Below are 85,197 nucleotides of genomic sequence, written 5' to 3' on the forward strand. Positions count from 1 at the left end.
GTTCACCGCGTTCGCGCTCGGCCGTACGCCGCCCATCGCGACGTGGCTCCGCTCGCTCGCCGTCGAGCTGCACGAGGAGCTCGGCGGCCCCGGCGTGGGGGCGGTCGGGATGTGCTTCACCGGCGGGTTCGCCCTCGCGATGCTCGCCGGCGCCCCGGTCGCGGCGCCGGTCGTCGCCCAGCCATCGACGCCGTTCCCCCTCGGGCCGAAGCGCGCCGCCGACCTGAACCTGAGCCCGGCGGACCTCGACTCCGTCCGCGACAAGGTGGTCGGGGGGTGCCAGGTGCTCGGGTTGCGGTACGCCGGGGACCCGGCCGTCGGCCAGCGGTTCGACACGCTCCGCCGTGAGCTCGGGGACAACTTCATCGCCGTCGAGTTCCCCGGCCGCAAGCACTCGACGTTGACGTTGCACCGTCAGCAGGAGGGGGTCGACCGGGTCCTCGATTTCCTCACCGAGAAATTGCGGGGCTGACAGGAAGACGCGACGGCTGGGCGTCGGTCCTGCGTGAAGTTGCGACGGCTCGGCCGGGTTTTATGCCTGAAGATGCGACGGCTCGGCCAGGTTCGCCCGTGAAGATGCGACGGCTCGGCGTGGGACGACCTCCACGAGGCCCCGACGACCCGGCCGTCGTCCACGACAAGCCCGGTGACGCCGGTGTCGTACCGCGGCTCGACCCCGAGCTCGGCGAGCCGGGCGAGCGCGAGCTCGAGGACGAACCCGCCGCCGCCGGTGTCCCCGACGAACGGCGGCTTGTGACCGCGGGGCGCCGGGCGAGCGAGGTCGCGGAACGGGTGGGCCTTCTCGCTGCCGGTGTACATCAGCCCCTCGGTCCCGGGCTGCACGACGGCCTTGTCCGCGTAGTACGACCGCTCGAACTCGAACCCGAGCGCCTCGAGCCACTCGAAGTGCTCCACCGACTCCGCGCAGTAGAGGTGCACCTTCTCGGGCGGGACGTCGGGGCTGACGGCCCGGAGGTACTTCTCCATCTCCTCCGGGGTGTCCCGTGCCCGGTCACCTGCTGCACCGCCGTACCGCCGCCGAGGTAGAAGTGGCCACCGGCCATCGCGCTCGTGCTGGTCCCCCGGCCGCCGCGGTCGAGCAGGAGCACCGAGGCACCGGCCCGGGCCGCCTCGAGCGCGGCGCAGGCGCCGCCCATGCCGGCCCCGACGACCAGGACGTCGACCTCGTCGCTCCAATCGGTCACGCTGGAGGCGGCGACGGGCGTGGGCATCTCGGTATTCACGGACGCGAGTTTAGAACGTGTTCTAGTCGTGGAACAGATCGCGGCCGGCGCTTGTTGGGGACGGTTGAATCGACAACCTAGGAGCACGCCATGCAGTTCGGGATCTTCACGGTCGGCGACGTCACCACCGACCCGACCACCGGCCGCACCCCGACGGAGCACGAGCGGATCAAGGCCACCGTCGCCATCGCGAAGAAGGCCGAGGAGGTCGGGCTCGACGTCTTCGCCACCGGTGAGCACCACAACCCGCCGTTCATCGCCTCCGCACCCACGACCACGCTGGCCTACATCGGCGCGCAGACCGAGCGGATCATCCTCAGCACCGCGACCACGCTGATCACCACCACCGACCCGGTGCTGATCGCGGAGAACTACGCCAAGCTCCAGCACCTGACCGACGGCCGCGTCGACCTCGTCATGGGGCGCGGCAACACCGGCCCGGTCTACCCCTGGTTCGGCAAGGACATCCGTCAAGGCATCCCGCTGGCGATCGAGAACTACGCGCTGCTCCGCCGGCTCTGGCGCGAGGACGTCGTCAACTGGGAGGGCAAGTTCCGCACGCCGCTGCAGGGGTTCACCAGCACCCCGCGGCCGCTCGACGGCGTCCCCCCGTTCGTCTGGCACGGCTCGATCCGCTCCCCCGAGATCGCCGAGCAGGCGGCGTACTACGGCGACGGCTTCTTCGCCAACCACATCTTCTGGCCCGCCTCGCACACCCAGCGGATGGTGAACCTCTACCGCCGCCGGTTCGAGCACTACGGCCACGGCGCGGCCGACCAGGCGATCGTCGGGCTCGGCGGCCAGGCCTTCATGCGCAAGAACAGCCAGGACGCGGTCCGCGAGTTCCGCCCGTACTTCGACAACGCGCCCGTCTACGGTCACGGCCCCTCCCTCGAGGACTTCGCCGAGATGACGCCGCTCACCGTGGGATCGCCGCAGCAGGTCATCGAGCGCACCCTCGGCTTCCGTGAGTACGTCGGCGACTACCAGCGCCAGCTCTTCCTCATGGACCACGCGGGGCTGCCGTTGAAGACGGTCCTCGAGCAGCTCGACATCCTCGGCGAGGAGGTCGTCCCGGTGCTGCGCAAGGAGTTCGCCGCCCTCAAGCCGGCGCACGTCCCGGACGCCCCGACCCACGCGTCGCTGGTCGCGGCCGCGGCCGGCGGGAAGGACAGCACGGTGTACGCCGAGGCCGACAGCGCCACCGGCTCGCGCGCCGAGGACGCCGGAGCGGTCCGATGACCTACACCGTCGCGGTCGTCTCCGCGGGGCTCTCCCAGCCGTCCTCCACCCGACTGCTCGCCGACCGGCTCGCCGAAGCGGTCCGGGCGCAGGTGAAGGAGGCCGGCGGTGAGGTGCTCGTCGAGGTCGTCGAGCTACGGCCGCTGGCCCACGCGCTCGCCGACAACCTCGTCACCGGCTTCCCGCCGCCCGAGCTCGAGGCGGCCATCGCGGCGGTCACGTCGGCGGACGCGCTCGTCGCGGTCACGCCGGTGTTCACCGCGTCGTACGCCGGGCTCTTCAAGACGTTCTTCGACGTGCTCGACAAGGACGCGCTGGCCGGGAAGCCGACCCTCGTCGCCGCGACCGCCGGGACCGCCCGCCACTCGCTGGTGCTCGAGCACGCGCTGCGGCCCCTGTTCTCCTACCTGCGCGCGGTGGTCGTCCCGACCGCGGTGTTCGCGGCGACGGAGGACTTCGGCGACACCACCTCGGGGCAGCTGCAGGAGCGGATCGACCGGGCGGCCGGCGAGCTGGCCGCGCTGCTCGCGCCCTCGACGGTCCGGCGCGCGCCCGCACCGGACCCGTTCGAGGAGGTCACGCCGTTCGAGGAGCTGCTCCGCGGCAACGGCTGACGCCGCGCCACGAGGGGCGGTTCAACGCGAAACACCGCGCCACGAGGGGCGGTTCAACGTCAAACACCGCGCCACGAGGGGCGGTTCAACACCCGACCGCGCGCCACCATGGAGGGCTCAGGAGGTCAGCCGGCTCGCCAGGAACCGGCGGACCCGTTCCAGGTCGCCGGTCGTGCGGACCCCAGGGTCGTCCGGCGAGGCGCGCTTCCACAGCACCTTGAGCAGCAGCGCCGCGGGCGCCTCGACGGCGTCGGTGCCGGGCCGGTCCTCGACGAGGACCCGGGGCACCAGCGGCCGCTCGCCGGTGCGGCTCTCGACGGGAGACGCCTGGGCCGGGAAGTCGCCGCGGGTCGCGGGTTCGACGACCCACGACCGCTTGACGTCGGTGGCCCGCAAGGAGATCGGTGCGGTGAGGTCGGCGGCGTACCCCCGGCTGTGCATGCGGTGCAGGAAGACGGTCAACGCCTCGTCGATCCCGTCCGCGGCGAGGTGCGGCGGCAGCCGTTCCGCGGTCCCGGTCGCCATCGCGAGGTCGACTCCGTGCATCACGGTCTCGTGGGTCTGCCGGCGCTGCCAGAAGCCGACCCGGCCGGCACCGAAGGCGAAGTTCCAGCACGGCTTGTCCGCAGGGATGTCCCGGAGCACGGAGTAGAGGTCCTCGGCACGACCGAGGTACCACTCCGCGACCCGGCGCGCCTTGTGCGACGACGGACGGTCGTCGAGCCCGTACGCCGCCCGACCGGTCTCGACCACCGTGGCCGCCCACGAGTGGGTGTTGCCGAGGTGGACGACGAGGTCGAGCACGGTCCAGTCCGGGCACGTGGGGACGGCCTGCCGCATCCCCGCGCGGGCGACGTGGTCGGCGAACCACTCGGCCGCGGCCGCGAACTCGACGACGAAGTCGAGGCCGGTGCCGGCCCGTGTCGCCGAGTCCATGGGCCCATCGTGGCACGTCCGACCGGCACGGCGGGGCGCACGAAGGGGCTATGCGTGGGAGCGGACCGTCCGAGCGGCTCCGCAGCTCACGGCGTCGGTGCCTGACCGGTGACGAGGTAGACCACCCGCCGGCCGAGGGACACCGCGTGGTCGGCGATCCGCTCGTAGTAGCGACCGAGCAGCGCCACGTCGATCGCCGGCTCCACCCCGAAGGCCCAGTCGTCACCGAGCATCATCCGGAAGGAGCGGCGGCGCAGCTCGTCCATCTCCTCGTCGTCGGCCTCGAGCCGTTCGGCGGCCTCGACGTCGCGCTGCGCGATGACGTCGCCGGCCGCCCCCACCATGTGCACGGCGACGTGCGCCATCCGCTCGATGGTCGGCCGCATCGGCTCGGGCACCGCGATCTCGGGGTTGCGCAGCTGGGCCACCTTGGCGACGTGGACCGAGAGGTCGCCCATCCGCTCGAGGTCGGCGACCATGCGCACGGCTGCGATCAGCATCCGGAGGTCACCTGCCACCGGCTGTTGCAGAGCCATCAGCTCGAACACCTGGTCCTCGACCCGTTCACGGAGCGCGTCGATCGCCGCATCACCGCGGACCACCTGGTCGGCGACGTGCGGGTCGGCGGTCAGCAGGGAGTGCGTGGCCCGGACCACGGACTGCTGGACCTGCTTGGTCATCGACACCAGCTCGTCCACGATCAGGTCGAGCTGGTCGAAGTAGGCGCTGCGCATGGGCCCACGGTGGCCGCCGCGGTCGGCCCCCCCGGCAACCCGAGATGAACCCCAGGTGAACAGAGGGCGTAGTCCGGGTACGGAGCCGCTGGACGGGCAGGATGCAGGGTCGGGTCGGCCTACGATCGAGCCATGGAACCCACGACGCAGGGCGTGCTGCTCACGCTCCTCGGCGTCGTCATCGGTGCGGTCACCGCCCTCGCCTGGCGGGTCAGCGAGCGGCAGCTCCGCGGCCCGGTCCCGCCCCCCGAGGTCGACACGGCCGTCGTGCCGGCCGGGGTCGCCACGGTCCTCGGCGCCCTGCGCTCGAGCGCGCTGGTGGTCGACGAGAACGACGTCGTCCTGCAGGCGTCCGCGCCGGCGTACTCCCTCGGGCTGGTGCGCGAGAGCGAGCTGCAGGTCGAGGAGCTGCGCGACCTGGTCCGGCAGGTACGCCGCGACGGGGAGACCCGGCAGACGGAGCTGGAGGTCCCCCGCGGGCTCGGCAAGGGACCGGCCGCCGTGCAGGCACGGGTCGCCGCGCTGAGCAGCCGGCTGGTGCTGGTGCTCGCCGAGGACCGGACCCGGGAGCGCCGGGTCGAGGCGATCCGGCGCGACTTCGTCGCCAACGTCTCCCACGAGCTGAAGACCCCGGTCGGGGCGCTCACCCTCCTCGCCGAGGCGGTCGGGGAGGCGGCCGACGACCCGGAGGCGGTGCAGCGGTTCGCCGGCCGCATGCACACCGAGGCGGCCCGGCTCAACCGGTTGGTCCAGCAGATCATCGAGCTCTCGAGGCTCCAGGACGACGACGCCCTGGACCAGGCGCGCCCCGTGGAGGTCGACCGGGTCGTGGCGCGTGCGATCGACGCGATCTCGATCGAGGCGATGTCGAAGGGCGTCTCGATCGTCTTCCAGGGCCGCCACGGGCTCGAGGTGCTCGGCAACGCCGACCAGGTGGCGCTCGCGCTCGGCAACCTGATCTCCAACGCGGTCGCCTACTCGCCGGAGAACAGCAAGGTGGTGGTCGCCGCGATGCCCGGCGAAGGCTCCGTCGACCTCACCGTGTCCGACGAGGGCATCGGCATCCCCGCCGGCGAGCTCGACCGGATCTTCGAGCGGTTCTACCGGGTCGACCCTGCGCGCCACCGCTCCACCGGCGGCACCGGGCTCGGCCTCTCCATCGTCAAGCACGTCGCTGCCTCCCACGGCGGCGAGGTGAAGGTGTGGTCGGAGGAGGGCCGGGGCTCCACGTTCACGCTGCGGCTCCCCCGACGTGCCCCCAAGAAGGAGTTCCCGTGACCCGAGTGCTCGTCGTCGAGGACGAGGAGAGCTACAGCGACGCGTTGTCCTACATGCTCCGCAAGGAGGGGTTCCAGGTCGCCGTCGCCGCCACCGGCACCACGGCCCTGGAGGAGTTCGACCGCAACGGCGCCGACATCGTGCTGCTCGACCTGATGCTCCCCGAGCTCTCGGGAACCGAGGTGTGCCGCCGGATCCGGCAGAGCTCGAACGTGCCGGTGATCATGGTGACCGCCAAGGACGACGAGGTCGACAAGGTCGTCGGGCTCGAGCTGGGCGCGGACGACTACGTCACCAAGCCCTACTCGCCGCGCGAGCTGGTCGCCCGGATCCGCGCGGTGCTGCGCCGCGGCGCGGAGCCCGAGCCGGCCGCCCCGACGCTCCAGGCAGGGCCGGTGCGGATGGACGTCGAGCGCCACGTGGTCTCCGTGCGCGGTGAGGAGGTGCCGATGCCGCTGAAGGAGTTCGAGCTCCTCGAGCTGCTGCTCCGCAACGCCGGGCGGGTCCTGACCCGCGGCCAGCTGATCGACCGGGTGTGGGGCGCGGACTACGTCGGGGACACCAAGACCCTCGACGTCCACGTCAAGCGGCTGCGCGCCAAGATCGAGGATGACCCGGGCCACCCGGTGCACCTGCTCACGGTGCGGGGGCTGGGCTACAAGCTCGAGGCGTAGCTCAGAAGGCGCCGAGCCCCTCGAGCACGAGGAGCACGCCGAAGATCGCGAAGGCGGCCGCGGCGCCGTACTTGATCGCCTTCTCGGGGAGCTGCCGGCCGAGCACCGCGCCGACGCCGATCGCGAGCGCGTCCGCGAGGACCATGCCGAGGGTGCTGCCGACCCAGGTGCCGAACCACCCCTCCTGGGTGGCCAGCGTGACGGTGGCGAGCATCGTCTTGTCGCCCAGCTCGGCGAGGAAGAACGCCGTGCCGACGGCGAGCAGCGCCATGCCGCGCGACCGCCGAGCCTTCTCCGCCTCCTCCTCGGTCAGCTCGTCGCCCCGGAGCGTCCATGCCGCGAAGCCGAGGAACGCGAGCCCGGCGAGGATCGAGATGACGTCCTGGTTCTCGGTGAACGCCTCACCGATCGCGACCCCGAGCCCGACGGAGACCAGGTGGACGATCGCGGTGGCGACCGTGATGCCGATCAGCACGTCGCGGGCGCGGTAGCGGGCCGCGAACGTCATCGCCATCAGCTGCGACTTGTCACCGAGCTCGGCGACGAAGATCACCGCGGTGCTGAGGAGGAAGGCGTACATGACCGAGCCACGCTACGTGCGGTGGCGAGCCCCTCAGTCCGCGGTCGGCTCAGGATGTGACGAACCCGACTCGAGCCAGCCGCGGAACGCCTCGAGGTTGCGGGTCGACTCACCGCGCGAGAGCCGCCACTCCCACTCCTTCCGGATCGAGGAGGCGAAGCCGAGCTCGAGGATCGTGTTGAACGACTCGTCGGCGTAGGTGAGCACCGCGCCCAGCAGCCGGTCGACCTCCTCGGGGGTGACGCTGGAGAGGGGCAACCGGCCGTCGAGGTAGATGTCGCCGAGGTGGTCGACGGCGAAGGCGACCCCGAAGAGCCGGAGGTTCCGCTCGAGCATCCAGCGGTAGACCCGCTCGTGGTTCTCGTCGGGGTGGCGGGCGACGAAGGCGTGCACCGCGAACGAGTGCTCGCCGACGTCGAGCCGGCACGGCGTCTGCAGCTTGCGCTCCCCCGGCAGGGTCACCGAGAAGAGACCGTCGCCGATCTCCTCCCACTCCAGCTCGCTGTCGGCGAGGACCGACCGGACCGTCTCGATCGCCCGCGCGCGGTCACCCATACAGCTCCCCGACCATCGGCTGGCGCGCGGCGACCGCGGCCCGCCGGTAGACGTCGAGGGTCAGCTCCGCGGTGCGCTCCCAGCCGAACTCCTGCGCGTGGCGGGCGGCGGCGCGACCGAGCCGTTCCCGGTACGCCGGCGCGGAGGCGACGCGTTCGATCGCGCGGGCGTAGTCGGCCGGGTCGTGGCCGTCGACGAGGAGCCCGGTGACGCCGTCCCGGACGACCGTCGTCAGCCCGCCGACCGCGGCCGCGACGACGGGGGTGCCGACCGCGGACGCCTCCATCGCCACCAGCCCGAAGGACTCGTTGTACGACGGGACGCAGACGAGCGTGGCCGCGGCGTACCAGTCGACGAGCTCCTCGCGGGCGACCGGCGGCACGAACCGGACCACGTCGGAGATCCCGAGCGAAGCGGCGAGCGCGGAGAGCGAGTCGGGGTGGTCGAGCCCGGAGCCCGACGGCCCGCCGACCACCGGCACGACCAGCCGCTCGCGCAGGGAGGGGTCGCGCTCGAGGAGGAGCGCGGCGGCGCGGACCAGTACGTCGGGGGCCTTGAGCGGCTGGAGCCGGCCGACGAAGAGCGGCACGACCGCGTCGGGCGGGAGCCCGAGCCGCGCGCGTGCCGCCTGTTGGTGGCAGGGGCGGAACAGCTCGAGGTCGACCCCCGGGGGGACCACCTCGACCCGGCTCGGCCACGCGTCGTACAGGTTGATCAGCTGCTTGGCCTCGACGTCGGTGTTGGCGACGAGCATGTCGGCGGCCTCGACGACCTGCTCCTCGCCGAGGACCCGCGGCTGCGGCTCGGGGGTGTCCCCCTCGGCGAGCATCGCGTTCTTGACCTTCGCCATGGTGTGCATGGTGTGGGCCAGCGGAACCGACCAGCGGTCGCGGAGCAGCGCCCCGACCTGGCCGGAGAGCCAGTAGTGGGAGTGGACGAGGTCGAACCAGCCCTGCTCGTGACCGGCCTCGGTGCGCAGCAGGTGGCGGGCGAAGACGCACAGCTGGGCGGGGAGCTCGTCCTTGGGCAACCCCTCGTAGGGGCCGGCGAGCACGTGGTGCACCCGCACCCCGGGCGCGGCCTCGACGATCGGCGGCAGCGCGCTGCTGGTGGCGCGGGTGTAGATCTCGACCTCGAGGTTGCGGGCCGCGAGCCGCTTCGACAGCTCGAGGACGTAGACGTTCATGCCCCCGGCGTCACCGGTGCCCGGCTGGTCCAGCGGGGAGGTGTGGAGGCTGATCATCGCCACCCGGCGCAGCGGCCCCCCGAGCGAGCCGGGGGTGGGCGGGACCTCCTCCCGGCGCCTGACGCGGGGGCGCGTCGACCGTGCCAGCGGGGGCAGGGCATTCGTCACGTGGGGCACCTCCGGGGTCTCAACCACGGAGGATGATGTCGTATTTCCTCGACGGGTCATCAGGCACCCGTGGCCGGGGACCTCATACCCCGTGAGCGGGGTGGTATCCCGTGGGCGGGTCAGCCCAGACCGTGCAGGTTCTTCGCGGTCGGCGAGGTCGGCACGGTCGCCGGGTCGGGGTCGGTGCCGAGGAGCCGGTCGGCGGTGTGCGCGGTGGTCACCGTGAGCCAGTAGTTCTCGTTCTTGAAGTGGTGCAGCCGGTGGTGGCGCCAGACGGCGCGGTACGCGCGGGACCGGGGCTTGTAGTCGGTGTGCACGAGGTAGTGGGTCCACTCGTAGACCAGCCCCACGGTTGCGACCGTCATCGAGAAGGTCAGCCCCAGGCCGGCTGTCGGGAAGAGCAGCGGCGGCACCGCGAGCACCACCGCGACGACGACCAGCAGCGTCTGCCAGGGGATGAAGACCAGCGGGACGTCGCGCGGGTCCTGGTGGTGCTCGCGGTGCTTGCGGGCGAGCTGGGTGTCGAGGGTCACCGCCCCGACCTGGCGCGGCCGCCAGTGCAGGACGAAGACGTGCACGAGCCACTCGACCAGCGGGAACAGCGCCAGGAAGACGGCCGGGGCGAGCAGGTCGCGCACCCCCAGGTCGCCGACGACCAGCCGGGCGGTCGTGGCGGCGACGAGCGCGGACGCGACGATCCACGGCGACGGGTGGCGGACGAACTCGGCAGCGGCCTCGCCGAGCGTCGGGGTCCGGCGGCGGGAGTCGACGGTCGTCACTTTGCCTCCAGTGCGTCGAGGGCGGCGTCCAGCGCGGTGGTGGCGGGGCCGAGCAGCGCCTCGGCGCGGGCCCGGGCGAGCGGCCCGTCGTGCGCCTCGACGGCGTCCACCAGTCCGGCGTACGCGCGGACCTGGTCGACCTCCTCGGCCATCAACCCGGCGAGCGCGTCGATCGCCGGCTCGTAGGCGCCCCGGAGGCTGTTGAACATCAGCCGGAAGGCGATCGAGTCGGCGGAGTCGACCACCAGCTCCCAGAAGTCGAGCGCGAGGTGCTGCCGGCGGACCGGGTCGTCGTCCTCCTCGAGCGCCGCGACCACCTCGCGGAGCCGCGGCGGGACGTCGGCACCGGCCCGCTCGGCGGCCAGCTCGGCGACGATCGGACCGACCCGGAGCCGGGCCTCTAGCAGGCTGCGGGCGACCGCGACGTCGAGCCGGCCGCCGCGGACGAGCAGCCGGGCGAGCAGCTCGAGGCCGCCCGTGCGCCGGAAGTCGCGGACCGTCGTCGCGTCGCCCTGGCGGACCTCGACGAGCCCGGCGTGGGAGAGCCGCTGGAGCGCTTCCCGCACTGCCGGACGGGAGACGCCGAGGACCTCGGCGAGCCGCCGCTCGCTGGGGAGGGTGGCGCCGGGCGCCAGGTCACCGGCGACGAGCTCGCCGAGGAGCTGTTCGTAGACGTCGTCCGGGACGCTCCGGCGTCGGACGGGTTGCAGGGCCACGAGCGCGAGCCTGCCGTGCCGTCCGGCTGATGGTCAAGTGGTCTGGCCAGTGCTCTTCTGGGCGATGGGTGCGCACGTCGTGACCGCCATGGAGGCGTGGACCAGCGCCGCCGAACCGATGTCGGCGTCGACCTCGAGCCCGGCCGCCCCGAGCTGGGTGTGGAGCGGAAGGGCCGTCGATCTCGACGTCGTGTACCCGTCGGTAGCCACCGCATGGCACACTCGCGGCGTGCTGACCATCGGACTCGTCGGAGGCATGAGCTGGGAGAGCTCGGCCGAGTACTACCGCCTCCTCAACGAGGGTGCCCAACGCCGGCTCGGCGGGCTGTCCTCCGCCAAGATCGTGCTCAGCTCGGTGGAGTTCGGAGAGCTCACCCACCTGCAGCGCAAGGAGAAGTGGGACGACGTCGCCGAGATCCTGGCGACGGCGGCGGACGGGGTCGAAGCCGCGGGCGCGAGCGTCCTGCTCCTCTGCACGACCGCGTTCCACATGGTGGCCGACCAGGTCGCCGCCGCGGTCGACATCCCGATGCTCCACCTCGGTGACGTGGTCGCGGAGGCGGTGAAGGCGCAGGACCTCGAGTCGGTCGCGTTCCTGGGCACGGCGTTCTCGATGGGCCGGCCGTTCTTCACCGACCGCATCGCCTCCCACGGGCTGCAGGTGCTCGTCCCCGACGAGCGGCACCACGCGACGTTCGACCGGATCATCTACGAGGAGCTCGTGCACGGGAAGGTGCTCGACACCTCCCGACGCGCGGTGGTCGAGGTGATCAACGAGCTGTGGGACGAGGGCGCCGAGGGTGTGGTGCTCGGGTGCACCGAGCTCGAGATGCTGATCAAGCAGGCCGACTCCGACCTTCCGGTCTTCCCGGTCACCACGTTGCACGTCGAGGCCGCGCTCGACCGCACGCTCCCCTGACCCGGCCTGACCCGGCCTGACCCGGCCTGACCCGGCCTGACCTGGCCTGTCTCAACCCAGCAGGGCGTCCACCACGGGGCCGAGCACCTCGCCGGCGCGACCTCTCACGACCAGGTCGGCGACGCCGTCGAACGGGGTGGGCTCGTCGTTGACGATCACCAGGCGGGCGCCGGCGTCGATGGCGTCCATCGGCAGCGCGGCCGCCGGGTAGACCTGCAGCGAGCTCCCGACGACGACCAGCACGTCAGCCCGGCGGACCAGGTCCGAGGCGGCGTCCACCACGCCGGGGAACAGCTGCTGGCCGAAGGAGACCGTCGAGGACTTCACCAGCCCCTCGCACCGGGGGCAGTGCGGGTCGGCCTCCCCGGCGTCCAGCCGCTCGAACGCCCAGGTGTGCGGGGCGTCCCAGCCGCAACCGGCGGGGGTGCCGTACTCCGGCCGGTGGCCGATGCACATCACCCGGCGGGCGGTGCCGTGGAGCTCGACGACCGTCCGCGACCCGGCGTCCTGGTGCAGCCCGTCGATGTTCTGCGTGACCACGCCCAGGCAGCGGCCGGCGTCCTCGAGCCGCGCGAACGCGAGGTGGGCCCGGTTCGGCGCCCACGGCTCGGCGAAGAACTCGGTCCGCATCTCCCAGCTCAGCGCCCGCACCTCGGGGTCGGTGACGTAGCGGTCGAACTCGAAGTTCCGCGGGTCGTAGCGCGTCCACACCCCGCCCGGTGAGCGGAAGTCCGGGATCCCCGACTCCGTCGACACCCCGGCGCCGGTGAACCCGACGACCGCACGCGCGTCCCTCAGCAGCTCGACCAACTCCATGCCGGCCAGCGTAGGTCGCCGCCTGGAGGGGACGGACGGACGTGCGGCTCTCCGCCACCACCGGCTGAAGAGCCCGCCTCCGGCGCGAGCTGCACGTCCGAGCGGCCCTGTGGAGAGCCGTTCGACGAATCGGCCGGTACGCGACAGCCGTGATCGTGCCCCGGAACCGCAAGGTCGCGCCCGAGCGGCGTCGAGGAGTCGACGTCCGGTGGCGCGACCTCGCTCCCGACGAGCGGCACGGCGACGTGACCTCCCACTACCGGACGGTGCTCGACTGCGCCCGGGACCTTCCGCTCCCCGATGCGCTCGCGGTCGCCGACTCCGCCCTGCGCCACCGCGACATCGACCAGGAGCGGCTCGTCGAGCTGGCCCTCACGGTCCCCACGACTGGCCGGACGGAGGCACTCCGCGTCGCGACCGAAGCCAGCCGGCTGGCGGCGAACCCGTTCGAGTCGGCGGTGCGGGGCATCAGCCTCGAGGTGCCGGGGCTCCGGTTGCGGCCCCAGGTCTGGATCGAGGAGCGTGGGTTCCGCGGCCGCCCCGACCTCGTCGACCGCCGGCGCCGGCTGGTGGTCGAGGCCGACTCGTTCCAGTTCCACGGCACGCGCCGGGCGCTCCGACGCGACTGCGAGCGGTACAACGCCCTCGTCGTGCGCGGGTGGACCGTCCTGCGGTTCGCCTGGGAGCACGTCATGTTCGAGCGCGACTACGTCCGGGACTGCCTCATCGCTGTCACGGCAGGGCCCGACCGACGTGCAGATCTGCCGCCGACGCTGCTCTGGACCGCCTGATCCGGCGGAGCTGCACGTCCGAGTGGCCGTTGTCAGTCGAGGTCACCCAGCAGGACGTCCTCGGCCTCCTCGACGCTGTGCTGCGCGGGGCCGCCGTGCAGGGCCCGGTCGATGGTCCGTGCGCCCGTGGCGACGACCACCACGCCGACGGCGACGGCTGCGGCACCGAACCAGAACGGTGCGTGCAGGTCGACGTGCTCGGCGAGCTTGAGCGCGACGTAGGGGCCGACGGCGCCGCCGGTGAACCTCACGAAGGAGTACGCCGCGGAGGCGACCGGCCTCTCCACGGGCGCGGACCCCATGACCGCCTCGGTGACGAGCGTGTTGGTGACGCCGAGGAAGGCACCGGCGACGACGATGCCGGCCGCGATCGCGACCTCGTGGTCGGCGAAGACCGCCATCTGCGCGAGGTCGAGGGCGAAGAGGGCCAGCACCGCCGTCAGCGACGGCATCGTTCCGAACCGCCGCTGCAGCACCGGCGCGAGCGCCACGGAGGTGACGGCGAGCAGCACGCCCCAGCCGAAGAACGTCCAGCCGATCGCCATGATGTCGAAGCTCGGCAGGGCGAACGGGCCGGCGGCCATCAGCGTGAAGAACCCGAGGTTGTAGAAGATCGCGACCAGCGCGAGCAGCAGCAGCGCCTTGTGGCGCAGCGCCCGGAACGGGTCGGCGAGCGACGTGCGCCGACCGACCGGTGGGGTCGTCGGCAGGAAGAACGCGGTGGCGACCAGGGCGAGCGTCATCAGCACCGAGACACCGAAGAACGGCGCGCGCCACGACTGCTCCCCGAGCAGCCCGCCGAGCAGCGGCCCCGAGGCGATGCCGAGCCCGAGCGCGGCCTCGAAGAGGATGATCGCCTGCGCCACCGAGCCGGACGACGCGCTGACGATGGTGGCGAGGGCGGTCGCGACGAACAGCGCGTTGCCGAGCCCCCAGCCGGCCCGGAACCCGATGACCGCGCCGACGCTGTCGGAGGCACCGGCGAGGCCGGCGAACACGATGATCAGCACGAGCCCCGAGAGCAGCGTCCGCTTGGGGCCGATGCGGCTGGACACCACGCCGGTGACGAGCATCGCGACGCCCATCACCGCCATGTAGCTGGTGAACAGCAGCGACACCTGGCTCGGCGTCGCCTCGAGCTTCGCGGCGATCTCCTTGAGGATCGGGTCCACGAGCCCGATGCCCATGAACGCGATGACGCACGCGAAGGCCACGGCCCAGACGGCGCGCGGCTGGCGGAGGATGGAGCCGCCCTGGGCGGGCGCCTCGGTGGGTGCGGTGGTGACGGGGCTGGTCACGGGGTCCCTTCGTCGTCGTCGGTCTCGAGCAGGTCGCGCAGCACCGCCACGGCGGTGAGGACCTCGTCGGTGGTGTGGTCGGTGCGCTCCCGGACGCGTGCCGCGATCGCTTCGCCGTTCGCCCGGCGGGCGCGCCGGAGCTCGGCGCTCCCCTCGTCGGTCAGCGCGACGACGCTCCCCCGCCGGTCGGTGGGGTGCGGCTCCTTGGCCAGCCATCCCCGCTCGACGAGGCCGCCGACGGCGGCCGACATGGTCGGCTGCGAGCAGCGGTCGAGGTGGGCGAGCTGGGTGATGCCGAGCGGTCCGTGCTGGTCGAGCAGCGCGAGGACGCGCAGCCCGGCGGACATCTCGTGGCGGCGACGGATCGCCCGGGTGAGCCGGGAGGCGTACATCACCAGGTCGCTGCAGGCGTCGACGAGTGCGGGTTCGGTGGCCACGAGCACCCAGGTTACATAGTGTTCCTATGCAGTCGTAGCCGCTGCGCTGTGACCTCGCCCACCCGCGCGTGGCCGGCGGGGGCTCCGCGGGCCCCTAGACTTGGCCAGTTCCCTCCCCCACGTCGAAGTGACTCCCGCATGCCTCAGCAGACCCGGCACGACCTCCGCAACGTCGCCATCGTGGCGCACGTCGACCACGGCAAGACCACGCTCGTCGACGCGATGCTCCACCAGGCCGGGTCGTTCACGGCCCACCAGCACGTCGACGAGCGGGCGATGGACTCCGGCGAGCTCGAGCGGGAGAAGGGGATCACGATCCTCGCCAAGAACACCGCGGTCCGGTACGCCGGCCCGGCGCTGAAGGAGCTCGACGAGCCCGTCGAGGCGATGACCATCAACATCATCGACACCCCGGGCCACGCGGACTTCGGCGGCGAGGTGGAGCGCGGCCTGAGCATGGTCGACGGCATCGTGCTGCTCGTCGACGCCAGCGAGGGGCCGCTCCCGCAGACCCGGTTCGTGCTCCGCAAGGCGCTCAACGCCGACCTGCCCGTGGTGCTGGTGGTCAACAAGGTCGACCGCAGCGACGCCCGGATCACCGAGGTCGTCGACGAGACGTACGAGCTGTTCATGGACCTGCTCGACGACAGCCACTCCCAGGACGCCCTGGACTTCCCCGTCGTCTACGCCAGCGCGAAGGCCGGTCGGGCGAGCACGGAGATGCCGGAGAACGGCGGGCTCCCGGACTCCCCCGACCTCGAGCCGCTGTTCCGGACGATCATCGAGACGATCCCGGCCCCGACGTACGACGACGAGGCCCCGCTGCAGGCGCACGTCACCAACCTCGACTCGAGCCCGTTCCTCGGCCGGCTCGCGCTGGTGCGCGTGAAGCAGGGGACCCTCCGCAAGGGCCAGCAGGTGGCGTGGCTCAAGCGCGACGGCAGCCAGCAGAACGTCAAGGTCACCGAGCTCCTCGTCACCGAGGCGCTCGAGCGGAAGCCAGGCGAGCAGGCCGGCCCGGGCGACATCGTCGCGATCGCCGGCATCCCGGAGATCATGATCGGCGAGACGCTCGCCGACCCCGAGGACCCCAAGCCGCTGCCGCTGATCACCGTCGACGAGCCCGCGATCTCGATGACGATCGGCACCAACACCAGCCCCCTCGCGGGCCGGGTCAAGGGCGCCAAGGTCACCGCGCGGCTGGTCAAGGACCGGCTCGACAAGGAGCTCATCGGCAACGTCAGCATCAAGGTGCTGCCGACCGAGCGCCCCGACGCGTGGGAGGTCCAGGGCCGTGGTGAGCTCGCGCTCGCGATTCTTGTCGAGCAGATGAGAAGAGAGGGCTACGAGCTCACCGTCGGCAAGCCGCAGGTCGTCACCAAGGAGATCAACGGCAAGCTCCACGAGCCGATGGAGCGGCTGACGATCGACGCGCCGGAGGAGTACCTCGGCGCGATCACCCAGCTCCTCGCGGTCCGCAAGGGGCGCATGGAGCAGATGACCAACCACGGCACCGGCTGGGTGCGGATGGAGTTCATCGTCCCGGCACGCGGCCTGATCGGCTTCCGCACCGAGTTCCTCACCGACACCCGCGGCACCGGCATCGCGCACCACGTGTTCGAGGGCTACGAGCCGTGGGCCGGCGAGATCCGCTCGCGCGCCACCGGGTCGCTGGTCGCGGACCGCGCGGGTGCCGCGACGGCGTACGCGATGACGAACCTGCAGGAGCGCGGCGTCATGTTCGTCGAGCCGACCACCGAGGTCTACGAGGGGATGATCGTCGGCGAGAACTCGCGCGCCGACGACATGGACGTCAACATCACCAAGGAGAAGCAGCAGACCAACATCCGCTCCTCCACCTCCGACAACTTCGAGAAGCTCATCCCGCCGCGCAAGCTGTCGCTGGAGCAGTGCCTGGAGTTCTGCCGCGAGGACGAGTGCGTCGAGGTGACGCCGGAGACGGTGCGGATCCGCAAGGTCGTGCTCGACCAGAACCAGCGCGCGAAGGCGGCGTCCCGGGCCCGCAAGGGCTGATCATCCCCGCAGCGCAGCCACTCCGGGGCCCTGGAGCTCCGGGAGGACGGACGCCCGTCCGGTGAGGGCCATGGCGAGCGCCTCGAGCGTGCCGGCGACCTCCGGCCCCTCCCCGTGCCGCCAGTCGGCGTCGGTGGCGCGCAGGGTGATGCCGTCCGTCCGTCGCGGGTCGACCAGCGCCGGCGCGGCGCGGCCCGAGGTGAGGTGACCCAGGAGCTCCCGCCAGTCGTCCCGGGGCACGTCCGCCGCCAGCCCCAGCGGACGTGCGAGGTCGCGGAGGTGGATGCAGGAGTCCGCGAAGGGCCCCATCGGCCCGACCCGCGGCGGGTCCACCCGGTCGTCGGCGTGCCGGCGAAGGAGCGCGACGAGCTCGGCGGGTTCACGCTCCGCCAGCCGGCGGGCCAGGTGGTCGACGGTGGCCGCGGTGTCCCCGCGGAACCGGAGCGAGGTCACGAAGAAGCGGCCGAAGCCGACGAACGCCGGTTGCAGAAGGTGCCCTGCGAGGTGCCGGACCGTCCACCCCTCGCACAGCGTCGGCGCCGCCCATTGCTCCGGCCCCAGCCCCTCGAGCACGTCGGCGAGCAGCCGCCGGTTGCGCGCAGTGCGCGTGAAGACCTCTTCCCTCTCCATCGCCCCTCCTCACCTGGCCCGGTCCCGGACGTCCCGCTCCAGCGCGGCCAGCACCCGGGCGGCCGTCGCGAGGTCTCGCACACCGATCTCCGGCGCGAGCGTCGCCAGCTCGTCGAGCTCCTGGTCGTGCAGCCGCGCGAAGGCCCCATGACCAGCCGGTGTGAGGTCGATCAGGACCGAGCGCCGGTGGGCCGGGTTCTCCACCACCCTGACGTGGCCGAGCTCCCGGAGGCCGTCGACGAGCCGTTGCACGTTCTGCCGGGCGAGCGAGAGCAGCCCGGCGAGCTGGGGCACGGTCGACGCACCCCGCGCGGCCAGCAGCTCGACGACCGCACGGGAGCCGACCGTCCAGCCGAGCGGAGCGACCCGGCTCTCGACCACGCGGGTCGACTCGAGCACGAGCGGGCGCACGTGCCGGAGCACCTCGTAGACCGCTTCACCTCGCGACATGACACCAATGATGTCATACTGGTCGCTCAGCCGTAACGGGCCGCGGTGTCCACCAGGACGTCGTGCAGGGCCAGCTCGGCGGCGCCGCGAACCCGGCCGGCCCGGTGCGCGGCGAGGACCCGCCGCGGCGGAGCCGTGTCGCCGAGCGAGACCACCCGCACGTCGGGGTGCTGGTTGACGGTGGCGGTGCGCGGCGCGAGCGCGATGCCGAGCCCGACGCTGACCATCGCCTGCGCCTCCTGGTAGTCGTTGGCGTGGAAGGCGATCTTCGGCGTGAAGCCGGCTGCGAGCGCGCTGCGCCGCAGCACCTCGACGACGGGGTGGCCGCCGGCCCGGATGATCCACTGCTCGTCGGCGAGGTCGGCCATCTTGACCGTACGGCGCCGCGCGAGCCGGTGCGTGGCACCCACGAGGAGCACCGTGGGGTCGGTGAAGAGCTCGGTGAGCACGAGCTCATCGTTGTCGACGCGCTGCCACTCGTAGTCCCAGAGCAGCGACATCGCGACCCGCCCCTCCTCGAGCATCTGCACGAGCCGGTCCTCCCGGCCGCTCTCGATGGACAGCTCGATGGCCGGGTAGAGCTCGCGGTAGCGGCGTACGGCCAGGGGCAGGAACGAGCTGCCGACGGTCGGGAACGTCCCGAGCGTGACGCTGCCGCGTCGCACGTCCGCGATGTCGGCGAGGTCGGCCTCGGCCGCCGCCAGCTGGCGGACGATCTTGCGGGCGTGGCGGGCGAGGACCAGCCCGGCCTCGGTCGGCTGCATCCCGCGGGCCTGGCGGTCGAGCAGCGGCTGTCCCGCCTCGCGCTCGAGCCGGAGCAGCTGCTGCGAGATCGCCGACGGCGTGTACCCGAGTGCGGCGGCCGCACCGGTGACCGACCCCTCCTCGACGATCGCCAGCAGCACCCGCAGTCGTTTCACGTCCAGCACCCGGCCAGTCTGCCTGAAGGGTTGCTACAAGGCCATGTAGGTGCATCCAGCGCTGCTGGACGTGGTTGAACGCTCGTCCCGCCACGAGGGGCGGCTCGACGAGTTAAGGATCGCTACACGTACATGTGCAGATTCGCGATTGTGCTACAACGCACATCGGTCGCACGCTGATCGGGTCCCCGGACGGACCGGGGCACCCGACAGGAGGCCGAAGTGCGCGAGATCGCCGCGACCTGGATGCGCGGAGGGACCAGCAAGTGCTGGGTCTTCCGCCGCGACGACCTGCGAGTCGACGACCTCTCGGTCGACGAGGTCCTCCTCCGCGTGTACGGCAGCCCGGACCACCGCCAGGTCGACGGCGTCGGGGGCGGCACCTCGACCACCAGCAAGGCCGTGATCCTCGCGCCGTCCGCCGACGAGGGCGTCGACGTCGAGTACACCTTCGCGCAGGTCGGCATCGAGGAGGCCAAGGTCGACTGGGGGAGCAACTGCGGCAACTGCTCCGCGGTCGTCGCCTCCTTCGCGATCCGCGAGGGGTGGGTGCCGGTCCAGACCGACGAGACCGCCGTCCGGGTCCTCAACACCAACACGAAGCAGCTGATCCTGCAGCGGGTCCCCACCCCCGGCGGACGCCTGGACGAGTCGCCGACCGACACGATCCCGGGCGTCCCGTTCCCCGGAGCGCCGGTCCGCATGGGGTTCGTCGACCCCGCCGGCCGCAGCACCGGCATGCTCTTCCCGACGGGCCGGCCCCGCGACGTCCTCTCGACCGAGGTCGGCGGGGTGACGGTGACGCTCGTCGACGCAGGGGCGCCGGTCGTGGCGGTCGCCGCCGGCGAGGTCGGTGTCCGGGGCGACGAGGACACCGCGGCGCTCGACGTGGTGCCAGGGCTGCTCGCCCACCTGGACGGCGTACGGCGCGAGGCCGGCGTGCTCATGGGGCTGGCCGGCACCCCTGCCGCCGTCGAGCGCGCCGTCCCGAAGCTGGCCGTCGTCTCCGCACCCGGGCCGGGCGTCGAGGCCGACCTCGTGGTCCGGATGCTCTCGATGGGCCGCTTCCACCCCGCCGTCCCGGTGACCGGCTCGGTGGCGCTCACGCTCGCCGCCGGCGTCCCCGGCACCGTCGTCCACGACCTGGTCCCGCAGCCGGCCCCGACCGGCGGGCTCCGCCTCGGGACCCCGGCGGGCAGCGTCACGACGTTCGTCGAGGAGCACGAGGGGGTGCCGGTGGTCGGCGTGCTCCGCACCTACCGGCGGCTGGCCCACGGCTCCGTGCTCCTACCCGACCCGCCCCTGCTCCCGTCCGCCTCGGCCTGACCGCACCAGATCGCTCTTCCCAGCCTCGCGTGCGAGGCTCGTCCACTGGAGGTTCCTGCATGACCCAGCACGTCGACGACGAGGTCCTGGTGACGACACCCGACCCGTCGACCGACCCGACGCCGGTCGACGAGCGCTCCGCCCCGACCCCCCGCACGGCGGGGTCGATCGTCGCGGGGTTCGCCGCGCTCGCGGTCGGGGTCTCGGTCGTCGGGGGCGACCTGCTCAACCCCGCGGCATCCACGACCGACGGCGACTACGCCGGTGAGACCGTCGAGATGATGATCCCGCTCGCCGAGGGCGGCGGCACCGACACCTGGGCCCGCTTCGTCGCCGCCGAGCTCACCGAGAAGGTCCCCGGCTCCCCCGGGCTGGCGCCGGTGAACGACGACGGCGGCGAGGGGATCCTCGGCACCAACAACTTCATGACGTCCGCGCGCTCCGACGGCACCGAGGTGCTGGTCAGCACCGCCTCGACGGTGGTGCCCTACCTGCTCGACATGCCCGCCGTCCGCTACGACTTCAACGAGCTCCGGCCGATCCTGGCCAACGGCACCGGCGCGGTCGTCTACGCACGGACCGGCGCCGGGGTGAAGGGCGTCAAGGACCTCGTCGACCGCGACGAGCCGCTGGTCTTCGGCGGCATCGCGGCGACCAGCCTCGACCTGACCACGATGCTCGCCTTCGACCTGCTCGACGCGGACGTGACCTCCACGTTCGGCTTCGAGGGACGTGGTCCGGTGAACCTCGCGCTCCAGCGCGGCGAGGTCGACATCGACTACCAGACCACCTCGTCCTACGGCCCGGCCGTGGAGCCGCTGGTCAAGGACGGCACCGCCGTCCCGCTGTTCTCGCTCGGCCAGGTCGACGAGGACGGCGAGATCGTCCGCGACCCGAACTTCCCCAGGCTGCCGACGGTCGTCGAGGTCTACGAACAGGTGTACGGCGAGCAGCCCGACGCCGAGGCGCTGGAGACCTACCGGGCGATCCTCGCGCTCACGTACACGTACCAGAAGGCGCTCTGGGTCCCCGAGGACACGCCTGACGAGGCCGTCGAGCTGCTCCGCTCGACCGCCGAGGAGATGGGCCAGGACCCCGCGTTCCAGAAGTCGGCCGAGGAGGTGCTCGGCGGCTACCCGCTCGACGCCTCCCCCGACCTCGCCGAGCGGATCGGCGACGCCTACCGGGTGGACGACGACGTCCGGGAGGACGTCCTCGAGCTGCTCGAGACCGACTACGACATCACGATCGACTGAGGCCACGACGATGACTGACGCAGCCTTCTCCGCCCTGGCCTCGCTGGCCGACCCGTCCCTGCTGATCATGCTGGTCGTCGGCGTCCTCGCCGGTCTCGTCATCGGGCTGATCCCCGGGCTCGGCGGCACCGGTGCCGTCGCGATCCTGCTCCCCGTCACCTTCGGCATGGACCCCGAGCCCGCGCTCGCCATGCTCATCGGCGCCCTCGCGGTCGTGCACACCTCGGACACCGTGGCCGCGGTCCTGCTCGGCGCACCGGGTTCGGCCTCGGCGAGCGTGACGATGCTCGACGGCTACTCGATGGCCCGGCGCGGGCAGGCGAAACGCGCCCTGTCGCTCGCCTTCCTCTCCTCGATGGCCGGCGGGCTCATCGGCGCGGTCGGCCTGACGCTCGCGATCCCGCTGGCCCGCCCGCTGGTGCTGTCGTTCGGCAGCCCGGAGCTGTTCATGCTGACGATCCTCGGCGTCTCCCTCGCGGCGGTGCTGTCGCGCGGCAACGTGGTGAAGGGGCTGACCGCCGGGTTCCTCGGGCTGCTGCTCGGCCTGGTCGGCAGCTCGCCCACGACCGCCGAGGAGCGGTTCTCCTTCGGCTCGCTCTTCCTCAGCGACGGCGTCTCCCTGGTCGCCGTGGCGCTGGGTGTCTTCGGCCTCGCGGAGATCGCCAGCCGCGTCGGCCAGCGCAAGGTGACCGAGGAGCCGGTGACCCTCACCGGCGGCTGGGCCTCGGGCATCCGTGAATGGCTGACCCACTGGACGCAGGTCGTCCGTGGCGCCCTGATCGGCATCTGGGCCGGCGTGCTCCCCGGCGTCGGCGCGACCGCCGGCACCTGGCTCGCCTACGGCCAGGCCGTCGCCACCGCGAAGGACAAGCGCAAGTTCGGCAAGGGAGACCCGCGCGGCATCGTCGGCCCGGAGAGCGCCAACAACTCCGTCGAGGCCGGCGACCTGATCCCGACCTTCCTGTTCGGCATCCCGGGCGGCGTGCCGTCCGCGATGCTCCTCGGGATGCTGCTGACCTACGGCATCCAGCCGGGACCGTCGATCGTCAGCGAGCACCTGGACCTGATGTACCTGATCATCTGGGCGTTCGCCATCGCGTCGGTCGCGGGTGCGTTCCTCTGCTTCCTCGCCACCGGGTCGCTGGCCCGGCTGACCAAGGTGCCGTTCGCGGTGCTCGGCCCCGGACTGCTGGTCGTGATGCTGCTCGGCGCGTTCCAGGAGGGTGGCCAGCTCGGCGACCTCTGGGTGATGGTCGCCCTCGGCGTCGTGGGCTTCTTCCTCAAGGCGACCGGCATGCCGCGCGCGCCGTTCCTCATCGGGTTCGTCCTCGCGATCCCGATGGAGCGCTACTACTACCTGACCACCAACCTGTACGACGGCGCCGGCTGGATGACCCGTCCGGGCGTGCTCGCCTTCGCCGCGGTCCTGGTGCTCCCCGTCCTCTGGTCGCTGCTCCGGAAGGCGCGCACCGCGACCGGGCGGGCCGACGACGGCCACCGCGACGAGCACCCCGTCGAGGAGCGTGCCGAGGTGGACCTCGAGGGCTCGATGGCCGGCACCCCGTGGTCGCTCGGCGTCGCCGCGGTCGCCGCGGCCGTGTTCGCCGGCGCGCTCTGGATGAGCGGCTCGTTCTCGGAGGAGGCGGCGCTGATGCCGCGGCTGGTCGCCGTGGGCGGCCTCGTGACCGCGGGCCTCCTGCTCTGGCAGGAGCTCCGTCCCCGGTTCCAGCCCCAGGCCGACCCCGAGCCCACGGTGCACGACGAGGCGCCCTCGGGCGGGTCGACGCTGGTCGCGACCCGGGTCGAGCAGCGGACGGTGGCCCAGGAGGCCCGTGCGGCGGTCCGCAACCGCGACCTCGCGATCGGCGCGCGCACCTTCGCCGCGATGGCCACCTTCCTGGTGCTGGTCATGGTCGGCGGCTACCTGGCGGCGACGCTGGTGTTCACCCCCGTGTTCCTGCTCTACGTCGCCCGCACCCGGCCCCGGACCGCGGTCGTACACACGCTCGTGCTCGGACTGGTGCTGCTGTCGCTGCCGTCGCTGCTGCCGGTCGAGCTGCCGCTGGGCGCGCTCCAGTGAGCCCGCTGACCACCACGGGAGGAACCCGATGACCGTCGTCGTCGCCTACGCCGACACCCCGCCCGGACAGCGGGCCGTCGCCACCGCCGCCACCGGCGAGTGGGCCCGCGCGGACGAGCGGGTGGTGCTCGTCCCCGCGGTCCGCGGAGAGCAGTGCCCCGACGTCGCCGAGGTCGAGCGGCGCTGGCCGGCCCTCGCCGGCCGGGTGGAGGTCGTCCGCGGCGATGTCGGCGACCCGGGCGACGCGGTCGTCCAGGTCGCCCAGCGCCACGACGCCCGGATGGTGGTGCTCGGGCTCCGCCACCGCTCGGCCGTGGGCAAGCTGGTGTTCGGCAGCACCGCCCAGCGGATCCTGCTCGGCGCGACCTGTCCGGTGCTGACGGTCAAGCCCGACGGGGCTCCTGGGGCCTGAGGCCGGCGAGGGCCTCAGCGGCGGACGACCTTGGCCGCCGGGGTCGAGAAGGTCCAGCCAGCGGTGCCGTCCTTCCACCCCAGCACCGAGACCCAGACGTACTTGCCGACGACCTTCCGCGGGATCTTGACCGAGAGGACCGGCTTCGCCTTGGGCTTGGCCTCGAGCAGCGCGGCCTTGCCGTAGACGTTCGCGGACCAGTCGTCGGGGGTGAACTTCTTCCGCTTGCTCACCCACACCTGCGTCGAGACGCGCGTGCCGGGCTCCCACGTGCCCTTGAAGCGGAACGTCGCCCGCTTCCCCGCGCGGTAGGTCCACTGCCCCTTCACCTTGGTGCTGGAGGTGACGAACTTCCGCGGGTGCCGCACGTAGCGGAACGTCCAGTCGACGGGGGCGCTGGTCGCGGTCACGCCGCCGGCACCGACCTCCTGGACGGTCACCGGGTAGCTCCGGCCGTTCTCGAGGGAGTAGACGTCGAACGTGGCCCGGAACCGACCCCCGCCCAGGGCCTGGACGTGACCGGACCCGTCCTTCTTGCCGAGGCGCACGCGGTAGTCGTCGGCCGCGCTCGGCGTGGAGTCGGTGAAGGTCACGACTCCCGTGCTGTAGAGCGGGATGTACGGCGTGAGGCCGCCGGACTCGTTGGCGGTGGTGACCTTCTGGACCTGCGGCGCGTCGCCCGGCTCCTGGGTGTGGGCCGGCGTGGTGAGGCCGCCGACGGCGATGGACAGCAGGACCGGTGCGGCGACAGCGCCGGCGCGGACGCGCATGAGGGTGGACGGCACGTGGGGCTCCTCGAGATTGGAGAGGGGGCAGGTGACGAGCGCCGGCGACCCCCCTGTCGTCGCCGGCACGCCACCACGATCGGCCCGGCTCGGCGGCTCCACAGGGGAAGATCACCTCCCGGACGAGTCCGGACATCCCTGTTCACGCCCGGACGAGCCGTCCGCGGACGTACAGTCGGAGCGCCCCGCCGGAGGCGGCGGGTGCGGTCTGACCGGCTCGGGGCCGGCGTTACGGGAGGACGACGGTGGTGGACGGGCAGGGTCCGGCGACGGTGCAGAACGGCCGTTGGGACCCCCTGGTCGACAGGCTGCAGGCGCTCCGTCTCGCCGCCGGGGAGCCGTCGTACGCCTCGATCGCGCAGCTCGTCACCGAGCGCCGCACGGCCGCGGGCGTGCCGGACCACGCGGCCCGGATCGCACGCTCCACGATCTACGACTGCTTCCGTCCGGGACGCGTCCGGGTCAACGTGGTGCTCGTGCGCGAGATCGCCGAGGTTCTCGGCGCGGCGGACGGCGACGTGGACGCCTGGGTCGCCCGCTGCCGACAGCCGGCGCCCGCCCTGGCGGCGCCGCCGGACCCGGCGCCGGACGATCCCGGACGCGGCCCGGCCGAGGCGGCACCGTCGTTGCCCCGTCCCGGCGTGCTGGCTCTCCTCCTCGTCGCCGCGGTGCTGGTCAACTTCGCGGGCAACGCCTTCCACGAGGCGCTGCGGCTGCCCGTCTTCCTCGACATGGTCGGGACGGCGGCCGCCGCGATCGTCCTCGGGCCGTGGTGGGGCGCGCTGGTCGGCGTGCTGACCAACGTGGCGGGGGTCGCGACGAGCGGCCCTGCCAGCCTCCCGTTCACACTGGTCAACGTCGTGGGCGCGCTCGCCTGGGGGTACGGCGTGCGGCGGCTCGGGCTCGGCCGCACGTTGCCGCGGTTCTTCTCGTTGGGGCTTCTCGTGGCGGTGGCCTGCAGCGCGGTCGCCGTCCCCCTCCTGCTGCTGCTGTTCGACGGCTCGACCGGCCACTCCCAGGACACCATCGGCGCGACGCTGGCGCAGCTCACCGGGTCGTCGGCGCTGGGCACCGCGGTGTCGAACCTCGTCGTGTCGCTCGGCGACAAGATCATCAGCAGCTTCGTCGCCCTCGTGGTCGTCGCGGCCCTCCCCGCCTCCTGGGGCGCCTGGCGCCACCTCCCCCTGCTCGGCACGGCCGGGGCCGCTCGCGGCCACGGCGGTCTCGCCGAGCACCCCTCGAGCGGCTGACCGTCCGCCGTCCGGCGCCGGTAGGGTCCCAGCCGCGGGCCGGTCGTCGGCCTCGCGGAGAGGAGACGATGGCCCAGCCCGACCCCATCGAGGAGGCGCGCCGCCAGTGGGTGGCGCACGGTTGGGGCGCGGCGGCGGACGGGATGGCGATGGTCACCTCGCTGACCCGGGTCCAGCAGCTGGTCACCGAGCGGATCGACGCGGTGCTGCGCCCGCTCGACCTGACCTTCGCGCGCTACGAGGTGCTCCGGCTGCTGGCCTTCACCCGCGCCGGGAGCATGCCGATGACCCGGCTCGGCTCGCTCCTCCAGGTGCACCCCACCTCGGTGTCGAGCGCGGTGGCGCGGCTCGAGGCGCAGGGGTTGGTCGAGCGGCAGCGCGACGCCGACGACCGCCGGGTGGTCCGGGCAACCCTGACCGCACGGGGCCGCGAGGTCGTCGAGGCCGCCACGGACGGGCTCAACCGGGAGGTCTTCGAGGCACCGGGGCTCGACGCCGACGACGTGGCGACGCTCACCGGGCTGCTCCGCGACTACCGCCGGCGGGCGGGAGACCTGCCGGACTAGGCAGATTTACTAGGACGTCCTAGTATTCGGGGGTGACCACGAACAGCACCCCCACGCACCCCGTCCGCGTCGTCACCGCGTCGAGCCTCTTCGACGGCCACGACGCCTCGATCAACATCATGCGGCGGATCCTGCAGTCCCAGGGCGCGGAGGTGATCCACCTCGGCCACAACCGCTCGGTCCAGGAGGTCGTCGACGCGGCGGTCGAGGAGGACGTGCAGGCGGTCGCGGTGTCGTCCTACCAGGGCGGTCACGTGGAGTACTTCGAGTACCTCGTCGAGCTGCTCGCCGAGCGCGGCGCCGGCCACGTCAAGGTGTACGGCGGGGGCGGCGGCGTGATCGTCCCCGAGGAGATCGCCCGGCTGCGCGGGTCGGGGGTGACGATCTTCTCCCCCGAGGACGGCCAGCGGCTCGGGCTCGTCGGGATGATCGGCACGATCGTCGAGGCGTGCGACCTCGACCTCTGGGACGTCGCCCCGGCCACCCCCGAGGCGGTGCTCGCCGGTGACCGCTCCGCCGTCGCCCGCGCGATCACCGGCGCCGAGAGCGGCCGGATCCCCGCCGGCACCCTCGCCGCGCTGCGCGAGGCCGCGCAGGGGCGCGAGGTGCCGGTCCTCGGCATCACCGGCACCGGCGGGTCCGGCAAGTCCTCGCTGACCGACGAGCTGGTCCGCCGGCTCCGGGTGGACCAGGAGGACAAGCTCCGGGTCGCCGTCGTCGCGGTCGACCCCACCCGCCGGCGTGGAGGCGGCGCGCTCCTCGGCGACCGGATCCGGATGAACGCCGTCGACGGCGACCGCGTCTTCTTCCGCTCGCTCGCCACCCGCGGCAGCCACGAGCTCCCCGAGTGCCTCGACGACGTCATCGCGATCCTCAAGGGCGCCGGCTTCGACCTCGTCATCGTCGAGACCCCCGGCATCGGGCAGGGCGACGCCGCGATCGTGCCCCACGTCGACCTGGCGATGTACGTCATGACGCCGGAGTTCGGCGCCGCCTCCCAGCTCGAGAAGATCGACATGCTCGACTTCGCCGACGTCGTCGCGATCAACAAGTTCGAGCGACGCGGCGCCGCCGACGCGATGCGCGACGTCGGCCGCCAGCTGGTCCGCAACCGCGGTGCGTTCGGCAAGAAGCCCGAGGAGATGCCGGTCTTCGGCACCTCGGCGGCCACCTTCAACGACGACGGCGTCACCGCGCTCTACCAGCACCTGCGCGGGCTGCTCGCCGAGCACGGGCTCCCGGTGTCGACCGGCACCCTCCCGCACGTCGACGTCCGGCACTCGACGGTCACCCAGACGATCGTGCCGCCGTCGCGGGTCCGCTACCTCTCCGAGGTCGCCGAGACGGTGCGCGGCTACCACGCCGAGACCGAGCGGCTCGCCGAGGCGGCCGCGCGGCTGCAGCGGCTCGAGCTGGTGCTCGGGGAGGTGTCGCAGGTGGTCGAGCCTGTCGAGACCACGGCCGGAGAGGTGGTTTCGACAAGCTCAACCACCCTGGAGCGGCTGGTGGAGGAGGCGCGGGAGGCGCTGCCCGCGGAGGCACGCAACCAGCTCGAGCGCTGGCCCACGGTCGTCGAGTCCTACTCCGGCGACGAGCAGGTCGTGAAGGTCCGCGACAAGGAGATCCACACCCGGCTGACCCGGGAGTCGCTGTCGGGCAACAAGATCCCGCGCGTGGCGCTCCCCCGCTACCGCGACCACGGCGAGCTGCTCCGGTTCCTGCGCCGCGAGAACCTCCCCGGCTACTTCCCCTTCACCGCCGGCGTCTTCCCGTTCAAGCGCGACAACGAGGACCCGGCGCGGATGTTCGCCGGCGAGGGCGACCCGTTCCGCACCAACCGTCGGTTCAAGATGCTCTCGGAGGGCCAGCCTGCGACCCGGCTGTCCACCGCGTTCGACTCGGTCACGCTCTACGGCCGCGACCCCGACCTGCGCCCCGACATCTACGGCAAGGTCGGCACCTCCGGTGTCTCCGTCGCGACCCTCGACGACATGAAGGCGCTGTACGACGGGTTTGATCTTGTCGCGCCCACCACAAGTGTCTCGATGACGATCAACGGGCCCGCTCCGACGATCCTCGCCTTCTTCCTCAACACCGCGATCGACCAGCAGGTCGAGAAGTTCGAGGCGGAGCATGGCCGTGCGCCGTCCGCGGAGGAGCGGGAGGAGCTCGCGGCGTACGCCCTCTCGACCGTGCGCGGCACGGTCCAGGCCGACATCCTCAAGGAGGACCAGGGGCAGAACACCTGCCTGTTCTCCACGGAGTTCTCGCTGCGGATGATGGCCGACATCCAGGAGTGGTTCATCCAGCGCAAGGTGCGGAACTTCTACTCGGTGTCGATCTCCGGCTACCACATCGCCGAGGCCGGGGCGAACCCGATCAGCCAGCTGGCGTTCACGCTCGCCAACGGGTTCACCTACGTCGAGGCGTACCTCGCCCGCGGCATGGACATCGACGACTTCGCGCCGAACCTGTCGTTCTTCTTCTCCAACGGGATGGACCCGGAGTACTCCGTGCTCGGCCGCGTCGCCCGCCGCATCTGGGCGGTCGCCATGAAGGAGAAGTACGGCGCCAACGAGCGGTCCCAGAAGCTGAAGTACCACGTGCAGACGTCCGGCCGGTCCCTGCACGCGCAGGAGATGGACTTCAACGACATCCGCACCACGCTGCAGGCGCTGATCGCGATCTACGACAACGCCAACAGCCTGCACACCAACGCGTTCGACGAGGCGGTGACGACGCCCACGGAGGAGTCGGTCCGCCGGGCGCTGGCGATCCAGCTGATCATCAACCGCGAGTGGGGGCTCGCGATGAACGAGAACCCCCTGCAGGGGTCGTTCATCATCGACGAGCTCACCGACCTCGTGGAGGAGGCGGTCCTCCGCGAGTTCGACAACATCAACGAGCGCGGCGGTGTCCTCGGCGCGATGGAGACCGGCTACCAGCGTGGCCGGATCCAAGACGAGTCGATGCTCTACGAGCACCGCAAGCACGACGGGTCGCTGCCGATCATCGGCGTCAACACGTTCCTCCCGCCGGAGGGCCGCGAGGAGCCGCCGACCGTCGAGCTCGCCCGGGCGACCGAGCAGGAGAAGCAGTCGCAGCTCGAGCGGGTGCAGGCCTTCCAGGCGGCGCACCGCGAGGAGGCGGAGGTCGCCCTGCAGCGGCTCAAGGACGCGGCGATGGCGGGCGAGAACGTCTTCGCGGTGCTCATGGACGCGGCCCGGGTCTGCTCGCTGCAGCAGGTGACCGAGGCGTTCTTCGAGGTCGGCGGGGCCTACCGGCGCAACGTGTAGGACGCGCGGGCGAGCTCGACCAGCTCCTCCTCCGGCCACGCGCCGCGCACGCCGGGGCACCGCGCGAGGTAGCCGCCGACCCGTTCGGCGGGCCACCCGTGCGTCTCCCGGAGGCCCGCGCAGATCCAGCGGAGGTAGGCCGCGCTCGGCGGCTGCGGCTCCAGCGGGTGGCCGGCGGCGATCGTGACCGCCGGCCGGCCGTCGAGGTCCGGGAGCCGGAGCACGGTGTCGTAGCCGCCCTCGCGGACCTTGGCCGCCCCGCCCTCCGCGACCAGGTGCAGGCCGAAGTCGGTCCCGAGCGGGTGCCGTGTCTCCTGGACGACCACGTCGTTGGCCTGCTCGGCCGTCAGGAGGTACGCGCGGCCCGCGACCGTGCCATTCCCCGACCGGTCGTAGAACGCCATCCCGCCGGACCACACCGTCGACCGGCCTGCGAAGTGCAGCGTGCCTGGAAGCTCGACCGCCACGTCGTCCCGCGGCGCGGCGGTGTCCCGGCAGCCGGTGTAGGTGCGGGCCCCTCCCTCGGGACGTCCTCCGCCCAGGTAGCAGTCGAACCGTGCCTTCGCGAGGTTCGAGCCGTAGGCGACGTACCAGATCTCCACGCGCTCAGCGGCTCGCCCAGGCCGCCGGCCCGCTGACCTCGCCGATCGCGTCGCTGAACGGCTCGGGCTGCGCCCCGGGAGCCAGCTCGAGCACCATCAGCTGCCCCGTCTCGGCGTCCTCGTCGGCGGCGAGCTCGAACACCACGCGGCTCCCGTCCGGCGACCAGGAGGGGTCCCGCGCGACGCCGCTGTCGGGGGTGACGAGGAGGCAGGTCGGCACCTGGGTGACCGGGTCGGGCTCGGGCTCGGTGGGGCAGCCGAGGCTCTCCGCGGTGCCGTCGTCGGCCACCATCCGGAGGGTGCCGTCGCTGCGGTAGAGGATCCGCCCGTCGACGGGCGACCCCACGGTGTCCTCCGCCTGGCCGGAGGTCAGCGCGACCTCCTCGCCGGGGTCCGCCGGCGTCGGGTCGCGGAAGACGTGCACGCCGGGTGCCTCGTGGTTGGGCCCGAAGGTGACTGCCAGCGCGCCGGTGCCGGTGAAGCTCGGGTTGCCGAGCTCGACCTGGTCGAGCCCGGTCATCGGCGTGAGGCCGGTGATCACCCCGTCCTCGCCGGCCGTCCCCTGGAACACCTGGCGTTCCGGTCCCTCGCCGAGCCGGCAGAGCACGAGGACCCGCCCTTCGGTGCCGGGGTCCCACGCGGGGCGGTTCACGCAGGAGGCGCCGGGCGGGTCCTCAGGGACGGCGGGCACCACCTCGCCGCTGGCGAGCTCGAGCACCTCCATCCGCCATGCGTCGCGCGAGTCGCCGGAGCGGAAGTACACCAGCCGGCGGTCGGGCGAGAGCGACGGGAGGTCGGGCGCGACGCCCGCCTCCGTGAGCGGGTCGCGGGTCCCGTCGCCCACGGCGTAGAGGCGGACACCGTCGCCGAGGTCGAGGGGCACGACGAGCGTCGACTCCGGCAGGGCCTCCACCGTCTCCTCGGTGCCGCCGCCCTCGGTGGTCCCGCCACCGGACTCCTCCGTGTCGCGCAGCGCCCACCACAGGGCGGCCACCACGACGACCACGGCGAGCGCCCCGGCGCCGGCCACCCACGGCAGCCGGCCGCGGAGCCACGGCGGGCCCCCACCGCCGCCCGGTGCGGGCGGTGGCGGGTGGGCAACCGGTGGCGGCGTGCTCGGGGCCGTCCTGGGCAGCTCGGCGGTCGCGCTCTCCGAGACGGCTCGGGCCGGAGCGGCGACGGGAGCGGTGGGTGCCACGGGTGCGGCGGCCGCGGTGGCGGTCCGGCCGGCGTCGCGGGTCGGCCAGCTGGTCGTGGGTGCGGGCGCCGCGGAGGGTGCCGGCGCAGGAGCGGCGCCTGCCGTCGCCTGGTACTGCACCGCGCCGAGCGCGATGTCGTGCTTGGGGTGGGTGTCCATCGCGGTCCGGACGCCGAGCTCGCTCTGGAGGAGCTGGCTGACCAGCGGGATCCGTGAGCTGCCGCCGACCAGCACCGCCGCGGCCAGCTGGTCGCCGGTGGTCCCCGACGAACGCAGCGCCCGTTGCGTCGCTGCGAGCGTCTCCCGCAGCGCCGGCGAGATCAGCTCCTCGAGCTCGGTCCTCGTGAGCCGCACCGACGTCGTCACCCCCGGCAGCGCCACCGGCACCACCGCGTCGACGTCGTTCGACAGCGCCTCCTTGGCCTCCACGCAGTCGCGGCGCAGCCGGGTCAGCCCGGCGGTGACCTCCGGCTCCTCCGGGTCGAGCCCCGCCACCCGGTCTCCGAGCAGCCCGAGCACGTGACGGAAGACCGCCTCGTCGAAGTCGATGCCTCCGAGGTGCTCGACCCCGTCCGGGGTCCCGACGATCCCGAACCCCACCTCGCGCCGCTCGAGCACGCAGACGTCGAAGGTGCCGCCGCCGAGGTCGTAGACGACCACCCGCGCGCCCGGCTCCAGCGGCGCCCGGGACGCGTACTGCGTCGCCGCGGCCTCGGGCTCCGTGCACGTGACCACCGCCGGAAGGTCCGCCAACGTGCCGACCTGCGCGAACAGCTCCTGCTTGAAGCCGCCCCAGTTCGCCGGCCGCGTCAGCACGACCTCCCCGGGACCACCACCCTGCCGTTCCGACGCCGTCGCGACGACCCACCGCAGCAACGTCGCCGTCAGCGCCTGCGGGGAGAACGGCTGTCCGCCGACCAGCACCGGCACGGTGTCGCCCAACCGGCGCTTGAACTCACGGACGACACGTCCGGGCTCCGTCGCACTCCGTCGCTCGGCGGCCTCGCCGCACAGCCACGTGCCGTCCTCGGCCAGGAACAGCACCGACGGCACCTGCAGGGCCCGGTTCCCCAGCCCCACCATGCGGGGCCCGCTGCCGTCGTCGGTGGCGGCCGCGGTGAAGGTGGTCCCCAGGTCGATACCCAGCCGGTACCCCATGACTCGCGACCCTACCGCCGCTCCCGGGGCAGTCCTAGACTCCGGGGAACCGGCCACAGCGCCGGACCTCGGGGTGGTCAGATGAAGCTCGACATCCAGCAGATCTACGAGGCGGCGAGGGCCGCCGGGTTCACCCCCGACCAGGCGACGACCTGGACCGCGATCGCGCTCGCCGAGTCCGGGGGCGAGACGGGGGCGCTGAACGACGTCGGCGAGCACTCGGTCGGGCTGTGGCAGATCAACGTCGCCTCGGATGTCCGCTCCAACACGTGGGGCGACCTCACCGACCCCTACGTGAACGCGCGTGCGGCGTACGAGATCTCCCACCAGGGCACGGACATGCGGCCCTGGACCACGACGCACGACTCCAACGAGGGCACCGCGCACGACTACCGCACCTACCTCGCGCAGGTCTCCGCCGTCACGGGGTACACCGGCGACCCGCGGGGCGTCGACGGGTACGGCGCCCCGCTCCCCCCGCCGCTACCCCCGTCGGGGCCGACGGACGACACGGCGACGGTGCCGGCGTACGACCAGATCGACACCGGCATGGACCCGGCCGGCCAGCTCGACAGCGACTCCGACGGGCTCACCGACAGCTTCGAGCGGATGGCCGGCAGCAGCCCCGACGTCGCCGACACCGACCAGGACGGGCTCTCCGACGCGCGGGAGGCGGTGGTGACGGGCACCGACGCCCTGCTCGCCGACACCGACGGCGACCTGCTCACCGACTCGACCGAGGAGACGCTGGGCACCAGCGGGACGACCTGGGACACCGACTCCGACGGCGCCTCGGACGGCATCGAGGTCAAGCACCGCAGCAACCCGCTGCTCGCCGAGAACGGCACCGTGCCGCAGCAGGACACGGTGGCGCCGCCGGTGCAGACGACGTCGACGATGCAGACCGCGATGGCGGGCTCGACGATGCCGGGTTCGACGATGCCGGGCTCCACGATGGTGCAGAGCGGCACCCTGCCGACCGGCACCGCATCCACCCTCGCCGACCAGTTCGTCGCGCTCGCCCAGGCACAGAAGGGCGACAGCTACGTCTTCGGGACGGAGGCGGACCTCGACGACGCCGACCCGGACTCCTTCGACTGCTCGGAGCTGACGCAGTGGGCGGCCGAACAGGTGGGCGTGACGATCCCCGACGGCGCGATGTACCAGTACCTCGAGCTCAAGGACCAGGGACAGCTGATGTCCGTCGACGAGGCGCTGCGGACCAAGGGCGCGCTGCTCTTCTACTTCTCCGAGGAGCCGACACCTGGTGGCAGCAGGCCGGGCACCGCGCACGTCGCGATCAGCCTGGGTGACGGCCGGACGATCGAGGCACGCGGCACGTCGTACGGCGTGAACGAGTTCCCGGCCGAGGGCAGGTTCAACTACGCCGGCGTGATCCCGGAGATGGCCGGCTCGCCGGTCGGCGACCTCGCCCCGACCGCGTTCGACGCGACCGCCACGACGACGGGCCCGGACGCCGACCAGGACGGGCTTTCCGACGTGTTCGAGCAGATGGTCGGGCTCGACCCCATGTCGGCGGACAGCGACGGCGACGGCATCGACGACGCGACCGAGCAGCTCGGCGGCGGCACGACCACGACGACGGTCGCCGCGCCACCGATGAGCGAGCAGGAGGTCGCCGCAGCCCTTGCCCAGCAAGGGCTCGACGCCAAGGGCGACGAGGACGACGACGGGCTGAGCAACCGCTACGAGGTCGCGCACCGGCTCGACCCGACGCTCGCCGACACCGACTCCGACGGGCTGAGCGACAGCACCGAGGACATGCTCGGCACCAGCGGGACCTCGGTCGACACCGACGCCGACGGGCTCACCGACTTCCTCGAGCAGGAGCTCGGCACCGACCCGCTGACCCGGGGCACGCCCCTCGACCGTTGGGGTCTCGGCGCGGACGAGGACCTGGCCGAACCGCCCGGTCAAGAGCCCGTCGAGACCATGGACGCCGACGGCGACCTCTAGTAGACCCGGGAACAGACCGACCAGCGCGGGAAGGCGGAGATGCCCGCGGTCCAGGACCACAGCCACCACCCGGACGCCACCGGGCTGGAGCGGCGACGGCTCCTGGAGCCGCTGCTCGACCCGGACGGGCCCGGCGCGATCGTGGTGATGGCCCCTCCGGGGTCGGGGAAGACCACCCTGCTGGCCAGCGCCGCGGCTGCCGCGGAGGCCGACGGGCAGGCGACGGCGTGGTGCCCGGTGGAGGTCGAGGACCGGGTCGCGGCCACCTTCCTGACCCGGCTCGCCGGCGGGCTCGCCCGTGCCTGCGGGGCTCCGCTCGGCAGCCCTGCGGGGGTGCCGGAGCTGCTCGACGCGGTGGCCGGCACGCGCAGGCCGGTCACCGTGTACGTCGACGACGCCCACGAGCTCGAGGGATCCCCGGCGCAGGAGCACCTCGAGGCGCTCGTGCGGCGCCGCGCAGCAGGGGTGCGGGTCGTGGTCGGCACCCGCCGGCCGCTCCGGCTCAACACTCCCCGGATGGTCGTCTCCGGCGAGCTGCTCGAGCTCGACGGCGAGGCGCTGCGGTTCCGCTCGTGGGAGGTCGAGGAGCTCTTCCGCATGGTGTACGGCGAGCCGCTGTCCCCGGAAGGAGCGGCAGCCCTGACCCGGCGTACCGGAGGGTGGGCCGCCGGGCTCAAGCTCTTCCACCTCGCGACCGCCGGGAAGTCCCCCCTCGAGCGGGAGCGCGCGGTCGCGGAGCTCGGGGGCCGGTCGCGGCTGCTGCGCAGCTACCTCACCCGGACCGTCCTCGACGAGCTCGACCCGGGGCTGCGCGGCTTCCTGCTCACCACCAGCACCCTCGGGACGCTCACCGCCCCGCTCTGCGACGCGCTGCTGGAGAGGGACGGCTCCGCTGCCGTCCTCGCAGAGTTGTCCACACGACAATTTTTCATCGTCGCTGCTGAGGACGGCTCGACGTTCCACTACCACCAGGTGATGCAGACGCTCCTCGAAGGGCTCCTCGTGGAAGAGGTCGGCATCGACGCGGCCCACCGGGTCTACGCCCGCAGCGGGGCGGTGCTCGAGGCAGCCGGTCTGGCGTCCGAGGCGGTGCGCGCCTACGCGCTGGCGGAGGACAACGCGTCGGTGGCCCGGCTGCTCCAGCAGTCCGGGGCGGCGCTCGCGGCCGACCACATCGAGGCGCTCCCGTGGCCGACGGACGACCCGTGGCTGGCGCTGGCACGCGCGCGACGGTTGCACCGCCGAGGTGCGCTCTCGGAGTCGATGGCGGCCTTCCGCGCCGCCGAACGGCTCCTCGACGACGCCGACTTCCGCCGCCGGTGCCAGGAGGAGCGGGCGGAGGTGGCGCTCTGGGCAGACCCGGGTGCCGTCGTCGGCGGGGCCGCTCACCGGGGCGGGCGGTTCTCGCTCGGCGAAGCGCTGCGCCGGACGACGAGGCGGGTCGACCACGAGGAGCAGCCGCGGCTCCCGCGGCTCGCACGCGCGGTCGCGGCGGCGTTGGCCGGCGACCTCCCCGGGGCCCGCGCGGAGCTCTCCGCCGCGCGGGGGCTGTCGGACACCGAGCGGCTGGTGGCCGCCCTTCTGGCCTCGCTCCTGGACGCGTCGGACACCGCCGGGGCCTCCGACCCGTCCGGGGCGGAGCCGCGGCTGCTGGCGCGGCTCGAGGAGATCGTGCTGACCGCCGACGTCCAGGACCAGCCGTGGCTGGCCCGGCTGGCGCGCGGCGTCCAGGCGACCGCGCTCGCCGCCACCACCGACCAGCCGTGGCGGGTCCAGTCGTGCGCAGCGGTCGTCGAGGAGTGCGAGGACGCCGGCGACCGCTGGGGCGCGCTGCTCCTCGCGGGCGGGCTCGGGTGGGCCCTGGCGTGCCGCGGCGACGAGGGCGGGGCGCAGCGCTGGCTGGACGGTGCGGCCGAGACGGCGACCTCGCTCGGCGCCCCGGTGCTGGGCGCGTGGGCCGCGCTCCTCGGCGCGGCGGTCACGCGGGGCGGCCCGGACGCCGGGGCGCGCCAGGCCAGGGCGCGCCGGCTCGCACGGGGCTGCGGGGTGGCCGGCGCCGAAGCGCTCGTCGAACGGCTCGTGACCCGCCCTGAGCCGACACCCCCGCCCGCGACAGCCGCCACCCTCACCACGATCCGGTGCCTGGGTGCGTTCGAGATCGAGGTCGAGGGCGCCGTCGTGCCCGTCGACGCGCTGCGCCCGCTCCCCCGTTCGCTGCTGATGGTGCTCGCGCTCCGGCACGGACACGACGTGCACCGCGAGGACCTCATCGAGGCGCTCTGGCCGCAGAGCACCGTGGAGGAGGCGTCCCACCGGCTGCACGCGGCCGCCTCGAGCGTGCGCCGCTGCCTCGCCGACGCGGGAGCCGCGGACGCCGTGCTGCGCCGGGGCAACGGCTACCGGCTCGAGCTGCCCGGCGCCGAGCTCGACGTCACCGCCTTCGAGGACGCCGCCCGCGCGACGCAACGCCACCTCGCCGACCACGAGCCCGAGGCCGCGCTCGCCGTCGGGCTGGCGGCTCTGGAGCTCTACCGCGGCGACCTGGTGCCGGAGGCAGGTCCCCAGGAGTGGGTCGTCGAGGAGCGGGCCCGGCTCCGGCTCGCCGCCGCCACCACGGCCTGCACCGCCGGCCGGGTGGCCCTCGGGCTCGGCCGGCTCGAGCAGGCGCTGGACATCGCCCACCGCTCCACCGTGCTCGACCCGCTGCGCGACTCGGCCTGGGCACTGCTCGGCGAGGTGCAGACCATGATGGGCGACGTGACGGCCGCGGCGGCCACCAGGTCCCGGCACGCCCGGGTGCAGGCCGAGACGTCCGCCGTACCTCGTGGTGGGCCCGCCCGTCGTTGAGCCGCCCTTCGTGGCGCGTGTCTTGGCGTTGAGCCGCCCCTCGTGGCGCGTGTCTTGGCGTTGAGCCGCCCCTCGTGGTTGACACGGTGTCACCACGAGGGGCGGCTCGACGCGGAATGTCAGGGTTCGGGGAGGACCTCCACCCGGTGGACGACGTGGGCCGGCTTGAGGGAGGTCACCAGCGCCTCCAGCCGCCGCTCGTCCACCGTCGCACCGGCCGGGACGAACACCTGCACGACCAGCGCCTCCTGCGGCACCCCGGGTCGCGGCGCGTCCGGGTCGAGGGACCAGGAGGCACCACCGGTCTCGCGCACCTCGGTGCGGTAGCCGAAGACCGCCTCGACGGCGAGCTCGACGCCGCGCCGGGTGCCTTGCCAGCCGTGCAGCCGGCTGGCGGCGTGCAGCACCTCCCGCTGGCGTACGGCGGACAGGTGGGCGTCGACCGGCATGCCGATCCAGTACGCCAACCACGGCAGGAGGTCGTCCGGGGTGGTCGCCACGTCGAGGTACGAGGGCATGTTGTCCAGGGTGCTGACCACCGGCGCGAGCACCTCGTCGAGCGCCCCGACGAACCGCTCCGTGAACGAGTCGCCCTGGTAGAGCCCCGGAAGGGTCGGCAGCAACGGGTGCGGCGTCGGCAGCCCCGGCAGCTCGCGGCGCATCACCGCACCCTGACCTGGTGCTCGTAGGAGAAGACCAGCCCGTTCTCCGGCAGGTCGAGCCGCTGCACCGGCTGCTCGCGTCGCCCGCTCACCGCGTCCGCGGGGAAGAGCGTCACCGAGATCTCCTGCGCCATGTCGACACCGGAGATCCGGGCCAGCGCGGCGTGCACCTCGTGGGACTGCACCGACCGGCCGAAGGGCCACCCGGTCCCGTCGGGGCCACCGGTGAGTGGGTCCAGGAGCCCGTACAGCGCCCGCAGCACGTCGTCGCGCACGAGGTCGGCGTCGTAACGCTCGCGCGACCGCACGTCCACGACGACGGTCAGCCCGACGTACACCGGTGGGGCGACCAGCAGCCGGGTGCCGACGAGCCGCCGCTCGTCGAGCGCCTCGCTGATCCGCTGCAACATCCCCTCGTCGGGGGTCAGGTCCGCCCGCCGGACGCGGCCGACGTCGTCGGTGACGACGTGCGGCACGACGAGGACCAGCACCCCCTCGCCGCCGTCGCCCTGGCGGCTCGGCGCGCAGTGCACGCGGGCTACCTCGGGCGCGACGTCGTGGGTCAGCTGGATGAAGTCGTCGGCGGTGACCGCGCGGCCGCGCGAGCGCAGCAGCATCGGGCCGCGGACCTTCGCCTCCTCGAGCGTCTCCGCGTCTGCACCACCCACCGCCGGTGCGCGGTTCTCGACCCGCGCGACGTAGGGGACGCTCGTCTTCAGCACCCGCACCTGGCCGGCGGTGACGTTGCCGCGGCGCCCGCCCCCGCTGCGGTACGACGACACGGTGAGCGTCGCCTTCCGCGGCGGGACGGCCCCGAAGTGCTGGAGGGCCCCGTCCGCGCGGCGTACCGCGGGACCGAGCTGCACCTCCCCCGCGAACGCGTCGACTCGGTAGTGCAGGTCCTCCGGGCCGCTCTCGGCGAAGTGCGGCACCTCCTGCCACACCTGGACGTCGTCGCCGTCACGGACCTCGAGCGTGCCGGCGCGGTCGGCGGCGAGCACCGGACGGCGTTGCAGCGCGAACCGCTGGCCCGGGGTGCCGTCGGAGCGGCCGATCGTCTCCTCGTGGACGACCTCGGCGTGGATCATCGGCGCCGTCCCGCCGATCGTGAACGCAGTGATCCCCTGGATCCGCGGGGACGCGCTGTAGGTCGGCTGCCCCGGCAGCGCGTCGACGAGGCGGCAGCGCAGCCAGCCCGCGCGCTCGCGGGCGATGATCGAGGTCTGGTGCTCGTCGGGCACGTGGAGCACCACGTCGCCGTCCTTGTTGAACCCGCCGGTGTCGTCGTGGTCGAGCTCGCACGGGGTCCACCCGGCACCGGTCCACGCCTCCCACACCAGCGGCGGGCGGCGCGGGTCGACGCCGACCCCGGAGACCGTGCAGTCGAGCCGCAGCGTGACCGCGCAGGAGGGCACGGCGTTCGACAGCCCGACCAGCAGCGCGTCCCCCACGACCGGGGTGGCGGAGAAGGCCGGGAACCCCTGCTGTCCGAGCAGCGCAGGGGTGTGGTCGACCGGGTCGTCGCCGACCGGTGCCGAGCCGGCGCGCGCGAAGCTGCACGGCACGATCTCGAGGTCCCGCGTGGTCGTGAACACCACCGGGTCGTGGATGTCGGTGCGCGGGGTGGACACCTGCGTCTCGGCGCGGACCAGCACCGGCGCGGGCTGGGGTGCGGAGAGCCAGAACGTGACCCGGCCGCGGGCAGGGGACGGCGGCCTCAGCTCGACACCGATCATCTCGAGGAACTTGACGTAGTTGAGGTCCGGCACCCGGTTGAGCCGGTAGACCAGCTGGTCGACCATCTGCGCGAACGCCTCGATCAGCGTGACGCCCGGGTCGCTGACGTTGTGGTCGGTCCACTCGGGACAACGGTTCTGCACCAGCCGCTTGGCCTCGTCCACGAGCCCCTGGAACGTGCGGTCGTCGAGGTTCGGTGCCGGCAGCATGTCAGCGTCCTGTTCCGACGAGGGCGGGAGCCGCCTCCGCGTCCGGGACGGTCAGCTCGTGGTCCGGGATCGTGTAGAAGGGGAAGACGAGGTTGCGTGGGTCGTTGGAGTCGGCGATGACGTAGCTGACGTCGACGTACAGCTTCCCGGACTCGATGGCGTCGAACGCGACCCCGACGTCCTGCACGGTGATGCGGGGCTCCCAGCGTTCGAGCGCCTCGCGGACGTCGTACGCGATCTGCCCGGCGGTGGCGCCGTTCGCGGGGCCGAAGACGTGGTCGTGGATCCGGCAGCCGAACTCCGGCCGCATCGGGCGCTCGCCCCGGGCGGTGCCCAGGATGAGCCGGATCGCCTGCTCGATCTCCCGCTCGCGCACCACGAGGGCCACACCGCCGGTGGCGTCCGTGCCCACGGGGAAGGCCCAGCCGGCGCCGACGAACTCGGGGTTCATGGTCACCCTCCGATCTGGACGTTCATCGCGCCGGCGACGATCGGCGCGCCGCACGCGGCCATGTCACCCATGCGCGCGGCGGGCATCCCGCCGATCAGCACGGTGGTGGAGCAAGGCGGGATGATCGTCGACGGCGGGTGCACGGTCGGCGGCGGGAACGAGCAGACGTGCGGTGTACCGGCGGTCGCGGCCGGCATCCCGCCGATGAGCACGGTCGGTACGCCGGGCGGGCTGATGACACCGGGGTGGCCGGTCGGGTCGCCGACACGGGCTGCTGCAGGCATCGTGGCCTCCTCGCTCCTAGTTGATCTTGACCAGCCCGGCGGACAGCGAGGCCACCGCGCCACCCTTGAGGTCCAGCTGTGAGCCGGTCTGCACCTTGACCGGGCCTCCCCCGCCGTCCACGGTCACGCCCTGCGTGGCCTTGAGCGAGATCTGGCCGCCCTTGAGGTCGAGCTTCGAGCTGCCGGCGTCGACGGTCACTCCTTTTGTTCCTTCGACAAGAACCGTGCCGTCGGAGTGCAGAGTGACCTTGGTGCCGGTCGCGTCCAGCTCGAGGCTGACCGTTCCACCCTTGCTCGTGACGGTCACCCCCTCGGTCTTGCCGTCCTGGTCGTGCAGGTCGAGCCGGTGGCCGTTGCGGGAGACGAACGAGCGCCGGTTGACCGCGCCGGAGCCGCTGTCCACCAACGTGGTCCCGGCCGTGTCCGGTCCGTCGACGCCGTTCCAGAGCCCACCCAGGACGTACGGGCGGCGCACGTCACCCTGCTCGAAGACGACGAGGACCTCGTCGCCCACCTCCGGGAGGACCACGGCTCCGCGGTCCTTGCCGGCGCCGGCCTGCACCGTGCGGGCCCAGCCGCTGACGAAGTCGTCGGAGAGCCACGGGAACGACAGCCTGACCCGGCCCAGCTGGTCGGGGTCCGCGACGTCGGTGACCACGCCGACGACGACCCCGGGTGGCGCCGTCGGGAGCGGCCCGCCTCCCTGGGTGAGCCCGAGCATGCTGCGGTCGTGGACCCCGGAGACGGCGAAGGAGGTGGTGTAGCCGGTGGCCGGGTCGAGCCGGTGGCGGGAGGTGGTGACGGTGTACTTCCCGTCGAACGGCGCCCCAAGCCCGTCGAGGGTCACCGGCGTCCCGGCCCGCACCTTGGGGTTGCCGCGCGTGACCGCCTCGATCTCGGCGAAGGCGCCGGCGACCTCCTCGGCGAGCGCCTCGACCGCCGTGTCGACCTCGGCCTGGGTCCGGTGCGGCACCTCGGTGGCCACGTAGCGCTGGTCGCCGAAGGCCGCCGCCATCTTCTGCGGTGTCATCTCCGGGAGCTCGATCGCCTTGGTCTCCGACGGGCGGGTGGCGGTCAGTGCCTGCTTGGTCGCGGTGTCCCAGCCGCGCACCTCGACCTCCTTGACCTGCTCGGCGGAGGTGACGACCGCCCGGAACCGCAGGAGGTCCTGCCCGAGCCGCAGCACGAGCGGGTCGGGGTTCTCGACGCCGCCCGCGGGTGGCGCTCCGGCAGCCTGGTCGGGCGGACGGAAGCCGAACTTCCCGTCCCGGACGGTGATGTCGAACCCCACGTCCGCCGCGAGCCCGCGCAGCAGCGTCCAGTCGCTGATCCCGACCTGGGATACGTGCTCGTAGACGGTGGTCGTGCTGGTCACCTCGCCGAGCGCGATCCCCGAGCGCTGGGCGACCTTCTCGGCGATGTCGGAGGCGGTCATCTGCGTGTACGCCTCGGTCCGCCTCCCCCGGAACAGCCGGTGCGCCTCGTCGTACCCCCGGATGACGGTGAACGTCCCCCCGGCGTCGAACTCGGTCTGGAGCGCGGTGACCTCACCGGACATCAGCACGGTCGGCGCGCTGGTGTCGCCCATCGTCACGGAGATCTTGACCTTGGAGCCGACCTTCGCGCCGGTCTTGGGCAGCACGAGGTGGTTCGGGTCGCGGAACCGGAGCTCGAAGAGATCGGGGTAGCGCTGGCTGTCGTCGACGTACCCCGACGTCAGCAGCGGCGCGATGTCATCGGGAAGCGCAGTTCCGTCGACGTCGACAAGAAAGGTGTTGGTGTGCGACATCAGAGCTCCTCGGGGGACGGCAGCAGCAGCCTCGTGCCGGCACCGCAGCGCAGCGGGTCGTCGATGCCGTTGAACCGGGCGAGGGGACGCCAGGCCGCCGGGTCGCCGTACTCCTGGTAGGCGACGCTGGCCAGCGAGTCCCCCTCGACCATCAGGTGCGAGCGGCGTACCGCTTCACTCCCGGACGTGGGGTTCTGCCGCCACGGCTCGCTCGGCATCTCCTCCAGCGACAGGGTGCACAGCGCGCGGATCGGAAGGCCGCCGGACGAGAAGAGGGTGTACTTCGCCTGGACCGAGGTGACGAACGCCGGGAAGCTCGCGATGGCCCCCCAGTGGAGGACCACCAACGGCGGGCTCGGCTTCTTCTGCCCCGCACTCTCCTCGGTCGGGACCGTGCAGGAGAAGAGCTGCTCGACGGCCTTGACCACGCTGCCGTCCTGCTTGCCGGAGGCGTCGAAGAACATCTCCAGGGTGAGCTTGCAGGGCTCGGCGCCGCTGAACTCCGGGGGCCCCGCCTTCTTTGCTCCCTTGGCGGTCTTCCGCTCCCACTTCGCGGCCTTCTGGATCGTCACCTCCTTGGGGTTGAACTGGAAGGCGATGCTGTCCCGCTCAGCTCCGGGCGACCCTCCTTCGGGTGTCGGGTCGTAGAGCTTGAGGACCGCCTTCTCCATCTGGGGACGACTCGTGTCGCCCGACGGGGACGGCGCGGAGACCCCGCCGCCGCCGGCGGAACTCATGAGGGCTACGGGCTGGGTCATCACGTGATGGGCTTGGCGGAGGTGAAACCGTGGTGGGCGAGCTCGAGGGTCTCGGTGGCGACCTTCGGGGAGTCGAGGTTGAGCCCGGGGCCCGTCCAGCGCACCGGGACGACGCCGAGCAGCCCCCACGAAGCGACGACCTTGCGCTCGGCAGTCATCGCGGAGATGTTCGCCGTCTTCGGGACCACGCCGGTCGTCATGCTGCTCAGCCAGGCCATCACCTCGTCGGTGTCGGCGCACAGCGGCCGGGACAGCTTCACGTTGGTGAACTTCATCCGCGTGGGCATCTGCCACACGAAGCCGTTGTTGCCGCCCTCCTCGCGCTGCTCGAGGACGACCTCGACGCCGAGCCCCTCGCAGGAGTTGAACGTGCCGAGCTTCATGTCGTCGATGCTCACCGCGAAGCACACGGTGACCGCAGGCTCGGCGTAGACCGGGTTCATCTCGTCATGCTCCTTCCGCTCCGCTCACGGTCGAGCCAGAGCTCGGCCCGGAGCCGCGCCGTCAGGGGTTCGTAGAGGCGCCGGGCCAGCTCGTCGAGGTCGGACGCGGCTGCCGGCGTCTTGGTCGGTGGGGCTGCTTCGGCGGGCTGCCGGGCCGGCTGGCGCGCCGTCGGTGCGGGTGGCGCGACCGGCTCGTCGATCATGACCGCCCGTTGGACGGGGGCTATGGGTTCCTCGGCCACCGGGGGGCTGCTCGTCGCGCTCGACGCGCTCGACGCGCTCGGCGTGCTCGGCGCGCTCGGCGCGCTCGGCGTGCTCGGCGTGCTCGGCGCGCTCGGCGTGCTCGGCGCGCTCGGCAGCGGGACCTCGGTCCAGCGCTGGAGCTCGACGGTGGGCTGGTCGGTGGTGGGCGTGGCGGTGGTCCGCGTGAGGCTGCGGGGTGGCGTGGTGGTCGACCGTTGCAGGTCGTACGACGGGGTGGAGGGCGGCGTCGCTGGGCTCTCGATGCTGACGGCTCTCTCCGGTCGCGCGCGGTCGGTCGTCTCGCGTGCCGGCAGGAACTGCACCCGCTGCACCGTCGGCTCCCCAACCACCTTGTGGCCGGGTAGCGACGCCCGCTGCACCGTCGGCTCGACGCCGCCCGCCAGCAGCGACACGGTCGCCGGCTCCGGACCTGCCGTCCGCGTGAGGTGCGCGTCGTGCCGATGCGGCGCTAGCGCAGCCCCCGCGTCGGGCGCGACTGTTCGCGAGACGATGGGCGGCCCAGCGGAGCTGGTCGACACCTGCGGCCCCAAGGTGATCCGGCGCGGAGTGCCGACGCCGCCCTTCTCGGCGGGCCAGTACAACCGCGCCGCCGGCAACCCCCCCACCCGGTCGCTGCTCCGCTGCAGCCGCACGTGCTCCCCCGGCCCACCCGGCGCATCCAACCCACCCGGCGCCGCCCCCCGCCCCGGCCCATCCAGCCGACCCGGTGCCTGCCGAGCCGGCGCGTCCTGTCCACGGAACCCGGCCGAGTCGGCGCTCCCTGCCTCCGCCTCCACGTCGAGTCGTCGCATCTTCCCGCCGACGAGTGGCCGAGCCGTCGCATCTTCACGCCGTTGGATCGGTCGAGCCGTCGCATCTTCACTCCGCTGCACCGGTCGAGCCGTCGCATCTTCACTCCGCTGCACCGGTCGAGCCGTCGCATCTTCACTCCGCTGCACCGGCCGAGCCGTCGCATCTTCACGCTCAACGGCCGTCTCCAGGCCTCGGTCCCCGACCAGCCCGGCCTCGGGAGTCGGTACGTCGTCGGGGCCGACGCTCCCTCGCGGGTCCTCCGGCAGCGGGGCGCTCGGGACCGGGCGGACCTCCACGGGAGGCAGCTTTCCGACCGGGCTCGCGGCGTCCCCCAGCCGGGACAGCCGTACCGGCTCGCGAGACGTGGCGGGCGCCAGGTTCTCCTGGGAAGGAGTCGATGCCGGTCCGACGAGCGGGTCGGTGCCGACCAGCCCGGAGGTCGGTGCACCGGTTCCGGCGTACGACGTCTCGGAACGCTGCACCGACGGAGCGTCGGCCGACCTCGCCGCAAGGGGCGGCTCAACACCCCCAGCGCCCGCCACGAAGGGCGGCTCAACACCCCCAGGGCCAGCCACGAAGGGCGGCTCACCACCCCCACCCCGCGCCACAACGGGCGGTTCAACATCGAAGGACGTTGCTCGTTGGACAGTCGCGGAGAAGGGCGGCGCCGAGGCGGGCGGCGCCGAGGCGGGCGGCGCGGAGAAGGGCGGCGCCGAGGCGGGCGGCGCCGAGGCGGGCGGCGCGGAGAAGGGCGGCGCCGAGGCGGGCGGCGCGCAGAAGGGCGGGGGCGAGGCGGGCGGGGGCGAGGTGGGTGGCGGGGGTGGGAAGGTCGTGGGGGTGGCCAGCCGCTCGACGTGGCCGGCGGGGGCGTCGGGGAAGACGTGGTGGCCAAGCGGCTCGAGGAACCGCGGGTCCTGGTGGGTGGCGAGCGTGGCGCCGAAGGAGCCGAGGTGCGCGACGTCCGGGGTGTCGGTTGCCGTGCGCTGCAGTGCCGGAAGGGCGCGCCAACCGGGGTCGCGCACCGGTGCCGGGGAACTGCCCGTCTCCGGGGCCGACGCCCGACGAGCCCAGGGCCAGCGCACGTCAGCCTCCCTGCGCCCTAGCGCCGTTGAGCCGGTCGATCTGCGCGACGTACCGGCTGCGCTCAGCGTGCTCGAGGTCGAGGATCTCCTCGCGTGCCCAGCCGAAGTGGTAGGCGACGTACGCGACCTCGTCGTAGATCGCCTCGGCCGGCCACGTCACGATTCCCCCAGGCGCCCGCCAGCGAGGTCGATCGCGAACGCGTGGCCGCACTCGGGGCAGCTGACGCCGGCCCGCGTGTGGCCCTCCTGGTTCACGCGGCGGTACAGGTCCTGCAGGAACGCCAGGTCCGCGGCGAAGAGGTTCTCGATGATCCCGGCGTGGACGTCGGTCACGGTCCCGAGCCGGGTGACCACCCGCCCGAGCAGGACGACGGTCAGGTACGCCGGGTTCTCACGGACCCGGTCGTCGCGCAGGGGCACCAGCTCGTCGCGCGCGGTGGCGAGCCGCATCACCCCGTCCCGGTGCACCTCGCCGGCGCCGTCGACGTACCCCCGCGGCAGCGTGAACGGGAACTCGGTCACCAGCGGGTCGCGTGGCTTCTCGGCAACCGGCGCGGGCGCAGGCTCCGGGTTCGACAGCGCCTCCGCGAGGGCGGACCTGCGCATCACTCGACCTCGAGCCGCTCACAGGTGATCACGAGCTTCTCGGTGAGCACCGAGGTGTCGCCCGCCTTGAGGGCGCTGATCTCCAGGCTCTTCGGCCAGGCGTTCGTCAGCTTGTACCGCTTCACCGGTGCGCCCTCGTAGTCGTAGACGATGATGGCGCCGCCCTTGCGGACGTCGTTCATCTTCCCGAACTGCGAGTCCTTGATCCACGAGTCGAAGCTGTTGTCCTCCGTCAGCCCGCGGGTCAGGGTGATTTCCGGAGCCTTCCACCGGCCGGGCAGCTTCTTGACGACGTACTTGCCGTCGGCACCGTTCTCCTTGAGCTCGATGACATCCATCTCCATCTTCAGCCCGCTGATCTCGGTGATGCTCTTGATCTGGACTCCGTCGAACTCCAACCCGAACGAATGGCCGACGCCCGAGTCCATCTCCGGAAGTGGCATGAGGTCCTCCTCTTGGGACGTGTCGTGGGCCGGACGGCCCTACGGGACGGTGGGTGCGGTCACTCGCTGACGAGGCTGGTGCCGCCGGAGTACTGCGCGAGCCGGAAGACCACGAACTCCGCCGGCTTCACGGGCGCAACGCCCACCTCGCAGACCAGCTGGCCGGCGTCGATGCCCTCGCTCGGGTTGGTCTCGGAGTCGCACTTCACGTAGAACGCCTCGTCGGGGGTCCGGCCGAACAGCGCGCCCTTTCGCCACTCGTTGACAAGAAATGCCGTGATGGTGCGCCGGACGCGGGCCCAGAGCGCCTCGTCGTTCGGCTCGAACACCACCCAGTTCGTGCCGACGAGGATCGACTCCTCCAGGTAGTTGAACAGCCGTCGGACGTTCAAGTAGCGCCAGGCCGGGTCGGAGGACAAGGTACGTGCGCCCCAGACCCGGTTCCCCCGCCCGGGGAAGGTCCGGATCACGTTGATGCCGACGGGGTTCAGCAGGTCGTGCTCGTTCTTCGTCACCTGCATCTCCAGGGACACCGCACCGCGGACCACCTCGTTCGCCGGCGCCTTGTGCACGCCGCGGGTGTCGTCGTTGCGCCCCCAGATGCCGGCGATGTGGCCGCTCGGCGGCATGAACGACAGGTCGCCGGTGCTCGGGTCTGCCGTCTTGATCCAGGGCGCGTACATCGCCGCGAACGCCGAGTCGTACCCGGCGCTGTCGACCCGCCACTCCTTGACCTGCTGGGCGTTCAGCCCCGGCGGGGTATCGAGGATCGCCATCCGGTCGCCCATCAGCTCGCAGTGCGCGATCATCGCGAGCTGCACCGCCTGCACCGACTCCAGGTCGATCACGCCTTGCTGGTAGGCGCTCATCAGGTCGGGGACGCACAGCATCGTGACCTCGTCGACGGTCTCCAGGCCGCCGAAGCCGCTGCGCTCGGCGACGTCGCCGACGTAGTCGTCGGTGCTCAGCCGAGGCGCCGGTACGGGCGGCGCGGGCGTTTCGCTCAGCGCCACCTCGCCGAGGTCCGGCTTCGCCAGGGCACCGCCACCGGTGACCTCCTCGATCTTGATCAGCTTCGAGGCCGCGTTGACGACGGTCGCGACGTTGGTCTTCCCCCGGCCGACCGTCACCCGGTCGTGCTCCTCGACGGGCTCGCCGCGCCGCTTCACCACGAGCTTGAACATGTCGTCACCGGGCGAGTCGCCCCCGGCCTCGGTTACCTCGACGCTGTACTCCCCCGGAGGTGCCCCCGGGTCTAGCGCCGCGAACCGCAGCCGGCCGATCTCGGCGTACGGTCCGGTCGCCAGCTCCTTTGGACGCCCCCCGTTGCCGTTGCTGCTGCCGTCGTCGCCGATGCGGACGACGTAGCAGTTGCCGCCGCCGTTCATGAAGTAGCCGTAGACCGAGCGCGCCAAGTAGGAGCCCGGCACGAAGCCGCCGAACGTGTCGGCGAAGGCGGTCCAGCTGCTCACCAGCGTCGGCTGGTTGAACGGCCCCTGCTCGGCCAGGCCGACGAACGCCGCGACCGCGGTGCCGACCCCTTCGAGCGGGCGCGCACCCGACTCGACCTCCTCCACGTACACACCGGGTGACAGGTACGTCGGCATGCCAGGCCTCCTCGACTCGACTGAGGCCGCCATCGTCCGTCCGCGCGCGAGCCCGCAGAACGCCCCGTGGTGCGTCGGGAAGGGCACCCCTTCCTGCCTCAACGGGAAGCACCCGTCAGCCGCAGACGCCGAGCAGCTCGTCGAGCACCGCCGACGCAGTGTCGGCGTCGCCGGCGTCCAGGGCTGCCGAGAGGTTCCCGGCCAGCTCGACGAGCGTCCCGTCGACGCCGTCGGACTGGGCGGCCGCGACCACCTCGCCCAACGCCTGGGCCGCCTCGTCGCTCGGCCCCTGCTCGTCGAGGAGCTGCCGCGCCTCGGCCGCCTCCGCGCAGACTGCCTCGTTCGCCTCGCCGTCGTCACCGGCCGACACCACGAGGTTGACGGTCGTCCCCGGCTCCACCTCGGTCCCCGCGGCGGGGTCCTGCGCCAGCACGATGCCGGCGTCCTCGTCGGACGCCTCCTCGGTGACGGCGACCTCGAGCCCGACACCGCTCAACGCGTCGACCGCGCTCACCCCGTCGGCGCCCACGACGTCCGGCATGACCACCAGGCCGTTCTCCACGACCGGCGTCTCCACCTCGTCGCCCCCACCGTCGAGCAGGTCCTGCCCGAATGCCAGGAACGCGAGCAGCCCGACCAGCAGGAGCAGGAGCGCCAGGACCAGCCAGACCATCCAGCCACGCAGGACGGGGTGCTGCTCGCGCCGGCCGTCCAGCCGCTGCTCGGCCAGCGGCGGCCCGTGGCCGGCCTGCGGCTCCGCGCGGACCGTGACGTCGAACGGCCGCTGCTCGGGGTCGCCGAGCCAGATCCGCCGCGACCTGGCGGTGACCGGCAACGCGGCGGTGGCACCGGCCGGCACGACGCCGACCGCCGGGGCGCCCCAGCGGATCCGGCCGTTGTCGTCCCGTGGGGTGGCCGCGACCTGCAGCGGCGCGTTGCCGCGGTTGGCCACCTCGACCGCGGCGCGCACGCGGGAGCCGCGGCCGGCGCTCTGCGGCGGCACGAGCCGGGCGGCGAACCCCGCGACCGCGCCGATCCCCACCGCGCACACGTGGTCGGACCAGCCCTGACCACGGCTCGACGTCAGCCGGAGCACCAGCGGATGGTCACCGGCCGGGAGCGCCGTCCCGTGCGGCGGCGCCACCGTCACCCGCGCGGTCGCGTGGTCGCGCGGGTAGACCTGCACCGCGGCCGGCTCGACCCGGGTGTACGCCGCGAGCGGGCCGGCCACCGTGACCGCGAGCTCGTCCACGATCGTCCCGGTGTTGGTGACCGTGACGGTCAGCTCGGCGGACTCGCCGGGCGCCACGTCGAGCCGCTGGGTGGAGAGCGCCGCGACGTGGGCGGTGCCGGCAGACGGGGACTGCGGTCGCGGCTGCACGGGTGTCGCCACCGGCGCCTGCGGGGCCGGGACCGCCATCCCGCGCGGCTGTTCCTCCTGCCAGCCGAGGTACGCACCGCAGGCCGGGTTGGGACAGAACTCGTCGCCCTCCGCGACCGGGTAGCCGCACTTCGGACAGGGACCCGGCATGGCACACCTCCGCCGTCAGCAGTCGCGCCCACGTCCAGTGGACGCCCGTCCCCCGCGCCGCGCAATGACCCGTGTGGTCGGTGGTCCCGGTCGGCCACTCGGACGGGCAGCTCGCCGAGACCCGAGCCCCCGAGCGCCATCCGGAAGGAGAGCTGCACGTCCGAACGGCCGCACTCACCGACGACGCCTGATCGGCGGCACGGCCACGAGCTTGTCCTCCCCGGCGGCCGCGGCGGCGGGCTGCCCGGGCACCTCCCACTTGTTCAGGACCCAGGCCTCCTTCGGCCCGTCAGCGCTCGGCACCTCGGCCCTGAGCCTGCCGAGCGACGCCGTCGTGGTGCTGATGTCCTCGACCCCCGGCCGCGGTTCACGGACGAACGGCCGGTCCCAGGCCAGCGTCCGGACCCTCGCGTTCGGAGTCAACGTGGCCACGTGCAGGAGATCGGCCGTGCACCGGATGCACGGGCTCTTGTTGATCTCCGCCTTGATGGCGCTGACCTTCCTGCTGATCGCGGAGTTCGACATGAGCCAGTTGGCGAGCTGCGCTTCGGCGTGCGTCGCGTTGCTGGAGGACTTCGGGTCGTCCGAGGTGTTGAAGGTGACCATCTGGATCGTCTTGTCGCCCGGCACCGGAGCGGCGATGAGGCCGCCCGACTTGATCTTGCCTCGCTCTGTGATCGGCGGCAGCGCGTGCACCGTCGCCTCGGACGGCAGGTCCGGCTGCCCCTTCCGCCTGCGTCGGCGGCCGCCCTCGCGGAGCTTGTCGATGTCGTACCGCACGGGCGCGGTCCCACCCAGGTCGCTTCCTGCGACCGCTTCGCTCAGCTCGAGGGTCACCTTCATGACGACGTTGGCGCTCCGCGGTTTCTGTTGCCCGGTCTCCCGGTCTTCCCGCTTGAGGTACTCGGGGACGAGGAAGCAGAGCACCTCCAGCGGGCTCGCCTCGGCGACGAGCTCGCCCTCGGCCTTGTCGCCGCCGCGGAGCTCGAGGCGCTTCAGCCCCTGGGGCGCCAGCTCGCCCAGCACGCCGGGCAGCTTCGCCCGGAGCTCCGCCGCGTTGAGTCCGCTGCGCACCAGGGCCAGGACCCGTGCCTTCGCCTTGGCCTTGACCTCCTTGGGTCCTGGCCCGAGCTTCCCCTTGACGTACGCCTTCGCGCCCTCGACCTTCCCCTTGACGTACGCCTTCCCCGCGGCCACCTTCGCCTTGACCTTCGACCCGATCCCCTTGATCCTGCGGATGAGCGGGCCGGCCAGCTTCAGCCCCGTCTTGATCACGAAGTCCAGCGCCTTGTTGAAGGGCTTCTGCAAGGTCTCGACGATCTTGCGCACCTTCTCGCCGATCCCGCCCAGCCCGATGACGCTGGCCAGGAACCCGATGAGGATCGGGACCATCTGGCCCAGCACGTCCTCGATCTTGTTCACGACCGCGCCGACGTTGCCCCGCACGATGTCGGCGACGGAGTCGATGACGGTGTTGACGAACTTCGCGATCCGCCCGGCGTTGTTCACGAAGAACATCACGACGTCGTAGATCAGCTTGCAGGCCTTGATGAACGCCGCGGCCGGGTTGAGCAGCCCGATCAGCCAGGTGATGCCGGCGGTGATGATCTTCGTGACCACGAAGTCCTTCACCTGCTCGACGATCATCTCCTTGATGTCGCCGAGCTTCTCCACCAGCATCTCCCAGAGCGCGCCGACCCCGCCCGACACCAGCTTCTGGAAGATGTCGACGCCCTTCTCGATCGCTGCCATCGCCGGCTCGCCGATCTGCTTGACCAGCCGGTTGCGGATGTTCCGCCAGGTCAGGCCGAACAGCGACAGCAGGAGCTTGACGATCCCCTTGAGGTCGAACGACTCGGGCAGCTCGACACCGCTCTCGGCGAGCGCCCCGAACAGCCACCCCATCAGCCCCTTGCGGAGGTGGTCGAGGATGTTGTCCTTGAACTTGAGGATGCCGCCCTTCACCCCGGCGATCAGGTTGCCGAGGAACTTCACCGGCGCCTTCACGATCTGACCGACGACCCCGGCCACCCGCGACAGCACGTTCTTCAGCATCGCGACGAGCTCGCGGATCGTGTTCACGATCGCCTTGATCGCGCCGATCGCCTTGTCGATGAGCCCCCGGTTCTCGGCCTGCAGCTCCTCGATGCGCTCGTCGAGCGCCTTGCGCGCCTCGGTGTACTTCGTCGCGAGCGTGTCGACGACGGACTCCTGCTTGGCGTCGACCTCCCCCTCGAGCGCCTCGAACTTCTCGCCGATCTCGCTCGACGCCTCCGCGCCGACCTTCTTCAGGTCCTTCGGCAGGCTCTTCACGTACGCCGCGATGTCGGCCCGCCCCTTGGCGATCCGCTGCTTCGCGGCCGTCAGGTCCCCACCGACGATGTCGGCGACGCGGGAGATGACCCGGTCCATCTCCTTGAGGTAGAGCTCCCGGCCGGCCTCGTAGAACTCGTTGACCTTGGCCGGCATCCCCTTGATCTTGTCGCGGAGCCAGCGGAACCCGCCGAGCCAGCCGCCGTACCGGTCCTTCTTGTACGCCGACATCTTCGCGCTGACGTAACCCTCGAAGGCTGCCCGCGCCTTCTTCTCCCCGGCCTCGAACTCCTTCTCCACCTTGGGGTCGATGCCGTCGAGGATCGCCTTGACGTCCTTCTCGGCAGCGTCGAAGAGCCCCTGGATCTTCGCGGTGACCTCGGCCCGGCGCTGCTCGTCCTTCGACTTCGCCTTTCCCTTCTGCGCCACCAGCGCGGCGATCGCCTTGCCCTTGGCGCCCTGCATCCCGGCGACACCCTCGGCGGTCTGCTCGGTGGCCTCGGCCCTGCTCTGCGCGATCGTGTCCGCCTCCTGCTTGCGGAACTCCGCGGGCGCGGTGTCGGCGTGCTCGGCGACCTTCCGCTTCTCAGCCAGCCCTTCCTCGAACTGCGGCTCGTTCGACTCGGCGAGCTGCTTCTCGGTGACCTCGCCCTCGGCCATCTCCGCGGCCACCTCGTGCTTGCCGGCCTCGAGGTTGGTCTGCTCGGCCGGCGCCGGCTTCGGTACGGCGCCCTCGGCCGGGATCTCGACCGGCTGGCCAGGGCTCTCCTGCCCCATCGGCGTGACCGGCTTGGGCACCGCCTTCGAGGTGTCCGGGGCCGCCTCGGTGGCGGTCTCGATGTCCTTGGCCTGGCCCTCCTTGCCCTGCGTGACGAGCCCCTTGACCTCGCCCTTGACCTCCCCGGCCTTGCCGGACTTCTTGTACTCGTCGGCCTCCTTGAGGGTCTTCGGGGACTTCGCCTCGATGGCGGCCTTCACCGCGGCGATGAACGCCTTCTTGTCGAAGGCCCCGGGCCGCTGGGCGTCCATGGTGTCGGCCTTCGCGGCCTTGGCCTGGCCGGTGAGGTCGTCGGTGGGCGGCTGGGCGGCCTCCTGCGCCTCCTTGGCCTTGGCGGCCGCGGGCGGGTGGGCACGCTTCGCCTTCGCGAAGCGCTTCACCCCGGCGGTCACCGTGGTGAAGGCGGGGTCCTCCTCGGGAGTGGTGTGCGGCGGTGGCACCGGTGGCTGGAGGAGCTGGTCCCCGCTGAGCTCGGCGGGCGCCTCCGGTGCCGGCGCAGGAGCGGGACCGGCAGCGGGTCCCGCCGCCCCCTTCGCGGGCCCGGCCGCGGCCGGGGGCTTCGCGGCCGCCTTGCCCAGCGGGCTCACCTTGGGCACCGGCTTCGGCGGCGGGACGGCCTTCTTCGGCGGCACCGCGTTGGGGCCGAACCCGGTGGTGGTCACCGCCAGCGCGGACGCCGGCGGCCTGATCCCTTCGAGGTCGACCGGGATGCCGAGCGCCTTGGCCCGCTTCAGCCCCTTCTCCAGGGTGTCGAGGACCGGCTCGTCCTTCTTCGCCTCGCGGAGCCCGGCGTCGAGCTCCTTCGCCTGCTCGGCGCTGGGGAACCGGAGCTTCGCCCGCACCAGCGCGCTGACCGCGGCGTTCCCGGCTGCGCGTTGCATCGCCAGCACGGCGGGCGGGCCCACCGGACGGCCACGGCCGGAGCCCTTCCGGCGGGCGCCGGACAGGGCCTCGGTCGCCGCCGCCCGTGCCGCCTCGGTGCGTCGGGCGCCGACCATGCCGACGAGCGTCGCGCGGTCCGGCGTACCGCACCTCCGCGAGGAGCGCACAGGGCCGGGCAGGGCTGGCTGCCCCTTCGCGCACCACGCGGTGCCCGGGCACCTGTCCGGCGTCGCTGGGCCCGCGCCCGCGATGCGGAGCACCGTGGGGCCGTGGCGGGACCGAGCAGGGGCCGGAAGACCGCGGCTGCGCCGATCCAGGGGAAGCAGCCGAAGCAGCCACGCGCCACGCACACGCCGCACGAGCGCCCCACGCCCCGCCCTGCCGAGGAGGGGGTGCTCGACCTGCAGCGCTGGTCGGGGAACCGCTCCGTGTCCGCGATGCTGATGGTCAGCCGGGACACCCCACCCGACAAGGCGCCGCCGACGGACCCGAAGTTCGACTCGACGACGTTCGTCAAGGGTGGCGAGCGGTTCGACACGAAGGTCGTGCCGAAGGGGCCGTCCCCCACGCTCGGCGAGGTCACGATCACGCTGCGCGTGCACGTCACGTTCAAGCACTTCACGAGGGCCGACATGCGGCGGGAGCCCTGGCGCAGCCACAGCTTCACCCGCGCCCAGCTGGCCGACTTCCGCTGGAAGCCGGCGGAGGAGACCAAGTTCAAGACCGACTTCGCCAAGTCGGTGAGCGAGGGGTGGAGCGGCAAGCACCAGCTCCGCACCAAGGACCCGGCCTTCGCACCGCACGCCGCGAAGGTCGACGTCGTGGTGGAGATGGTCGACGACCCGGACACGGCGCACAACCGGATGACCGCGCTGAAGGTGCCGCAGGGCAAGGCGACCGACACCCCGCCGCCCCGGTTCCGCTCCTTCGTCCAGGGCGACACGTCCACGCTCGACATGCGCGACCCCAGCGAGCCCGAGCAGGGCCGGGTGCGGGACAAGCAGCTCGCCGAGCAGGTCACCGGGTTCGCCCACGGCAGCTCGGAGCTGACACCCGACATGGAGTCGCACATCGACACGCTCGGCGCCAAGGTCAAGACGCGTGGACTCAAGCTCGGCACGCAGAAGACCCCCGACGGCGTCGAGCACGAGCTGGTGCTCTTCGCGGTCGGCCGGGCCACGTCGCCCGGCGGCACGGGGGTGAACAAGAAGCTGGCCGACGCCCGTGCGAAGGCGGTCCTTGACCGGTTCAACGCCGCGGTCGGCTGGGGCGAGCAGGGCCAGGTGTCGGCGCCCGGCGAACGGCACACCACCGCGGAGGACAAGTTCCGCCGCGTCGACCTGATCATCGCCGACGTCAGCCCCGCCGGCGCGCTCTCCGTCACCCAGAACACCGCTGCTCACGAGGCGGGGCACATGTTCGGGCTGGGCGACGAGTACGTCGAGGAGGACGCGAAGCCGGAGAGCAAGAAGTTCCTCGGCGACAAGCCCACGCACTTCGGCGACGTCGAGGCGCAGCTGGGCACTGAGGCCGCCGAGGAGACGCGCATCGACAAGTCGGCCAGCATCATGTCCACTGGCAGCGAGGTGCGCCGGGGCCACTACGTGCCGTTCCTCACCGAGGTCGAGGCGATCACGCGCAAGGAGTGGACGGTCGGATGAGCGAGCTGCCGGACGGGGTGTACCTCCGCACCCGCTACGAGGACCCCGTCACCGGCCACGTCCGTGAGCGGCTGTACGACGCCGGCGGCGAGGTGTGGCTCGTGGTGGACGGCGAGCGGTCGTCCTGGGCGCACCTCGACCCCGACCAGGTGGAGGAGGCGCGTCGTGCCGTCGAGGGGATCGTCGACGTGGCCGACGTACCCGCCCCGGAGGACGCGCACGACGTGGCGAGGATGACCTACCAGTGGCGGCTCGGCGACCGCACGGGACGCGTCGTCGACGCGGCGTACCCGAGCGTCGTCCCGCCGGAGATCGACGCGCTCGAGGAGACCCTGGCCTCACTGGAGGAGGCCGCGGCCGAGCCCAGCTGACGGCGGCGTCGGCCGACGCTCAGGGTCGACGGGAGATGAAGTCGCTCGTTCCAGGCACCGTAAACGCAAGTAGCCCGCGCTCGGGAGCGTGAACCAACCTTGGCGGTGATCCATCCTCTCGAAGAGCTCTGGGCTCGCATCTCGTTCAGCAGCACGGTCTTGCCAACGCCGCGGAGACCGTTCAGGATCCAGCCGCGATCGCCCTCGCCATATTCGGCAGCCTTGCGTTGGATGACCGAGAAGGCATCGAGGAGGGGCTCCCGCCCCGCGAGCACCGGTGGACGCCGGCCGGCCCCTGGCCGGTACGGGTTGGCGACAGGATCCCTGTATCTGGGTCTGTCAAGCCGTACATAGATGAGCGTTATACGGTCTGACAAAGAGTTACGCTCGAGCGCGCCGCGCGTAGTCCTTGCGCCGGACGACCAAGTCGCGCGACAGGAACCCGACTCGGTCAGGCCGGCGGCTCTTCCTCCTCCTCGGGCGCCTCCTCGCGCTGGACGAACGTGCCCTGCGCGGTGGGCTCCTCTTCCTCCTCCGGCGCGTCCTGGCGCTGGACGGCAAGGGGATCCTCGGCCCGCTGGACCGCTGCGGGCGCCGGCGTCGCGGAGACCCCGGGCGCCGGACCGGCCATCACCCGCTCGGCGTTCGCCGCGGCCTCGCGCTCGAAGCGGTCGGACGGGTGGCTGACGTTGATGCCGCCGCCGGCCGGCGTGCCGTCGACCGGGCCGCTGCGCTGCTGGACGACGTGGGTGAGCTCGTGGGCGAGCATCACCTGGCCGTCGTTGGTGGACGGGTCGTACTTGTCGCGCTGGAACACCACGTCGGAGCCCACCGTGTAGGCGTGCGCCCCGACGGACCGGGCCGACTCATGCGCGGCGCCGTCGTCGTGGATCCGCACGTCACCGAAGTCGTGGCCGAGCCGCGCCTCCATGTCCTCGCGGACCCCCGGCTCGAGCGGCCGGCCACCCGAGGAGATCACGTCGTGGACCGGCGACCGCTCCTCCTCGACGAGCTGGGCGACGCCGCCGTTGCCGGCCGCGCGTTGCAGCCCCAGCAGCCCGGAGGCGCCGAGCACGTCGCTGCGCCCCTCTGCCGCGGCGCGGCCGACGTGGTCGGTGACCGGCTCCTCGACCCGCCCGGCCTTGGGACGCAGGGCGGCTTCCTCGGCGTCGAACCTGTGCTCACGCATGGCGCAGTCCTTCCGCAGACCGGACTCCAGCATCACACCGCGGCGCCCGTCCGAACAGGGCCGACGGTGCACCGCCCGCTGCCCGAGCGCGCACGGCTCAGCCGGAGAGCAGGTGCAGGTAGCTGCCGAACTCCTTCTCCAGCACCAGCCGGCCGAGCTTGCGGTACTCCTGCTCCACCGCGACGATCACGTGCGCCATCGTCACCGGCGTGCCGGCGTCCGCAGCCAGGTAGGCGGCCGTCGTCGCGGCGGACCGGATGTTGCCCCCGGCCAGCTCGAACGCCTCGGCGCAGAACGTCACGTCCACGTCGTCGGCGACCGGCAGCGGCGGTCCGAGGCACTGCCGCCAGAGCCGCTCGCGGAGGTCGGCGGTCGGCGCCGGGAAGTCGACGATCGCGTCGAGCCTGCGCGTGAACGCCTCGTCGATGTTGGCGCGCAGGTTGGTCGCGAGCACCGCGAGCCCGTCGAAGGTCTCGAGCCGTTGCAGCAGGTAGGCGCTCTCGATGTTGGCGTAGCGGTCGTGGGAGTCCCGCACGTCGGTGCGCTTGCCGAAGATCGCGTCGGCCTCGTCGAAGAACAGCACCGCGTTCACCCCGCCGGCCTCGGCGAAGATCCGTTCGAGGTTCTTCTCCGTCTCGCCGACGTACTTGTCGACGACGGTCGCGAGGTTGACCGTGTAGAGGTCCAGCCCCAGGTCCGCGGCGATCACCTCGGCGGACATCGTCTTGCCGGTCCCGGAGTCGCCGGCGAACAGCGCGGTCACCCCTCGGCCCCGTCCCCCACCGCGTCGCATCCGCCAGTCGACGAGCACCTTGTCCCGGTGCCGCGCGCGGGCGGACAGCTCCTCCAGCCCCCGTCGTACGGCGGGCGCGAGCACGAGGTCCTCCCAGCCGACCTCGGGGGTGATCCGCCGGGCCAGCCTTTCGAGCCCGGCGGTGTTCTGGGCGCGGACCCCGGCGCGGAGCGCGTTCGCGTCGACGACACCGCCGTGGAGCAGGGCCACCTGCTGGGCCGCGCGTACCGCCCGGTCGACCTGCGCCGGCCCCAGCGAGACGTGCGCACCCAGGGAGCCCGGCTCCACGCCGGCGCCGACCCGCTCGAGGTGCGCGTGCAGCAGGGCCTCGCGCTCGCGGGCGCCGAGCACCGGCACCTCGGCGACCAGCGGCGGGTCGGCGGTCCACCGGGGGTCCCAATTCGCCGCCCCGACGAGCAGCACGGGAAACGGCCACCCGGTCAGTCGCTGCACCGCCTCGAGGTGCTGCTCGGCGAGCGCCTCGACCGGCGCGGCGACCAGCCCGGCACCCAGCAGCAGCGCCTCCCGTCCGCACCGCGCCACGGCGCCGCCGGGGTCCGGGTCGCGGGCCAGCAGGGCGAGGTCCACGACGAGGGCGGGGCGGCCGGCGGCCTCCAACGCGGCCACCGCGGTCGCGGTGCCGGTCCCGGGCTCCCGCTCACGCAGGTGCACCACCCCCGCCCCGGCGCGGAGCGCGGCGGCCAGCGGGTCGGTGAGCGGACCGGCGTACGGCTCGACGGCGGTGAGGAACGGCGCCACGGCAGGGTCCGGCGCCCCATCGCCGAGCAGGTGGGCGGTGACCCGGTCGGGCACCCGCAGCCCGCGGGTCAGGAACGGTCGGTCGTCGTCCTCCACGAGCACCAGCCCGTGGCGGACGAGCACCCCGGACGCGGACACCGCGCGCCGCGCCGCGGACGAGGTCGCCGGGCTGCCGGCCAGCTCGAGCGCGAGCCCGGTGCTGGCCCGGCGCCGCGTCACGTCGTCGTTGAGGTAGCCGTAGAGCCGCTCGAACCTGTTGTCCAGGTCGGGGACCACGGCGATGCCGAGCAGCAGCACGTCCAGCGGGGTGAGCCCTGCCGTCTGGGCGAGCTGGCCGAGCGGGCCGGAGCCCGGCGACGGTGGCGGCGGCTCCAGCGGCGGCGGGGACGGCCCTTCGAGGAGCTGGTCGACGGTGTCGTCGTTGACGTAGAGGCCGCGGAACGGGTCGTCGGGGTTGGGGTCCGCCGCCCGCCGGTGCGCCACCATCTGGTGGACCCGCGCCTCGACGTCGCGCAGCAGCGCGACGAGGGCCGGGTCCTCGGTCACCGGGTCCTCTTCCGGGCCCTGGGCCGGCGCTTGGTGGAGCCGGCCGGCGCCGAGCCCGGTCGCGGTCCGCCGGTCCGCTCCTGCGGCGGCCAGCCCTCGACACCGCCGATCTCGAGCCGCGGCGGCTCGTCGACCGGTGGTCCGGCCCGGAACACCCGACCGGTCCAGGTGGGCGCGGAGACGACGAGGTCCAGCGACGGCTTCAGCTCGCCGCCGAGCGCCGACCACACGTCGGCGAACGACCGGTCCTCGGGCGGCGGCAGCGCGATCGTGATCGGGACGCTCAACCCCATCTCGGCCAACGCGCCGCCGAGCAGCTCCTCGGGCAGCGCCTCGTGGCGCAGGAAGCAGGCCAGCAACGACGACAGCAGCCGGTGCTCGTCCTCGGGCCGCTGCGTCCAGGCGGTGACGAGGTAGGAGAGCTTGAAGTACCGCGGCGGCAGGTGGCGTGCGGTCACGCGACCCTCGTCGTACTCGTTCAGCAGCCCGCGCTCGCGGCGCCGCAGGTCCTCGCGGATGTCGTAGAGGTAGACGTCGACGGTCGGTGCGTTCCGCCGCCCGGCCCAGTCCTTGGTGGGCGCGTCGAACACGACCTCGACGCCCTTCGTCCCGGTCGCCTCCCGCTCGATGAGCGCGGACAGCGCCGAGTCCACGTCGTGGATCACGCCGACCAGTCTCGCCCCGACGCCGCCCCGGTTCAGGGGGTCCGGGTCGGCATCCGGGGCAGGGCGCGTTGCCTGTTCGGGCAGCGCGGGTTGCGCCGCAATGGCCCTTGTGGACGGAGCCGTCACGGCCTCGCGTCGCTAGCGTGAGGTGATCGAGCAGCGCGGCCGAGGGCCGGCCGCCGGCGAGAGGGGTACGCCGTGTCGGAACCCGTCCTCCGCATGGAACCGACCCGGGTGGCCACCGACCCCGGGGGACAGGTGACGGTGGTCGTAACGGTCTACAACCCGGGCAACCGGGTCGAGGGGTACGACCTCGACGTCGTGGCCCAGACGCCCATGCCCTGGGCGACGATCACCCCGCCGACGCTGTCGGTGTACCCGCAGCAGGAGGACTCCGCGGTCGTGACCTTCGCGCCGCCGTCCGGGCCGGGGGCGCCCGGCGGCACGCTGCCGTTCGGCATCCGCGTGCGCTCGCAGGTGGACCCCGAGGCGAGCGCGGTCGTCGAGGGCGACCTCGACGTCGGCGCGGTCGCCGGGCTCCAGGCCACGCTCACGCCGGTGACCTCGTCGGGCCGGTGGAGCGGGCGGCACACGGTCAAGGTCTCCAACTGGGGCAATTCCCCCGCCCGGTTGCGGATCACCGCGCAGGACCCCGACCAGGCGCTCGGGTTCATGGTCTCCCCGCCGACCGTCGACGTGCCGCTGGGCAGCGAGGCGGTCGCCCGGCTCAAGGTACGCACCCGGCACCCGGTGCTCCGCGGCTCCGACCAGCGGTTGCCGTTCCAGGTGGTCTGCGAACCGGAGGTGCCCGAGGCGCTCGGTGGTCCGCGCCAGCCGATGTCGACGCCCGATCGGCCGGTGGTGGACGGGGCGTTCAACCAGAAGCCGATCCTGACCCGGATGGTCGTGGTCGTGGCCGGTTTGCTGCTGCTCGCGCTCGTCGCCGGGCTGGTCTGGCTGCTCACCCGCCCCGACGACCCCGAGCCGGAGGAGGAGGTGGCGCCGCCGGACCCGCCGACCGGGCTCCGCGCGGTGGGCAACACCTCCCCCACCGAGGTGGTGCTCGTCTGGGACGCGATGGAGGACGTCGAGGGGTACAAGATCTTCACCGTCAACCCCGAGACCGAGGCCCGGACCGCTCCCTTCGCCGTCGAGGACCCGCGCGCCAACTCCGCCGCGATCACCCTCCCGCCCTCGACGCGCGCCTGCTTCCTGATCGTCTCGGTCCGCGACGGCGTCGACTCCGAGTTCAGCGAGGGCGAGGTCTGCGACGAGACCGAGGCCGAGACCGTCGAGGAGAGCGCGCCGCCGGGTGCCCCCTCGCCCAGCGTCACGGCGACCCCGGACATGGGGTCGATCGGCGGAGGCGGCGAGACGACCGGCGGCGGCGGCACGGGCGGTGGCGAGACCCCTGGTGCCGACGAGCCGCCTCTCGACTTCGTCGCGGTCCTGGGCAGCTTCAGCTCCGACCTGGAGGCCGACGCGCTCGCCCAGCAGGCCACGTTCACCGCGGCCGGCGTACCCGCGAAGGTGCTGTCGACCGCGGAGTACGGCGTGGCGCCACCGGGCTCGTCGCCGTCGCCCTCCTCGGAGACGCGGTTCCTCGTGTACGTCGACGCCGCCACCCCGGACGAGGCGACCGCGGCCTGCGAGTCGGCGTGGTCGACGCTCGAGGCCGCCGGCCAGACCGCCCCGACCGACGCGTGCCTCGTGGTCCTGCAGGTGTTGACCCGCCCCTAGTGGCGCGCGTTCTACGTGTTGAGCCGCCCCTCGTGGCGCACCTGATCGTGTTGAGCCGCCCCTCGTGGCGCGCCAGATGGTGTTGAGCCGCCCCTCGTGGCGCGGAGCCGCCGCTGGTGGCGGCGGGAGGGGTGGCGGGGCGGGCGTGGATGGGACTGGCCCCCGGAGCGACGAAGCAGCGCAGGGCTGGTTGCCCGCCCCGCGACCCCGGACGGCCGAGGACCGCAGCCCGCGGCGCCTCCCCTCACCACGAAGGGCGGCTCAACACCAAAGACGCCCGCCACGAGGGGCGGTTCAACACGAACTTCACGGGCGGCGGAGGAGCTCGAGGGCGCGGAGGACGACGGGCCGCTCCTCGGTGGCGTTCTTCGCCGGGTACACGTCCCCGATCGACACCCACATCCGGTCCACCTCCACCTCGGTGTCCAGGTCGACGTCGAGGGCCGCCGGGTCGTCCGGGACCGGGACGCTCTGGCAGACCAGTCGACCGCCGGCGCCCTCCCACCACACGAGGAGCGTCTTCGGGCGCGGGCTGAGGTCGCGGGCCTTGTCCTGCGCACGCCGCCCGGGCGCCACCTCGAGCCCGCGCACGCGTACGGCGTCGGGCCACTCGATCCGCAGCCGCTGCTCCGTCGCCGTACAGCTGTCCGTCGCCGGCGTCCCCGAGGGCCACGGCATCCCCCAGAACGTGGAAGGGTCGTCGTCCGTCAAGTCGCTCGTCTGCTGGTCGCCCGGCTCGACGAACAACGAAACGTCCGACACCAGCACTTTCTTGTCAATGATGTCGTAATAGCGCTGCTTCCCCCACTCCACCGGGTTCCCCTGCAGGAACGCGACGAGCGCGACGGCCAGGCCCAGGAGCAGCAGGGCGACGAGGACCCGGCGCCAGCGGTAGAGCGGCGGCAGGCTCCGACGGTACGCGCGCCTTGCCGCCCGCTCCTCCGGGTTCCCCCACGGCCACCAGCCCGACGAACCCTGCTGCCGCACGGGGCCGGCCGTCGTCGGAGCAGCCGCCTGCACCAGCGTGTAACCGCACCGGGCACAGAACCGGCGGCCGGCGTCGTTCGCGTGCCCGCAGGAGGGGCACGCGTTGGCCGGCGGCGCACCGCTGCTCTGCGGGCTCCGCGTCGGGCCGGGCGGGGACGGCGCGACCGGCGGGAGCGAGGCGGTCGGAGCCGAAGGAGCAGGGGGGTCCGGCTTCGGAGGAACCGGGGCCGGCGCGGGAGCAGGCGCGGGAGCCGGCGACGGCTGGGCGGACGACGGTGCGGCGGAGGGCCCGGCACCCGGCTGGTCCCACCCCAGGTAGGCCCCGCAGAAGAGGCAGAACGAGGAGCCGGGCGCGTTCGTCTCCCCGCACGCGTCGCACTGGGCTTCCGTCGCCATCTCGCCTCGATTCCGTTGCCCCGCCTCGGGGGAAGGATGAGTGCTGCGCTCCCGCCGATTATGTCGCTAGCCTCGACCGGAGCGGGACCCTCGACGTCCCGCGTTGTGAGGCCACGTGAGCAGACGGTGCAGCCAGTGCAGCCACCTCAACGAGGAGGGGGCGGTCTTCTGCGCCAACTGCAACCACTTCCTCGAGTGGGCCTCGACGCCGACCCCGGAACCCGCGGCTCGCCCGCGCCCCGAACCGCCTCCGAAGGCGCCGACGCCGGCAGAGCCGCGGACCGAGCCGCCACGAGAGCCACCACGAGAGCCGCCACCACAGGACCAGCCCTCGAAGCAGCCCGTACCCACCCTTCTCGCCGCGATCGACGAGAGCGCCCACGTCGCGAGCGAGCGGTCCAGGCCCGACCTCAGCGAACGGCTCGACCAGGCCCGCCGCAAGGTCGCCGCACGACCGGTCACCGTCGCGGTCGTCGGGGAGTTCAAGCGGGGCAAGAGCACGCTGATCAACGCGTTGATCCAGACCGCGGCATGCCCGGTCGACGCCGACATCGTGACCGCGGTCCCCACCCTCGTGAAGTACGGCGATCAGCTGCGCGTGACCGCCCACGTGCAGGAGCCCGGCAAGGAGACGACGACCAGCCGCCCGGTCGCGCCTGAGGAGCTCGAGGCGCTGGTGTCGGAGCGTGGCGACGACCGGCCGAGCGACGTCCGCACCGTGGAGATCGAGGTGCCGCACCGCATCCTCCGCACCGGGCTGCGGCTCCTCGACACCCCGGGCGTCGGCGGGCTGGAGTCGGTGCACGGCCAGGTGTCGCTGGCGAGTCTGGCGGGGGTCGACGGTGTCCTGTTCGTCACCGACGCCTCGCAGGAGCTCACCGCGCCCGAGCTGGAGTTCCTCCGCTCCGCGCTGCAGCGGTGCCCGACCGCGGCCCTGGTGGTGACGAAGACCGACCTGCACCGGAGCTGGCGACGCATCGTCGAGCTGGACCAGCAGCACCTCCGCGACGCGGGGATCACCATCCCGGTCATCGCGCTGTCGTCGTTCCTCCGGCTCCGGGCGGCCCGCGACCCGGCGCTCAACGAGGAGAGCGGCTTCGCCCCGCTGGTCACCTTCCTGGCCCGCGAGGTCGTGCAGGGCGCGGCGGCCAGGGCGGCGGCCCAGGCCGCGCACGACGTGGACTTCGTCGCCACCCAGCTGGCACGCGAGGCCGACGCCGAACGGGTCGTCCTCGCGGAGCCGGAGCGCGGCCCCGCGGTGATCGAGCGGCTGCAGACGGCGACCAACCGGTCGCGCGCGCTGAGCAACGACAACGCCAGCTGGCAGCAGACGCTGGCCGACGGCATCCAGGACCTCGTCGCGGACATCGAGTTCGACCTGCAGGCACGGCTGCGCGCGGTGCTCCGCGACGCGCGGGACATCATCGACCGCACCGACCCGAAGAGCTCCTGGACCGAGACACAGGGGTGGCTGCGCCGCGAGGTCGCGACCGCGGGCGTGGCCAACCGGGACCTGCTGCTGCGGCGGGCCGTCGAGCTCGGCGAGTCCGTCGCGAACCAGTTCAACCTCGAGGCCGGCGAGGCGGTCGAGGTCGAGCTCGACCTCGTGGTCCGCGCGCTCGAGGAGCGCGAGCTGCCCTCGGCCTCCGCCTTCTCGATGCCCGGCGGGCGGCTCGCGTCGCTGATGGTCACCGCACGCACCACGGCACTCGTCCCCATGCTGGCCGTCGCCCTCGCCCCCACGGGGTTGCTACCGGTCGCGGTGCTCACCGGCGCCGCCGTCGTGGTCGGCGCGGGCGTGGGCGGCAAGCTGTTCCGCGACGAGGGGCGGCGGCAACGGGCCTACCGGCAGACCCAGGCGAAGGCCGCCGCCGGCAAGTTCGTCGACGAGGTCGCCTTCGAGATGAACAAGGAGACCCGCGACGCCTTGCGGCTGACCCAGCGGCAGCTGCGGGACGAGTTCCAGGCCCGGGCCCGCTCCCTGCAGGCGTCCGCCACCGGCGCGCTCGCCGCCGCTGAGAAGGTGCTCACGCTGCCGCCCGAGGCGCAGGGCCGCCGCGCCGCGCAGCTCGACGAGGAGGCCCAGCGGCTGGGCCGGGTCCGGAGCCGGCTCGCCACCGTCTCCGAGGCCGCCCCGCCGCGCGCACTGGTCGGAGCACCCGGTGGCTGAGGAGCTCACCGCCCGGCTGCTCGCGCTCGCCGAGGAGGCCCGGGCGGACGCGCGGACGCCGCAGGTCGCCGCCGAGCTGGCCGAGGTCGAGGCGCGGCTGCGCGGGCCCGTGCGGCTGGCGATCGCAGGCAAGGTCAAGGCCGGCAAGTCCACGCTGCTCAACGCGATCGTCGGCGAGGGGCTCGCCCCCACCGACGCCGGCGAGTGCACACGGATCGTCACCTGGTACGTCCGCTCCGACCGCCCGTACGTCCTCCTCCACCCGCGCGACGGCGAGCCGGTCGAGCGCCCGTACGCACGCACGGCCGGCGCCCTCGACGTCGACCTCGGCGCGCACACCCCCGAGACGGTCCACCACCTCGAGGTGGGCTGGCCGTCGAGCCGGCTCGACCGGCTGACGCTGATCGACACCCCTGGCATCGCGTCGATCTCGGCCGACGTGTCCGCGCGTACCCACGAGGTGATGTCCGCCGAGGGCGGCGAGGCGCCCGTGGCCGACGCGGTGCTGTACCTCCTCCGCCACACCCACGCCAACGACATCCACTTCCTCGAGGCGTTCCACGACGACGAGGTCGCGCACGGGACGCCGGTCAACACCGTCGGCGTGCTGTCGCGGGCGGACGAGATCGGGGCGTCGCGGCTCGACGCGATGGAGGTCGCGTCCCGGGTCGCGGCGCGCTACCAGGCGGACCCTCGGCTGCACCGGCTCTGCCCGATGGTGGTGCCGGTGAACGGGCTGCTCGGCCACGCCGCGGTGACGCTCCGCGAGGGTGAGTACGCCGGACTCGCCGCCGTCGCCCGGACGCCACCGGAGGAGCTCGCCGAGCTGCTGCTCACCGCCGACCGCTTCGCCACCCGCGACGGCGTGGTCGGCGCCGAGGAACGCACCCGGCTGCTGGACCGGCTCGGCCTCTTCGGGGTCCGCCACGCCGTCGAGCTGCTCCGCACCGGCGCGGTCACCTCGTCGCAGGAGCTGGCCGCCCGCCTCGCCGCCACCAGCGGGCTCGACCGGCTGCGGGACGTCGTGGAGGTGCAGTTCGAGTCACGGGCCCGGGTGCTCAAGGCCCGCTCGGCGGTGGCCGCTCTGACCGGCGTGCTGCGGCGCGACGGGTGCGGTGACTCCGCCGCGCTGCTGCGGCGGCTGGAGGAGATCACCTCCGGCGCGCACGAGTTCGAGGAGGTCCGGATCCTCCTGGAGCTGCGGGCCGGCGAGATGTCGCTCGCCGACGAGCGCGCCGCGCAGCTCGACCTGCTGATGGGCGGCGCCGGCCACGAACCCACCACCCGGCTCGGGCTGCCCCCGGACGCGGGACCGGACGAGGTGAAGGCGGCGGCCGTCGCCGCGCTGGCGCAGTGGCGGGCGGTCGAGAGCCACCCGCTGTCCAGCCGGCCGACCCAGATCGCGGCTCGGGCGGCGGCCCGCACGATCGAGGGGCTGCTGACCGCCTAGATCAGCCCCTCCCGCATCGCGTAGGCCACGGCGTGCGTCCGGTTGCGCAGCTGCAGCCGCGTCGTCAGGTCGTGGAGGACGTTCTTCACCGTCCGCTCGCTGTAGCACATCTGCTGGGCGATCTCGGCGGTGTCGTGCCCCTCGGCGACCAGCCGCAGCACCTCGGTCTCGCGCGGCGACAGCCCGGCGAAGGTCAGCCCGCGCGGCGCCAGCACCTGCCGCTGCAGCCGCCCGACCTGGTGCAGCAGCCGGCCGAGCAGGTCCGGCGGCACCTCGCCGTCGCCGGCCGCCACCTTCACCACCGCCCGGGTCAGCACCTCGGCCGTCGCTTCCGACCGCCGGACCAATCCACCCACCCCGGCCTCGGCGGCGGCGACCAGGGCCGCCTCGTCGATCGTGGTGGCGACCAGCACGATCCGCGGCCGGTCACCCCGGCACAGCGCCCGTACGACGCGCGCGGTCGCCTCGTCGAACTCGTCGGCCACCACGACGGCGACCGCCGCGTCGTCGACGTCCATCTCCTCGACCAGCCGGATCTCGGGGCGGACCCGCAGCTGGCTGCGCACGCCGGCGCTCGAGATGGGGTCGCTGCCGTGGACGTAGGTGGGGATGGCGGCGGACATCGGGGACCTCCTCGCTGAGGCTCCTGACCCTGCACCGGGGCGCTCAACGGGGGCTCAACGAGGCGCGCGGGCGCTCATCGTCCGCTCAACGTCTCCTCATCGCCCCTACGGTGGCTGCATGAGCGACCGACGGTGGCCGCGGTGGGTCTACGGGAACGGGGAGGAGCCGGACTACCGGTTCAGCTTCGCCAACGAGCGCACCTTCCTGGCCTGGATCCGGACCGCGCTGGCGTTGGTGGCCGCCGGGGTGGCGGTCGACGCCTTCGAGCTCGACATGCCGTCCTGGTCGCAGCACGCGGTGGCGACGGTGCTGGTCGTCCTCGGGGCGGTCTCCGCCGTCGCGGCGTGGCTCCGCTGGGCCAGCGCGGAGCGGGCGATCCGGCTCTCGCGGCCGCTGCCGGGCCCGTGGGTGACGGTGCTCGTGGCGGTCGGCACGCTCGTCGTCGGGGTCGTCGTCCTGGTCGCGACGTTCTGATGGCTGACGGGGCTGCTCCCGAGCGGACCACGCTGGCCTGGCAGCGGACCGCGCTGACGGTGCTCGCCGGGGCGCTGCTGGTGAGTCGGCTGACGCTGGACGCGCTCGGGCCGGCCGCCTTCGTGGTCGTCGTGGTGGCGATCCCGCTCGCACTGTGGGTCCTCGTCGAGAGCCGGCTCCGGCACCGGCGCGGCCACCCCCAGGGCGGCCGGTCCGCCGCGGTGCTGACCGTCGCGGTGGTGGCGCTCGCCCTCACCGAGCTCGGCGCGCTGCTGCGCTCCTGGTGAGGTTCAGGCGGGGACGCGGCGCCGCAGCGGCGCGACCAGCAGGATCCCGAGCAGCGGCAGCAGGGTGAGCACGAGCAGCGCGACGGCCGGGCCGGAGACGTGGCCGAGCCCGCCCACGAGCGCCGACCCGATGCTCCCGCCGACCATGAACACCAGGGTAGCGACGCCGAGCGCGACGCCCCGGACCTCCGGCTCCACGGCGTCGCCCACCGACTCGGCGAGCGCCGGCTGGCCGATGCCGAAGGAGACCGTCACCAGCATCACCGACACCAGGAGGACGAACCAGGACTCGAGCGCCGCGCCCGCGGCCGCCACCAGGACGGAGGCGGCGGCGACGCCTGTCGAGAAGAGCAGCGCGGTGGCGGCCGAGACCCGGGCCATCACCGGACCGGTGATCCGCGGCATCAGCAACCCGACCACACCGGACGGCACGAGCGCGAGCCCGACCTGCCAGGCCTCCCAGCCGATCCCGAGCAACACCGCCGGCAACGCCACCAGCAAGGCGAACCAGGAGCCCGGGATGCTCGCCGCGGCCAACGCGCTGCGGACGACCACCGGGTTGCGGACCACGCTGAGCGGGAGGAAGCCGTGCGGCCGCCGCTGCACGCGCCGCGCCACGGCGGGGGTGCCCAGGCCGAGGAGGACGACGCCGGCGATCGCCACCGGGACGCCGGTCGACGGCGACTGCAGCAGCAGGACCAGGCCGCCCGCCGCGACCGCGACGAGGAACGCACCGACCACGTCGAGCCGAGCGCCGGTGCCGCCGACGTGGAGGGCGTTCCAGAGCAGCGGCACGACCAGCACGCCGAGGATCGGCAGGGCGATCGCGAACCGCCAGTCGAGCGCCTCGATCACCAGCCCGGACGCGAGCGGGCCGAGCGACGTGATGCAGGCCGCGGTCCCGGCCACCCGGAGGAACGCCGCCGCGCGCACCTCGCCGGCGTACCTCGCGCTCACGACGGCCGCCCCGAGCGTCGGCACCGCAGCCGCACCGGCGCCCTGGAGCAGCCGGCCGACGAGGTGCACCGCAAACGTCGGCGCGAACGAGGCGACCAGCGCGCCGACGGTCATCAGGCTCAGCCCGATCGTCATCGGCAGCCGCGGTCCGGTGAGGTCGGCGACGCGGCCGTAGATCGCGGTGCCGACACCCAGCATCAGCGCGTAGAGGCTGATCGACCAGGTGGCCGCCCCGTCGGTGATCGAGTACGCGTCCGCCATCGGCGCGATCGCCAGGGCCGCCGCGGCGCTGCCCATCCCGGCGAAGCCGAAGAGCAGCCCCAGCACCACGGAGACGCGGCGTTCGTCGGACGGCGTCTCCGGGGTGTCGGTCATGACCCTAGGTAACCCGGCCGGACGCTTACGCATTCCCCTGCGTCGGACGCGCATGGGAAACGGCACGACCAACGAAGACCGCTCCCAGCCGGACGACCCCAACCCCGAGCACCGGGCCTGAGGGTCACTCGGACGTGCAGCTCTCCCGGAAGCAGGCCCCTGGATCCCCGGCCCCCAGGGAGCTGCATGTCCGACGGACCCGGCCCCGGTCAGCCGACGAGGACGACGACCAGCCGACGAGGCCCGTGGACCCCCTCGACCCGGTTCAGCTCGATGTCGCTGGTGGCAGAGGGGCCGCTGATCCAGGTCGTCGGCCGGGTCGGGTCGAGCCGGGCCACCCCCTCGGGCACCCCGGCGACCACCTGCTCGGCGAGGACCACGCAGACGTGCAGGTCGGGCACGAGGGAGAGCGCCCGCCTCCCCTGTCCGGGCCCGTGGTCGAGCACGACGGTCCCGGTCTCCGCGATCCCGACTGCCGCCGCGGTGACCACCGCGTCCAGCTCGTCGAGCTCGAGGGCGGAGAGGCCGGTGTCGACGACCGCGTCGGGCACGTGCCACCCCAGCTCCGGAGGTACGACGGCCCGGGCCCCCGCGAGAGCCCCGGCGATCATCGCCTCCACCTCGTCCGGGGAGCAGCGCACCACGTCGGCCCGGTAGTCCGCGACCCGCTCCGCGAACAGCGCGAGGACGTCCACCGAGGCGTCGCCACGGGTCCGGTAGCCACGCGGCACCTCGACGGCCGGCGAAGCACCCACCAGCGCCGAGCGGACCCGGCCGAGGATCTCGTCCCGGGCGCTCACCGTCGTCCTCCGTCGGTCCGCTTCCACCACGCCCGGAACGACTCCTTCGGTGGCGCCGGGAGGTCGCGCGCCCCGGTCCAGGCGCCCGCGAACGGCAGCCTGGACAGCGCGGTCCGCCCCGACGTCGACCGCCGCCGGACCATCCGCGAGGCGAGCCCGCCGAAGACGCCGGACGCGCGCTCCAGGACACCGAGCCGCGAGCCGGACCCGAACGACCAGGCCGCCGCCTTCATCGCGGCCGCCTCCGGCTTCGCCGAGGGCCGGTGGGCGTCCACGACCTTGGCCCGCAGGTCGACGAGCACCGACGGGATGTCGATCCGCACCGGGCACGCCTCGAAGCAGGCACCGCAGAGCGAGGAGGCGTAGGGCAGCGAGTCCAGCTGGTCGGACTCCCCCACCCCGCGCAGCAGCGGGTTCAGGATCGCGCCGATCGGGCCCGGGTAGACCGACCCGTAGGCGTGGCCCCCGGTCCGCTCGTACACCGGGCAGACGTTGAGGCACGCCGAGCACCGGATGCACCGCAACGCCTGACGCCCGACCTCGTCCGCCAGGGCACGGGTCCGGCCGTTGTCAAGGAGCACCACGTGCACCTCCTGCGGGCCGTCGCCGGGGGTGACGCCGGTCCACGTCGAGGTGTAGGGGTTCATCCGCTCCCCCGTCGACGACCGTGGCAGCAGCTGGAGGAACACCTCGAGGTCCTGCCAGGTCGGCACCACCTTCTCGATGCCGACCACCGAGACGAGCACGTCGGGGAGCGTCAGGCACATCCGCCCGTTGCCCTCGGACTCGACCACGACGAGGGTGCCGGTGTCGGCGACCGCGAAGTTCGCGCCGGAGACCGCGACCTTGGCGCGGAGGAACTTCTCGCGCAGGTGCAGCCGGGCGGCGTTCGCGAGCTCGACCGGCTCGTCGGTGAGGTCGGCAGGCGCCGGTCGTCCGACGTCCGCCATCCGGCGCAGGAAGATCTCGCGGATCTCGGCCCGGTTGCGGTGGATCGCGGGCACGAGGATGTGCGACGGCAGGTCGTCGCCGAGCTGCACGATCAGCTCGGCGAGGTCGGTCTCCCAGGCCGCGATCCCCTCCGCAGCGAGGTGCTCGTTGAGCTCGATCTCCTGGGTGGCCATCGACTTGACCTTCACGACCTCGTCGACGCCGTGGTCCCGGGCGACGGACGCCACGATCGAGCACGCCTCCGCCGCGTCGCTCGCCCAGTGCACGGTCGCGCCGGCCGCGGTCAGCGACGCCTCGAGCCGCTCCAACGACGAGTCGAGCGACAGCAGCGCCGAGTCCTTGAGGGCCGCGCCGGCGAGCCGGAGCTCCTCCCAGTCCGGCAGCTCGCCGACGACGCGGAGCCGCTTGCCGCGGATCGTCCGGGTGGCGAGCGCCAGGTTGCCGCGCAGCTGCGCGTCGGCGAGCGCGTTGCGGGCCGCCTCGGGGAACGCCGGCATCCCGACGAACGTCGCGCTCATGCCGCGTGCTCCGTCGAGGCGAGGACCTCGGCCAGGTGCATCACGCGTACGCCGGACCGCTGCCGCGAGAGCAGCCCTCCCACGTGCATGAGGCAGGAGTTGTCCCCGGCGACCAGCACGTCGGCCCCGGAGCCGACCACCTGGCGCGCCTTGTCGAACCCCATCGCGACCGAGGTGTCGGCGTTCTTCAGCGCGAACGTCCCGCCGAAGCCGCAGCATTCCTCGGCGCCCGGCAGGTCGACGAGCCGCAGCCCGCGGACCGCGCGGAGCAGGGAGAGCGGCCGGTCGCCGACGCCGAGCATCCTCAAGGAGTGGCAGGTCGGGTGGTAGGCGACGGTGTGCGGGAAGTACGCCCCCACGTCGGTCACGCCGAGCACGTCGACCAGGAACTCCGACAGCTCGTAGACCCGGTCCGACAGCACGCGCAGCGACGGGTCACCGGCCCGGCGGGCGACGATCCCGTGCTGGTGGCGGACCGACCCGGCGCACGAGCCGGACGGCGTCACGATCGCGTCGTACCCCTCGAACGCCGCCACGCAGTTGCGCACGACCGGCACCGCCTCGTCGAGGTAGCCGGTGTTCACCATCGGCTGGCCGCAGCACGCCTGCTGCTGGGGGAACTCGACGTCCATACCGAGCCGTCGCAGCAACGTCACGACCGCACGACCCGTGTCGGGGAACATCGCGTCGTTGACGCAGGTGACCATCAGAGCCACACGCATGGGGCCACCTTCGCACAGCGCGTCCGGCTCATCGCGCACGCCGCTCGCCGACCGTGGGTCCGTACCGACGGAGCTCCTGCGTCGCGGCCACCAGCGACCGCAACCCCTCCAGCGACCCCTCGAGCGCGCCGAGGGTCCGGGCCTGCAGAAGGACGTTGCCCAGTGCGGTCGCCTCGACCGGTCCGGCGACGACCGGCACCTCGACGCGGTCGGCCAGCGCCTGGCAGAGCAGCTCGTTGCGCGCGCCTCCCCCGACCACGTGCACCACGCGGACCTCGCGCCCTGAGAGCCGGGCGGCGTCGGCCACCGCCCGCGCGAACCCCTCGGCGAGGCTCTCCACGATGCTGCGGACGAGCGCCACGTCGGAGGACGGGGCGGGTACGTCGTGCTCGGCGCACCATTCCGCGACGCGTGCCGGCATGTCTCCGGGCGGGAGGAACCGTGGGTCCTGCACGTTGAATATTGTCACCGCGCCGCTATATGCCGCCGCCTGGTCGAGCAGCGCCGGGAGGTCGTCGCGCCCCCAGGCCCGCAAGGTCTCCGAGAGCAGCCAGGTGCCCATCACGTTGGTGAGGAACCGGGTCCGCCCGTCGACGCCGCCCTCGTTGGTGAAGTTCGCGGCGCGGGCCGCCTCGGTCAGCACCGGCTCCTCGAGCTCGACCCCGACCAGCCCCCAGGTGCCGCAGGAGACGTACGCCGCCCCGTCGTCGGTCATCGGGACGCCCACGACAGCGGACGCCGTGTCGTGCGAGCCCACCGAGGTGAGAGGGAAGCTGCCCCCGACGTACGACGCCACCGGCCCGGAGAGCGCACCGAGCACCGTCCCCGGGTCGACCAGCTCCGGGAAGATGTCCGGCACGATCCCCAGCCGCGCACAGAGCTCGCGGTCCCACTCCCGGGTCCGGACGTCGAGGAGCCCGGTCGTCGAGGCGTTGGTGCGCTCGGTGAACGCCTGCTCGGTGAGCCAGAAGCCGATCAGGTCGGGGACCATCAGCACCGTGTCGGCGAGCGCGACGACCGGGTCGGCGGCGAGCTGGTAGAGCGTGTTGAACGGCAGGAACTGCAGCCCGTTCCGCTCGTACAGCTCCTCCGGGGTGACCAACGCGTGCACCCGGTCGACGCCGGCGGCGCGCGCCTCGTCGCGGTAGTGGTACGGCAGCCCGAGCAGCCGGTCGCCGCGGAACAGCCCGTAGTCGACCGCCCACGAGTCGACGGCGACGCCGGCCAGGTCGGGCGCGACCCGGACGGCCTCACGGAGCCCCCGCAGCGCCTGGCGGTGGAGCTCCCCGACGTCCCAGTGCAGCCCGTCGGGCAGCCGCAGCGGCTCGTTGTCGAACCGCGCGACCGCCCGGAGGGCGAGGTGGTCACTGCTGACCTCGCCGACCATGACGCGCCCGCTGGACGCGCCGAGGTCGACGGCCGCGACGGAGACCCTCACCGGAGGAAGGCGGCGGCGACCCCGGCGTCCACGGGCACGTGCAGCCCGGTGGTGTGGGTGAGGTCCGGCCCGACGAGGGCGAACACCGCGTTGGCGCAGTGCTCGGGGAGCACCTCGCGCTTGAGCAGCGTCCGCTGGGCGTAGAACTTCCCGAGGTCCTTCTCCTCCACGCCGTAGACCTCGGCGCGCTTGGCGCCCCAGCCGCCGGCGAAGATCCCGGAGCCCTGCACCACCCCGTCGGGGTTGATGCCATTGACCCGGATCTGGTGCTCGCCGAGCTCGGCGGCGAGCAGCCGCACCTGGTGGGCCTGGTCGGCCTTGGTCGCGCCGTAGGCGACGTTGTTCGGCCCCGCGAACAGCGAGTTCTTCGAGGAGATGTAGACGATGTCGCCGCCGAGCCCCTGCTCGATCAGCACCCGGGCCGAGGCGCGGGACACCAGGAACGAGCCCTTGGCCATCACGTCGTGCTGGCGGTCCCAGTCCTCCTCGGTGGTGTCGAGGAGCGACTTGGAGAGCGACAGCCCGGCGTTGTTGACGACGATGTCGACGCCGCCGAACGCGAGACAGGCCTCGGCGACCGCGGCGTCCACGGCGGCGGCGTCGCTCACGTCGACCTGGACACCGACGGCCACGTCGGCGGACCCCAGCGCGGCGGCCGCTTCCTGCGCCTTCTCCAGCGACAGGTCGGCGACGACCACGACCGCGCCCTCGGCGGCGAGCCGGGTCGCGATCGCCTTGCCGATGCCGGAGGCGGCGCCGGTCACGAGGGCGATCTTCGAGGCGAGCGGCTTGGGCTTCGGCATCCGCTGGAGCTTCGCCTCCTCGAGCGCCCAGTACTCGATGCGGAACTTCTCCGACTCGTCGATCGGGGCGTACGTCGACAGCCCCTCGGCGCCGCGCATCACGTTGATCGCGTTGACGTAGAACTCGCCGGCGACCCGGGCGGTCTGCTTGTCCTTGCCGAAGCTGAACATCCCGACGCCGGGGACCAGCACGATCAGCGGGTCCGCCCCGCGGATGGCGGGAGAGTCCGGCGTCGAGTGTCGGTCGTAGTAGGCCTGGTAGTCGGCGCGGTACTCCTCGTGCAGCTCACGGAGCCGGGCCCGCGCCTCCTCGACCGTCGCGGTCGTGGGGAGGTCGAGGACCAGCGGCTTGACCTTGGTCCGCAGGAAGTGGTCGGGGCAGGAGGTGCCCAGGGCGGCGAGCGCGGGGTGCTTCTCCCGGGCCAGGAAGTCCAGCACCACCTCGGAGTCGGTGAAGTGGCCGACCATCCCGCGACCGGCGGCATGGGCGTCCTGCGAGGCGATCGACCGGATCGTCGGGGCGAGCGCCGCCGCGCGGGCGCGCCGCTCCTCGGGCGGCAGCGGCGTGTAGCCGTCGAGCACCGGGCCGAACGGCTCGGCCACCGAGTTCTCCTCGATGTACGCCGCGGCGGTGCGGATGATCCAGAGCGAGCGCTCCTCGCACTCCTCGCTGGTGTCACCCCACGCGGTGATGCCGTGGCCGCCCAGGATGCACCCGACGGCCTGCGGGTTCGCCTCCTTGATCGCCGCGATGTCCAGCCCGAGCTGGAAGCCGGGGCGCCGCCACGGCACCCAGACGACCTTGTCGCCGAAGATCTGCTCGGTGAGCTTCTCGCCGTCCGCCGCGGTGGCGATCGCGATGCCGGAGTCCGGGTGCAGGTGGTCGACGTGCGCGGCGTCGACGAGGCCGTGCATCGCGGTGTCGATCGACGGGGCGGCGCCGCCCTTGCCGTGCAGGCAGTAGTCGAACGCGGCGACCATCTCGTCCTCGCGCTCCACGCCGGGGTAGACGTCGACGAGCGCGCGCATCCGGTCGAGGCGGAGGACGGCGAGCCCGGCGGGGGTCAGCGTGCCGAGGTCGCCGCCGGAGCCCTTGACCCAGAGCAGCTCGACGTCCTGCCCGGTGACCGGGTCGGTGTCCGTGCCCTTGGCGGAGGTGTTGCCGCCGGCGTAGTTGGTGTTGCGCGGGTCGCTGCCGAGCCGGTTGGACCGGGCGACGAGCTCTTCCACGGTGGGGTGCGTCATGAGGTTCAGTTCCATCCTGCCTGCGCGCCGCCGACGCGCTCGTTCTCGATCTGTTCCTGGTACCCGCTGGCCAGGTAGGCCGCCATCGGGTCGGCCGGCAGCCCGCGCTCCTCGCGCCAGGCGGCCAGGTCACGGCGTACGTCGGTGTAGAAGGCGTCCATGAGCACCTGGTTCGCGGCGAGCACGTCGCCCTCGGCCTGCGCCTTCGCGAGCGCGTCGGTGTCGAGCAGCAGCGCGCGGGCGAGCATCTCCTGCACGTTGAGCACCGAGCGGATCTGGCCGGGGACCTTCCGCTCGATGTTGTGGCACTGGTCGAGCATCAGCGCGACGTCCGAGCCGGGGCCGTACCCGCCGCCGCGGACCACCTCGACGAGGATCCGGAAGAGCTGGAAAGGGTCGGCCGCCCCGACGATCAGGTCGTCGTCGGCGTAGAACCGGCTGTTGAAGTCGAACGACCCGAGCTTCCCGAGCCGCAGCAGCTGGGCGACGATGAACTCGATGTTCGTCCCCGGCGCGTGGTGGCCGGTGTCGAGGCAGACGAACGCCTTGTCGCCGAGCGCGGCGCAGTGGACGTACGACGTGCCCCAGTCCGGGACGTCGGTGTGGTAGAACGCCGGCTCGAAGAACTTGTACTCGAGCACCAGCCGCTGGTCGTCGCCGAGCTGGTCGTAGATCTTCCGCAGCCCCTCGGCGAGCCAGTCCTGGCGGGCCCGGATGTCGGCCTGTCCCGGGTAGTTGGTGCCGTCGGCCAGCCAGATCTTCAGGTCACGCGACCCGGTCTGGTTCATCACCTCGATGCAGTCGAGGTTGTGCTGCACCGCCTTGCGCCGCACGGCCGGGTCGGCGTGGGTGAGCGACCCGAGCTTGTAGTCGTCGTCCTGGAAGGTGTTGCTGTTGATCGTGCCCAGCTCGACACCCAGGTCCTCGGCGTACGCCCGCAGCTTCCCGAAGTCGTCGACCAGGTCCCACGGGATGTGCAGCGCGACCTTGGGGGCGAGCCCGGTGAACCGGTGCACCGCCGCGGCGTCGGCAATCTTCTCCTCGACGGTCCGCGGGGTGCCGGGCGACCCGAAGACCTTGAACCGGGTCCCGGAGTTGCCGTAGGCCCAGGAGGGGACCTCGATGGCCAGGGCGTCCAGCCGGCCGCTGATCGCTTCGAACGTCGTCATCTCAACTCACTCGTTCCACTGCTTCTCGTGGGCCGCGGCCAGCTGGTCCTCGAGGTGGAAGACCTCCTCCAGCTGGACGAACCCGGTGTCCGGCTGCGCGTCCTCGAGGTCTTCGAAGAACTGCGCCATCTCCGCTTGCCACCGCGCGTTCACCTCGGTGGTCCCCATGCCGGCGACCGCCTCCTCGATCGAGGGCGTCTCGACGTACCCGATGAGCAGCCCGTCCTCCCCGAGGAACAGGGAGTAGTTGTGCCAGCCGTGGTCGGCCAGCGCCTGGAGCATCTCCGGCCACACCGCGCGGTGGCGGGCCTTGTACTCCTCCAGCCGGTCGGGCTTCACCCGCAACCGGAAGCAGACGCGCTGCATCGGATCTCCTCGCCGTGGTGGATGGTGCGGGGGCCGGCGGAGGCGTGCGGTTTCCCATGGTGCCCTGGGAAACTGTCACTCCCCATTGACGATTGCCTGTGGGGAGCGCCGGTTTCCCATGGTGCCCAGGGAAACCGCAGCCCCGCCGGCCGCCTCCGACTCAGAAGTCGAAGTCCCCGATGTTGTCGGCGTTGAAGACGAACGGCTCGCCGAGCACGACGACGCCGTCGGCCTCGACGGTGAACTCACCGAGCTTGCCGGCCTCGAAGGTGTCGCCCTCCTCGCCGGTGATGTCGCCGTCGACCAGGGCCTTGGTGGCGTAGGTCGCGAGGTAGCCGAGGTCGCCCGGGTTCCAGAGCGCGAACGCCTCGACGGTGCCGTTCTCGACGTACGGGCGCATCTGGTTCGGCGTGCCGAGCCCGGTGAGCGCGACCTTCCCCTTGGCGTCGGAGGTCGACAGGTAGTCGGCCGCCGCGGCGATCCCGACCGTGGTCGGGGAGATGATCCCCTTCAGGTTCGGGTGGTTCTGGAGCAGCGCCTCGGTCTCGTCGAAGGACTTCTGCTCCTCGTCGTCGCCGTAGACGATGTCGACGAGCTCGATGTCGGCGTAGTCGGGGTTCGACTCCAGCTCCGCCTCCATCATCTCGATCCAGGCGTTCTGGTTGGTGGCGTTCGCCGAGGCCGACAGGATCGCGATCTCGCCGGAGCCGCCGATCTGGTCCGCGATCAGCTCGAGCTGCTTGGCGGCGATGCCCTCCGCGGTCGCCTGGTTGACGAACAGGTCGCGGCAGTCGGGGCTGGTGTCGGAGTCGAAGGTGACGACCTTGGTGCCGGCGTCACGCGCCTCGTTGATCGCGTCGCAGATCGCGGTGGGGTCGTTGGCCGAGACGATCAGGCCGGCGACGCCCTGCTGGGCCGCGGTGTTGATGTACTGCACCTGCGCGTCGGGGCTGGCCTGCTCGGGGCCGACCTCCTCGATGGAGATGCCGAGCTCCTCGGCGGCCTCCTCGGCACCCGCGGTGCTGGTGTCGAAGTAGGGGTTCCCGAGGTTCTTCGGGAGCATGGTCAGCGAGTCACCACCGCCGCCACCGCCACCGCCGGAACCGCCGCTGTCACCGTCGTCGCCGCCACAGGCGGAGAGAGCCATGGCGCCGCTCAGCACGAGCGCTGCGAACGCCGTCGCCCTCCTCGAGGGGAGCTTCATGTGTCGTACCTTTCTGTTCAGACGCCGGCTCTGGCCGGGCTCTGTGCGGACGGCTTCGACGAAGCCGGGGTGGACATGCGTGACGCTCGCGAGGAGACCCACGTCAGGACACTGGTGGAGATCACCGAGGCCACCAGCAGCAGCCCGATGACGATGTTGGTGAAGTTGACGGTCACGCCCTCCAGCCGCAGCGCGGAGGAGATGACGCCGATCAGCACGACGCCGGCGAGCACTCCGTGCAGCCGTCCCCGGCCGCCGAAGATCGAGACGCCGCCGAGCAGCACCGCCGCGATGACCTGGAGCTCGAAGCCCGTCGCGTTGTCGCCGCGGGCGCTGCCGAAGCGGAGCGTGAAGTAGATGCCGGCGAACGCCGAGACGACGCCGGAGAGCACGAAGAGGATCAGCTTGGTGCGCTCGACGGGGACGCCGCTGAAGTGCGCCGCCTCGTCGTTGAGCCCGATGTCGTAGACCCCGCGGCCGAACGTCGAGAAGTGCAGCAGCCAGACGAAGAGCACCGCCAGCACCGCGAACGGGACCATGACCAGCGGGATGCTGCTCTCGCCGATCGTCCCGGTGGCGCGGTCGGTCCAGGTGTCGGTGAACCCGGTGACGGCCTTGGTGCCGACGAGCCCCTCGGCGATGCCGCGGAAGAGCGCCAGGGTGCCGATGGTCACCGCGAGCGACGGCAGCCCGACGTACGCGACGAGGTAGCCGTTGAGCGCACCGCAGGCGAGCCCGGCCGCGAGCGCGAGGAGCGCGGCGACCGGGATCGACATCCCGGCCTCGAACAGCACGCCCAGCAGGACGCTGCTCAGCCCCATCGTGCTGGCCACCGACAGGTCGATCTCGCCGGTGATGATCACCAGCGTCATCGGCAGCGCGATGAGCAGGATCGGCGCGATGTCCTGGAGCAGGAACTTCAGGGTCAGCGGGCCGTCGAAGTTCGGCACGTTGGCGAGCGAGTAGAGAATCACCGCGACGGTGAGCGCGATGATCGCGGACTCGCGGGTGAGCAGCAGCCGGCGCCACAGCGGGGCGGAGTACTCGGGGTAGCTGCGCCCGGCGGCCCGGTCGGTGGTGGTGGTCGTGGCGCTCATGCGTCCCTCGCCTCCGCGAGCTTGTTCGCCTGGCGGGCGGCCAGGACCCGGTCGAGCACGATCGCGCCGAGGATCAGCGCGCCGACGACGGCGCCCTGCCAGAACGGGTCGATGCCGATCGTCGGAAGGGCCCGGTTGATCGTGACCAGGAGGAAGGCGCCGATCGCGGCGCCCCACACCGTGCCGCTGCCGCCGAAGATCGCGACGCCGCCGATCACGACCGCGGCGACCGCCTGGAGCTCGATCCCCGAGCCGGTGCTGGAGGTGACCGCGCCGTACCTCGCCGCGAACAGCACCCCGGCCAGCCCGGCGAGCGCGCCGCTGAGGACGAACGCCGCGAGCACCCGCTGGCGGACCTTGAGGCCGTAGAGGACGGCGGCGTCCGGGTCGGAGCCGATCGCGTAGAGCTCGCGGCCACCGCGGGCGGTGTGCAGGTAGTAGCCGACCAGCGCCAGCACGACCAGCGCGACGATCGTGAGGACCGGGATGGTGAGCACGGTCTTGGTGCCGAGCGCCTGGAAGTCCGCCGGGGTGTCACCCCGGTTGATCCGGTCGCTGCCGGCCCAGGTGAGAACGACACCGCGGTAGATGTAGAGCGTGCCGAGCGTGATCACCAGCGCCGGGACCTTGCCGTAGGCGACCAGCACGCCGTTCACCAGCCCCAGCACGGCTCCCGCGAGGACCGCGAGGAGCACCACCACGACGAGCGGGATGCCGGGCTGGTCGATGAAGAGCCGTCCGGTGAGGTACGCCGTGAACGCCAGCACCGACCCGACCGACAGGTCGACGTTGCGGGTGATGATCACGACGGCCTGGCCGACCGCGAGCAGCACCAGGATCGACGGGTTGAGCAGGAAGTTGCGCCACCCGTCGGAGCTGAAGAGGAAGCCACTGTTCTTCGCGGTCGCGACCACCACCACGGCCACGAGGACCAGGAAGATCGACAGCTCCCGCGAGCGCAGCACGGTGGTCAGCGCGCGGCGGCCCGGCGACAGGGCGCTGGGCTCGACCAGGAGCGCCTCGCCGGCGCTGGGGGTCTCGTCGTGCTTCACGGCGTTCACCGGGCGGCCTCCACGGAGTGGGTGGCGGCGTGCATCACGGCCTCGGGGGTGGCCTCCGCACGGTCCAGCTCGGCGGTGATCCGCCCCTCGCAGACGACCAGCACCCGGTCGGCCATCCCGAGCACCTCGGGGAGCTCGGAGGAGATCATCAGGATCGCCATGCCGCGGCCGGCGAGCTCCGAGAGCAGCCGGTGCACCTCCGCCTTGGTGCCGACGTCGATGCCGCGGGTGGGCTCGTCGATGATCAGCAGCTTCGGGTCGGTGGCCAGCCACTTGGCGATGACGACCTTCTGCTGGTTGCCGCCGCTCATCGTGGCGGCGTTCATGTCGAGCGCGTTGGTCTTCACCTCGAGGCGGCCGGCCCAGGGGGCGGCGGCCCGGTTCTCCGCGCGGGCGGTCAGGACCCCGGCCTTCGCGAGGCCGGCGCGGATGACGCCGGCGACGTTGCGGCTCACGGAGGAGTCGATGACCAGCCCCTGCTTGCGACGGTCCTCGGGGATGAACGCCATGCCGGCCTTGATGGCGGCGCGCGGGTCGTGGGCGGGTACGGCGGTCCCGGCGAGCCGCACCGAGCCGGAGTCGTAGCGGTCGACCCCGAAGACGGCGCGCGCGATCTCGCTGCGCCCGGCACCGACGAGCCCCGCGAGCCCGACGATCTCGCCGGCGCGCACCTCGAAGCTGACGTCGTGGAAGACGCCGGTGCGGTTGAGCCCCTCGACCTCGAGCACCGGGGCGCCGATCGTGGCCGGCGTCTTCGGGAACAGCTCGCCGACCTCGCGGCCGACCATCAGACCGACGATCTCGTCGGTGTCGGTCTCGGCCACGGTCCGGGTGCCGACGTACTCGCCGTCGCGCATCACCGTCACCGTGTCGCAGAGGTCGAAGACCTCGTCGAACCGGTGGGAGATGAAGACCAGCGCGCGCCCCTCGTCACGGAGGCTGCGGGCGACGGCGAAGAGCCGCTCGACCTCGACGCCGCTGAGGGCGGCGGTCGGCTCGTCCATGATCAGGACGCGGGCGTCGAGGGAGATGGCCTTGGCGATCTCGATGATCTGCTGGTCGGCGATCGAGAGGCCGAGCGCGGGGCGGCGTACGTCGATCGCGACGCCGAGCCGGTCGAAGAGGGAGCGGGCCTCGGCGTACATCGCGGCCCGGTCGATGCGGCGGCCGGAGGCGAGGGGCTGGCGCCCCATGAAGATGTTCTCGGTGACCGACAGGTCGGGGAAGAGCGTCGGCTCCTGGTAGATCACCGCGACGCCGGCCGCCTTGGACTCGGCCGTGGTGGCGAAGTCGGCGGGCTCGCCGTCGAGGAGCATCTCGCCCGCGTCGCGGCGGTGCACCCCGGCGACGATCTTGACCAGCGTGGACTTGCCGGCGCCGTTCTCGCCGACCAGCGCGTGGATCGAGCCGCCGTGGACCGTGAGGTTCCCCGAGCGGAGGGCGAGCACCGGGCCGAACGCCTTGGCCACGTCGCGCAGCACCAGCCTGGGCTGCGTCGGGTCCGAGCTCATCGCGCCTCCGGTTTGAAAGGTTTCAACGAGGTTTCGTCGACGCTAAGTGACTGCCACCACAACCGTCAAGGGCCCTCTGCGCGGGATCTCGACCACTGCCCGGAGACGCCGGACTCGGCTACGCTGACGCGCGCTGTGACGTTTCAACCGTTGCGTCACGCCCAACAGCACCAGTCACCGCGGAGGCGAACCGATGGCCAGGAACGCAGGCGTCAAGGACGTCGCCGCGGCCGCCGGTGTGTCCCTGGGGACGGTCTCCAACGTGCTGAACCGGCCCGACCGGGTGAGCGCCGCGACCCGGGAGCGGGTCGAGCAGGCGATGCGCGAGCTGGGGTTCGTCCGCAACGAGTCCGCGCGCCAGCTTCGCGCCGGGCGGAGCCGGACACTCGCCTACGTGATGCTCGACGCCACCAACCCGTTCTTCACCGACGTCGCGCGCGGCATCGAGGAGGCGGCCGAGGCGCAGGACATGTCGGTGTTCCTGTGCAACAGCGACAGCCGCGCCGAGCGCGAGTCGACCTACCTCGAGCGGCTCGAGCAGCAGCGGGTGCAGGGCATCCTGGTCACCCCCGTCGACCCGGCGCACCCGTCGCTCGGCGAGGTGGCCGAGCGCGGCACCCCGGTCGTGGTGGTCGACCGGGTGGGACCGGGCGCCGAGCACTGCTCGGTCGCGGTCGACGACGTGCTGGGCGGCCGGCTCGCGGTCGAGCACCTGCTGGACACCGGCCACGAGCGGATCGCCTTCGTCGGCGGCCCGGACTCGATCGGTCAGGTGCGCGACCGGCTCGCCGGGGCCCGGGCGGCGACGGAGGCCGCTGGCCGCTCCCCCGACGACCTCGTCGTCGTCACCACCGAGGCGCTCACCGTCGCCGAGGGGCGCCGGGCGGGCGAGCGGATCATGGGGCTCGCCCGCGCCTCACGGCCGACCGCAGCGTTCTGCGCCAACGACCTGCTCGCGCTCGGGCTGCTCCAGCAGTGCGTGTCGCTGGGCGCCCGGGTCCCCCGCGACCTCGCGATCGTCGGCTACGACGACATCGACTTCGCCGCCGCGGCCGCGGTCCCGCTGACCTCCGTGCGCCAGCCCCGCCGGGACCTGGGGCGCACCGCCGCCGAGCTGCTGATCGACGAGGCGGGCAATCCCGACCACCGCCACCAGCAGGTGCTCTTCACCCCGGAGCTGGTCGCGCGGGCCTCGACCCGGCGTCCCTCCTGAGGCGGCTCTCCGGGTCCGACCAGGGTGCTTCCGGATGGGGCGGGGCACTCCTCCCGCCGATCCTGGAGTCGTGACAGCTCCGCACCAGACCCCGCACCGGGTCATGCAGCCCACCCCGTCGTACTCCCCGCCGGCCGAGCCTTGGCACCGCCGACTCTCCTGGCCGCTGGTCGTCGGGCTGGCGACGTTCGCGCTCTCCCGCCCCCTGCTCTCGATCACCGGCCTCGCCGAGGAGTGGGGGAAGCCCGCCACGCCGCTGGTCGCGACCGCGGTCATCACCCTGGTCTGGATGGTCGCCGCGGCCCGGTTCGCCCGGCAGGCGCCGGTCCTGACGCTGGTCGCCACCGGCCTGACGTACGCCGGCCTCGCGATCGTGCTCAGCGCGGTCCTCTCCCCGGTCCTCGACGGTCAGGCCTCCCCGATCGTCACGAACCCGTTCGCGGTGGTCGGGGTGCTCTCCACCAACGCGGTGTGGGGGCTCGTCGCCGGCGGCCTCGCCGCACTGCTCGCGCGGGCGCGCTGACCCCGGCCCAGGTCAGCCGTTGGCGTCCTCGGCGAGCTCGGCCCGGTCCCGGGGCAGGTCGGCCATCCGGTGCAGGTGCTCCCGCAGCTCGTGGAGCACTGCGCTCGCCGCGTCGTCGTCGCGGTTGACGAGCCACTGGAAGGTGACGCCCTCGATGACGGCCAGCACGTAGCGGGCCAGCATCGGCACCGGCGCCCGCCACGAGAACCCGCCGGTCGCCGCGGCCGCGGTGAGGAACGCCTCCATGCCGTCGGTGTAGCTGCGGTACTGCGCCCGCGCGTCCGCCTCCCCGCCCGGCCGGCGCAGGGCGTGCTGGGTCAGCTCGTAGGTGACCAGGTGCTCCATCGGGGCGCGCTGGACGTGGGTCCAGTAGGCGTCGAGCGCGAGCGCGATCATCTCCGACGGCTGGGACGCGTCGCGGATCGCGCTCCCGACAGCGTCGAAGTTCCGGTCGGTGATCGTCTTCATCACCTCGAGGACCAGCTCTTCCTTGCTGCGGAAGCAGTAGTGGAAGACACCGATCTGCATCCCGGCCTCGGCGACGATCATCCGGGTCGTGGTGTTCGGGACGCCCTCGCGGGCCATCACCCTGATCGCGGCGTCGACGAGCAACCCCCGTCGCTCGGCCACCGACATCCTTGCTGCCACCTGGGACACCTCCTCGAGAACAGAGGCGGGGGGGGGGGGGGCCCGGCGCCCCGCCCCGGGGGGGGGGTGGGTCGCCCCCCCGCCGAGGGGGAGACCCCG

Annotated in this window: 76 protein-coding genes and 1 pseudogene (1 of these 77 running past the window's edge); 26 read left to right on the forward strand and 51 right to left on the reverse strand. The window is 72.8% G+C overall.

Annotated features, from left to right (window positions below; translation table 11 throughout):
- Positions 1 to 472, forward strand: partial view of a dienelactone hydrolase family protein gene (locus FIP57_RS07400; protein ID WP_238993343.1) — the 3' portion only. It extends 260 nt beyond the left edge of the window; only the last 472 of its 732 coding nucleotides appear in the window; the start codon falls outside the window, past its left edge; the stop codon is at positions 470 to 472.
- On the opposite strand, the gene FIP57_RS07405 is transcribed toward FIP57_RS07400, so the two are convergent.
- Positions 415 to 987 (reverse strand): FAD-binding protein, encoded by a 573-nt coding sequence (locus FIP57_RS07405; RefSeq protein ID WP_275266139.1) that lies wholly within the window; start codon positions 985 to 987, stop codon positions 415 to 417. The two genes, FIP57_RS07400 and FIP57_RS07405, sit on opposite strands and share 58 nt — an antisense overlap.
- A gap of 50 nt (positions 988 to 1,037) precedes the next feature.
- Positions 1,038 to 1,232, reverse strand: a pseudogene (locus tag FIP57_RS24415) (FAD-dependent oxidoreductase); the annotation flags it as partial.
- Positions 1,233 to 1,334: 102 nt separating this feature from the next.
- Between FIP57_RS24415 and FIP57_RS07410 the strand changes: the two are divergent.
- Both FIP57_RS07410 and FIP57_RS07415 read left to right on the forward strand, forming a co-directional pair.
- Positions 1,335 to 2,486, forward strand: a complete 1,152-nt coding sequence (locus tag FIP57_RS07410; RefSeq protein WP_148572876.1) for an LLM class flavin-dependent oxidoreductase — start codon at positions 1,335 to 1,337, stop codon at positions 2,484 to 2,486.
- On the forward strand, positions 2,483 to 3,100 hold the full coding sequence (locus FIP57_RS07415; protein ID WP_148572877.1) for an FMN reductase: 618 nt from the start codon (positions 2,483 to 2,485) through the stop codon (positions 3,098 to 3,100). The genes FIP57_RS07410 and FIP57_RS07415 overlap by 4 nt, the downstream gene beginning before the upstream one ends.
- 117 nt (positions 3,101 to 3,217) lie before the next feature.
- Here the strand turns inward: FIP57_RS07415 and FIP57_RS07420 are convergent, their stop codons facing one another.
- Together FIP57_RS07420 and phoU are read right to left on the reverse strand one after the other, a co-directional pair.
- Complete coding sequence (locus tag FIP57_RS07420; protein ID WP_148572878.1) at positions 3,218 to 4,036, reverse strand: maleylpyruvate isomerase family mycothiol-dependent enzyme; 819 nt, start codon at positions 4,034 to 4,036, stop codon at positions 3,218 to 3,220.
- 86 nt (positions 4,037 to 4,122) lie between these two features.
- Entirely contained in the window at positions 4,123 to 4,770 is a 648-nt protein-coding gene (phoU, locus tag FIP57_RS07425; RefSeq protein WP_148572879.1) for a phosphate signaling complex protein PhoU, read from the reverse strand.
- 132 nt (positions 4,771 to 4,902) lie between these two features.
- Between phoU and FIP57_RS07430 the strand changes: the two genes are divergently transcribed.
- Both FIP57_RS07430 and FIP57_RS07435 read left to right on the forward strand, forming a co-directional pair.
- Positions 4,903 to 6,048, forward strand: a complete 1,146-nt coding sequence (locus FIP57_RS07430; protein ID WP_148572880.1) for a sensor histidine kinase — start codon at positions 4,903 to 4,905, stop codon at positions 6,046 to 6,048.
- Positions 6,045 to 6,722: a response regulator transcription factor gene (locus tag FIP57_RS07435; protein ID WP_148572881.1), complete on the forward strand. Its 678-nt coding sequence runs from the start codon at positions 6,045 to 6,047 to the stop codon at positions 6,720 to 6,722. The genes FIP57_RS07430 and FIP57_RS07435 overlap by 4 nt, the downstream gene beginning before the upstream one ends.
- 1 nt (position 6,723) lies before the next feature.
- Here FIP57_RS07435 and FIP57_RS07440 read toward each other — a convergent pair whose 3' ends face one another.
- From FIP57_RS07440 to FIP57_RS23120, 6 genes are all read right to left on the reverse strand, one after another.
- Complete coding sequence (locus FIP57_RS07440) at positions 6,724 to 7,302, reverse strand: TMEM165/GDT1 family protein (protein WP_148572882.1); 579 nt, start codon at positions 7,300 to 7,302, stop codon at positions 6,724 to 6,726.
- Positions 7,303 to 7,335: 33 nt separating this feature from the next.
- On the reverse strand, positions 7,336 to 7,857 hold the full coding sequence (locus FIP57_RS07445; protein ID WP_148572883.1) for a type III secretion system chaperone family protein: 522 nt from the start codon (positions 7,855 to 7,857) through the stop codon (positions 7,336 to 7,338).
- Entirely contained in the window at positions 7,850 to 9,211 is a 1,362-nt protein-coding gene (gene mshA, locus FIP57_RS07450; RefSeq protein WP_476739173.1) for a D-inositol-3-phosphate glycosyltransferase, read from the reverse strand. Before mshA ends, FIP57_RS07445 begins: the two co-directional genes overlap by 8 nt.
- A 119-nt stretch (positions 9,212 to 9,330) precedes the next feature.
- Complete coding sequence (locus FIP57_RS07455; RefSeq protein WP_148572885.1) at positions 9,331 to 9,990, reverse strand: sterol desaturase family protein; 660 nt, start codon at positions 9,988 to 9,990, stop codon at positions 9,331 to 9,333.
- On the reverse strand, positions 9,987 to 10,706 hold the full coding sequence (locus FIP57_RS07460) for a FadR/GntR family transcriptional regulator (RefSeq protein ID WP_148572886.1): 720 nt from the start codon (positions 10,704 to 10,706) through the stop codon (positions 9,987 to 9,989). Before FIP57_RS07460 ends, FIP57_RS07455 begins: the two co-directional genes overlap by 4 nt.
- 33 nt (positions 10,707 to 10,739) lie before the next feature.
- On the reverse strand, positions 10,740 to 10,916 hold the full coding sequence (locus FIP57_RS23120; protein ID WP_162529703.1) for a hypothetical protein: 177 nt from the start codon (positions 10,914 to 10,916) through the stop codon (positions 10,740 to 10,742).
- Positions 10,917 to 10,935: 19 nt separating this feature from the next.
- On the opposite strand from FIP57_RS23120, the gene FIP57_RS07465 reads away from it, so the two are divergent.
- Entirely contained in the window at positions 10,936 to 11,625 is a 690-nt protein-coding gene (locus tag FIP57_RS07465) for an aspartate/glutamate racemase family protein (RefSeq protein ID WP_148572887.1), read from the forward strand.
- Between the two features lie 51 nt (positions 11,626 to 11,676).
- Here FIP57_RS07465 and FIP57_RS07470 read toward each other — a convergent pair whose 3' ends face one another.
- Positions 11,677 to 12,441, reverse strand: a complete 765-nt coding sequence (locus tag FIP57_RS07470; protein WP_148572888.1) for an SIR2 family NAD-dependent protein deacylase — start codon at positions 12,439 to 12,441, stop codon at positions 11,677 to 11,679.
- A 149-nt stretch (positions 12,442 to 12,590) separates the two neighbouring features.
- Between FIP57_RS07470 and FIP57_RS07475 the strand changes: the two genes are divergently transcribed.
- On the forward strand, positions 12,591 to 13,232 hold the full coding sequence (locus FIP57_RS07475; RefSeq protein ID WP_162529704.1) for an endonuclease domain-containing protein: 642 nt from the start codon (positions 12,591 to 12,593) through the stop codon (positions 13,230 to 13,232).
- A 32-nt stretch (positions 13,233 to 13,264) separates the two neighbouring features.
- On the opposite strand, the gene FIP57_RS07480 is transcribed toward FIP57_RS07475, so the two are convergent.
- Together FIP57_RS07480 and FIP57_RS07485 are read right to left on the reverse strand one after the other, a co-directional pair.
- Positions 13,265 to 14,530, reverse strand: coding sequence for an MFS transporter (locus tag FIP57_RS07480; RefSeq protein WP_148572890.1), 1,266 nt, complete (start codon positions 14,528 to 14,530; stop codon positions 13,265 to 13,267).
- Positions 14,527 to 14,967, reverse strand: coding sequence for a MarR family winged helix-turn-helix transcriptional regulator (locus FIP57_RS07485; protein ID WP_238993344.1), 441 nt, complete (start codon positions 14,965 to 14,967; stop codon positions 14,527 to 14,529). Before FIP57_RS07485 ends, FIP57_RS07480 begins: the two co-directional genes overlap by 4 nt.
- Before the next feature lie 138 nt (positions 14,968 to 15,105).
- Here FIP57_RS07485 and typA point away from each other — a divergent pair, with 138 nt between their 5' ends.
- On the forward strand, positions 15,106 to 17,001 hold the full coding sequence (gene typA / locus FIP57_RS07490) for a translational GTPase TypA (RefSeq protein WP_148572891.1): 1,896 nt from the start codon (positions 15,106 to 15,108) through the stop codon (positions 16,999 to 17,001).
- On the opposite strand, the gene FIP57_RS07495 is transcribed toward typA, so the two are convergent.
- The 3 genes from FIP57_RS07495 to FIP57_RS07505 are packed head-to-tail and all read right to left on the reverse strand — an operon-like array spanning position 17,002 to position 19,010.
- The gene (locus FIP57_RS07495; protein ID WP_148572892.1) at positions 17,002 to 17,631 is read right to left on the reverse strand and encodes a maleylpyruvate isomerase family mycothiol-dependent enzyme; all 630 of its coding nucleotides are present in this window, start codon (positions 17,629 to 17,631) and stop codon (positions 17,002 to 17,004) included.
- 9 nt (positions 17,632 to 17,640) lie between these two features.
- A complete protein-coding gene (locus FIP57_RS07500; RefSeq protein ID WP_148572893.1) occupies positions 17,641 to 18,081 on the reverse strand; it encodes a MarR family winged helix-turn-helix transcriptional regulator in 441 nt (146 codons plus the stop codon).
- A gap of 26 nt (positions 18,082 to 18,107) precedes the next feature.
- Positions 18,108 to 19,010 carry a LysR family transcriptional regulator gene (locus FIP57_RS07505; protein ID WP_148572894.1) on the reverse strand — a complete coding sequence of 301 codons (903 nt, stop codon included), beginning with the start codon at positions 19,008 to 19,010 and terminating at the stop codon, positions 18,108 to 18,110.
- A 213-nt stretch (positions 19,011 to 19,223) separates the two neighbouring features.
- Here FIP57_RS07505 and FIP57_RS07510 point away from each other — a divergent pair, with 213 nt between their 5' ends.
- Genes FIP57_RS07510 through FIP57_RS07525 form a run of 4 tightly spaced genes read left to right on the forward strand, consistent with a single transcriptional unit; the run spans position 19,224 to position 24,075 of the window.
- Entirely contained in the window at positions 19,224 to 20,327 is a 1,104-nt protein-coding gene (locus FIP57_RS07510; RefSeq protein ID WP_148572895.1) for a PrpF domain-containing protein, read from the forward strand.
- A 59-nt stretch (positions 20,328 to 20,386) separates the two neighbouring features.
- Positions 20,387 to 21,583, forward strand: coding sequence for a Bug family tripartite tricarboxylate transporter substrate binding protein (locus tag FIP57_RS07515; RefSeq protein ID WP_148572896.1), 1,197 nt, complete (start codon positions 20,387 to 20,389; stop codon positions 21,581 to 21,583).
- A 10-nt stretch (positions 21,584 to 21,593) separates the two neighbouring features.
- On the forward strand, positions 21,594 to 23,663 hold the full coding sequence (locus tag FIP57_RS07520; protein WP_148572897.1) for a tripartite tricarboxylate transporter permease: 2,070 nt from the start codon (positions 21,594 to 21,596) through the stop codon (positions 23,661 to 23,663).
- A 28-nt stretch (positions 23,664 to 23,691) separates the two neighbouring features.
- Entirely contained in the window at positions 23,692 to 24,075 is a 384-nt protein-coding gene (locus tag FIP57_RS07525; protein ID WP_148572898.1) for a universal stress protein, read from the forward strand.
- A 14-nt stretch (positions 24,076 to 24,089) separates the two neighbouring features.
- Here the strand turns inward: FIP57_RS07525 and FIP57_RS07530 are convergent, their stop codons facing one another.
- Positions 24,090 to 24,860 carry a hypothetical protein gene (locus FIP57_RS07530; protein WP_148572899.1) on the reverse strand — a complete coding sequence of 257 codons (771 nt, stop codon included), beginning with the start codon at positions 24,858 to 24,860 and terminating at the stop codon, positions 24,090 to 24,092.
- A gap of 248 nt (positions 24,861 to 25,108) precedes the next feature.
- On the opposite strand from FIP57_RS07530, the gene FIP57_RS07535 reads away from it, so the two are divergent.
- From FIP57_RS07535 to icmF, 3 genes are all read left to right on the forward strand, one after another.
- Positions 25,109 to 26,110, forward strand: a complete 1,002-nt coding sequence (locus FIP57_RS07535; RefSeq protein ID WP_148572900.1) for an ECF transporter S component — start codon at positions 25,109 to 25,111, stop codon at positions 26,108 to 26,110.
- A gap of 68 nt (positions 26,111 to 26,178) precedes the next feature.
- A complete protein-coding gene (locus FIP57_RS07540) occupies positions 26,179 to 26,676 on the forward strand; it encodes a MarR family winged helix-turn-helix transcriptional regulator (protein WP_148572901.1) in 498 nt (165 codons plus the stop codon).
- A 32-nt stretch (positions 26,677 to 26,708) separates the two neighbouring features.
- Positions 26,709 to 29,972, forward strand: coding sequence for a fused isobutyryl-CoA mutase/GTPase IcmF (gene icmF / locus FIP57_RS07545; RefSeq protein ID WP_148572902.1), 3,264 nt, complete (start codon positions 26,709 to 26,711; stop codon positions 29,970 to 29,972).
- Here icmF and FIP57_RS07550 read toward each other — a convergent pair.
- Positions 29,954 to 30,574: a histone deacetylase gene (locus FIP57_RS07550; protein WP_148572903.1), complete on the reverse strand. Its 621-nt coding sequence runs from the start codon at positions 30,572 to 30,574 to the stop codon at positions 29,954 to 29,956. The two genes, icmF and FIP57_RS07550, sit on opposite strands and share 19 nt — an antisense overlap.
- 4 nt (positions 30,575 to 30,578) lie before the next feature.
- Positions 30,579 to 32,930, reverse strand: a complete 2,352-nt coding sequence (locus FIP57_RS24305) for an Hsp70 family protein (protein ID WP_148572904.1) — start codon at positions 32,928 to 32,930, stop codon at positions 30,579 to 30,581.
- 81 nt (positions 32,931 to 33,011) lie between these two features.
- Here FIP57_RS24305 and FIP57_RS07560 point away from each other — a divergent pair, with 81 nt between their 5' ends.
- Both FIP57_RS07560 and FIP57_RS07565 read left to right on the forward strand, forming a co-directional pair.
- Positions 33,012 to 34,907 (forward strand): NlpC/P60 family protein, encoded by a 1,896-nt coding sequence (locus FIP57_RS07560; protein ID WP_148572905.1) that lies wholly within the window; start codon positions 33,012 to 33,014, stop codon positions 34,905 to 34,907.
- Positions 34,908 to 34,946: 39 nt separating this feature from the next.
- Positions 34,947 to 37,754 (forward strand): AfsR/SARP family transcriptional regulator, encoded by a 2,808-nt coding sequence (locus FIP57_RS07565; protein ID WP_148572906.1) that lies wholly within the window; start codon positions 34,947 to 34,949, stop codon positions 37,752 to 37,754.
- 119 nt (positions 37,755 to 37,873) lie between these two features.
- Here the strand turns inward: FIP57_RS07565 and FIP57_RS07570 are convergent, their stop codons facing one another.
- The 14 genes from FIP57_RS07570 to FIP57_RS07640 all read right to left on the reverse strand — a co-directional run bounded on the left by FIP57_RS07570 (position 37,874) and on the right by FIP57_RS07640 (position 54,501).
- Positions 37,874 to 38,416 (reverse strand): phage tail protein, encoded by a 543-nt coding sequence (locus FIP57_RS07570; protein WP_148572907.1) that lies wholly within the window; start codon positions 38,414 to 38,416, stop codon positions 37,874 to 37,876.
- Complete coding sequence (locus FIP57_RS07575; RefSeq protein WP_148572908.1) at positions 38,416 to 40,362, reverse strand: putative baseplate assembly protein; 1,947 nt, start codon at positions 40,360 to 40,362, stop codon at positions 38,416 to 38,418. Before FIP57_RS07575 ends, FIP57_RS07570 begins: the two co-directional genes overlap by 1 nt.
- A 1-nt stretch (position 40,363) precedes the next feature.
- Complete coding sequence (locus FIP57_RS07580; protein WP_148572909.1) at positions 40,364 to 40,813, reverse strand: GPW/gp25 family protein; 450 nt, start codon at positions 40,811 to 40,813, stop codon at positions 40,364 to 40,366.
- Positions 40,814 to 40,815: 2 nt separating this feature from the next.
- Positions 40,816 to 41,097, reverse strand: coding sequence for a PAAR domain-containing protein (locus FIP57_RS07585; RefSeq protein WP_148572910.1), 282 nt, complete (start codon positions 41,095 to 41,097; stop codon positions 40,816 to 40,818).
- Between the two features lie 16 nt (positions 41,098 to 41,113).
- Positions 41,114 to 42,886 (reverse strand): VgrG-related protein, encoded by a 1,773-nt coding sequence (locus FIP57_RS07590; protein ID WP_203231106.1) that lies wholly within the window; start codon positions 42,884 to 42,886, stop codon positions 41,114 to 41,116.
- Positions 42,886 to 43,623: a CIS tube protein gene (locus tag FIP57_RS07595; RefSeq protein WP_238993345.1), complete on the reverse strand. Its 738-nt coding sequence runs from the start codon at positions 43,621 to 43,623 to the stop codon at positions 42,886 to 42,888. The genes FIP57_RS07590 and FIP57_RS07595 overlap by 1 nt, the downstream gene beginning before the upstream one ends.
- Positions 43,624 to 43,643: 20 nt before the next feature.
- Positions 43,644 to 44,087, reverse strand: coding sequence for a phage tail protein (locus FIP57_RS07600; protein ID WP_148572913.1), 444 nt, complete (start codon positions 44,085 to 44,087; stop codon positions 43,644 to 43,646).
- Complete coding sequence (locus FIP57_RS23125) at positions 44,084 to 44,743, reverse strand: hypothetical protein (RefSeq protein WP_162529705.1); 660 nt, start codon at positions 44,741 to 44,743, stop codon at positions 44,084 to 44,086. The genes FIP57_RS07600 and FIP57_RS23125 overlap by 4 nt, the downstream gene beginning before the upstream one ends.
- Before the next feature lie 1,483 nt (positions 44,744 to 46,226).
- Positions 46,227 to 46,385: a DUF6760 family protein gene (locus FIP57_RS23595; protein WP_203231108.1), complete on the reverse strand. Its 159-nt coding sequence runs from the start codon at positions 46,383 to 46,385 to the stop codon at positions 46,227 to 46,229.
- The gene (locus tag FIP57_RS07620; protein ID WP_148572915.1) at positions 46,382 to 46,831 is read right to left on the reverse strand and encodes a hypothetical protein; all 450 of its coding nucleotides are present in this window, start codon (positions 46,829 to 46,831) and stop codon (positions 46,382 to 46,384) included. Before FIP57_RS07620 ends, FIP57_RS23595 begins: the two co-directional genes overlap by 4 nt.
- Complete coding sequence (locus tag FIP57_RS07625) at positions 46,831 to 47,274, reverse strand: phage tail protein (protein WP_148572916.1); 444 nt, start codon at positions 47,272 to 47,274, stop codon at positions 46,831 to 46,833. The genes FIP57_RS07620 and FIP57_RS07625 overlap by 1 nt, the downstream gene beginning before the upstream one ends.
- Before the next feature lie 59 nt (positions 47,275 to 47,333).
- The gene (locus FIP57_RS07630) at positions 47,334 to 48,881 is read right to left on the reverse strand and encodes a phage tail sheath family protein (RefSeq protein ID WP_148572917.1); all 1,548 of its coding nucleotides are present in this window, start codon (positions 48,879 to 48,881) and stop codon (positions 47,334 to 47,336) included.
- A gap of 115 nt (positions 48,882 to 48,996) precedes the next feature.
- Entirely contained in the window at positions 48,997 to 50,412 is a 1,416-nt protein-coding gene (locus FIP57_RS07635) for a PASTA domain-containing protein (protein WP_148572918.1), read from the reverse strand.
- A gap of 174 nt (positions 50,413 to 50,586) precedes the next feature.
- Positions 50,587 to 54,501, reverse strand: a complete 3,915-nt coding sequence (locus FIP57_RS07640; protein ID WP_203231109.1) for a phage tail protein — start codon at positions 54,499 to 54,501, stop codon at positions 50,587 to 50,589.
- A 153-nt stretch (positions 54,502 to 54,654) separates the two neighbouring features.
- On the opposite strand from FIP57_RS07640, the gene FIP57_RS07645 reads away from it, so the two are divergent.
- The gene (locus FIP57_RS07645; protein WP_148572919.1) at positions 54,655 to 56,046 is read left to right on the forward strand and encodes an OmpA family protein; all 1,392 of its coding nucleotides are present in this window, start codon (positions 54,655 to 54,657) and stop codon (positions 56,044 to 56,046) included.
- Positions 56,043 to 56,417, forward strand: a complete 375-nt coding sequence (locus FIP57_RS07650; RefSeq protein WP_148572920.1) for a hypothetical protein — start codon at positions 56,043 to 56,045, stop codon at positions 56,415 to 56,417. The genes FIP57_RS07645 and FIP57_RS07650 overlap by 4 nt, the downstream gene beginning before the upstream one ends.
- Before the next feature lie 451 nt (positions 56,418 to 56,868).
- On the opposite strand, the gene FIP57_RS07655 is transcribed toward FIP57_RS07650, so the two are convergent.
- From FIP57_RS07655 to FIP57_RS07665, 3 genes are all read right to left on the reverse strand, one after another.
- Entirely contained in the window at positions 56,869 to 57,606 is a 738-nt protein-coding gene (locus tag FIP57_RS07655; RefSeq protein ID WP_148572921.1) for an eCIS core domain-containing protein, read from the reverse strand.
- A gap of 97 nt (positions 57,607 to 57,703) precedes the next feature.
- Entirely contained in the window at positions 57,704 to 59,704 is a 2,001-nt protein-coding gene (locus FIP57_RS07660; RefSeq protein ID WP_238993346.1) for an ATP-binding protein, read from the reverse strand.
- Positions 59,701 to 60,369 carry a Pvc16 family protein gene (locus FIP57_RS07665; RefSeq protein WP_148572922.1) on the reverse strand — a complete coding sequence of 223 codons (669 nt, stop codon included), beginning with the start codon at positions 60,367 to 60,369 and terminating at the stop codon, positions 59,701 to 59,703. Before FIP57_RS07665 ends, FIP57_RS07660 begins: the two co-directional genes overlap by 4 nt.
- 198 nt (positions 60,370 to 60,567) lie before the next feature.
- On the opposite strand from FIP57_RS07665, the gene FIP57_RS07670 reads away from it, so the two are divergent.
- Positions 60,568 to 62,109 carry a hypothetical protein gene (locus FIP57_RS07670; protein WP_148572923.1) on the forward strand — a complete coding sequence of 514 codons (1,542 nt, stop codon included), beginning with the start codon at positions 60,568 to 60,570 and terminating at the stop codon, positions 62,107 to 62,109.
- A gap of 306 nt (positions 62,110 to 62,415) precedes the next feature.
- Here FIP57_RS07670 and FIP57_RS07675 read toward each other — a convergent pair whose 3' ends face one another.
- On the reverse strand, positions 62,416 to 63,096 hold the full coding sequence (locus FIP57_RS07675) for a hypothetical protein (protein WP_148572924.1): 681 nt from the start codon (positions 63,094 to 63,096) through the stop codon (positions 62,416 to 62,418).
- 511 nt (positions 63,097 to 63,607) lie between these two features.
- Here FIP57_RS07675 and FIP57_RS07680 point away from each other — a divergent pair.
- Positions 63,608 to 65,662 carry a dynamin family protein gene (locus tag FIP57_RS07680; RefSeq protein WP_148572925.1) on the forward strand — a complete coding sequence of 685 codons (2,055 nt, stop codon included), beginning with the start codon at positions 63,608 to 63,610 and terminating at the stop codon, positions 65,660 to 65,662.
- Positions 65,655 to 67,112 (forward strand): dynamin family protein, encoded by a 1,458-nt coding sequence (locus FIP57_RS07685; protein WP_148572926.1) that lies wholly within the window; start codon positions 65,655 to 65,657, stop codon positions 67,110 to 67,112. Before FIP57_RS07680 ends, FIP57_RS07685 begins: the two co-directional genes overlap by 8 nt.
- Here FIP57_RS07685 and FIP57_RS07690 read toward each other — a convergent pair.
- The gene (locus tag FIP57_RS07690; RefSeq protein WP_148572927.1) at positions 67,109 to 67,735 is read right to left on the reverse strand and encodes a helix-turn-helix transcriptional regulator; all 627 of its coding nucleotides are present in this window, start codon (positions 67,733 to 67,735) and stop codon (positions 67,109 to 67,111) included. The genes FIP57_RS07685 and FIP57_RS07690 overlap by 4 nt on opposite strands.
- A gap of 118 nt (positions 67,736 to 67,853) precedes the next feature.
- Here FIP57_RS07690 and FIP57_RS07695 point away from each other — a divergent pair, with 118 nt between their 5' ends.
- Positions 67,854 to 68,210: a YidH family protein gene (locus FIP57_RS07695; protein ID WP_148572928.1), complete on the forward strand. Its 357-nt coding sequence runs from the start codon at positions 67,854 to 67,856 to the stop codon at positions 68,208 to 68,210.
- Positions 68,210 to 68,497: a DUF202 domain-containing protein gene (locus FIP57_RS07700; protein WP_148572929.1), complete on the forward strand. Its 288-nt coding sequence runs from the start codon at positions 68,210 to 68,212 to the stop codon at positions 68,495 to 68,497. The genes FIP57_RS07695 and FIP57_RS07700 overlap by 1 nt, the downstream gene beginning before the upstream one ends.
- Positions 68,498 to 68,500: 3 nt before the next feature.
- Here the strand turns inward: FIP57_RS07700 and FIP57_RS07705 are convergent, their stop codons facing one another.
- The 12 genes from FIP57_RS07705 to FIP57_RS07760 form a co-directional block, all read right to left on the reverse strand.
- On the reverse strand, positions 68,501 to 69,829 hold the full coding sequence (locus FIP57_RS07705; RefSeq protein WP_162529706.1) for an MFS transporter: 1,329 nt from the start codon (positions 69,827 to 69,829) through the stop codon (positions 68,501 to 68,503).
- Positions 69,830 to 70,038: 209 nt separating this feature from the next.
- Entirely contained in the window at positions 70,039 to 70,629 is a 591-nt protein-coding gene (locus FIP57_RS07710; protein ID WP_148572931.1) for a LutC/YkgG family protein, read from the reverse strand.
- The gene (locus FIP57_RS07715) at positions 70,626 to 72,098 is read right to left on the reverse strand and encodes a lactate utilization protein B (protein WP_148572932.1); all 1,473 of its coding nucleotides are present in this window, start codon (positions 72,096 to 72,098) and stop codon (positions 70,626 to 70,628) included. The genes FIP57_RS07710 and FIP57_RS07715 overlap by 4 nt, the downstream gene beginning before the upstream one ends.
- Positions 72,095 to 72,820, reverse strand: coding sequence for a (Fe-S)-binding protein (locus FIP57_RS07720; protein ID WP_148572933.1), 726 nt, complete (start codon positions 72,818 to 72,820; stop codon positions 72,095 to 72,097). Before FIP57_RS07720 ends, FIP57_RS07715 begins: the two co-directional genes overlap by 4 nt.
- A 28-nt stretch (positions 72,821 to 72,848) precedes the next feature.
- Positions 72,849 to 74,258 carry a rhamnulokinase gene (locus tag FIP57_RS07725; RefSeq protein WP_238993347.1) on the reverse strand — a complete coding sequence of 470 codons (1,410 nt, stop codon included), beginning with the start codon at positions 74,256 to 74,258 and terminating at the stop codon, positions 72,849 to 72,851.
- On the reverse strand, positions 74,255 to 76,306 hold the full coding sequence (locus FIP57_RS07730; protein WP_148572934.1) for a bifunctional aldolase/short-chain dehydrogenase: 2,052 nt from the start codon (positions 76,304 to 76,306) through the stop codon (positions 74,255 to 74,257). Before FIP57_RS07730 ends, FIP57_RS07725 begins: the two co-directional genes overlap by 4 nt.
- A 5-nt stretch (positions 76,307 to 76,311) precedes the next feature.
- Entirely contained in the window at positions 76,312 to 77,475 is a 1,164-nt protein-coding gene (rhaI, locus tag FIP57_RS07735) for an L-rhamnose isomerase (protein ID WP_148572935.1), read from the reverse strand.
- Positions 77,476 to 77,481: 6 nt separating this feature from the next.
- Positions 77,482 to 77,841 carry an L-rhamnose mutarotase gene (locus FIP57_RS07740; RefSeq protein ID WP_148572936.1) on the reverse strand — a complete coding sequence of 120 codons (360 nt, stop codon included), beginning with the start codon at positions 77,839 to 77,841 and terminating at the stop codon, positions 77,482 to 77,484.
- A gap of 160 nt (positions 77,842 to 78,001) precedes the next feature.
- Positions 78,002 to 79,045, reverse strand: coding sequence for a rhamnose ABC transporter substrate-binding protein (gene rhaS, locus FIP57_RS07745; RefSeq protein ID WP_148572937.1), 1,044 nt, complete (start codon positions 79,043 to 79,045; stop codon positions 78,002 to 78,004).
- A gap of 17 nt (positions 79,046 to 79,062) precedes the next feature.
- A complete protein-coding gene (locus FIP57_RS07750) occupies positions 79,063 to 80,142 on the reverse strand; it encodes an ABC transporter permease (RefSeq protein WP_148572938.1) in 1,080 nt (359 codons plus the stop codon).
- Positions 80,139 to 81,203 (reverse strand): ABC transporter permease, encoded by a 1,065-nt coding sequence (locus FIP57_RS07755; protein WP_238993348.1) that lies wholly within the window; start codon positions 81,201 to 81,203, stop codon positions 80,139 to 80,141. Before FIP57_RS07755 ends, FIP57_RS07750 begins: the two co-directional genes overlap by 4 nt.
- The gene (locus FIP57_RS07760) at positions 81,200 to 82,714 is read right to left on the reverse strand and encodes a sugar ABC transporter ATP-binding protein (protein WP_148572939.1); all 1,515 of its coding nucleotides are present in this window, start codon (positions 82,712 to 82,714) and stop codon (positions 81,200 to 81,202) included. The genes FIP57_RS07755 and FIP57_RS07760 overlap by 4 nt, the downstream gene beginning before the upstream one ends.
- Positions 82,715 to 82,907: 193 nt before the next feature.
- On the opposite strand from FIP57_RS07760, the gene FIP57_RS07765 reads away from it, so the two are divergent.
- Both FIP57_RS07765 and FIP57_RS07770 read left to right on the forward strand, forming a co-directional pair.
- Positions 82,908 to 83,927, forward strand: coding sequence for a LacI family DNA-binding transcriptional regulator (locus FIP57_RS07765; RefSeq protein WP_148572940.1), 1,020 nt, complete (start codon positions 82,908 to 82,910; stop codon positions 83,925 to 83,927).
- A 70-nt stretch (positions 83,928 to 83,997) separates the two neighbouring features.
- The gene (locus tag FIP57_RS07770; RefSeq protein ID WP_203231110.1) at positions 83,998 to 84,450 is read left to right on the forward strand and encodes a hypothetical protein; all 453 of its coding nucleotides are present in this window, start codon (positions 83,998 to 84,000) and stop codon (positions 84,448 to 84,450) included.
- 12 nt (positions 84,451 to 84,462) lie between these two features.
- Here the strand turns inward: FIP57_RS07770 and FIP57_RS07775 are convergent, their stop codons facing one another.
- Entirely contained in the window at positions 84,463 to 85,080 is a 618-nt protein-coding gene (locus tag FIP57_RS07775) for a TetR/AcrR family transcriptional regulator (protein ID WP_162529707.1), read from the reverse strand.
- Positions 85,081 to 85,197: the final 117 nt, after the last annotated feature.

Origin of the sequence: Nocardioides caldifontis, from assembly GCF_008087345.1 — a bacterium.
Taxonomy (GTDB): Bacteria; Actinomycetota; Actinomycetes; order Propionibacteriales; family Nocardioidaceae; genus Marmoricola_A; species Marmoricola_A caldifontis.

Excerpts from the sequence above, each read along its gene's own strand:
- FIP57_RS07405 (WP_275266139.1), bottom strand. The coding sequence starts at position 987 with ATGGAGAAGTACCTCCGGGCCGTCAGCCCCGACGTCCCGCCCGAGAAG.
- FIP57_RS07410 (WP_148572876.1), top strand. The coding sequence starts at position 1,335 with ATGCAGTTCGGGATCTTCACGGTCGGCGACGTCACCACCGACCCGACC.
- FIP57_RS07415 (WP_148572877.1), top strand. The coding sequence starts at position 2,483 with ATGACCTACACCGTCGCGGTCGTCTCCGCGGGGCTCTCCCAGCCGTCC.
- FIP57_RS07420 (WP_148572878.1), bottom strand. The coding sequence starts at position 4,036 with ATGGACTCGGCGACACGGGCCGGCACCGGCCTCGACTTCGTCGTCGAG.
- phoU (WP_148572879.1), bottom strand. The coding sequence starts at position 4,770 with ATGCGCAGCGCCTACTTCGACCAGCTCGACCTGATCGTGGACGAGCTG.
- FIP57_RS07430 (WP_148572880.1), top strand. The coding sequence starts at position 4,903 with ATGGAACCCACGACGCAGGGCGTGCTGCTCACGCTCCTCGGCGTCGTC.
- FIP57_RS07440 (WP_148572882.1), bottom strand. The coding sequence starts at position 7,302 with ATGTACGCCTTCCTCCTCAGCACCGCGGTGATCTTCGTCGCCGAGCTC.
- FIP57_RS07445 (WP_148572883.1), bottom strand. The coding sequence starts at position 7,857 with ATGGGTGACCGCGCGCGGGCGATCGAGACGGTCCGGTCGGTCCTCGCC.
- FIP57_RS07470 (WP_148572888.1), bottom strand. The coding sequence starts at position 12,441 with ATGGAGTTGGTCGAGCTGCTGAGGGACGCGCGTGCGGTCGTCGGGTTC.
- typA (WP_148572891.1), top strand. The coding sequence starts at position 15,106 with ATGCCTCAGCAGACCCGGCACGACCTCCGCAACGTCGCCATCGTGGCG.
- FIP57_RS07495 (WP_148572892.1), bottom strand. The coding sequence starts at position 17,631 with ATGGAGAGGGAAGAGGTCTTCACGCGCACTGCGCGCAACCGGCGGCTG.
- FIP57_RS07500 (WP_148572893.1), bottom strand. The coding sequence starts at position 18,081 with ATGTCGCGAGGTGAAGCGGTCTACGAGGTGCTCCGGCACGTGCGCCCG.
- FIP57_RS07515 (WP_148572896.1), top strand. The coding sequence starts at position 20,387 with ATGACCCAGCACGTCGACGACGAGGTCCTGGTGACGACACCCGACCCG.
- FIP57_RS07520 (WP_148572897.1), top strand. The coding sequence starts at position 21,594 with ATGACTGACGCAGCCTTCTCCGCCCTGGCCTCGCTGGCCGACCCGTCC.
- FIP57_RS07525 (WP_148572898.1), top strand. The coding sequence starts at position 23,692 with ATGACCGTCGTCGTCGCCTACGCCGACACCCCGCCCGGACAGCGGGCC.
- FIP57_RS07540 (WP_148572901.1), top strand. The coding sequence starts at position 26,179 with ATGGCCCAGCCCGACCCCATCGAGGAGGCGCGCCGCCAGTGGGTGGCG.
- FIP57_RS24305 (WP_148572904.1), bottom strand. The coding sequence starts at position 32,930 with ATGGGGTACCGGCTGGGTATCGACCTGGGGACCACCTTCACCGCGGCC.
- FIP57_RS07560 (WP_148572905.1), top strand. The coding sequence starts at position 33,012 with ATGAAGCTCGACATCCAGCAGATCTACGAGGCGGCGAGGGCCGCCGGG.
- FIP57_RS07565 (WP_148572906.1), top strand. The coding sequence starts at position 34,947 with ATGCCCGCGGTCCAGGACCACAGCCACCACCCGGACGCCACCGGGCTG.
- FIP57_RS07570 (WP_148572907.1), bottom strand. The coding sequence starts at position 38,416 with ATGCGCCGCGAGCTGCCGGGGCTGCCGACGCCGCACCCGTTGCTGCCG.
- FIP57_RS07575 (WP_148572908.1), bottom strand. The coding sequence starts at position 40,362 with ATGCTGCCGGCACCGAACCTCGACGACCGCACGTTCCAGGGGCTCGTG.
- FIP57_RS07580 (WP_148572909.1), bottom strand. The coding sequence starts at position 40,813 with ATGAACCCCGAGTTCGTCGGCGCCGGCTGGGCCTTCCCCGTGGGCACG.
- FIP57_RS07585 (WP_148572910.1), bottom strand. The coding sequence starts at position 41,097 with ATGCCTGCAGCAGCCCGTGTCGGCGACCCGACCGGCCACCCCGGTGTC.
- FIP57_RS07590 (WP_203231106.1), bottom strand. The coding sequence starts at position 42,886 with ATGTCGCACACCAACACCTTTCTTGTCGACGTCGACGGAACTGCGCTT.
- FIP57_RS07595 (WP_238993345.1), bottom strand. The coding sequence starts at position 43,623 with ATGAGTTCCGCCGGCGGCGGCGGGGTCTCCGCGCCGTCCCCGTCGGGC.
- FIP57_RS07600 (WP_148572913.1), bottom strand. The coding sequence starts at position 44,087 with ATGAACCCGGTCTACGCCGAGCCTGCGGTCACCGTGTGCTTCGCGGTG.
- FIP57_RS07620 (WP_148572915.1), bottom strand. The coding sequence starts at position 46,831 with ATGCGCAGGTCCGCCCTCGCGGAGGCGCTGTCGAACCCGGAGCCTGCG.
- FIP57_RS07625 (WP_148572916.1), bottom strand. The coding sequence starts at position 47,274 with ATGCCACTTCCGGAGATGGACTCGGGCGTCGGCCATTCGTTCGGGTTG.
- FIP57_RS07630 (WP_148572917.1), bottom strand. The coding sequence starts at position 48,881 with ATGCCGACGTACCTGTCACCCGGTGTGTACGTGGAGGAGGTCGAGTCG.
- FIP57_RS07635 (WP_148572918.1), bottom strand. The coding sequence starts at position 50,412 with ATGCCGGGTCCCTGTCCGAAGTGCGGCTACCCGGTCGCGGAGGGCGAC.
- FIP57_RS07640 (WP_203231109.1), bottom strand. The coding sequence starts at position 54,501 with ATGGTCGGCGCCCGACGCACCGAGGCGGCACGGGCGGCGGCGACCGAG.
- FIP57_RS07650 (WP_148572920.1), top strand. The coding sequence starts at position 56,043 with ATGAGCGAGCTGCCGGACGGGGTGTACCTCCGCACCCGCTACGAGGAC.
- FIP57_RS07655 (WP_148572921.1), bottom strand. The coding sequence starts at position 57,606 with ATGCGTGAGCACAGGTTCGACGCCGAGGAAGCCGCCCTGCGTCCCAAG.
- FIP57_RS07690 (WP_148572927.1), bottom strand. The coding sequence starts at position 67,735 with ATGTCCGCCGCCATCCCCACCTACGTCCACGGCAGCGACCCCATCTCG.
- FIP57_RS07695 (WP_148572928.1), top strand. The coding sequence starts at position 67,854 with ATGAGCGACCGACGGTGGCCGCGGTGGGTCTACGGGAACGGGGAGGAG.
- FIP57_RS07700 (WP_148572929.1), top strand. The coding sequence starts at position 68,210 with ATGGCTGACGGGGCTGCTCCCGAGCGGACCACGCTGGCCTGGCAGCGG.
- FIP57_RS07705 (WP_162529706.1), bottom strand. The coding sequence starts at position 69,829 with ATGACCGACACCCCGGAGACGCCGTCCGACGAACGCCGCGTCTCCGTG.
- FIP57_RS07715 (WP_148572932.1), bottom strand. The coding sequence starts at position 72,098 with ATGAGCGCGACGTTCGTCGGGATGCCGGCGTTCCCCGAGGCGGCCCGC.
- FIP57_RS07720 (WP_148572933.1), bottom strand. The coding sequence starts at position 72,820 with ATGCGTGTGGCTCTGATGGTCACCTGCGTCAACGACGCGATGTTCCCC.
- FIP57_RS07730 (WP_148572934.1), bottom strand. The coding sequence starts at position 76,306 with ATGACGCACCCCACCGTGGAAGAGCTCGTCGCCCGGTCCAACCGGCTC.
- rhaI (WP_148572935.1), bottom strand. The coding sequence starts at position 77,475 with ATGACGACGTTCGAAGCGATCAGCGGCCGGCTGGACGCCCTGGCCATC.
- FIP57_RS07740 (WP_148572936.1), bottom strand. The coding sequence starts at position 77,841 with ATGCAGCGCGTCTGCTTCCGGTTGCGGGTGAAGCCCGACCGGCTGGAG.
- rhaS (WP_148572937.1), bottom strand. The coding sequence starts at position 79,045 with ATGAAGCTCCCCTCGAGGAGGGCGACGGCGTTCGCAGCGCTCGTGCTG.
- FIP57_RS07750 (WP_148572938.1), bottom strand. The coding sequence starts at position 80,142 with ATGAGCGCCACGACCACCACCACCGACCGGGCCGCCGGGCGCAGCTAC.
- FIP57_RS07760 (WP_148572939.1), bottom strand. The coding sequence starts at position 82,714 with ATGAGCTCGGACCCGACGCAGCCCAGGCTGGTGCTGCGCGACGTGGCC.
- FIP57_RS07765 (WP_148572940.1), top strand. The coding sequence starts at position 82,908 with ATGGCCAGGAACGCAGGCGTCAAGGACGTCGCCGCGGCCGCCGGTGTG.